We start from the raw sequence: 115343 nt of genomic DNA on the forward strand, positions 1-115343 counted from the left end.
GATTCCCAACCTACAAATAAAGATACAAAAGAAAATAAAACCGAAGTTCGCCTTGCACAAACTTACAAAAATTATAAAGTATATGGCCAAGATCTTATTGTAAAAGTAGATAAAAATGGAGTAATTACAACTGTTAGTGGTAAAGTTGTCCAAAATTTAGACCAACAACCTAATCTTACTATAACAAATTTTTTGTCGAAAAATGAAGTAAAATCTAAATTACGCGATATACTTCAAATTCTGAGCTATGCGACTGCGACGAAACTCTCTATTGAAATACTTGTTTATAAGAAAAAAGAAGCTTACCACTCATAGGTAAACTTCTTTTCATATCCATCCCTTTTCTTCCGCAATTGTAATTGCCTCAATTCTATTTTTCGCATCAAGCTTCGTTAATACTTCAGAAATATAATTACGTACTGTACCAGGTGAAAGATAAAGTGCCTTCGCAATTTCATTTGCCGTCTTTCCTTCTTTCGCAAGTAACAATACTTCTTTTTCACGATCTGATAACGGATTTTGTTCCTGCCATAAGCCGAACATTAAATCTTGAGAGATCTCTCGCTTTCCTTTCATTACATTACGAATTGCTGCAGCTAAATCTTCACTTGGGCTATCTTTTAATAAATACCCGTGAACACCAGTTTTCATTGCCCGTTCAAAATAACCTGGTCGTGCAAATGTTGTTAAAATCATTACTTTACAAGGTGACTTTTCCTTCTTCAGCGCTTCAGCAACATCTAAACCACTTTGAATCGGCATTTCAATATCCATAATACTTATATCAGGCCTTAGCGATTCGATTAATTTTAACGCCTCTTCCCCATTCGCAGCCTGACCAACTACTTCAATATCATCCTCTAGATCAAGCAGGGCTCCTAACGCACCACGAAGCATTCGCTGATCTTCTGCAATAATAATTCGAATCATGCCCTCACCTCATCTTTTCCTGTTCTAATAACAACTGGTACTTTTACTATTAATAGTGTCCCTGGATTTATCGTATTTAGTTCAACAAACCCATCAATAAGGGCGACCCGCTCCTTCATACCGCGAATACCGTTTCCATCATGATTTTGATTTTCCAAACCTACGCCATTATCCTCTACTTTCAAAATCAGTTCACCTTGCGATTCTAATACAGATACAATGCACTCCGTCGCCTTACTATGCTTTACAATATTCGTAACTGCCTCACGCAAACACATTCCTAAAATATTTTGTTCAATTGGTGATAACGAACTCGAACTTGCTTCCTGCTTCACCTCTAATTCAATATTAGCAGCTTGTAAAATCGCCTTTATTTGCTCCAGCTCTTCTTCTACTGTAATCATACGCATATCAGAAATTAACTCTCTTAACTGCTTTAAAGCTGTACGAGATGTTTGTGTAATTTCCTTCGCTTCCATACTTGCACGTTCTGGATTTTTCACAATTAACTTCTCCACGAGCTGGCTTTTTAAAGTAATAAGAGATAGCGTATGCCCTAACGTGTCGTGAAGATCCCTTGCAATTCGCTGACGCTCTTCACGTTTTACTAAGTCTTTAATTTGTTCGTTTGCTTCGTTTAGTTGATTCTTTAACATCTTTTTTTGATTAAAATTACGCATACCAAATGGTGTAAGCAGCATTATAATAAACATCGGAACTATATTCACTAATTCTGTAGTTGATAGGTGATTAAGGTTTACAAATATAAAAGTTCCAAGCATTACAATTAACAGAGACAACAGCACTCGAAATACTTTTTTACTAGGAGCAAACCCTATCGCACTCGCCGTGAAAAACCCAAAAAAGATCATGAAAGGATTATAATAAAAAGCAAATAACAAGGTAAGTATCATTTGGATGCATGCCCATAAAACAAAAGTCTTATTAACAAAATAAAGCTGCCGGTATGTGACGGTGAAGACTATCAACATACCGATCCCTATTACAAGCTTCCATCCTGATACTTGTGTTAAATTATAGATTGGAAATAATAAATACACGAGCCACATATACGGGAAGAAACCCATCTGTTTCGGAAAAATCTCAATCCTCTTCTTCTCTATCATTTATACCGCTTCCTGTCTTTTTCTTATATATATTGATACTACAACAAATATAAGGAAATAACCTCCTAGTACCGCGATATTTTCCCAACCAATTGACTTCCCAGCTACAATATCCCACGCACCGCTTCCGAAATGATATGTTGGTGTCCATTCACCAATAGATCTTAATATTTTTGGAAATATTTCAATTGGCATCCATAAGCCGCCAAGAATGGCTAAACACATATTTAAAATATTCGCTAACCCAGCAGCTGCATCTGCCTTCTTAATTGAACCTATTACTGTTCCGAGCGCTAAAAATGGTGTCACGCCTAATAATAGCCATAACCCAGCACCAATCCATTGTCCTACCGTTAACTCGACGTTATTAATTAATATTCCTGCCATAAAAATAACTAAGATTGAAAAAGCATTCACTACTGTTTGAGCAATAATTTTAGCTGTTATATACACACCTTCTGGAAGTGGTGTAATTTTTAAAAGATGAGTCCATCCTTGCCCTTTTTCCTGAGAAAGTCTCACACCGAAACTAAAAAGTGCAGTCCCTACAATACTGAAAGTCGCCATTGAAATTAAATAATGTGCTTTCCAAGCATCTCCGTTCTGTGGCACTTGAACTACATTTGTAAAGATGTAATAAAACATAACTGGCATTAATAATGAAAAAAAGATAAATAATTTATTACGAAACGTACGTAAAATTTCTATTTTGCACTGCATCCATAAAGCTTTCATGCGATTCCCTCCTTCTGATTTGCAACAAACTGCTCAAACGCTTCATCAAGACTTCCGCGTTCAACTGAAATGTCCATAACAGGTAAATCTTTCTTAAAAATCGCTCGCAATGTAGCATCTGTATCATCCGTCGTTAAAATAATACGCGGTTCATGAGACTGAACCCCCGTCACATTTGGCAATCCTTTTAATAAAGCTTTCGGTATTTTCTCCGTTGCAACAAACGAAACTGTTTTTTGCGAGATTGTCGCTTTCATCTCATCCGGTGTGCCATCTGCGATAATCTTTCCGTTCGCAAATAATAAAATTCGATCTGCTAACGCATCCGCTTCTTCTAAATAATGTGTTGTTAAAATAATCGTTTTCCCTTCACTTGCTAATTTTCTAATCGTTTCCCAAAACGTTTTTCGAGATGTAATGTCCATCCCTACAGTTGGTTCATCTAAAAACAACAAATCTGGATTCCCTGCAAGTGCCAGCGCAAAATTTAACCTCCTTTTTTGACCGCCCGATAATTTCTCACATCTTTGCTTTCGTTCTGTTTCTAAGTTTGACAACTGCAGTAATGTTTCTTTCTCTACAGGATTCGTATAATAACTACGGAATAACTCGATTGCCTCTTCTACCGTGATGCTATCAATCACACTTACTTCTTGCAGCATCGCACCGAGGCTATTGCGAACCTCTCTATGCTTCGGACTCTTTCCAAATATAGAGATATTCCCTTCTGTTGGATCTTTTAATCCGAGCATCATTGAAATTGTCGTTGTTTTCCCCGCACCATTCGGTCCGAGTAATGCTACTATTTGCCCTTTATTCACATGAAATGAAACGTTATTTACTGCTTCTTTATGTTTAAATGTTTTAGAAACACCATTTACTTCAATAATCTTTTCCATCTCTCCACCCCCGCCGTTTCTTATATTTACATTGTACGCTCTGGAAAAGTTAGGAAACAGTATGATGCGTCATGACATCCATATGACAATTGTCATGTATTCTCTATGAGAGGAATCAACCCGCATACCGCACGCGAGTAGCAGTACAAAAACAAACATGATACAATCGGATAAGACATATATTCGAGGAAGGACAGTGGTTTTCATGATTATTCGTAATGAACAAGATTTAGAAGGTTTACGAAAAATCGGCCGCATCGTTGCACTTGCACGCGAAGAAATGAAAAAGCAAGCGAAGCCAGGTATGACAACGAAAGAGCTTGATTTAATTGGTAAAAAAGTATTAGACGAGAACGGTGCTATTTCAGCGCCTGAAAAAGAATATAAATTCCCAGGTGTAACTTGCATTAGTGTAAATGAAGAAGTTGCTCACGGTATTCCAGGCGATCGTGTATTAAAAGAAGGCGATTTAGTAAACGTAGACGTATCAGCAGCACTTGACGGCTATTATGCAGATACAGGTATCTCATTTGTTCTTGGAGAAGATGAAGAAAAAGAAAAGCTATGCCAAGCTGCAGTAGATGCATTTTGGGAAGCAATGAAAAAAATAAAAGCTGGATCAAAACAAAATCAAATTGGTCGTGCTGTTTCTAACTTTGCACATAAAAGTGGATATAACGTAATCCAAAACTTAACTGGTCATGGCATTGGCCTTAGTTTACATGAAGCTCCAAACCACATTTTAAGCTACTATGATCCAATGGATAATGCACTTCTAAAAGACGGTCTTGTTATCGCTGTAGAACCATTCATCTCAATGAAAGCAGATCATATTATTGAGCGCGGTGATGATGGTTGGACATTCGTTACACCAGACAAAAGCCTTGTTGCACAATGTGAACATACAATCGTTGTAACTCGCGGTGAACCGATTATTTTAACAGAAATATAATAAAAAACAGCCGTTTTGTAGATTCCTGCTACTGAAACGGCTGTTTTTTCATTATTTTTATGCATGTAAAAGCTTATATAAATAAAAAGGTGGTGCATCAAAGCATCACCTTTTTAACGGGGTGAGGCTGCCCAAAAGTACGGAAAACTCTTGAACAGCCTCGTATTTTCATATGGATGCCTTACATATATCATTGATGATAATTATGAAATGCGGAAACATAGTTATCATCACATGATTCAAACAAAAGAAAAGAAACCCTATAACAGATCTCTTTTCCCTACATAATCTAAAGTTTGGGTACACTAGATTCATGCAATGTAGGAGGCTTCAGAACTGAAAGCGATCCTTCATTTAAAATGATAGCATACATATATCCGCTAAAAATATGCAAATGTGCATATAGCGTTTTTTATTTCTCAACATACATTTATTGAAAATTCAGATATATAAAGGTAAAATGTAGTCGTTATCCGTCTTCTTTTGTCAGTCAGAGAGAATAGAAGAATGGGAGAGGAAAAAATGAGAAAATCACTGAAACAAAAAATAGTAAGCTCCTTGCTTGCTGTATCACTCGCTGTTAGCTTAGCTCCAATCGGACAAGCAAAAGCTGATTCCACGTCAGAAATCACACAAAATTCACCTATTACAACACAAGTTGATGCAAGCCGCGCTATCGAACATATCCGTTTCTTATCCGAAACAATTGGTCCCCGTCCAGGTGGTACTAAATCAGAAGAATGGGCCTCTCGCTACGTTGGTATGCAGCTTAAATCAATGGGCTATGAAGTAGAATATCAGCCATTTCAAGTTCCAGATCAATACGTTGGATTTATCGAATCACCATTATCCACAAAACGCAATTGGCAAGCTGGTGCTGCTCCAAATGCACTAATTTCTACAGAAGCTGTTACAGCTCCCCTTATCTTTGTTCAAGGTGGAACAAAATTAGAAGATATTCCAAATGAGGTAAATGGAAAAATTGTTTTATTTGAAAGAGGAACAACAGTAGCAGACTATAATAAACAAGTTGAAAATGCTGTTAGTAAAGGGGCAAAAGGTGTGCTTTTATACAGCTTAATTGGAGGTCGTGGAAACTACGGACAAACCTTCAATCCTCGCTTAACTAAAAAGCAGTCTATCCCTGTCTTTGGTCTTGCTTATGCTCAAGGAAATGCGTTTAAAGAAGAAATTGCTAAAAAAGAGACAACGATGCTTTCCCTAAAAGCGAGACATGAGTCTAATTTAACATCCCTAAATGTCATCGCTAAAAAGAAACCAAAAAATAGTACAGGTAATGAAAAAGCTGTTGTTGTAAGTTCACACTATGATAGTGTCGTTGGGGCACCTGGGGCAAATGATAATGCTTCTGGTACGGGATTAGTATTAGAATTAGCTCGTGCTTTTCAAAATGTAGAAACTGATAAAGAAATTCGTTTTATTGCTTTTGGTTCTGAAGAAACTGGCTTACTTGGCTCTGATTATTATGTTAATAGTCTGTCCCAAAAAGAACGCGATCGAATTTTAGGTGTCTTTAACGCAGACATGGTTGCAACAAATTATGATAAAGCAAAGAATTTATATGCAATGACTCCTGATGGATCAACGAACCTTGTAACAGATGCTGCCTTACAAGCAGGTAAACAATTAAATAATGATCTCGTTCTTCAAGGAAAATTCGGCTCTAGTGATCACGTACCATTTGCTGAAGTGGGTATTCCTTCTGCACTATTTATTTGGATGGGCGTCGATAGTTGGAATCCATTAATCTATCATATTGAAAAGGTATATCACACGCCTCAAGATAATGTATTTGAGAATATTTCACCAGAACGTATGAAAATGGCATTAGAGGTCATTGGTACAGGCGTCTATAATAGCCTTCAACCTACCGTGAAAACAGGACAAAAAGCTGCTTAATACTATTTCAAGCCACCGATTAATCGGTGGCTGTTTATTGAGAAAAAATAAATATGCATAAAAGCATATTTATTACATGGTATTATCGCGTATAATTAAAATCTTAATATATAAATAAAAAACACATTTATTGCATAGCATTATCATGTAGAATAAAAATTGTAATACTATTGATTACATCTAATAAAGAGGTTTTTAATTATGAAAAAATTATCCTTGCAGTTGTGTGAACTTTAACTTGAATTTCAGGAATTAATGCTTTTATTCCTGAAATAAACGTTGCAACAGCTACTCAAGAACAAAGCTTTCCAAAATACTATTTCTAAATTGGCCATAAAAATGGCTATGCATTCATCTAAAACTTAATGGAACATGGTCATTGACCTTAAATTACATGAGATAGGAAACCACATTCTAAGCTTGTGATAATAGACTTCTTAAAAGCAGCTTTATTATCGCTTTAGAGCCGCTTATCTCTATGAAAGCTGACTATATTATTGGGCCGTTGATTGAGTCCAACGTGAAACTGTTCTCTTTTTTCTATAAAAAAACCCTTCAGGTTGCATTCTTCCCTTCACTTTATCGTGAAGTTTTTGAATACTTACCTAAAGGGCGTAATATCAATAGTAATTTTTCAACTTGTCTGCTACTCAGATTACGGTTTAATCAATAATCTAAAGCTTTTTTATTATTTTATTCGCTGACGAGCAAATAGAATTCCACCTAAAAGGAACAATACCATACCGCCAAGAATTGAAATCATTTCTGCTGATGCTCCTCCTGTGTTAGGAAGTAATGTTGGCTTATCATTTTCTGTAGTAGGTGGAACTTTTGAATCGCTATTTTTGTCTGTATTTGTGTTTGGATCTTTTGGATCTGTGCTTGGATCTTTTGGATTTGTACTTGGATCTTTTGGATCTGTGCTTGGATCTTTTGGATCTGTGCTTGGATCTTTTGGATCTGTGCTTGGATCTTTTGGATCTGTGCTTGGATCTTTTGGATCTGTGCTTGGATCTTTTGGATCTACACCTGGTTCGTCCTTGATTTTTGTATTTGTGATGTCATAACCTTTTACTTCGGATTTGTATCCCGCTACTGGTTGTTCTTTCACTTCATACTTGTATGCCTTTCCTTCGGCATCGTATGCTGCTAAATCTTTAAATTCATATTTCCAGCCTGTTGCTTCACTTACTTCTTGTGTCGCAACCACTTGGCCATTTTGTAGTAAGTCTACTTTGATTATTTCTGGACGTTCTTTTGCATTATCGTCTTTCCATGTTTTTGTTCCTTCTACTTTTGTTTGGCCTACTTTTGTATTTGTGATGTCATTACCGTTTACCTCAGATTTGTATCCGTCTACCGGTTGTTCTTTCACTTTATACTCATAAGCTACTCCGTTTGCATCATATGCCGCTAAATCTGTAAACGCATATTTCCATTCGCTTGCTGCACTCACTTCTTGTGTTGCGATTACTTTGCCATTTTGTAGTAGGTCTACTTTGATCATTTCTGGACGTTCTTTTGCATTATCGTCTTTCCATGTTTTCGTTCCTTCTACTTTTGTTTGATCAACCTTTGTATTCGTAATGTCATAACCTTTTACTTCGGATTGATACCCGTCTACTGTTTGTTCTTTTACTTCATACTTATATGCCTTACCTTCGGTATCGTATGCCACTAAATCTGTAAACGCATATTTCCATTCGCTTACTGCGCTTACTTCTTTTGTATCGATTACCTTGCCATTTTGCAGTAGGTCTACTTTGATTATTTCTGGACGGCCTTCACCATTTCCGTCCTTCCATACCTTCGTTCCTTCTACTTTTGTTTGACCAATCTTTGTATTCGTGATGTCATATCCTTTCACTTCGGATTTGTATCCGTCGATTGGTTGTTCTTTCACTTCATACTTGTATGCCTTACCTTCTGCATCATATGCCGCTAAATCTTTAAATTCGTATTTCCAGCCTGTTGCTTTGCTTACTTCTTGCATCGCAATCACTGTACCATTTTGTAGTAGGTCTACTTTAATCATTTCCGGACGATCTTTCGCGTTATCGTCTTTCCATGTTTTCGTTCCTTCTACTTTTGTTTTGCCAACCTTTGTATTCGTGATGTCATAACCTTTTACTTCTGTTTGATATCCGTCTACTGCTTGTTCTTTCACTTCATACTTATACGCCTTACCTTCTGCATCATATGCCGCCAAATCTGTAAACGCATATTTCCATTCGCTTGCTGCGCTTACTTCTTTTGTATCGATTACCTTGCCATTTTGTAGTAGGTCTACTTTGATTATTTCTGGACGGCCTTCACCATTTCCGTCCTTCCATACCTTCGTTCCTTCTACTTTTGTTTCGCCTACTTTTGTATTTGTGATGTCAGTACCACTTACTTTTGATTCATATCCTGGTACCGCTTGCTCTTTCACTTCATACTTGTATGCCTTACCTTCTGCATCATACGCTGCTAAATCTTTGAATTCGTATTTCCAGCCTGTTGCTTTGCTTACTTCTTGCGTCGCAATCACTGTACCATTTTGTAAAAGGTCTACTTTAATCATATTTGGACGATCTTTCGCGTTATCGTCGTTCCATGTTTTCGTCCCTTCTACTTTTGTTTTGCCTACTTTTGTATTTGTGATGTCATAACCTTTTACTTTGGATTCATATCCTGCTACTGGCTGTTCCTTCACTTCATACTTGTATGCCTTACCTTCTGCATCGTAGGCTTGGAGTTTGCCAAACGTGTACTTCCATTCAATTGCTGCTGTTACCTCTTTTGTATCTACTACTTTACCGTTTTGTAAAAGATCTACTTTGATCATTGTCGGACGATCTTTCGCGTTATCGTCTTTCCATGTCTTCGTCCCTTCTACTTTTGTTTCGCCTACTTTTGTATTTGTGATGTCATAACCTTTTACTTTGGATTTATATCCTTCAACTGCTTGCTCTTTCACTTCATACTTGTATGCCTTACCTTCTGCATCGTAGGCTTGTAGTTTTTCAAACGTGTACTTCCATTCACTTGCTGCTGTTACTTCTTTCGTATCTACTACTTGACCGTTTTGTAGTAAGTCTACTTTAATCGAGCTTGGACGATCTGTTGCATTGTTATCGTTCCACGTTTTCGTTCCTTCTACTTTTGTTTCGCCTACTTTTGTATTTGTGATGTCATAACCGTGTACGTCAGATTGATATCCTGCTACTGGCTGTTCCTTCACTTCATACTTGTACGCTACTCCATTTGCGTCATATGCTTCTACATCTGCAAATGCATATTTCCAGTTTGTTGCCGCTGTTACTTCTTTTGTATCTACTACTTTACCGTTTTGTAGTAAGTCTACTTTGATTGTGCTTGGACGATCTGTTGCGTTGTTATCGTTCCATGTTTTTGTTCCTTCTACTGTCAATTTCGCTACTTTTGTATTCGTGATGTCAGTACCACTTACTTTGGATTCATATCCTGCTACCGGTTGTTCCTTCACTTCATACTTGTACGCTACTCCATTTTCATCATATGCTTGGAGCTTTTCAAACATATACTTCCAATTCGTTTCTGCTGTTACCTCTTTTGTATCTACTACTTTACCGTTTTGTAAAAGATCTACTTTGATCATTGTCGGACGATCTTTCGCGTTATCGTCGTTCCATGTCTTCGTCCCTTCTACTTTTGTTTCGCCTACTTTTGTATTTGTGATGTCATAACCTTTTACTTTGGATTTATATCCTTCAACTGCTTGTTCCTTCACTTCATACTTGTACGCTACTCCGTTTGCATCATACGCTGCTAAATCTTTGAATTCGTATTTCCAGCCTGTTGCTTTGCTTACTTCTTGCGTCGCAATCACTGTACCATTTTGTAAAAGATCTACTTTAATCATTTCCGGACGATCTTTCGCGTTATCGTCGTTCCATGTTTTCGTTCCTTCTACTTTTGTTTTGCCTACTTTTGTATTTGTAATGTCAGTACCACTTACTTTTGTTTCATATCCTGCTACTGGCTGTTCTTTCACTTCATACTTGTATGCCACTCCGTTTGCATCGTATGCTTGGAGCTTTTCAAATGTGTACTTCCAGTTTGTTGCCGCTGTTACTTCTTTTGTATCTACTACTTTACCGTTTTGTAAAAGATCCACTTTGATCATTTCCGGACGATCTTTCGCGTTATCATCGTTCCATGTCTTCGTCCCTTCTACTTTTGTTTCGCCTACTTTTGTATTTGTGATGTCAGTACCACTTACTTTTGTTTCATATCCTGCTACTGGTTGTTCCTTCACTGTATACTTGTACGCTACTCCGTTTGCATCATACGCTGCTAAATCTTTGAATTCATATTTCCAACCTGTTGCTTTGCTTACTTCTTGCGTCGCAATCACTGTACCATTTTGTAAAAGGTCTACTTTAATCATTTCCGGACGATCTGTTGCGTTATCATCTTTCCATGTCTTCGTTCCTTCTACTTTTGTTTGACCTACTTTTGTATTTGTGATGTCAGTACCACTTACTTTTGTTTCATATCCAGCTACTGGCTGTTCTTTCACTGTATACTCGTAAGCCTTACCTTCCGCATCATATGCTTCTAAATCTGTGAATATATATTTCCAACCCATTACTGCGAATACGTCTTGTGTTTGAATCACGTTCCCGTTTTGTAGTAAGTCTACTTTGATCATTGTCGGACGGTCTGTTGCATTTCCGTCGTTCCATGTCTTCGTTCCTTCTACTTTTATTTTGCCTACTTTTGTATTTGTGATGTCAGTACCATTTACTTTGGATTCATATCCTGGTACTGCTTGTTCTTTCACTTCATACTTGTATATCTTACCTTTTGCATCATAAGCTTGTAGTTTTTCAAACGTGTACTTCCAGTTTGTTTCTGCTGTTACTTCTTTTGTGTCTACTACTTTACCGTTTTGTAGTAAGTCTACTTTGATTGTGCTTGGACGATCTGTTGCATTGTTATCGTTCCACGTTTTTGTTCCTTCTACTTTCGTTTCGCCTACTTTTGTATTCGTGATGTCATAACCGTTTACTTCGGATTTGTATCCGTCTACCTGTTGTTCTTTCACTTCATACTTGTACGCTGCTCCGTTTGCGTCATAAGCTTGTAATTTTTCAAACGTGTACTTCCAATTTGTTGCTTTACTTACTTCTTTCGTGTCAATTACTTGACCGTTTTGTAGTAAGTCTACTTTGATTGTGCTTGGACGATCTGTTGCATTGTTATCGTTCCACGTTTTTGTTCCTTCTACTTTCGTTTCGCCTACTTTTGTATTCGTGATGTCAGTACCACTTACTTTGGATTTATATCCTGCTACTGGCTGTTCCTTCACTTCATACTTGTATGTTACTCCGTTTGCATCGTATGCTTGGAGCTTTTCAAATGTGTACTTCCAGTTTGTTGCCGCTGTTACTTCTTTTGTATCTACTACTTTACCGTTTTGTAAAAGATCCACTTTTATCATTTCCGGACGATCTTTCGCGTTATCATCGTTCCATGTCTTCGTTCCTTCTACTTTTGTTTCGCCTACTTTTGTATTTGTGATGTCATAACCATTTACTTTGGATTCATATCCTGGTACTGCTTGTTCTTTCACTTCATACTTGTATGCCTTGCCTTCTGCATCATACGCTACTAAATCTTTGAATTCATATTTCCAACCTGTTACTTTGCTTACTTCTTGCGTCGCAATCACTGTACCATTTTGTAAAAGGTCTACTTTAATCATTTCCGGACGGTCTGTTGCGTTATCGTCTTTCCATATCTTCGTTCCTTCTACTTTTGTTTGACCTACTTTTGTATTTGTAATGTCGGTACCACTTACTTTGGATTCATATCCTGGTACTGGCTGTTCTTTCACTGTATATTCGTAAGCCTTACCTTCCGCATCATATGCTGCTAAATCTGAGAATATATATTTCCAACCCATTACTGCGAATACGTCTTGTGTTTGAATCACATTCCCGTTTTGTAGTAAGTCTACTTTGATCATTGTCGGACGGTCTGTTGCATTTCCATCGTTCCATGTCTTCGTTCCTTCTACTTTTGTTTTGCCTACTTTTGTATTTGTGATGTCAGTACCATTTACTTTGGATTCATATCCTGGTACTGCTTGTTCTTTCACTTCATACTTGTACGCTGCTCCGTCTGCATCATATGCTTGGAGGTTTTCAAATGTGTACTTCCATTCTGTTGCCGCTGTTACTTCTTTTGTATCTACTACCTTACCGTTTTGTAAAAGATCTACTTTTATCATTTCCGGACGATCTTTCGCGTTATCGTCTTTCCATGTCTTCGTTCCTTCTACTTTTGTTTCGCCTACTTTTGTATTTGTGATGTCATAACCATTTACTTTGGATTCATATCCTGGTACTGCTTGTTCTTTCACTTCATACTTGTATGCTACTCCATTTTCATCATACGCTGCTAAATTTTCAAACTCATACTTCCAGCCTGTTGCTTCACTTACTTCTTGCGTCGCAATTACTGTTTCTTTTTGTGCTGGTGAGTTATCTTTTTGTATTAAATCTACTTTAATGGTTTTCGGACGATCTGATGCATTGTTATCGTTCCACGTCTTCGTTCCTGCAACTGATGTCTTGCCTACTTTTGTATTCGTGATGTCATAACCATTTACTTTGGATTCATATCCATCTACCGGTTGTTCTTTCACTTCATACTTGTATGCTTTTCCATTTGCATCGAACGCTACTAAATCTTTAAATTCATACTTCCAACCTGTTTCTTTGCTTACCTCTTGTGTCGCAATCACTGTACCGTCTTGTAGTAAGTCTACTTTGATGGCTTTATGCTCTTCCTCTGTGCCACCTTTCCACGTCTTCGTTCCTGCAACTGATGTCTTGCCTACTTTTGTATTTGTGATGTCATAACCATTTACTTTGGATTCGTATCCGTCTACTGCTTGTTCTTTCACTTCATACTTATATACTTTTCCGTCTGCATTGTTTATCGCCAGATCTTTAAATTCATATTTCCAGCCTGTTGCTTCGCTTACTTCTTGCGTCGCAATCACTGTACCGTCTTGTAGTAAGTCTACTTTAATCATCGTCGGACGACCTTCCGTATTTCCGTCCTTCCATGTTTTCGTTCCTTCTACTTTAGTTGTTTGTACCACTTTTGTATTTGTAATGTCATAACCATTTACTTCTGTTGTGTATCCATCTATCGGTTGTTCTTTTACTTCATACTTGTATACTACTCCATTTGCATCATAAGCTGCTAGGTTGTCAAATTTGTATTTCCAACCATCTGCCGCTGTTACTTCTTTCGTGTCTACTACTTTCTCATTTTGTAGTAATTCTACTTTGATTGAACTTGGACGATCTTTCTCGTTATCGCCTTTCCACATCTTCGTTCCTGCAACTGATGTAGTTTTCACTTTATTAGAAATCGGCAACTTAATTCCGTTTACAGCATCTGCTTTCACTTCAAACTCTACTTTTGCCTGTGGATCAAAATCAATATAGTTTGGAGCTGAAACTTCTTTCACATAATATTTGCCTGGTGTTAAACCCTTGATTTCGATGACACCTTTTTCATCTGTTTTATATAGATTTCCAACTTGTTCACCCGACTCTTTATACAACTCAAATGAAACATTCGGTATGACTTTTTCTTCATCTTTATCAAGGTGCTTAACAATTTTTAGCGTTCCTCTTGGGACCCCTTCAGCACCACCGCCGGCTGTCCTATTTTCAACTGGGTAGCTACCCGATTCAGTAACTGGCTCTTTATTATAAATTTGATAATCAATCGTATAATCATTCTTAAAGAAATCTTGCGCCTTTCCGGCATCCGTTATAGTAGATGTATAAGCAATCGAAAAGGAGGAAAGACGTGCTTTATCCTTATAAAGCACAACTTGAAATGAGTTTTCACCAGTAAAGGTAATCTTTCCATAACCTTTAGATTCAAACTCTTGCAGTGATAAGTTTTGACGGCCTAGATAATTATCAATATCTATCCTAAAACTATCTTTATTAAGTATTTGACCTTCTTGTAAATTATCAGCCACAACAATATCATCACTTAACTCTTCTTTATTTAAGTTTGCATTTAAGAACCAACGTACCTCACCTGGCTTACCTCTCATATCACCAGTTTTATAAAAAAACGGACCCTTTCCAGGATCTGTACCACCACCGCTTGTTGGACCGGTAATTGTTACAGATTGCTTATCTACATTTGTACCTAAATTGGTTTCAATCTCTTTCTTTTGATCTTCTCCTACGTTAGCAGCTTGCACGTAAAAGTTTAAATATCCTTTAATATCATCACGTGTATCTACTTTATCATTAAATGTGCATATCACAGTACCTGAATTGACTGTACAAGTACCATAATCACCTAAATCAAACTGTGTATTCAACCCTATTAATTCTGGGGGCAGTGTTAATGTTAGTGTGTCTCCTGGCTTCAGCCTAACTCCATCTTTTTCACTGAAGTTTACAGTTACTTTAGTCTCTTGTCCAATATAAAGATCTGTTTTATCAATCTTAATACTATCCACAAGTCCTGCTGTGTTTAGCTCTTTTGCATTTGCTACTATACCTAAAAAACTCTGACCTATGGTAAACATGAAAATCATTATAATCGAGAAAATCGAAGTTATTCTTTTTAAATACATACTTTGTATGATTCCTCCCTATAAAATTAAATGTAGATAGATTTTGGTGCAAACATACTATGACAAAGATTCTATTATTCAATGTTATTAAGCTATTTTACTTAAATATTTTTGATAGCTATTATCATCTTTTTCTCTTTTTTCAACCCTTCTATTGCTTAGAAACTTGAAGTTTGAAGTCCAAAGTATGACTTTTATATAGATTCATCTCATTTCTCCGACATGTCTAAACTATGTTATTTCTGGCCTATACTGTTTAACAAGAACAGATACCGGACAGGACAAATTTTGATAAAGAAATTCGAATTACAAATACGTATGAATGGGCCATAGAATAACTTCAAAGCCAGAAGAAGACAATTCAAAAAGCACTCACGATAAAACTCATGACAGTCATTCGTCTTATTATGCTGTAGGGTTTCTGAAATTTATCCATATCAACGCAAACGTTTGCTCTATAAATACGAAAATTGCATTACCGACACGTATGGCAGAGCCACTTCACAGTAAATATGCATTTGGTCAACTTCCTTACTTATCCTCCTAAAGAATAACAAGAAGTACAATCTATAATCGAATTTAGCATATCAGCCGAGGAAGATTACGATTGTGAAACACGCTAGGATACTCGTATTCTAAAAAATGTTATTGAAGATGCATTTTTTGCCATTATGAGTTGAGGTGAAATTGGCCATATGTTAAAACGTTTGGTGTTTAATTACACAGCCAACCTACACACCGAAACAGGTAGTACAAAAAGCGTTCCACCGCCAGCATTATATAATTAAAAACGCTCTGGATGAAGTATTGTTTGCCTATGCAAGATGAAAGTCATATTCTCCAAATTTAAATACAATGGACCGAATTTGGGGGTAACTAAAAAAGAGTATGGTTGTCAACTGATTTCATGTAAATCGTATAGAAATACGAAATTCAGCCTTTTTATTTTTGGAGTATATAAATGAGTGTCGAGAAAAAACACTTTGCCTAATGGGTTCCATGGCTATGTCGAAGAATTAAAATGAGCTTATATATGATGATAATATCAAAACCGAGAGATTTATATCCTTTCATTTTTTTTATCAAATCATGAAAACTTTAATTGTACTATATGTACTATTTTAAACATACCATCCCTAGTTTCTTGACTAAGTTGGAAGTTTTCAAGATTAATTACTAATTGGTTAGATGAATTGTTATTTTAGTATTTGGCATAGCTGTAACAATGTTTTTTACAATAATCACACCATTTCCTAGTAACATTCCAACAACTAATAATACATATATGGATTTTTGATAAAGTTACCCCCAGCAGTCTATTATTCTAGAATCGCTCCTAAAAATCAATAGTTAACTGGTATTTTACTATTTTCACTTCATCACCATAACATATATTTGTCACATATATTTAGATTAGAAAATTGGCGCAGAAAAAGAGATAGCTTTGCCATCTCTTTTTCTGTTTCAACTTCCTATTATCAAGCCATACAGCTTTTCGTCAGTCTTCTTTCTTTGACATCTAATCAGTCTATAGACTGATTAGATGTTTTTATAGCAACTTGTATATCACTTCTAAACAAAAATAAGCATCTTTTCTTTTGTCTATTACATTTTTTCTGGTGCAGATACTCCTACGATTGCTAATGCATTTTGAAGTGTAGTGCGTACTGCTTTCATTAATTCGTAACGAGCTTTACTTAATTCTAAGTTATCTTGGTTTAATACTTTTTCTGCATTGTAGAAGCTGTGTAATGCTGCTGCTAATTCAAATGCATAGCTTGTAATGCGGTGTGGCAGACGTTTTTGCGCTGCATCCGCAACTACAGCTGGGAATTCACCAAGTTTTTTCAGTAACTCTACTTCTTTCTCAGAAGTAACAAGTTTGTAATTCACGTCTCCGCCTGTAGCTAATCCTAACTCTTCACCTTGACGAAGGATACTGCATACGCGAGCATGAGCATATTGTGCATAGTATACTGGGTTTTCATTAGATTTTGATACAGCTAAGTCCATATCAAAGTCTAAATGAGAATCACCGCTACGCATTGCGAAGAAGTAACGCATTGCGTCCACGCCTACTTCTTCCATAAGCTCACGAAGTGTAACTGCTTTACCTGTACGCTTACTCATCTTCATTTTTTCACCATTTTGGTACAGTTGTACCATTTGGATGATTTCTACTTCAAGTGTTTCTTTATCGTAACCAAGTGCTTGAATAGCAGCTTTCATACGAGGAATGTAACCGTGGTGGTCGGCACCCCAAATGTTGATTAGCTTATCGAAACCACGCTCTAATTTATCACGGTGGTAAGCGATATCTGGCGTTAAGTATGTGTAAGAACCATCGTTTTTAATTAATACACGGTTTTTGTCGTCACCGTAAGTCATTGAACGGAACCAAGTTGCTCCGCCTTCTTCAAAGATTTCATCACGCTCTTTTAATACTGCAAGTGCAGCATCGATTTTTCCGTTTTTGTATAATGATGTTTCTGAGAACCATACATCGAACTTAACACGGAAGCTTTCTAAGTCTTTTTGAAGTTTTGCTAACTCATATTTTAAACCGTATGAACGATAGAACTCATAGCTTTCTTCTGCATCAGCTTTTGCGTAACGATCGCCAAACTCTTCAGCTAAACGTTTACCGATTCCAATGATATCCGCACCATGATAACCGTCTTCTGGCATTTCTTTCTCTAAGCCTAAAGCTTGCATGTAACGAGCTTCAACAGAAAGAGCTAAGTTATGAATTTGGTTACCAGCATCATTAATGTAGTACTCACGAGATACATCGTATCCTGCTTTTGCTAATACGTTACATAAAGTGTCACCTACCGCTGCACCACGTGCATGTCCTAAGTGAAGATCGCCTGTTGGATTCGCAGATACGAACTCAATTTGCACTTTTTCACCTTTACCAGTATTCGTTTCACCGTAAGCTTCACCAGCGTTTACGATTGTTGGGATTAAGTCTGTTAAGTAGCTATTATCCATGTAGAAGTTAATGAAACCAGGACCAGCGATTTCAATTTTTTCAATAGAAGCTTTTGCTTTATCGAAGTTTGCAACTAATTCTTCTGCAATCATACGAGGCGCTTTTTTCGCAACGCGTGCAAGTTGCATTGCCATATTTGTAGAGAAATCACCATTTGTTTTATCTTTTGGAGATTCTAATATAACGTTTGGAATCTGTTCTTCTGTCGCTAATTCTGCCTTTAATACAGCGGCTTGAATTTCTTCTTTAATCAATCCTTTTACTTGTTCTAAAGAATTCATTATTTTGCCTCCTTCAAATTAATTGTAATTGTATATCTGCCAGCTTCTTGTTCACTTAGAAGCAATGCGTACGTTAAGAAGAGTTGTCCTTTTTTCTTTTCATCCGACCATTTAAAAAGAACGTTATCAGTTTTCGTTTGCAATGCAAACGTACCAAGTTCACTCGTATACGTACCAGTTGTCCATTCACCTTTCACATGCGTCTGACGCATAGAAATAGCACCTGAACGCATAATGAGAACTTGTTCATCTTGGATTTTAATAATTGTTTTCACTTCGCCTTGTTCGTTCGGCTCTTGGAATGTTATATATGTACCTTGACCTTTTACATAGTATTGACCATTTGCTTCAAAAGCAACGGTTTCCTTCCTCGCCCCTTCACGGATTTCTGTTACGAAATGAACGTGTACCGGCAAGCCTGCAAGTTGTTTCTTCACGTCTTGCACACCCTTCAAATGTTATAGATATTAAATATTACTTATAATAAATCACTTTTCCTATCATATCAAAAAAAGATGCTGTCTGTCTGCTGAAAAATCAGGAAAACTCCTTTTCAAAAAATAATTCACCTTCACTTTATTTCATATGTTAAAATGTTTTTTAAATCTAAATATTCTTTCATTTAAAGGGGTGAATTTGGTGCTACCAATAAAATTAAAAAAAGGTGATGAAATAAGGGTTATTTCACCATCTTGTAGTTTAAGTATTGTCTCAAATACGAACCGAGAGCTTGCTATAAAAAGATTAACCGACATGGGCTTTCAAGTTACATTCTCAAAATATGCTGATGAGATAGATCAATTTGCTTCCTCTTCTATTTCTTCACGCGTCCAAGACCTCCATGAAGCATTTAAAGACCCTAATGTAAAAGCAATTTTGACGACACTTGGCGGATATAACTCTAACGGTTTATTAAAACATCTCAATTACGATTTAATTCGTGAAAACCCGAAATTCTTCTGTGGTTATTCTGATATTACTGCTTTAAATAACACAATCTATACAAAAACAGGTCTTGTTACATATTCAGGCCCTCACTTCTCTTCATTTGGAATGGAGAAAGGGCTCGATTATACAACCGATTACTTTTTAAAGTGCTTAACTTCTCATGAACCTATTGAAATACTACCAGCTGAAACGTGGAGCGATGACTCTTGGTATATTGATCAAGAAAATCGAGAGTTTATTAAAAATGAAGGATATGTTTCGATTCAGGAAGGAGAGGCAACAGGGGATATTATCGGCGGAAATATGAGCACTTTGAATTTACTACAAGGTACACCATATATGCCAAACTTACAAGGCAAAATTTTGTTTCTTGAAGAGGATAGTTTAACCGGAAAAGCTACCCTAAAAACTTTTGATCGATATTTACATTCTCTTATGCAGCAACCTGACTTTGAACATGTAAAAGGCATTGTTATAGGAAGAATGCAAAAAGGAGCAGAATGTATGATAGAGGACATTCAAGAAATGATTGCTTCAAAGCCTGAACTTGCACATATCCCTATTATTGCGAATGCAAGTTTCGGACATACAACTCCAATCCTTACTTTCCCAATTGGTGGACGTGCAAAAATCATTTCTAATAAAAAAAGTTCAGCTATCACTATTTTAACGCACTAAAAAAGGAGCGAACGATTCGCTCCTTTTATGGTTTTTCTATTTTTTGCAACGCTTTTTGCGGGATTGATTCTTTCGGGATTTCAGCCCATCCTTTTCCCTGCATACCTTTTGCATAAATTTTTATAAAAGCACCCGTATGCAATTCACGGTTCATCATTCTTTTAATAACTTGTAGCTTTCCATCTTCTGTATACCCTTTAAATGTATACAAATATTCATCGTCTTTTTTCTCACTTTTATCTATAACAGCATAATAATCTTGTATTTCTTTATTTGAAAAGAAGTTGTCTACAAAAGCATGCACACCTTCTGTTTTTGTGTTTAAATAATACGCTGTTCCTCCTAAAATAATGGCGAACACAGCTAAAACTTTAATTACCAATTTCATAAATGCGCCTCCTGTTTGCACTGCTTTCTCACTAACCGTATGTCTATACCTGTATTATACGAAAAAAAGCATACTATACTCTATCGAAATGCCTTACACTTTCCTTACATTATTGTAAGAGTTTTTCACCTTACAGCAATTTCCCAATAAAAAATTTTTCCGTTTAACAAACTTTTATATTATTATTGAATGATACAAATTTTTATTACAAAAATCAAAGGAGACAGTTTTCAAATGGCTATCTTGCAAGGTTTAGCACTATTACTTGTTGTACTCTGTCTATTTACACTTTTTAGTTACCGTGCTCCTTACGGAATGAAAGCAATGGGTGCTTTAGCTAATGCAGCAATCGCAAGTTTTCTTATTGAAGCATTTCACCGTTATATCGGTGGGGAAATGTTTCATAATGACTTTTTACAATCAGTAGGAGAAGCTTCTGGTAGTATGAGCGGTGTCGCAGCGGCAATTTTAGTAGCATTAGCAATCGGTGTCTCACCCGTATACGCGGTTTTAATCGGTATCGCTACTAGCGGATTCGGTATTTTACCAGGTTTTTTCGCTGGATACGTTTGTGCCTTCGTCGTGAAATTTCTCGAAAAGAAATTACCAGCTGGTGTAGAATTTTTAGCAATCCTATTTATCGCTGCACCAATCTCACGTGGAATGGCCATGCTTATGGATCCACTTGTTAACGCAACACTTGGTAAAATCGGTTCTATGATTTCAGTTGCAACTACAGAAAGTCCTATCATTATGGGTATTATGCTTGGTGGATTAATAACAGTTATTTCTACCTCTCCATTAAGTTCTATGGCACTAACTGCAATGCTTGGATTAACAGGTTTACCAATGGCTATTGGTAGTCTTGCCGTAGCAGCTTCTGCCCCGATGAATTTTATTTTCTTTAAACGACTAAAAATTTGTTCAAAGAAAGATACAATCGCTGTCGCAATCGAGCCGTTAACACAAGCCGATGTTGTCTCAGCAAACCCAATTCCAATTTACGCGACAAACTTTGTTGGCGGTGCACTTGCCGGTATTATTACGTCGCTATTCCAGCTCGTTAATAATGCACCAGGGACAGCATCACCAATTCCAGGACTACTTGTCTTATTCGGATTTAATGACGTTATAAAAGTAACGATTGCTGCCGTATTATGCGGAATCGTTACCATAGTTGTCGGATACGTCGGATCAATTGTGTTCCGCAAATACCCAATTCGTTCCGCTGATGAAATTCGTGGTATTACTTCAGAAGAAAAAGTTGCATAAGAAAAAAGAGCTATTCTCAAATGATGAGAATAGCTCTTTTTTTATGTCACATGACGTTAAGTGCAATTATATCGGCGATTTTTTAAATATATCGACTTACCGACACATAACAACAAAATAAGAGCCCCCTATTCATATAGAAGGCTCTTATTTTATCTAGCTACGGCAGCTAGAATCTCCGGCCATTTCACACTCTCGGCCTGCGCCAAAAGCGCTTCTCGGTCGAGCGTTCCAATGACCTGCGATTCCGAGCGAGCTGCCTTCACTTTTACTTTACCCAGCCGAGCAGCATTTCCCGCACGAATTTGCTTGCTGCGACTGGTGTTTGATCACTATGGTCGTAGACTGGAGCTACTTCTACTAAATCTGCTCCAACTACATTTATATTTGAATTTGCAATTGCTACGATGGAATCTAATAGTTCTTTAGATGTGATACCTCCAGCCTCTAACGTTCCGGTTCCAGGAGCGTGAGCTGGGTCTAATACGTCAATGTCAATTGTGACATAGACTGGGCGTCCTGCAAGTTTCGGTAATACTTCTTTTAACGGTTCTAACACGTCAAATTTGTATAAGTTCATACCTACTTCTTTTGCCCATTCGAATTCTTCCTTCATTCCAGAACGAATACCGAAAGAATATACGTTTTCCGGACCAATTAAATCGCACACTTTACGAATTGGTGTAGAGTGGGATAAAGGCTCTCCCTCATATGACTCACGTAAGTCAGTATGGGCATCCATATGGATGATTGCTAAATCCGGATATTTTTTTGCCATTGCCTTAAAAATTGGCCAAGACACTAAGTGCTCACCGCCGAGACCTAGTGGAAACTTACCGGCATCTAAAAGTTTTGATACATACTCTTCAATCATGTCTAAGCTGCGTTGTGCATTTCCGAATGGTAATGGGATATCACCCGCATCAAAATATTTCACCTCTTCTAGTTCACGATCTAAATACGGACTATATTCTTCAAGACCAATTGATACTTCACGAATACGTGCAGGGCCAAAGCGAGATCCTGGACGGAAACTTACTGTCCAATCCATAGGCATCCCGTAAATAACTACCTCTGACTCTTCAAAACTTGGATGACTTTTAATAAATACTTTACCTGAATAAGCTTCATCAAAACGCATATTCTTTTCCTCCTTATGTGGAACTTAAGGTATCCCAACCTTTCACTATTTCTCAAATTTGGAGCGCACTGCTCCTCTTTCTCGATTTACCGGTGTCTTCTTTTTTAACGATAAGAAGACGATTTTCTTTACAGATGTGCAAGTAGCTAGCATGCTCAAGTCTTCTGGACAAACACCTTAAATGAGCTACTTACACTTTATTTGTTCAAACTCGATTTCTTACTTAATTAAATCGCCAACAAATTTCGGTAATGCGAATGCTGCATTGTGCAATTCTTTTGTGTAATATTTCGTTTCAATTTCGTGGAAACGCTCTTCACTTACTTCTAATGGATCATGTTTTTTAGATCCGATTGTGAATGTCCAAAGCCCACTTGGGTAAGTTGGAATGTTTGCCGTGTATAAACGAGTAATTGGGAAGATCTCTTTTACGTCTTTAAACACAGTTGTAATTAGTTCTGGTGTGAACCAAGGGTTGTCCGTTTGTGCAACGAAAATACCATCTTCTTTTAACGCTTTAGAGATTCCAGCGTAGAAGCCTTTTGTAAATAGGTTTACTGCTGGGCCTACTGGCTCAGTAGAATCTACCATAATTACGTCATATTCATTTTCGCTTTCTGCGATGTGTAGGAAACCGTCTCCTACTTTTACTTCTACACGCTCATTATCTAATGCGCCTGCAATTGATGGTAAGTATTGTTTAGAGTACTCAATTACTTTTCCATCGATTTCAACAAGAGTTGCTTTCTTTACGCTTGGGTGTTTTAACACTTCACGAATAACACCGCCATCGCCACCGCCTACAACTAATACGTTTTCAGGGTTTGGATGTGTAAATAAAGGTACGTGCGCTACCATTTCATGATAAACGAACTCGTCCTTTTCTGTTGTCATAACCATGCCATCTAAAATAAGCATGTTTCCGAACTCTTCCGTTTCAACCATATCAAGTTTTTGGAATTCTGTTTGCTCCGTATGTAATGTGCGGTTAATACGCGCCGTAATCCCAAAATGCTTTGTTTGTTTTTCAGTGAACCATAGTTCCATCGTACAATCACGCCTTTCAATGCAAATTTATAATAGGGACATCATTAATGTCCCCTAACAAAAATAAAACAAAACATCCAAAAAGTATAGTTAAAAGTACAAAAATACCGAAAATATATTTTAGTCAGAGGGTTCTAACATATATGCGAAAAGGGTTTGCTCTGTAACAGGAAAGAAAACCCTTTCTTAAGAAAGGGTTTTTGTCTCTATTTCTACCGGTTTACGAATCGGAATTAAGATTATTACGCAACCAACTAACACAACAATTCCACCGACTAAAAACGGACTTTGTGGTGAAACTGTATGACCGATGACTCCTGATAAAATTGGAGCAATCGCGCCTCCTAACCAACGAACGAAGTTATAAACACCTGATGTAACAGATCTTTCATAAGGTGAAATATCCATTACATAACTTGTAAATAACGCGTTATTTAATCCTGATGCTAATCCTGATAGAACGATTAACACGATTTGTAACCACATGATTTTAACGAAGAATAGTGCAATTAAGAAAATCGCAAATACGAGTAAACTACCTTTTAACAATGTTTTTGGTTCATATTTACCTTCTAGCTTATGCGCTAAAATTGCTGATCCGTAAGCTAATGCTAATCCCCATCCGCAAAATACAAATCCTAATTGAATAGCAGATAAATGCATAATCAGTGGTGAATATGCTAACACGACGAAAAATCCGTAGTAGTATAACATTCCCGAAATTGCACCTTGCATAAACGGTTTATACTTCACCAGGTTAAGTAATTCCCCTACGCCTGCCGCTTTACGCTTCACTTTTCGCTCCGGTTCTTTTACAAAAAAGAAAACTAAAATAAATGCTAAAGAAATTAAAATACTCGTCGCAAAAAATGGGTAACGCCAAGAATAGCCACCTAATATCCCGCCTAATAGTGGTCCACCTGCCATTCCTAAACCAATGGCTGCTTCATATAATCCTACTGCTTCATGAACTTCTTTACTTAATGCAATTAATAATGTCATTGCTGTAGCAAAAAACATCGCATTTCCTAATCCCCATCCAGCGCGGAAAAGAGATAATTGAGCAATCGTTTGCGATATACCACATATAAATGCAAATACAGTTACAATCGCAAGACCGATCGTCATCATTCGTTTATCACCAAATCTTGATGCAAATATTCCAGCTGGTAACATCATAATTGCCATCGTTAAAATATAAGCTGTAAATAACATCTCGACTTGCCAATGCGAAGCACCAATTTGTTCAGCAATACTTGGTAAAATTGGGTCGACCACTCCTATACCTGAAAAGGCAAGGAAGGTAGCCACCACTGTAATCAATCTCCCTAATTTTTGTTTACTCTCCATTTTGCTCATTCTCCTTTTGTATTCTCTAAAAATGTGACCGCTCGGCTTAAACTATCCTCTAGCTCCGCCTTCACACGCTGCATTTGCTCCATCTTCTCGTCTAACGTTTGCACTTGTTTTTCAAGCATCTCTTTAATCTCATGAATAACTTCACGGTCACGAGGATTTTCACTATTTCTTCTTTGTTCCATTCTTTCTTTTAACGATAAGAAATGTTGCATTTCTTGAAGCGTAATTCCTAACACTTCTTTCGCTTCCACAATCTTTTTAATTCTTGCAATGTCCTCATCTGTATACAGACGAATATTCCCCTCGCTGCGTTCTGGGGGATGAATTAAACCAATTTCCTCATAATAACGAAGTGTACGCTTTGTTAAACCAACTTGCCTTGTTACTTCATCGATTTTATACATGTTTATTCCTCCCTTCACTTGATTATTACATTTTACGTTAACGTTAACTTTTATGCAACTGTTAGACTTTTGTAAATGTTTGTCCTATTCAATTGTATTTTTCCCAAGGCAGTTTCATAATGAAGAAAAAGAGATGATAAGGAGATTTTCACATGAATAAACCACTTATTTTCGCTCACCGCGGGGTAAAAGGGACACATCCAGAGAATACGATGATTGCCTTTCAAGAAGCCGAACGCATTGGTGCTCATGGAATTGAACTTGATGTCCATTTATCAAAAGATGGTGAACTTGTCGTAATTCACGACGAAACCATCGATCGTACAACAAATGGCATAGGACTTGTTTCTGAAAAAACTGTAGAAGAATTACAAGCTTTAAATGCCGGTAGCCATAAAGACCCTTCTTTCCATGAGGCGAAAGTCCCAACTTTACGAGAAGTATTTATTTGGCTCTCTACAACAAATTTACAACTTAACATTGAATTGAAAACAGATGTTATTCACTATCCAAATATTGAAGAAAAGGTCGTTGCCCTTGTTCGTGAATATCATCTATCCAATCAAATTGTATTTTCATCATTTAACCATGATTCCGTTTCATTATTAGCAGAAATTGCGCCAGAAATTCCAAGGGCGATTTTGTACGATACACCACTTGCAGATCCAATTGCTGAAGCAAAAAAACGTGAGGCAACTGGATTACATCCAAACTTTCAATTATTAACGAAAGAGTTTGTCCAATTAGCACAGGGGCAAGGATACATTTTTCGCCCTTACACCATTAATGAATATAAAGATTTACAAACTATGATTGATTATGGCGTAGACGTCATTATTACTGATTGGCCAGCACGTGCTTTTGAGCTCCTTTCTTAAATGAAGGGGCTCTTTTTATTTTGGAAATTTCATTGTTTAAAATAAACAAAAACCCTCAATACTAATACAATAATGCTTGTATTAATGAGGGGCTGAAAAAGATGGATCAAACTATGAATCCAAAACTTAAAAAATATAAACGTCTTTTCTTCACCGTAATGTTTTCTTGTATTCTTTTTTTCGTTTTTTCCTTTTTCATTATCATTATAGCTGCAAAAATTATGGGACCTCCACCTGTTGCGGTTCCGCAAACGAGTGTCTTTTACGCTAATGATGACACTGTTATAGGGCAGAGTAATGAAATGCAAAAACGCTATAATGTATCTCTTGATGAAATTTCTCCTTATGTAAAAGAGGCGACACTATCTATTGAAGATCAACGATTCTACAAACATCATGGCTTTGATATGAAGCGCATTGTTGGTGCCATTGTTGCCGATTTAAAAGCAATGGCAAAAGTACAAGGTGCTAGTACTATTACACAACAGTATGCTCGTAACCTATACTTAGATCATGATAAAACGTGGAAACGTAAACTATTAGAAGCAATGTATACCGTTCGTCTTGAAGTAAACTACAATAAAAGTCATATTTTAGAAGGATATTTAAATACAATTTATTACGGGCATGGTGCTTACGGAATCGAAGCTGCTTCTCGCCTGTATTTTGATAAAACTGCAAAAGAATTAACATTAGCAGAGGCTAGTATGCTCGCAGGTATTCCGAAAGGACCTAGCTCCTATTCTCCCTTTTTTAAAGAAGAGCGTGCTAAAGGACGTCAGTCTCTCATACTAGATGAAATGGTAGAGCAAGGTTATATTACAAAACAGCAAGCTGCCTCAGCAAAAAAAGAAACACTTACTTTTGCCTCATTGGATACGAAAAAAGTTGCAGAAATTGCACCTTATTTCCAAGATGCTGTACAAGCTTCTCTTCTTCGTGATATCGGATTAGATGAGCAAGCCTTACAGCGGGGTGGCTTGCGTATTTATACAACGCTAGACCCTAAATTACAATCTGTAGCAGAGCAAGCTGTAAAAAATCATATTCCTGACACAACAAACATACAAACTGCTCTCGTCTCTATGAATCCGAAAACGGGTGAAGTGGCTGCCCTTGTTGGAGGAACTGATTATAATACGAGTCAATTTAACCGGGCTACACAAGCCGTTCGTCAGCCCGGTTCTACATTTAAGCCATTTCTATATTACGCAGCTTTGGAACGGGGATTCACCCCTGCTACGCGCTTAAAAAGCGAATACACTGTATTCACTTTAGGTGACGGCGTTTCAAAGTATAAACCGAAAAACTATAAAGATTATTATGCAGATGATTTCGTAACTATGGCACAAGCTCTCGCAGTCTCTGATAACATATATGCCGTGAAAACGAATTTGTTTTTAGGGGATGACACTCTCGCAAAAACTGCGAAGCAATTCGGAATTACGAGTGCATTAAAAGATGTGCCTTCTCTAGCTCTCGGTACGTCTCCTGTAAAACCGATTGAAATGGTGAATGCTTATAGCATGTTCGCAAATGGTGGAAAAGAAATAAAACCGATATTTATTCGCCGCATTATGGATCATGAAGGGAACATGTTATACGATGCCCATTTGGAGAGTAAACAAGTTCTCGATAAAAGCAAAGCGTTTGTGATGGAAGAGATGATGACTGGTATGTTTAATAAAAAACTAAGCAGCTATGCCGCTGTAACTGGGCAATCGATGTTATCAAAGCTATCAAGAACATATGCCGGAAAGTCTGGTTCTACTGAAACTGATAGTTGGATGATTGGATTTACCCCACAGCTCGTAACTGGTGTATGGGTTGGATATGATCAACCTAAATCCCTTTCAAACGTAGCAGAACAAGGATACGCGAAAAAAATATGGACCGATACGATGGAAAAAGGATTAGATGGACAGCCTAAAAAAGATTTCAAACAACCAACAGACGTTGTTGCTGTCGACGTTAACCCTGAAAACGGTAAGATTGCTACAAAAAATTGTCCCATTTCTGTGAAAATGTATTTCGCAAAAGGAACAGAGCCAACAGAGTATTGTATGGATCACGTTGATGATAAAGAAGAATTCGACAAGGCTAGTGAAGAGAAGAAAAAGACGGGCTGGTGGAAAAAATATCTCCCGTGGTAAGAAAGAAGGCTATTATCATTCATTGTCGGTAAATCGATATTCCTTGGCGAATCGTTGATATATTTTCATATACCATGGTCCTAGTCACTAAATAAAAAGGATGTCACCTAGTCAAAAACTCGACTTACGGGACATCCTTTTCTTTTATTCACCTAATAATGCACGGCGCAATTCTTCACTAGATTCGTTCCAAATTGCTTCATTATGCTCTTTTAAGAATGTACCAAGTACTTTTTTAGATGATTCATCCATATGATCGATCATGATGTGACGCTTTAGTGATTTATCCATTTTGTTTACATGCTCTGGAAGTGATTTATATCCGCGGCGAATTTCACGATCAACTGTCATTTCACAAGCAGTTACACCTGCGTAATATGCACCGTTTGGTGTTCTTTCAATCGTTACCCAAACAAGCCAAAATGGTTTTCCGTTTGGAACTTCATCTTTATTTGTTAAAAATTTAATACCTTTTTCTACTGTACTACGCGCATGCATCGCACCGATATCAACGAACGCAGTTTTCTCTAATACATCAACAAATACAGGGGAAATATTTTCTAGGCTTAATGCCCCAACACCAAAACCACCATGTCCATCTGTTGAGTCATTCTTCACTATATTAAAACCGATTTTTTTCTTTTTCTCTGTCATATGTAAATTCCTCCTCGCTTAATAATTATAGGAGCCCGAAAATAGGCGCAATGATACTTTGTAAAAACACTAATACATATGGAATAACAACATTAAAAATAGGTTGAATTGTGTAATTGCTAAGCGGTGTAATAACAAGAATTAATAACGCAATTGCTCCATACTTTTCATACTGTGTCATTTTCGCACGAATATTTGCTGGTGCTAAATCTTCCACAACGCGATAACCATCAAGTGGCGGGATTGGTAATAAGTTAAATACAAGTAAAACAATATTAAGCATAATAAAAATCTGAAAGAATTGACCCAGCGTATCTGCTACTGCAGGTGGAATCGCATCTAATACACCAAATGTTATTAAGCTATACCAAATAATTAAACCAATTGCACTTAAGATAAGATTACTTATCGGTCCCGCTATAGAAACTAATATTCCCGCAAGACGCGGTCTTTTAAAGTTATACGGGTTAACCGGTACTGGTCTTGCCCAACCGAATCCAAGAATTAATACAGCAATCATACCAATAGGATCTAAATGAGCCATCGGTGATAACGTTAAACGTCCTTGTTTTTTTGCTGTATCATCTCCAAATTTATATGCAACATACGCATGTGCAAATTCATGCACAGATAATGCAATAATAATTGCCATTGCTACCAATGGAATTTGTTGCAACGGATATCTAAATAACTGATCCATACTCCAACTCCTCTTCAATATGTCAAAAAAAGAAATTATTTGTTTTTTCGATTGTTCTTCCCCATAATCCGCTATAATAAGAGTGTAACTTACATAAAAGGAGCGATTGTACATGCCATACGTAACAGTGAAAATGCTAGAAGGACGCACAGAAGAACAAAAGAAAGCTCTTGCTGAGAAAGTAACAGCAGCAGTAAGCGAAACAACTGGTGCTCCTGAAGAAAACATCGTTGTTTTCATCGAAGAAATGTCTAAAAACCATTATGCAGTTGGCGGAAAACGCTTAAGCGACAAATAATCTCAAATTTTTTCATAAGAAGCAGCTCTTAGCTGCTTCTTATTTCTTTCCCTCTAACAACTCGATAATTCTCTCTTTATATTTTCCTCTTCTTCCATCTTCATAGATTAAATCATGCGGATAGAATAGTTTTTGATCCGTTCGCTTCTTACCTGTAATCGCCTCAACAATATCCGATTCACGCGAAAGCTCTCTAAGTTCCCCGTTCGGCATAAGAAGTAAGATTGGTAGACGTTCTTCTTCTTCTCCTGCACGATAAAAGTCATACGGTAAGTCTGATGTTGAATCAACAACTAAATAATACTCTGGATCGAGTCCAATCTTTTTAAATAAGCTACTTAATTCCATCCAATTATCTAAACCGTGCTTATCAGTAAACTCTACATATTTAAATAGATTTCTGTTCATAAAGCGGCGGCATAAATCACTTAAAATTTGATCTTCTTCATCTTGCCATACTTGGAAGTAATAATACATTACGTTCTCGTCTAGCTTTAAATAATCCTCTACTGTTACTTCTTCTTCAAATAAAGAATAGAAATGAACAGGATGATTTTTAAACGCATAATACTTCTCATGCAACGATTTAGCTCGGTGTAAAATCTTCGTTAAAATTACTTCTGCACTACGTGTTACCGGATGAAAATATACTTGCCAATACATTTGATAACGGCTCATAATATAATGCTCTACAGCATGCATACCACTATTTTTAATGACAACTTGATTACCGTATGGGCGCATGACACGCAGTATACGCTCCATATCAAAGTTCCCATACTTTACACCAGTAAAATATGCATCTCTTAATAAATAATCCATACGATCAGCATCAATCTGGCTTGAAATCATACTAATCGCTAATTTATTAGTAGATGTTTTCGCAATGACATCTGCTACCTTTTGCGGGAAATCCTTATCAACACGGCTTAACACACGATTAATTTCCGTATCACCAACGATAATCTTTTGGGTAAATTTCTCATGATCTAACGAAAATACTTTTTCAAACGAGTGAGAAAACGGGCCGTGACCGACATCATGAAGTAATGCCGCACATAAACATAATAATCTATCTTCAGCATTCCAGTTCGGTCTGCCATCAAACACATCATCAATCATACGACGAATAATTTCATATACACCTAACGAATGAGTAAAGCGACTATGCTCTGCACCGTGAAATGTAAAAAATGTCGTTCCAAGCTGCTTTATACGGCGCAAGCGTTGAAATTCTTTCGTTCCGATTAAATCCCAAATAACGCGATCGCGCACGTGCACATATTTATGTACTGGGTCTTTAAACACTTTTGTTTCGCTGAGTTTGTCGTTTAAATATACCACCTTCCGACATCCCCCTTCCTTTACTACATTCTTACTTTATATTATAAACGAAATAAGAAACAGAAAGAAATGAAAGACTATATTAATTCCTGTTATATAAAGAAAAATCACTCTTACCGACGTAAAAGTGATTTTTCTTTATATATTATTTTCCTAAAACAAACTCAGCAACTTCGTCTAAGATCATTTCTTTACCTAGTGGGAAGTATCCTTTGTTTAGGTCTTCATTGCTAATTGTGAATACGTGATTGTTTTTAACAGCGTTCATATTTTTCCAAATTGATTCTTCTTGGAATTCTTTTAGACGCTGAGAACCGTCACCAGTTGTAAATACGAATAAGTAATCTGGATTGTAATCGATTAAAGCTTCTTTTTGTACTTGTACTAATGGTTTATCAGTTGGTGTACCTTTAACTGCTGGTAACTTTAAGTCATTAAAGATTACGCTACCGTAACCGTAGTCACCGTATACGCGGAAAGCATTTGGATATGCAGCCATTTTCATGAATGTTGCATCACCAGTTTTAGCGATGATTTTGTCATGTAATTTGCTTGCTTTTTCATCATACTGTTTGAACCATTCTTTTGTTTCTTTCTCTTTACCGAAGATTTGACCTACTTCTTCGAATTTTGGACGCCATTGGTCTAATGGAGTTTTTAACATAACTGTTGGTGCAATTTTAGATAATTGATCATAAATCTTTTCTTGACGATTGTTTACAAGAATTAAGTCTGGTTTTGCAGCAGCTACTGCTTCGATGTTAATTTTATCGCCCCAAGCAGAACCTACTGGTTTCACGCCTTCTAATTTCTTTGCAATATGTCCATCAATTTTTTCTTGTGTTGTATTTGCAGTAATAATCGGTTTCATACCGAAAATTAATAATTCTTCTGTTGAACCACTAAGGTCAGCAATTTTCTTTGGATTTGCAGGAATTTTAATTTCCCCTTTTGCATGCTGTACAGTGCGCTCTTCAACCTTCGCATCTGCTTTCTTCTCTTCTTCTTTGTTAGAACAAGCTGCAAATAGTACAGAAGTAACAACTAGTACCATTGCTAATAGTGCCATTTTAAAATTCTTCATATTCCCACTCCTTCTAGCTGTATTTCTCTTATAATTTGCATGTAACTATAAGAAACGAAAACAACATTTAATTAATATATATTTATTAAATGTTGTTTATAGCCCGTTCTAACGGGCGTTCAACTTCCCATCTAGGGGTAAGAAGCTCAACGTCCATTAGAACCCCCCCTCTCACCTCTTTAAGAGGGGGAAATTCTATTAATTATGCTTTTTTGCGCAATTGATTATTAATCATCGCTAAATCGTATGTTAAACAAATTGGTTTACAGTTTACTGGACATGGAACGATTTGCGCTTCAATCTCAAATACGTTACGAAGTGTTTCACTCGTCATAACTTCATCTGGCGTTCCTTGTTTCATTAACTTACCTGCTTTTAATGCAATCATATGATCAGAGAAACGAGAAGCATGATTTAAATCGTGAATAACCATCACAATCGTTCTGCCTTCTTCTTTGTTTAACTTCTTCAGTAAGTTTAATACCTCAAGTTGATGAGCCATATCTAAGTATGTTGTTGGTTCATCTAACACAAGTAAATCTGTTCCTTGTGCAAGAGCCATCGCAATCCATACACGTTGACGCTGCCCACCTGATAAGGCTTCTGCTGGACGATTTGCGAATTCTGTCATCCCCGTCACTTCAAGTGCCCAATGAATGTAGCGATAATCCTCTTCTTTCAATGTTCCAAATCCTTTTTGATGAGGAAAACGTCCATATGAAACAAGTTCAAACACAGTAAGGCCTGTTGGCACTTCTGCAGTTTGTGGTAAAATCGCCATTTTCTTTGCGATTTCTTTCGTTGGCTGTTTCTCAATTGCTTTTCCATCAAGATAAACAGTACCTCGTTTTGCTTTCAAAATACGAGAAGCCGTTTTTAATAATGTAGATTTCCCACAACCATTTGGTCCAATAATCGTTGTAATTTGCCCTTCCGGAATTTCAACTGTTAATCCATCTATAATTAACCCTTCATTATAGCCAACAGATACCGCATCAACCGCTAAAGTTGCCATACAAAAAGCCTCCCTTTATTTTGTCCTCATAAGTAAATATATGAAATATGGTGCGCCAATTACAGAAATAACAAGTCCGACCGGTATTTCTGAAGTTGGTAACACACTTCTTGAAATTACATCTGCAAATAAAAGTAAGAACGTTCCTATTAATGCAGCCGTTGGTAACATAATTTGATGTTTACCACCAACGAGGCTTCTCGCTAAATGCGGAGCCATTAAACCGATAAAACCAATGCCGCCCGCAACAGCGACAGATGCACCCGCTAAACAAACTGCAATAAATAATAATTTACGTCTTTCCTTTTCTACGTTTACACCAAGGCCAACTGCTGTAGAGTCGCCTAAATTCATTACATTTAATATGTGCGCTTTACTAATGGCAAGTGGTAAGAAAATAATCATCCATGGGAGTACACTTAGTACGAACTTCCAATCTGTTCCCCATAAACTTCCTGCCAACCAAATCGTTGCAAAACGGAAGTCGTTCGATGTCATCTTCATAGAAAAAATTAAACTAACAGCACCAAATCCAGCTGCAACAGCGATACCAACAAGAATTAATCGAGTTGATGAAACACCGTCTTTCCATGCTAGTAAATAAATAATAACCGCTGCCAATATCGCCCCAACTAGTGCGAAGAACGGAAGGATAAATACAGATAAAAGTGTACCTGTTCCAACTTTTCCGAAGAAAAAGTAGACGAATACAACAACTGTTAATCCCGCTCCAGCGTTAATACCGATAATACCTGGATCAGCAAGTGGGTTTCGTGATAACCCTTGCAAAATTGCACCTGACATAGCTAGTGCAGAACCAACTAATATAGCAATAACCATACGTGGCATACGAAATTCAAATAAAATAACAGATTGATCTTCTGCACCTAATCCAACCAATGACTTTAATACATCCATTGGTGGTATTTTAAATGTTCCTGTATTTAAGCTTACTAAAAATACAGCAACGATTAATCCTACTAAAATCGTTAAAATAGAAACGTTCTTTTTTGTTAAGACGCTCGTCCTCACATTTTCCCTCTCCCTTCGTTACGTGCTAAGTAGAGGAAGAATGGAACTCCAATTAGCGCTGTAATTGCTCCAATTGGCGTTTCAAATGGTGGATTAATAACGCGAGATAACATATCTGCACATTCAATTAACAATCCACCTAAGACCGCAGAACATGGAATAACCCATCTATAATCTGAGCCTACAAGGAAACGAGTCATATGTGGAATTACAAGACCAACAAATCCAACCGATCCTGCCATAGAAACCGCAGAACCCGTTAATACAAGAACAAGTACTGTTCCAATGAATTTAATTAATGTAGTATTTTGACCTAGCCCAATCGCAATTTCTTCACCAAAGCTTAAAATGGTAATATATCTCGACATCATAATTGCTATAATGAGGCAAACAAGACCAATCGGTACTAACATATTAATACTTTGCCATTTCACTCCGGCAACGCCGCCTGCATTCCACATACTCACCTCTTGGGCAAGATTGAAGTACAATGCAATTCCAGATGAAATTGCCCCTAATAAAGCACTAATTGCAGCTCCAGCTAAAGCTAATTTCACAGGTGTTAATCCACCCGGTGAAGAAGACCCAATACCATATACAATACTTGCTCCAAACGCAGCTCCAATAAAAGATGCGATAACAAACATTAAATAAGGTGAATTAGGGAAGAATGCATACATAATTGCAATCCCGAATACAGCACCATCTGTAATCCCCATTAACGATGGTGATGCAAGTGGATTCCGTGTCATCCCTTGCATAATGGCTCCTGATACCGCTAAAAAGGCACCTGCAACTACGCCCCCTATCGCCCTAGGCATGCGAAGTTCTTGAATTACGTTATGATGCGTTATAGACCCATCAAACTGAAATACAGCTTGCCAAACGGTCTTTAAACTAATATCTGCAGCACCAAACGAAATAGAAACTGCCATGCTTAAAGCTAACAAAATTGTGCCTGCTATTAAAATAATAGAGGCAACGAGCGGTCTGCTCTTAATCTCTTTAACATTCACATCTTGCTGTTCTATACTCCTTGCGCTCGCTTCCATCCCTCAACCATCCTAACCAACAACATATATTTAATAAAATGAAATTTATTCTCAAATAGTAATAAAAAAAATTAGATGAATTGATATTTTCCTGATAATGATTCTCAGAATCAGACACTTTCTATTTTACCTACCGCTTCAAAAGGCTGTCAACCATTATTTTGAAATACGAATTCATACAAAACGCTATCTTACGGACATAAAAAAAGAAGAGTAATCTATTCACTCTTCTTTTTCTTACTTATTTAACTTTGCTGCAATTTTTACAATTAATTCGTCTTCTGTTGGAGCCGCAACTGGACGATTATTTACAAACGCGAATGATTTTTTACGACCAGGGCCACAGTAAGACTGACATGCAACCTCAATCGTTGCACATGAATCTACTTTTTTTAACTTCGGAATCAGCGTTTTAACGTTCGTCGCCTGACAATCATCGCACACACGAAATTCGTTTCCCATTATATATAACACTTCCTCTATTTTAAACTTTTCACAAGTACATTTAAAAATAAACACTAAATGGTATTTTACCGCTCTTTGAAGCTTGTTGCAAGTCTCCGGACATAGCTCTATTCCTATATAAGGCTACATATTATTTATATTTTCTCCTTCAAAAGCTTCCACCATTCATAGTAAAAATTTCTTCTCTTCATCGAAATCTACCATATTTTTAAAAGCTTTGTATAAAAGCTTTTTTTTTTGCCCATTATAAAAATAGGAAGTTCATAAAAAGAAAGGGAGTTGAATCTATGAAAGTAAGACAAGATGCTTGGACAGACGAGGACGATTTATTACTTGCTGAAACGGTGCTTCGCCATGTTCGAGAAGGAAGTACTCAATTGAATGCATTTGAAGAAGTAGGAGATCAGTTAAACCGCACATCCGCTGCTTGTGGTTTCCGCTGGAACGCTGTCGTTCGCTATAGTTATGAGCAGGCTCTTCAACTAGCAAAAAAACATCGTAAAGATAAAATGCGTGCTGCGAGCGGCGAACAGGCAAAAAAACGCTTACTTTATACACCACCAGCTTCAGAAGCGGTAGATGATTATGAAGAACTAGTACCATACGAAGCAGCTGTTCAATATAAAGAAGCAATTCCATATCAAGAGCCGACTGTCCCTGCTCCAAAAAGCTCGATAACAATGCAAGATGTTATTTACTTTTTACAAACAGTTGGATCTTCAAATATAAAAATAACAGCTCTTGAAAACGAGAATACGAGATTGAAACAAGAAATTAAAGCGCAAATCTTGCGAAATGAAGAACTAGAAAAGAAACTAGAAAAATTAGAACAACAATCTCATACTGTACAAGAAGATTACGAAACACTTATGAATATTATGAACCGAGCTCGTAAATTGGCAGTAATGGATGAGGAGGAGCGTCCCCAAACCTCTTTTCGAATGGATCGAAACGGTAATTTAGAAAAAATTGCAGAATAAAAAGGATGCATGCAATGCATCCTTTTTATTCTTTCACTTCAAAATCCCCCTTTATCCCGCTATTTGTGGGCAGTAAAACTCCTTTTTTTATTTTTTGCTATAATAGAGATTGTCATTTTAAAGATAAGGGGTTAGTTATATGAGCAATTCCCGTTCGATTTTATCTCAGCCAGAGTGGCGTATTGTGGATCAGTCTAGTTTAGGACCAACATTCCATGCACTTCAGTCATTCGCAATGGATGACACTTTATGCACAAGCATCGGAAAAGGTCACTCCGCTGCAACAATGCGTTCTTGGGTTCATCACAATACAATTGTTCTTGGCATTCAAGATTCGCGCCTACCACATTTAGAAGAAGGTATTTCCTTTTTAAAAGAAAACAACTTCAATGTTATCGTTCGTAATTCTGGCGGACTTGCGGTCGTACTTGATGAAGGTGTTTTAAACGTATCACTTTTATTCCAAGAAACAGAAAAAGGTATCGATATTGATCTTGGGTACGATACGATGTGGCATTTAATTAAGGAAATGTTAAAAGATTACGATGTTACTATCGAGGCAAAAGAAATTGTTGGTTCTTACTGTCCTGGTAGCTATGATTTAAGTATTCGTAATCAAAAATTCGCTGGTATTTCACAGCGCCGTATTCGCGGTGGCGTTGCTGTACAAATTTACTTATGTGCAACAGGAAGCGGTTCTGAGCGTGCCGCACTCGTTCGTGATTTCTACAACGTAGCAATTCAAAGAGAAGAAACGCGATTTACGTACCCTGAAATTGTACCGAGTACGATGGCTTCACTCTCTGAATTACTTGGCGAAACAATTACAGTACAAGATTTAATGATGCGCCTTTTAAAAACGCTGCAACAATTCGCTCCAAAGTTAACACCATCTCAACTAACAGTAGATGAAATTCCTTTATACGAGACGAATTTACAACGTATTATTGATCGCAACAATAAAGCACTTGGTTTAGAAAAATAAAAAAGACCACCCACATTTCAAAAGAAATAGGGTGGTCTTTTTTCATACTAATTCATTACAGAATTAAAGTGCTTGAGCTGCCGTAATTAAAGCTAACTTGTACACTTCTTCTTCGTTACATCCACGAGATAGGTCATTTACAGGCATGTTTAAACCTTGTAAGATTGGTCCTACTGCTTCGAAGTTACCTAAGCGTTGAGCGATTTTGTAGCCAATATTACCAGCTTCTAGGCTTGGGAATACGAATACGTTAGCATCACCTTTAATTGTAGAACCTGGAGCTTTCTTCTCAGCTACAGATGGTACGAATGCAGCATCGAATTGGAATTCTCCATCTAAAGTTAATTCAGGAGCCATTTCTTTCGCAATGCGAGTTGCTTCTACAACTTTTTCTGTTTCTGGAGATTTCGCAGAACCTTTTGTAGAGAAGCTTAACATAGCAACGCGTGGGTCAATGCCGAATAGTTCAGCAGTTTTCGCACTTTCGATACCAATTTCAGCTAAATCTTGGCTGTTTGGTGCAATGTTAATTGCGCAATCAGCGAATACATACTTCTCTTCTTCACGTACCATGATGAATACGCCTGAAGTTTTTGTAACGCCTGGTTTTGTTTTAATAATTTGAAGTGCTGGACGAACTGTATCAGCTGTAGAGTGAGCTGCACCACTTACTAAACCTTGTGCTTTGCCCATGTATACAAGCATTGTACCGAAGTAGTTTTCGTCTTTAAGGATTTTGCGAGCATCTTCTTCTGTTGCTTTACCTTTACGGCGTTCAACGAAAGATGCTACCATTGCATCCATTTCTTCATATGTAGCTGGGTCATAAATATCAACGCCTGCTAATGTTAAATTCATGCTAGCAGCTTTTGCGCTAATTTCTTCTTTATTACCAACTAAAATTGGTTTTACTAACTCTTCTTTTGCTAAACGCTCTGCAGCGCCTAAAATTCTTTCATCAGTTCCTTCAGGAAGTACGATAGAAATGCCTTTTCCTTGAACTTTTTCTTTTACTGTTGTAAATAAGTTGCTCACGAATAAACCCTCCTACATATGTTAAAAAAACTCTATCTTTAAGAATACTGCTTTTCTTCTATATTTTAAACTTATAGCTCCCAAAAAATAGATAAAATAAAAATGATTATATTTTCATAAAATTCAGCCATAAAATCCACCTTATTTTAGAAGGCTCTGCCCTCTTTACTATTCCCTATAAATGTGACAATTTTACGCGCTAAGGTTTTATATAGATGATTTTAAAACTATATATGCTATAGTTAACGTGTAAAATATCATTAACTGAGGTGAATAGAATGAGTGAAGCAACAACAACGTTAGATGGCTGGTATTGTTTACATGATTTACGTTCTATTGATTGGGCAGCATGGAAAACATTATCTAGTGACGAACGCGGACAAGCAGTGTCTGAATTTTTAAATGTCGTTGAAAAATGGAACGAAGTAGCTGCTGCAAAAAAAGGCAGTCATGCAATGTATACAGTTGTTGGTCAAAAAGCAGATATTATGCTGATGATCTTACGTCCAACAATGGAAGAATTAAATGAAATCGAAACAGAATTAAATAAAACAACATTAGCTGAATATTTAGTTCCTGCATATTCTTACGTATCTGTTGTTGAACTAAGCAACTACCTTCCAGCTGATGAAGATCCATACCAAAACCCACAAATCTTAGCTCGCTTATATCCTGAGTTACCAAAAGCAAATCATATTTGCTTCTATCCAATGGATAAGCGTCGCCAAGGTAATGACAACTGGTACATGCTTCCTATGGAAGAACGTAAAAAAATGATGTACAGTCACAGTAAAATCGGTCGCCAATACGCAGGGAAAGTACGCCAAGTAATTTCAGGATCAGTCGGATTCGACGATTTCGAGTGGGGCGTAACATTATTCGCTGACGATGTTCTTCAATTTAAGAAGCTTATATATGAAATGCGCTTCGATGAAGTAAGTGCTCGTTACGGTGAATTCGGTACATTCTTCGTTGGGAACATTTTACCAGGCGAAAAAGTAGAGAAATTTTTACACATATAATAATGAAAAAGGAACGAATTTCGTTCCTTTTTTTATTATCCTCTATATTTCTTCTCAAAAAACTTCTTTTCTCTGCAAATTTGAACAAAAATCGACAAATTCTTTTCAAATTTCTTGTAAGATTGTAACCTTTTCACATCCAAATTTATGCTAAAATGGTACGAGCTATATGCTAATAACGATGCGAAGGTGATAATGTATATGAAGAAAATCTTGTCTATTTTACTAGCGTTTCTATTGTCAATTTCTTCCTTAGGAGTAACAACATCCCATGCAGAAGAAAAAATACATATAGAGGCAGCTGCTGCACTTCTATTTGATGCAGATACAGGAAAAATACTGCATGAACAAAATCCAGATGAATTACTAGCTATCGCTAGTATGTCAAAATTAATTGTTGTTTATGCCGTATTAGAAGCAATTAAAGAAGGAAAAATCACTTGGGATACGAAAGTAAACATTTCTGATTACGCTTATGAAGTTTCACGTAATAATGAATTCTCTAACGTACCGTTCGAAAAGGGACGCCAATATACTGTAAGAGAATTATATCATTCTATCGTTATCTTCTCTGCGAATGGATCTAGTATTGCTTTAGCAGAATTACTTGCAGGCAGTGAGAAAAACTTCTTAAATCTTGCAAATGAACATGCAGAAAAACTAGGGTTAAAGAAATATAAATTTGTAAACGCTACTGGGTTGAATAACGCTGATTTAAAAGGGAAACATCCTGAAGGAACTGATCCGAATGGAGAAAACTCTATGTCAGCTCGCGATATGGGTATTCTTTCAAAAACAATTATTACAAAGTATCCAGAAATGCTAGAGGATACAAAACAAAGATTTAGAAACTTCCCAGATAATCATCCGAAACCAATTCGTATGGAAAACTGGAACTGGATGTTACCAGGTGCTGCTTTCGCTTATGAAGGAGCAGATGGTTTAAAAACAGGAAGTTCTGATACTGCTGGATATGGATTCACTATTACAGCAAAACGTGGTGATTTACGCCTTATTTCAGTTATTATTAAAACAAAATCAATGGATGAGCGTTTCACAGAATCTCGTGCATTAATTGAATATGGGTTTAATAACTTCGAAAAACAGAAATTAAAAATAGATAAAAACAACAAAATTTCTGTAGTAAAAGGGAAAGAAGACTACGTAACAGTTACACCAGAAAAAGAAGTGACAGTAGTTACTGCAAAAGGTAGCAAAGCACCTTACAAAATTTCTACTGAAGCGGATAAGTCACTCGCTGAAGATGGACATTTAGTTGCTCCTATTAAGAAAGATGCAAAGGTTGGTTCCATCGTTTTAGAGCCAACTGATAAATACGGATTTTTAGATGGAACTAAAAGTATGAAAGTTGCTGCAAAAACGACAGAAGAAGTAGCAAAAGCAAATTGGTTCGTATTAACAATGCGTTCCGTTGGTGATTTCTTCTCAAACTTATGGTCCAAAATATTTTAATGATAAAAAGCTAGCACACGCTAGCTTTTTTATTTTCCTCTCTCAATGTAAAACTTCGTTTGGTTGTCATATCCGAGTCCTTTTTCTCATACGTATGAACTAGTAATTGTTCCACACTTCATCTAGAAAAAACCTCTTTCCAAAGGGTATTCCAAAAAGAGAGGTGACACATAATGGGTGTTATTGCTTATAACGAAGAAGATGTAAAGTTATTAGCTAGACTGATGCGTGCTGAAGCCGAAGGAGAAGGGCAACAAGGAATGTTAATGGTCGGAAACGTTGGGGTAAATCGTGTCCGCGGAAATTGTTTAGATTTTAAAAAAATACGTAATTTACGTCAAATGGTTTATCAAAATCCTGGTGGTTTTGAGGCAACTCAAAAAGGGTATTTTTATCAGCGAGCGAGAGAGCAAGATATCGCATTAGCAAGACGGACCATTCAAGGACAACGTTTTTGGCCCGCCAATTTTGCCTTATGGTTCTTTAGACCTGAAGGTCCTTGCCCGCCAACTTGGTATGACCAACAAAATTCTGGACGTTTTAAAAAGCATTGCTTCTTTCAACCATCTGGTGAAGATTGTCCTGGCGTATATTAAGGAATGAAAATGAGGAGGGATTTTTGAATGGCACAGCAACAAAACCCATACTACGGAACAGGTTTTTATCAACCATCTGGAACTTATGTACAACCGCAACAAATGACTCCTGGGCAACAGCAACAGCAGCAAGCGATGCAACAACAAGCTGCTCAGGCTCAACTTGCAGTTTCTCAAGGTATGTTACCACTAGAGCAATCGTATATTGAAAACATCCTTCGTTTAAACAAAGGCAAGCCGGCTACAGTTGTAATGACTTATGAACGTGGTAGTTCGCTTGGTACACAATCTTATACAGGGATCATCGAGGCAGCTGGCCGTGATCATATTGTAATTAGTGAACCGAAATCTGGAAAGCGCTATTTGCTACTAATGATTTACTTAGATTATGTAGAATTCCCAGGAGAAATTGCGTATTTACCTGCCCAACAAGCAACTTATGCTCCAAGACCATAAAAAAAAGCTGGCAAATGCCAGCTTTTGTTTTTTTATAACCCTTTTACAACTGCAGTTCCGACTAAAATCCACGCCACAATAAACGCTACACCACCGAGAGGTGTAATTGGGCCAAAGAATTTAATACCTGTTGTACTTAATGCATAAAGACTGCCTGAGAACATAATAATCCCAGCTACCATAAACCAACCCGCAGCGCTTAAAAGTGATGATTGCATTTTGTCCATTAATAAAGCAACTACAAATAAGCCCCCTGCATGAAACATTTGATATGTAACGCCCGTCTTCCACACTTCTAACATTTTTGCAGAAATTTTATTTTCTAAACCATGTGCTCCAAAAGCCCCTAATGCAACGGATAATCCCGCTGCAATGCAACCTAGTAAAAAGAAAATTTTCATCTTAATTCCCCTTTTTTACTTTTATCATAAGCAATTTTTTCATATAAGCCAAACGATTGTGCTTTTAAAAGTCCAATAAAGAGTTACCGTTTGCATCATCTTCTTTTATATATACTGGCTCTCCAGAAATCGGCATCACCGGCTGAACTGTTGTCATAGGCTGAGATCCGATTATTTGTGATTGAACTTGTGGTTCTCTATAAGTATGGGATTCAACTTGTTCATCTAATAATAAATCACATAATGCTCGCACAACTAATAAATGTTCTTTAGACTTTTGCCCTTCACTACTTTTTGCCTTTGCAATTTCATTCGCCATTTTATTTAAAATCTTGTCGCTAGATATTTGCATTCCTTATCACCTCGTACTTTGTAATTCTTTCTCAAATTGTCCCAGTTTCTCTACTGAACCAAATACTATTATCATATCACGTTCTTGCAGTTTTTCCTGCCCCGTTGGATTATGAATAATATTTCCATCCCTTAAAATAGCCAAAATTGTTACATCAAATTGATTTCTCACATCACTTTCTAGTAACGATTTATTGACTAAGATAGAATCGTTTCCGACTGAAATTTCTTCAATTACAAATGATTGTTCTATTCCATACAGTACTGTATCAATATAATGAACTGTTAGCGGATTCGCAATACCTTTTGCAATATGAATTCCTGCCATACTAGATGGATTAATGACCTTATTTGCACCAGCGCGTCGTAATTTCTCTTCTGTTTCTGGCTTTTCAGCTCTTGCTACAATTTTAATTGCATCGTTCAATCCCCTTGCTGTTAATGTAATAAATACATTTTCAGCATCGTTTGCTACGATAGCAACTAGACCCGCTGCCTTCGAAATTCCAGCGTTATGTAATACTTGATCTTCCGTTGCATCCCCGTGTACATATAAAAGTTTTTCCTGCTCCAATATACTTTCATCTTTATCCACAACTACAAATGGCATTTTCTTTTCCTGCAATTCATGTACAACTTGAAGCCCTACTCTACCGCATCCACACACTATAATATGATTTTCTAACTGTGCTATTTGTTTATCCATCTTCTTCCTCCGCACTGCATGAAATAAATTCCCTTCAATAAGCATAGCTGCTACTACCCCAATTGCATACGTAACGATACCGACGCCAATAGGTATAATAAGAAGAGCAAAAACTTTTCCCGCCTGCGTTACAGGAACCGCATCTCCATATCCAACAGTTAATACAGTAATCATCGTCATCCAAAATGCTTGAAATAAACTAATCTCTTCAATTATCATAAATCCTAGCGTTCCTAGAATTACAACAAAGGTCATACATACAACTGCTATCCATAATTGCTTACGTGCATTCATATTATGTTTCAACTCTTTTCTCTATCTACAATCTTTGCCAGAGGAAATGAAATACGTATATACTAGAAACGGAATCTATGAAAGAGGTCGATATAATGAAGATATTTCTTTCTGCCTTGCAATGGGCACTATTTATTTTAGCTGGAAGTCTTATTGTACCAATTAGTGTCGCAACTAGTTACGGTCTTGATGGCGCTGAAGCCATCGCGTTTGTACAAAGAACATTATTTGTTCTCGGATTTGCTGGTCTCTTGCAAGCTATATTTGGGCATAAACTTCCTATTCAAGAAGGTCCTGCAGGCCTTTGGTGGGGAATCTTCTCCCTTTATGCAAGTTTAGGCGTCGTATTATTTGGATCAAGCAATGAAACGCTTAAGGTCCTCCAGTACGCTTTCCTATTAAGCGGAATCATTTGTATTATTCTTAGTGTTTTTGGACTTATCGATAAACTAGTTCGTTACTTTACACCGACAGTAATTGGAACATATTTATTCCTTCTCGTCGCACAACTTAGTGGCTCCTTCTTAAAAGGCATGTTTGGTCTTGATGGACAACACACAGAAGTACAGGCTAACGTATTTATTCTTTCACTCATTGTTATTTTACTATCTTTTTTCATTATGAAGCTACCTATTATTGGACAATATTCCGTTCTTTTCAGTATCGTCTTCGGCTGGATATTATTCGCATGCTTCGGATTATCTAATCCAGTAACACCTGTGACAGATATAATTCGTCTTCCATCTCTATTTGTTTTCGGAATGCCTCGCATTGAATGGAACATGGCAATTACAGTAGTTTTCGTCACACTACTACTTCTAACAAATATGTTAGCAAGCATTCGCGTTGTACAAAAGGTTGTTTCTAAATATGAAAAAGATCCCGCTCCAAATCGCTTCAAACAAGCTGGCATTATAACAGGAATAAATCAATTACTAGGTGGTCTATTTTCAGCCATTGGTCCTGTTGCCATTTCTGGATCAGCAGGATTTATCGCAACGACAAATATTTATAAACGCCTTCCATTTATGTTAGGATCAAGTTTTATCATTCTTGTTAGTATATTCCCAAAGATTACTTCATTCTTTGCAGCAATCCCCGTTGCAGTTGGGTATGCTGCGATTTACCCTGTATTTGCAAGCATGATTGGTCTCGCTTTTCGCGAATATAACACTGTACAAAATAAAGAACAATTATTTAAAGTAGCAGGTCTTTCAATATTTACAGGAGTGGGAGTTATGTTCATTCCGGCAGGAGCATTTTCTACGCTACCACCATTTTTAGCATCGTTTTTAAGTAACGGTCTCGTTCTTGGGTCTGTTATGGCTATTTTGCTGGAAATACTATTTTCTCGTTCGAACGAAAAGCAACTATCGTAAATTGGAAAACTTCCATTATTGCACTCTACCTTTAGAGTTGTTACGATAATGATAAAGTGAAACTTTAATCAGTGGGGTTTTTGTTCATCCCCACTGATTATTAGCCCACACCAATCGGGCGTTTACGGGCAGTTAATCTCCCACCTAACTTCTTTGCTCCAGCCAAATTTTGAGGTGGGAGTCTTACTGCCCACAAATAGCGGTATAAAATATCATGGGCAACACGCTCATGATATTTTATACTAACAATGCAGAACCTTTCTTATCTTCATGCAAAGAGGTTCGATGTCTTACTATATATTCTCCAATATCTTCATAAAAATTTATTTCTATTCCAACAAAGAAAGGAATTTTCTATATGACTTATAAAATGATTGTTTTAGATTTAGATGATACTTTATTACGCGATGACCATACCATTTCACCTCGTACGAAAGAGGCTTTAATGACAGCACAAGAGCAAGGAGTTAAAGTTGTACTGGCTTCTGGGCGTCCAACGTTTGGTATGCGCAATGTTGCAAAAGAACTTCGTTTAGAAGAATACGGTAGCTTCATTCTATCCTTTAACGGTGCAAAAATTATTAACTGTAAAACAAATGAAGAAATCTTTAGTAGTACGCTATCTCCTGAGATCGTTCACAACCTATTTGAAATTAGTAAAACTGAAGACGTTTGGATTCATACTTATATTGGCGATGATATCGTGACAGAAGAAAATAACCCGTATACCGAAATTGAGGGTGACATTACTGGTATGCCAATTGTTGTAGTAGATGATTTTAAAGCCGCTGTAACAGATCCTGTAGTAAAAGTATTAATGAACAAAGAAGCTGAACGCCTTGTTGAAGTAGAAAAGAAACTACAAAAACAACTAGAAGGCCAATTAAGCGTAATGCGTTCAAAACCATTCTTCTTAGAATTTACTGAATATGGTGTTACAAAAGGAACAAGCCTAAACCAACTAATCCAAAAACTTGGTATTAAGCGTGAAGAGGTTATCGCAATGGGTGATAGCTATAACGACCAAGCTATGATTGAATTTGCTGGTCTTGGCGTTGCAATGGGCAATGCACCAGATGATATTAAAGAAATTGCGAACTACGTGACAGATACAAATATGAACGATGGTGTTGCAAAAGTTGTAGAGAAATTCGTTTTAAAAACGGAAGTACTTGTTTAATATTTTCATTCATAAAACCTATTTGAAGTCAAATACTTCAAATAGGTTTTTATTTAAATTACAATGCTTTTGTGACTATATTTTGAACTTTGCACTATTCTCGTAGTGTAAACTTTCTTTTTGTATATAATGGAACAAAATAGACTATTTTATTTTGAAAAAGAATACAAATTTACTATATACAAGCATACGTTAAAGGAGGATACTTCATGTTATCTACACCAATCGGACGATTAAGAGCAATCGGCTTAGTTGAGGGGATTTCTTTCCTATTACTATTATTTGTAGCAATGCCATTAAAATATTTCGCGGGGTTTGCAACAGCCGTTAAAATTACAGGTATGGCTCACGGAGTTCTATTTATACTATTTATCTTTGCGGTAATTCAAGTAACAATCGTACACCGTAAATCAATTTTATGGGCACTTGGCGCACTTGCTGCATCAGTTATCCCATTTGGTACTTTTGTACTAGATGCAAAACTAAAAAATGAACAGTAATAGTAAAAAGGTAGTTAACAATTGTTAACTACCTTTTTTACGTTTATATATTTAGAATTTCCCAATCAATTTCTCTTTCACCCATATTATCTAAAATCGTATTTACTTTAGAATACGGTTTACTGCCAAAGAAACCACGTCTTGCTGATAATGGACTTGGATGCACGGATTCAATAATATGATGATTCGTATTCGTAATTAACTTTTTCTTCGCCTGAGCATGGCGGCCCCACAATATGAAAATAACTGGCTTTTCACGTTCATTTAATAGCTCAATTACGCGATCTGTGAAATGCTCCCATCCTTTTCCTTTATGAGAGTTTGCTTCACCTTGTCGAACTGTTAATACAGTATTTAATAATAAAACTCCTTGCTCCGCCCACTTTACTAAATAACCGTTATTCGGAATTTCATAACCATATTCCTCTCGAAGTTCTTTATACATATTTAACAATGACGGTGGTGTTTTAATACCAGGTTGTACAGAAAAGCTTAAACCATGCGCTTGATTCGGTCCATGATATGGATCCTGTCCTAAAATGACAACCTTTGTATTTTCATAACTTGTATACTGAAGAGCGTTAAAAATATCTTCTACCTTTGGATAAACAACATGTGTACTGTACTCTTCTTTCAAAAAATTAGCTAGCGTATAATAATATTCTTTCTCAAATTCGGGTGCCACTAATGGCCCCCAATCATTATTTAAAACTGTTTCCATGCTTTCACTTCCTGTCCAATTAATTCACCATATCCTGCTTTGTAAATACTACAAACGAAATAATAAGGGAAACAACTGCCCAAATCGTTAAATTCATTAAAGAAAATCCCATCGATAGCCCTTGTAATGCAGGTAATTTTCCTGATAAATAATCCGTTAACGTTAAGTTCACACTAAAAATATATTTCGCACCTTCCCAAGATGTTGCGAATGAGCTTAAAATGCCTCCTGCAATTAATGCGGCTAGCATAACGCCCATACCAGCTGGTGTATTACGAATTAAAACAGAGACCATAAATGATATAGTTCCGACAACGATAGCAACAAACCAAGCTAATCCATACGCCATTAAGATGTATTGCCACTGCGGAATAAGATGTACAAAATTCGTATTTAATGTCTCCTTATCAATGACGAACCCTGTTAAAACAGGTAAGTTCCATCCAGAGTATCCAAATACAAGCCCGGATAATACATAAGCAAACAAACCTACAAGAAGCAGTATGAGTGAAATGAAAAATAACATCGTCACGTACTTACTAAGAAGTATTTTCCAGCGCCGGATCGGCCGCGTAAGTAACATCTTCATCGTCCCATCACTTCGTTCTCCTGAAACAATATCAATAGCAACAATCATTACAAGAAGCGGAATAAACAATGTAATTCCTTGCTCAATAAATGCTCTTACAAAAGTCGGTGCGCCCGGTGCCATCGGGTTAATATCATGATCTAAATAATATTGTTGTTGCTCCACTCTTACCTTTAACCAATCACGCCATTCGTCTGGCAACCTAGAGTTATTCAAACGGTTCTGTGAATCAACAATTTGTTGTTGTAATGAAACTTTCCAATCCGTTGTACCGAGTCTTTTTTGCGTCGTTTCTATTTCACGATACTGAGCATACACAAAAAGTGGGATCAAGATTGCTAAAATAAGCATGACAACAAAAATACGTTTCTTACGATAAATTTTCTCCGATTCATTTAAAACTAGATTCGCAAATTCACGCATGCTGCTCACCCCTTGTGAGTTCAATAAATAAATCTTCTAGCGTAAATACCAGTTCCTTAACGCTATGCACATCTATCCCATTTTCTACAAAGAGTTTATTCCAACTACTTATAGATGCAATATCCATGCGGCATAGTAATCGGTCACCTTCTATACTCACTTCCCTTACTTCCTCAGCATCTTCAAGCATATTTTTCGCCTTAGAGATCGGTGTAACAATCCATTCTACACGATCACTTGCTGTTTTAATTAACTCTTCAATAGGTGCAACTGTTATCATTTTTCCTTTATGAATAATAGCAACACGATTGCATATCATTTGTACTTCACTTAGCAAATGACTTGAAATAAATACACTCATATTTTCTTCTTTCACAAGCTTATGTATAAATTCCCTAAGTTCTCTAATTCCAGCTGGGTCTAAACCATTTGTTGGCTCATCTAATATGAGCAACTTGGGATTTCCAAGAAGCGCCTGGGCAATTCCAAGGCGCTGTTTCATACCGAGTGAGTATGTTTTTACCTTGTCGTGAATTCTTTCATCCAAATGAACCATTTGAGCAATTTCAAGAATACGTTCATCTGATATACCACCTAGCATACGGGCAAATTGTTTTAAATTTTCCCATCCAGTTAAATATGTATACAGTTCTGGGTTTTCAACGATACTCCCTATTTGACGCATCGCTTCTCTGAAATTTTCCTTAATAGAATAACCACCGATAGAAATCGTACCTTCTGTTTCTTTAATCAACCCAACTAACATTCGAATTGTAGTCGTTTTTCCAGCACCATTCGGCCCTAGGAAACCAAACACTTCCCCTTGTTTTACATCGAAGGAAATATTCTCTACAATTGTCTTCTTTCCAATTACCTTCTTCACGTCTCGTACGGAAAGTATCGTCGTCATTTTACCCCTCCTTGTTCTAGTTTTAATTTACTCGCAACATTTTGAACTAATCGGTCTGCCATATATGTATACCCTACTTCATTCGGATGAAAATGATCGGAGTATAATAAATCTTTCCCGCGATTTTGGAATAAATCAAATGTCGGTGTAATATATACATTTTTAGCATTTAGCGCTAATTTCTCTAAAGATGCATTCCAGTCTACAACGATGTTTGAAGAACCTTTTAAATCTTCTACATCTTCAAAAGGATTGTATAAACCAAGCCAAAAAATAGGGCTATCTGTATTTAACTTACGAATTTCTTCTATTATTTTCTTCGCTTCATTTTGGAACGTCGCTGTATCAGGACGGTATGTTTCTAAATCTATCTTTCCAAGCGATTCCCAACCTGGAAATAAATCATTTCCTCCAATTGTTAAAACGATTACATCTGCTTGCTTAATTGAATATTGAGCGCCACTACTCTCAATTTGTTTTAATAAGTCAGGCATTTTTGCACCACTAACAGCTAAGTTTGTTAATGCAACCTTTTGCTTATAATCTTTTTGTAAATCCTCTTTCATACGCCCAATATAGCCAATTCCTTCTTTATCACCAACACCACGTGTTAATGAATCACCTAAACTAACTATTTGTAACGTTCCCGTTTTCTTTTTCTCTTTTGCCACTACATCGGTCTTTTTTATTAAATTTGAAGCTTTCGGATTTAATACATCATTTACACCTGAAACAAAGCCATATGCAAATAAACAGAAAGATGCAATTGTAATGAGTAGAATTACTTTTACTACTTTTGATCTCATATCAAAACCCCTTTTAGCCCTCATAGATTGTCCATAATTATACCAAACGCAATTTTGAAAAGCGATTTTCACACCTTCTCCATTAAGTTGTTTCTCTATCTACTAACCCTGGTAATAACTCCACATGCTTCACATCTAATTTCTCTTCATTAATCTTTTCATATAATAATTCAAACGCTTTTATCCCGACATTTTTACTAGGATGTGAAATCGTCGTAATACCTAATATATCTGCTACCTCTTGATCATCACATCCGATAATCGTCATATCTTCTGGAATTTGAATTCCTTGTTTTTTCGCTTCTGTTACCATTCCCGCTGCAATATGGTTACAAGACACAAGAAACGCTGTTGGTTTTACCGACATACGAGCCCATTCCCTGACTACATTACGCCCATCTTCCACCGTAAAACAGCCCTTAAAATTCCATGCTTCTAACGGTGTTACGGCAATCTGTTGAAGCGAATCCTCATACGCCTGTTTTCTTCTTTGACTATTAATGCTATTACTTCTTCCGATGCAATATCCAATGTGTGTATGGCCGGCATCTATTAAGCTTTTCATACCGCGCGAAAAAACTTTATAGTAATCAATATGTACACTTGAAATGTATTTTGAATCTATTTCTTCACACATAACAATTGGACCAAATTTCGTATATTCTTCAAGCTTCTCCTTACTATTTGCTCGGGAACATATAATAACCCCATCAAGCTTTTTCATTTTTAGCATATTTAGAATTTCTAATTCTCTTTCCTCACTATAATTCGTCTGACAAAGCATCATATTATAATTATTCTGTGCTGTTTCCTTTGATATTCCCTCAATAATAGCGCTATAATATTGATCATTTACATGCGGCAATAAAACACCGATTACATTAGTTTTTCCTTTCACTAAATGAATTGCATTTACATTTTGCGTATAATTTAATTCTTCTATAATTGCCAAAATTTCTTTTCGTTTCTGTTCATTTACGTACGGATGATTATTAAGTACACGCGAAACTGTTGAAACAGATACCCCAGCGAGTTCAGCAATCTTTCTTATATTCGTCATCTCATTTTCCTCTTCTCACAAAAATTCTCCCTTGACCTGGTAAGCTTTTCACAATATATCCTTTCCTAGCAAATACATTTTGAAAGGATATACAACTATGCTTCGATTCAAATTAGAATATATATTTTTCATTGGCGGTTTACTCATTCTCGCCATCGGTATTAATATGATGACGACAATTACTTCCTTTGGACTTAGCCCTTATGATTCCTTCTTTATTGCACTATATCAAAATTTCGGCATAAGTATTGGTTTTTGGATTTTCATGATTAACTTTGTTTTTACCCTTATCGTACTCTTTTGGGACAAAAAACAAATTACAATCGGCACAATTGTAACGATGATTCTTATTTCTCTTTTTGTTGATTGGGTTGGTTCTATTACAACTATTATGGACGCTATCCGCTCTCTTCCAAAATATATAACACTTATTTGTGGAAATCTATTCATCGGAGCCGGAATCGGCCTTTACGTCTCTACAAACCTTTGCGCAGCACCCCAAGAGGCTTTCGTTTTAACTGTTGCTGAGAAAAAGAAATGGACGTTTAGAAGAACAGAAATTTCATTAGCTTTTTTATTTTTAACATTAAGCTTCTTATTGGATGGGCCAATCTATTTTGGAACAATTATCTTATCCTTTACAACAGGTTGGATTATTCAAGCATTTATTCAAGTTGGTACGCAAATTTTAAATAGAAAAAAACCTATTAAGCAAGCCGCTTAATAGGTTTTTTCGTTTTATCCCGCTATTTGTGGGCAGTAAAACTCCCACCTCAAAATCCAGCGAATGCAAAGAAGTTAGGTGGGAGATAACTGCCCCTAAATGCCCGATTGGTGCGGGCTGATAATCAGTGGGGGATGGACAAAACCCCCACTGATTAAAGTTTCACTTTATGATAAGAGATACTACTTAGCATCTCCTTCAATTCGATAGTTTGCTTTCAAACAATCTATTTCTTCATACGATTGCAATGTATGTAGAATGTAATCGTAATCTGCAAGAGAAGCACGATGCGTTACAATTACGATTTCTGCTTTCCCTTTCTCTTCAAGCGGCATTTGAATAATCTTTTCAAAGCTAACACCGCGCTCTGAGAACAATGACGTGATTTTTGCAAACACACCAATTTCATCTTTCACATGTAGTCTTAAAAACTTTTTCACAACAATTTCATCTGGCTCTTTTAATACTTTTTTATACTGAGGAGATACCGCACTATTTCCGTTTACACCTAACCTAATATTTTGCATTACAGCAACTAGATCTGACACAACAGCTGTCGCTGTCGGTAAGCTTCCTGCTCCCGGTCCATAAAACATCGTTTCTCCTACCGCTTCACCATACACATACACAGCATTATATTCATTTTGCACTGCCGCAAGAGGGTGTGTATTTGGAAGTAACGTTGGTTCAACTGTAACCTCTAATTTTTCACCATCTCGCTTTGCAAGACCAATTAATTTAATTGTATAGCCTAAGCTCTTACTATATTCAATATCTTCTGCTGTAATAGAAGTAATTCCTTTTACCTTCACATCTCCAAGCTCTACATTTGTAGAGAAACCGAGAGTAGCCAAAATCGTCATTTTCCTTGCTGCATCTAAACCTTCTACGTCTGATGTTGGATCTGCTTCTGCAAATCCAAGCTGCTGAGCTTCTTTTAACACGTCGTTATATGCTCTCCCTTCGTCTGACATTTTCGTCAAAATAAAATTTGTCGTTCCATTTACAATTCCCATTACTTTCGTAATAAGATCTGAAGAAAGTCCTTCTACGATGCTTCGTAAAATCGGAATTCCTCCGGCTACACTTGCTTCATAAAACAGATCAGCCTTATTATCCTTTGCTACCGCTAATAATTCCGCTCCGTGTAACGCCATTAAATCTTTATTTGCAGTCACAACGTGCTTCCCACTTTGTAAAGCTTGTAAAATATATGCTTTTGCATCATCAATGCCGCCCATTACTTCGATGACAACATCAATATTAGGATTATCTAAAATTTCATTCACATCTTGTGTTAATAGAGTAGAAGGTACTTCTACTTCTCTCTCTTTCTCAATGTTCTGCACTAGTACTTTTGTTACTTTCACAGGACAACCTACTTGGTGTATAAGTCGTTCTTGATGATCTGTAATAATACGAACTACACCGCTACCAACTGTCCCAAGGCCTAATAAACCAACTTGAATTTCTTTCATAATACTGTCCACCCCTCAAAAATTGTGTTTAGATGAAATTATATGAGTAAAAAATCTGAAAAACAATGTTTTTTGAACATTCGGAAAAATATAAGTTAATCTTTACAAAGAAAACGTTGCCACGTGTTACACAATCTTTTTTTATAATACATAAGGGGTTTCTTGATACACGTAATAATTCAACCAATTAGAGAATAATAAATTCCCATGACTTCTCCACCTAACAAGCGGCTTCTCATCTGGATTATTATGTTTAAAGTAATTTCTTGGCACATCAATATTTAATCCTTTTTGGCAGTCCCGTTCGTATTCTTGCTTTAACGTATCACAACTATATTCACTATGTCCGAGTGCAAAAACTTGCCTTCCCTCTTGCCCAATAACAAGATGAACACCTGCTTCTTCAGAATTGGCTAATAACGTTAATTCTTTTACGTTTTCAATATCGCCCTCTCGTACTTCTGTATGACGAGAATGCGGAGCAAAAAATACTTCATCAAACCCTTGTAACAATTTCACATGTTGCTCACGAACCTCATGTTCAAATACACCAAACATTTTTTCCGCAAGAGGATACTTCGGCACACCATAGTGATAATACAAACCCGCTTGTGCCCCCCAGCAAATATGAAGCGTGGATGTTACATTCGTTTTTGAGTACTCCATAATACGCCCAAGCTCTTCCCAATAATCTACTTCTTCAAAAGAAAGAGTTTCAACTGGGGCTCCTGTAATAATGAGTCCATCAAATTTTTCATCCTCAATATCACGGAATGTTTTATAGAAGCTCGTTAAATGTTCCTGCGCTACATTACGAGACAGATGTGATTCCATATGAAGTAAATGAACATCTAATTGCAGTGGTGTATTTCCAATTAGACGCAGTAATTGCGCCTCTGTTTCTTGCTTTGTAGGCATTAAATTTAATATAGCAATTTTCAAAGCACGTATATCTTGCTTTTCTGCTCGCTCCTTCGTCATTACAAAAATATTTTCCTTCTGTAATACTTTGCGAGCTGGTAAATCTTTATCAATTATGATCGGCATGTTGTTTGCCTCCGACTAGCGCTGCTTCTAAATCTGCAATAATATCAGAAACATCTTCTATACCAACCGATAAACGAATTAAATCAGATGTAACACCAGCTAAACGCTGATTTTCTGCACTTAATTGTCTGTGCGTCGTACTAGCAGGGTGTATGACGCAAGTTCTTGCATCAGCTACATGCGTTACGAGCGTTGCCAGTTTTACATTTGCGATAAATTCTTTTGCTGCTTCTAATCCGCCTTTAATACCGAATGTTAAAACTCCACTAGCACCCTTTTTCAAATACTTTTGTGCTAATGAGTAATTTTCATTACTATCTAATCCTGGATAATTCACCCACTCAATACGATCATGATTAGCAAGCCACTTAGCAACAGCGAGAGCATTTTCGCTATGGCGCTCCATTCGTAAATGCAATGTTTCCAGGCCAATATTGCTAATATATGCATTGAATGGGCTCATACAGTTTCCATAGTCTCTTAATAACTGAACGCGTGCTTTCACAATATAGGCTGCTGCTCCAAAATTTTGAACATAGCTTACACCGTGATAACTCGGATCTGGTTCAACAAGCTCAGGATATTTTCCATTTGTCCAATCAAAGTTTCCTCCGTCAATAACAATGCCGCCTAAAGAGCTTGCATGACCATCGATATATTTCGTCGTTGAATGAACGATAATGTTTGCCCCATGTTCAAACGCCTGGCATAAATAAGGCGTCGCTAATGTATTATCAACGATAAAAGGTATTTCTAATTCTTTTGCTGCCGCTGAAAGTTCTTTGAAATTCAAAACGTTCATTGCTGGATTTCCTAGCGATTCTGCATAAACGAGTTTTGTCTTATCATTAGCAAGTGCCGCAATTTCATCTGCTGTTAAATTTGGATTAAAGAACGTAACATCAATGCCAAGCTTACGTAAACTTACTCCAAATAAATTAAATGTTCCCCCATAAACTGTTGAAGAACAAAGAAGATGGTCTCCACTACTACAAATATTTAAAACTGCTAGCATAATGGCCGCCTGCCCAGAAGCTGTCGCAACAGCCCCTACACCGCCTTCTAAATCTGATAACTTTTGCTCAAATGCAGCTAAAGTAGGATTTCCAATACGCGTATAGATATAGCCTTCTGCCTCTAAATTAAATAGTGCCGCTAAATCATCTGAAGTATCGTATTTATACGTTGTACTTTGATAAAGTGGCAAAACACGCGGTTCACCATTCTTTGGCGTATAGCCACCTTGCACACAAATTGTTCCTTTTCCCCATGATTCTCCCATCTCTCATTCTCCTTTCTTTTATCCCGCTACTTGCGGACAGTAAGACTCCCGCCTCAAAATTCAGCGAATGCGAGGAAGTTAGGTAGGAGATAACTGCCCGATTGGTGAAGGCTAATAATCAGTGAGGGAGGGACAAAACCCCCACTGATTAAAGTTTCACTTTATGCAAAATAAAAAACTGCCCCTTTCCTGAAAACAAGAAAGGAGCAGTTTGAAAACACGCTCTAAAGGCTCTTTCTTATCTCTCAGGATTATTACCTGCAGGATTTGGCACAATTCCGCTATACGGCTGTTGCCAAGGTTTCGTCGGGCCTGTCCCTCCACCTTTTCTTGATAAGACTATGCAATTACCGTTGATTTTATAGCAATAATTTCCTGATGTCAATCGGTTTTTCTGAATGTTCTAAATTAAACGCAAGAACTTTAATATAAACAACAAAAGAAATATATTCCATATTCATTTAAAAAAGACCTTTTAAAAACCTCGATCAATATATAGAATTAAATAAGTAGTTTAAGCGTATAGGTTCAAGATTCTCATGAGACTTCAATATATTGAATAAGCCAACCTCTCAAAAAGATACTATATATATTCAATTCATTTCACACTAGCATATTTAATCCTTTCTACATTAAAACTTACATAACGGAGGTATAACATGACAAATAAAAAAGACATGCACTATATACTCGTCCTATATGGCATTCTTTTAGGCTCTATAGTAGGGGCTACAGTTTGGTTATTTTTAGTTACGCTAAATATCGGAATCCACTTTATTTGGGGATATTTACCTAACGTTTTCTCCTCTCCCCCTTATTACACTCTTTGTGTAACAATCATCGGCGGTATCCTCGTTGGTTTAACACAAAAATACTTCGGTACATATCCACGTCTTATGCCAGAAGTAATGGGTGAATATAAAAAAACAGGTAGAATTGAATACCGTTTTGTACATAAAGCTACTTTAACTGCGCTTATCGTTTTAATATTTGGAGCTAGTCTAGGTCCAGAGGCCGCACTTGTTGGAATTATCGGTGGACTTTGTACATGGGTAGGGGATCGCTTTAACTTCGCTTTAAAGGGAATGAACGAACTAACAGAAGTTGGAATTGGTGCTACTTTAAGTGTAATTTTTAATGCACCATTATTCGGTTATTTAGCTCCGAATGAAAATGAGGGTGAACAAATTAATGGGTTTTCTAAAAGAAAAAAAGCAATTGTATATTTAACTACTACTTTTGCTGGTTTTTCCGTTTATTTATTGCTTAGTAAACTCGATAATCGTGGATCTTTTATTGTTGATTTTGGGGAAGGATCTCTTTCAATCAATGAATGGATCGCCTTTCTCCCTCTTGCTTGTATCGGTGCTATCGTTGGTTTCCTTTATTTCAAAGTAGAATTTACATTAGAGAAAATTATCCATCCTTTCCGCGAATACAAACTAACACTTGGAATTATAGGTGGGGTTTTATTAGGAATTGCGGGGACTTTCCTCCCATACACATTATTTTCTGGAGAACATCAATTGAAAGATTTAGTTGTTGAATGGAGCAATTTATCTTTTTGGGTATTACTTCTTTCAGGAGTTTTAAAATTATGTATTACTGCCGTTTGTTTAAATACAGGTTGGCGCGGTGGACATATCTTCCCAATTATATTTGCTGGATCAAGTATCGGATTCGCGATGGCTTCCATTCTTCCTATAGATCCAATCGCATCTGTGGCCATCGTAACAACAGCAATCTCAAGCTATGCGTTACGAAAGCCAATAGCTATAACCTTGTTATTACTTATGTTTTTCCCGCTCAATTTACTATTACCAATGCTTGGAGCGGCAGCGATTGGTAATGCATTTCCACTTCCTAAAAACAACGAAGCTACAAACGAATAAAAATAGGCAGTAGGGACAAAAGTTCCACTGCCTATTTTTATCCCGCTATTTGTGGGCAGTAAGACTCCCACCTCAAAATCCGGCGAGTGCGAGGGAGTTAGGTGGGAGATAACTGCCCGTAAAAGCCCGATTCGTGAAGGCTAATAATCAGTGGGGGATGGACAAAACCCCCACTGATTAAAGTTTCACTTTATTACACACGCTGCTTTAATAGCGCGTATAACTCTTCAAAACTATGCACTTCATATGTTGGCACAATCTCGCTATTATTTGGTTTCTTTTCTGGATTAAACCAACAAGTATCAATTCCCGCTACATATCCACCTTTAATATCGGCACTTAACGAATCCCCAATAATGAGCCCTTCTTCAAAAGCAAAGTTAGGAATCCTTTCAAAAACATAATCAAAATACTCTTTCAGCGGCTTTTGGAATCCCGTATCTTCAGAAACAAAAATATCTTTAAACAATGAATGTAATCCTGCATTACGTAAACGTTTATCTTGCGTCTTAGAAATACCGTTTGTCACTATATATAAATCATACTCACTTTGAATTTGATTTATAAATTCAAATGCACCTTGCATGAGTTGGTTTCCTTCTTCTAAGTAGCTACGATAATTATTTTCGAATAATATCCCATCTACTTCTTCCCCGTACTCTTTAAACAAAATCGAAAATCGTGTATTTACGACTTCATCACGGTTTATTTCACCTTCTTCAAAAGCATCCCAAAGGCTTTTATTAACTTTTTTATACTGCGCTTCAACCTCGCTAGTTAAAGGAATCCCTTTCTCTTCAAAGAGCATACGTAACGCCACTTTCTCCGCCTTCTGAAAATCTAACAATGTATCATCTACATCAAATAGCAATGTTTTATATTTTTTCATAAACCCCTCACACTCCCTTTTCTACAAAAACAAATTTACATAAATCGTATCATTCTTCCTTGTAAAAATAATAGGAGATATCTCATACTACAAACAGGGGTGAAAATATGAAAATCAGTAAAAATGAGAAAGAAATTTATCAATACATGCAAATTCATCAATTCCATACTCTTTTTTCCTTTCATGTCTTACCATTTGTAGAACTACATTCTTTTCAAAAGAAAGAGATGATATGTAAGGAGGGAATCGATCTCCCTTATCTCTATTACTTAATTTCCGGGAAAGCAAAAATATATATGAGCCATAAAAATGGGAAAGTCTCTTTAATTAATTTTATTCAAGCACCTTCATTCATTGGGGAATTAGGATTAATTGGCGTAGAATCTGTTACGAAAGCGGTTGAGGTGATTGAAGATTGTATTTGCTTAGCGCTCCCTCTTAAAGATTGTCAGCATCTTTTATTGCAAGATGCTACCTTTCTACAGAAACTATGCAAATTTATTGGAGAAAAAACAATTACCCGAACAGAAAATTACGCCAAAAACTATAGTTATCCGTTTGAAAACCGATTAGCTGCGTTTATTTTATTAACGGAACAAAATAATTGCTATACCGAAAAACATACTGAGGCCTCAGAATACTTAAACGTCAGTTACCGCCATCTTTTATATGTATTAAACCAGTTTTGCCAGCAAAACTATTTAAAAAAAGAAAGCCGAACATATTATATACAAGATCGAAATCAATTAGAAAAACTTGCTGACGAGCTGAAAATATAAAAAACAGCATTAACATAAAAGTTAATGCTGTTTTTTGAGTGGCGATTATAATTTCAATTAAAATTTGCTTGCTACTTTAGCTGCTTCTTCAAGACCTGCAGTAATGATTTCTTCTGCTTTATCTGGGAATTGGTTATGTCCCTCGATAACTACTGTTTCCATTTTTGTTGCACCGAAGAAGCCCATCATGCTTGCTACGTATTTAACAGCCATTTCCATTTCAGCTGCTGGTCCTTCAGAATATACGCCGCCGCGTGCATTTAATAACGCAATTTTCTTATCTCCAATAAGTCCAACTGGACCTTCTGGTGTATATTTAAACGTTTTACCAGCACGATTTAAATAATCAATATACGTGTGTAATACGGCTGGAATCGTTAAGTTCCATAATGGGAAACCGAAAACAACTTTATCAGCTTCTAAGAATTGATTTAAATACTTATCAGCAACTGCTACTACTTTTGCTTCTTCTTCTGTTAAATCAAATCCTCTGCTTGCTTTGAATGTACCATTAATCATGTCTACGCCTACATATGGTAATTCTTCTTTATATAAATCAAGTTCTACTACTGTATCATTTGGATGTGCTTCTTTATAGTTTGCTAAAAATGCCTCGTATAATTTCACACTTACTGCTTGTTCCGCTGGGCGGTTGTTTGCTTTTACAAATAAAACTGTTGCCATGATTCTTTTCCTCCTACTACTCACTCTTATGTTGTTATATATTACTTACGAAAAAGGGCTACTCCCTTGTAATTGTTGTTGCTTACAAATACATTTTATCTTTATATCAAGACAATTTCGTCCTCACATAGACGTATTTTTCCATAAAAAAAGTCCACCTTCTAAAGGCGAACTAGGTCTTACAACTTTAGTCTTATACAATTCCATTTTTCACTGCATATAATGCTGCTTGTGTGCGATCTGATAAATGTAACTTACTCAAAATACTACTCACATGAGCTTTTACCGTTTTTTCCGTAATAACTAAAACAGAGGCAATTTCTTTATTACTCATCCCTTTCGCTAATAGCTGCAATACTTCATTTTCTCTCGCTGTTAACACATCCACTTGAACGGAAGGTTCTTCTTCTTTCTCTTCCTCCGGTAATGTTTGAGAGAGAAGAGCATTTGCTATCTCCGGATGTAATTGAATATTACCTTTATACGCACTTCGAATAGCTTCAACAAGTTGGTCTGGTTCTACATCTTTTAAAATATAACCACTCGCTCCAGCTTTCAATGCTGGCAATACATGAGCCTGATCAGAAAAACTAGTTAAGACAATTACTTTCACGTTTGGATATTCTTTTTTAATACAAGCTGTCGCCTCAATCCCATCCATCTCAGGCATATATAAATCCATTAGTACAACATCAGGATTTGTTTCTCCTACTTTCACTAACGCTTCTTTTCCATTATTGGCTTCCCCAACTAATTCAAAATCTTCCTGTGTACTTAGAAAAAACGCTAATCCTTTTAAAACGACTGTATGATCATCAACTAACAATACTTTTATTTTCACAAACTTCCCTCATTTTCACATCATAATGGTACATTTACTTTTACACTTGTTCTTTTCTTATCACTTACAATTTTAATTGTTCCACCAACTAATTCTACTCTTTCACGCATCGTAGTCATACCAAGTGATTTCTTCTCTTTTATATCCTTTTCTTCAAAGCCGTTTCCTTGATCGATTATTTCTAATGATACATTTTTCTCCGTCACCTTGAAATAAATCGTCGCTTCTCGTACATTCGCATGCTTACTTACGTTATTTAAAGATTCTTGTCCAATTCGCCATAGCGCTTCCTCTACTACGCGTGGCAAATCACGAACACCAGTAACCTGTTCCCGAATTTTCAATCCCAAACTTTCGCCATATTGCTTTAGAGCTGGTAATAACCCTTTCTCTAATCCTGCCGGACGAAGCTGCCAAATCAAGGTCCTCATTTCTTTCAAAGCACCTTGCGCTAGTTCACGCATCTCATACAAAGAACTATCTACCTTTTCATTTTGGCCTTTTAAAACAGCTTCAGCACCCTTCGTCATAAAAGTTAATGAAAATAATTTTTGTGATACAGAGTCATGCAAATCTCTAGCTAAACGATTACGTTCTTCCATTCGTACAAGCTCTCGGCGTTTTTCATTTAACCTTAAGTTTTCTATCATTAATGATATATGATTTGCTAAAGCCTGTACTACATCTATCGTATTTATATCAAATTCTCCATTATTAGAACTTACACTTAATGCGCCAAATATATGATTTTGAATATGTATTGGAATGGCAATAACTGCACTATTAGGATGTGCTATATTACTAACCTGACTCTTTAACAAAACAGGTTCTTCTTTTTCCAGCGCTTCCTGTGCCGCTAACTTCAAATCTTCTTGTAGCTCATCCATCTTATAAGAAGCCCTTACAGCAAGTTCATTTTCTTCTCTAATGAAGAATACAACTTGCTCCCATAAAAATAATTTCCCTATTTGTTCTACAATCCCCTCTGGCAATGCATTAAATTTATGAATCGCCCTTAAGGCTTGAATAAAACGCTCTAATTTCACATAATAATGCGCTCTTCGCTTTTCATTTTCATATAGTTTTGCCCGCTTTAAAGCCGTTCCAATTTGGAAAGCAACGGATTGGAGTAGTACTAATTCTTCTTCCGAAAAATGTGTTTTACCTGGACTTGCTACATTTAATACGCCAAACTTTTCTCCTCCAGCTTTTAAAGGAACCGTAGCATGATGAAGAATTCCTTCCGTATCTCCCCAATTATATTCAATTGCATTATTAATTCTTTTACATTCAATAATATTAACAGCTCGTTTTAATTTTCCATCTACAAAGCCTCGTAAACACCAACACTCACCTTCACACATCGGACGTTTATTTTCATATGTAAGTGCCTCTGGTAATTGGTAATCGATTAACTTCGTATACTTCCCATTTTCATCCGCAAGAAAAATCCATCCTGTCGTTAAACCTGTTACACTTAGTAATTTTTCTAGGACCGCTTGCAATACATGGTAGGTATCATTTGAGGTATTCAACGTTTCTGCAATCTCTTTTAATATAACTAATTCATTTGTACGATTATCTCGAAACATATCAAGTCTCCTACATACAATATTTTAAATCGCTTCTCAAGTAAATCATCTACTTTTCACTTTGTACTTATTCGTAACATTGATATAATAGTGAAAACATAGTTTTCATTATATCACTTGAGGGGGCTTTCATAATGACATTAAATAAGGCACTTACAATCGCTGGTTCTGACACAAGTGGCGGTGCTGGTATACAAGCAGATTTAAAAACATTCCAAGAACTTGGCGTATATGGAATGACATCTCTTACGACAATCGTAACAATGGATCCACATAACGGTTGGGCACATAACGTATTCCCAATCGCAGCGTCTACATTAAAACCACAATTAGAAACAACAATTGAAGGTGTTGGCGTAGATGCTTTAAAAACAGGTATGCTTGGATCAGTAGAAATTATCGAAATGGTTGCGGAAACAATTGAAAAGCACAATTTCAAAAATGTAGTAGTTGATCCTGTTATGGTATGTAAAGGGGCGGATGAAGCATTACACCCTGAAACAAACGACTGCTTACGTGACGTTCTTGTTCCAAAAGCATTAGTTGTAACGCCAAACTTATTTGAAGCGTATCAATTAAGTGGTGTAAAAATTAATTCTCTTGAGGACATGAAAGAAGCTGCAAAGAAAATCCATGCTTTAGGTGCTAAATACGTACTAATTAAAGGTGGTAGCAAGCTAGGCACAGAAACTGCTATTGATGTGTTATATGACGGCGAAACATTCGATCTTCTAGAATCAGAAAAGATCGATACGACAAATACACACGGTGCAGGTTGTACATATTCTGCTGCAATTACAGCAGAACTTGCAAAAGGAAAATCTGTGAAAGAAGCAGTAAAAACTGCGAAAGAATTCATCACAGCTGCAATTCGTCATTCATTTAAGATTAACGAATATGTAGGACCAACACATCACGGTGCATATCGTAAATTCGTTGCACAGAAAGAGCTTGTCTAATAATAAATTAAAAAACATACTAAAACCGACAGAGCATTCATTGTTCTGTCGGTTTTAGTATGTCTTGCAAAAATGTTTTAAAGTACTCCCCAAATTCCTATGATGCTGAACTAACTTGGTTTCTACCATTTCTTTTTGAATAATATAATGCATCATCCGCTGCTTGAATAAATTGCTCAGGTGATTTTTTATACTCTGAAATCCCAACAGAAACTGTAATTTTAATTTTTTTCCCGTTTTTCAGTTGGAATGAATGCTTTTCAACAGCTAGTCGAATTTGTTCCCCTATACGAGTTCCAAATGCTAATCCCTTTTTCGGTATCAACAGGGCAAATTCTTCGCCACCCTTTCGAAAAACCAAATTAGGGAATGGTCCATTCTCTAACAAAATACGCCCTACTTGTTTTAACACTTCATCCCCAGCAGGATGACCGTATGTATCATTTACATACTTAAAATGATCAATATCGATAAGTAATAAACAGAGTGAACCATTTTTCATATACTTGTTATCAATATGACGATTCATCTCTAAATCAAACTGTCTTACATTTCCTAGATTCGTTAATGCATCTATCGTTGCATAATGCCTCATCGTTTGAAATAATTCATTCGATTGTAATACATAACTTGCACTTACAAATGTGATGTATCCTGCAACAATACTACAAACAAAATATAATACCACTACAGATACATCCTTAAATAAAATAGACAGTGGTAATATTAAAATAGACAAGCTATACACATTAAGCCATATCCACTTTGTAAATATAGAAATTTTCATCCGCCAAATGAAGACAATACCAATTCCGGTTACTATGATAGTATAGCAAGCTAATTCAGAGGCTAAAGAGTAATCAGTAAAAAGTAGCCGGGTTACTAAAATGATAGCAACTGTTATACTACTGGCTATCGGCCCCCCAATTATAACTGCCAAAATAACTGCCAAGTAACGTAAATCCAACAGACTATCTTCAATATGTACACCAAAATACATTAATAATACCCCTAATATCCCAGTAAAAATACCTACTACACATTTTTGCCAAACAGCGAATCCCTCTTTTAACGGCTTATCTCTTAAAAGCTGAGCACCCACAAAGATAAAGGAAAGAATAATTGTCATATTTACAAATAGATCTCTGAACATAAAATAATCTCCCTACTTTTTCTTTTCCATCTATCCCTTTCTATATGCTATTGTATTATGGAATCCCTATAATTCCCAATATTTTTTATTTTACTGTTCCACGTGGAACAGCAAAATAAAAAAGGAGACGAAATTTCGTCTCCTCCATTAGCAACATCGTGATATCTTTCCGCCTTTTGCATTAAATCTAGCTTCTTGTGCCTCAGCAAAAAATTGCTTTTGACATAGAATTTTCTCTTCTGGGTGATGCGCTTTCATATGATTTACATACGTTTCATAACTTGGAACTCCAACAAGTAAACTAATAAATTGCTTTCTCTTTCCCCATACGTTCCGTAAACTTTTAAGCATAGTTCCTCGACTCACTTTCATCTCTAGGAATATATGGCGCCTCTTTTAGCGGCATTGGCTTATTTCTTAATACTTGGATCCAAATTCGAAGTGCAGAAATTAATACAGCGATTACAACTATCATAAAAATCCCACAAAGTGCTGCATCAATATAATCATTGAAAATAATTTGCTTCATCTGAGCGACATTTTTAGCTGGCGCTAACACTTTCCCCTCATCTAATGCTCCCTGAAACACCTTTGCATGGGATAGAAATCCTATTTTAGGATTTTCATGAAATAGCTTTTGATAACCAGCTGTCATGGTTACAATAAGCAATCCGACAGTTGGAATAAGTGTCACCCAAACATATGCTTTTTTCCCCATTTTGAACAAAATTGTCGTTCCAAGTAATAATGCAATACCTGCTAACATTTGGTTTGCAATACCGAAAAGTGGCCATAGCGTATTAATTCCACCAAGAGGATCTACCACCCCTTGATATAAAAAGTACCCCCATCCTAGTACACATAGTGTTGTAGCTATCACATTTGCTAATGTAGAATCTGTTTTCGCAAACGGCTTATATACATGACCTAAAATGTCCTGAATCATAAATCGCCCTACACGTGTTCCAGCATCAATCGTCGTTAAAATAAATAGTGCTTCAAAAAGAATCGCAAAATGGTACCAAAATGCCATCATCGCCGTTCCGCCTATTACTTGTGAAAATATATACGCCATACCAATTGCTAATGTTGGTGCGCCACCTGTACGTGATAAAATGGTCTGTTCTCCGACATTAACAGCAAGTTCTTTTAATTCATTCGGTGTAATAGCAAATCCCCATGAGGAAATAACTTGAGCTGCTTGTGATACATCAGTTCCAATTAGTGCTGCTGGGCTATTAATTGCAAAATAAGTTCCCGGTGTTAATACACAAGCTGCAATCATAGCCATCGCTGCTACAAATGACTCCATTAACATTGCTCCATAACCAATTGGCTGTGCATGTCCTTCTTGTTCAATCATTTTCGGCGTCGTACCTGATGAAACGAGAGCATGGAATCCAGACACAGCACCGCAGGCAATCGTAATAAATAAGAACGGGAATAAGTTGCCTGAGAAAACAGGACCTGTTCCATCGATAAATTGCGAAACTGCTGGCATTTGTAAATCTGGTGCTACAATTAAAATTCCGATTGCTAATCCAAGTATCGTTCCTATTTTTAAAAATGTACTTAAATAATCGCGTGGTGCAAGAAGCATCCAAACTGGTAATGCTGATGCAATGAATCCATATACGATAAGCATAATAGCAATTGTCTCACCACTAAAAGTAAACATACTTGCAAGCGTCGGATTTTCTGCTACATATTGTCCTCCAGCAAGAGATAAAACTAGCAGAATAATACCAATTGCTGATCCTTCTCCTACACGTCCTGGCCTAATGTAACGCATATAAACTCCCATTAAAATAGCAATTGGAATCGTTGCTGCGATTGTAAACATTCCCCATGGACTTCCAACGAGCGCTTTCACGACTACTAAAGCTAATACCGCTAATAAAATTATCATAATACCTAAAATACCAATCATTGCAATTAATCCTGTAACAGGACCAATCTCATCTTTAATCATTTCTCCTAATGATTTACCGTTACGTCTCATCGAAGCAAATAAAATTACAAAATCTTGTACAGCTCCAGCAATAACTACTCCAACAATAATCCAAATTGTCCCGGGTAAATAACCCATCTGCGCCGCCAAAATCGGGCCTACTAAAGGACCTGCTCCTGCAATCGCTGCAAAGTGATGGCCAAATAAAACCCATTTATTTGTCGGAACATAATCCTTCCCATCGTTTAATGTATGAGCAGGTGTTTGCCTATTATTATCTAGTCCGAAAACTTTCCTCGCTATAAATCTACTATAAAAGCGATAAGCAATCGCATACACTGATACAGCAGCAACTAATAGCCATACAGCATTAATTGTTTCACCTTGAGATAAGGCTATTACACCAAAAGCAAATGCTCCTAATGCTGCAATAACTCCCCAAAGTAAAATTGACTTCAACGTTTTCACATACAATCCCCCCATTACTACTTCTTAGTGGAGATTGTACTAAATTTTCTGAATATTTAAGTTAAATCCTCCTTATCATGAAGGATTTCTAGTTTATCATGTTAAAATTCTCTCATTACTTGTCATAGTTCAATTTTATTTCGAAGTCGTTTTACATAATTACGACTTACTGGAATCGGTTGCTCATCGTACCCGTCTAAATACAAATTATACGTGCCATTATAATAAGGTTTAAGTTCTTGTACATATAACATATTAATTAAATAACTTTTATGTACACGTAAAAAATCGTATGTATTAAGCTTATTTTCTAATTCCTGAAGTGTATATGTTGAAATATAATGATTATTCGTTGTATAAATTGAAACTGTTTTATTTTCCTTATTTTTACTTACATATATAATATCTTCTGGAAAAATATATCTAATTCCCTCATGACCTTCTATCGGCAGTTTACGCAAATGGCTCTTTGCTTTCTCACTTTTTTCTTTCCCCATTTTATATAAAATGAATTGTAAATCTTCTTCACGAAATGGTTGCAATAAATAATAAAATGCTTGGAAACGAAAAGCTGTAATTGTCTCTTCTATATCCTCACCAATAAAAATAAATTTTGTATAACAATTCACTTCTCGTAACAAGCTCGAATATTCAAAACCAGTGCCGTCTACTAGTTGCGAATTTAAAAAAACAAAATCAGGTGTATGTTTTTTCATTATTAGCAAAGATTCTGTTCCGGTTCTCGCTTCAAAACATTCTACATTTCGAATGTTCTCAGTAAAGTACTCAACTAATTTTCTTCGCTCTTCTGTCTCTTCCATGATAAGTAAAATTTTCATTTATCCAACCACCTAATTCCTTTGTCCATATGTCTTGTTGTATACATTCGCTTTAGTAAGAAACAATCCCTTTTTCTTACTATACCATTATTTATCTAAAAAAACAGAAAAAAGGAAACCACTTTGGTTTCCCCTTTTCTTTTATCCCGATTGGTGCGTGCTAATAATCAACAGGGAATGGACAAAACCTCCACTAATTGAGGTTTCACTTTATACCAATTCCTGCTGCTTCGTTTCTTTCCCAAGTATAATCACAGCAAGTGCCCCAATTAAAATTGATCCACAGAAAATCGTAAATATTAGCGATAGTGAAGCTTGTGAAGCAACTAAATATCCTACTAATAGTGGTCCAAGAATACCCCCAATACGTCCAAATGCCGCTGCCATTCCTGCGCCTGTACCGCGAATAACTGTTGGATACTGTTCAGGTGTGTAAGCGTATAATGCACCCCAAGCACCTAAGTTAAAGAAGGATAATAACATACCCGCAACTATTAATGCTGTTAATGAATCCGCGATTCCGAACACATAAGCACTACATGCTGTACCAATTAAATACGTAACCAATACAAATTTACGACCAAGACGTTCAATAAACCATGCTGCTGTAAAATATCCTGGTAATTGAGCTAATGTCATAATAAGTACGTACTGGAAACTTTTTATTAAACTAAAACCTTTCAGTACCATTACACTAGGTAACCAAAGGAACATTCCATAATAGGAAAAGACAACACAAAACCATAAAATCCATAACATAATTGTTGCTTTACGATACTTCCCAGACCAAACCGATTTTATATTCTCAATAATGGATGGCCTTTTTTCAACCTTTTGAAACCTTGGAGAATCGGGTAAATTCCATCTTAAATATAAAGCATATAAAGCCGGAACTGCACTTAATACCATCGCAACTTCCCAACCGTATTTAGGAATCACAAAGTACGAGATAAGAGCTGCAATTAACCAGCCACCAGCCCAAAAGCTTTCTAATAGTACAACTATTTTCCCACGTTCGTGCGCTTCAACACTCTCTGATACAAGGGTAGATGCAACTGGGAGTTCTCCGCCGAGTCCCATACCAATTAAAAAGCGTAACACGAGGAACATTGTGAGTGTCGTCGTTAAGGCTGTTAAGCCACTACCAATAGAAAATAGTAATAATGTAATAATGAAGACCGATTTCCGTCCTATTTTATCTGATAGTACCCCAAAGACAAGCGCTCCTACAGCCATACCAATTGAGTTAATACTACCTATCCAACCCATCTCTTGAGTACTTAATCCCCAATCTTTTTGCAACGCCACTATTACAAATGAAAGCATTCCAACATCCATTGCATCAAATAGCCATCCAAGCCCTGCTATACCAAGTAGCTTTCGCTTCGAAATTTCTTTTACCTTGCTCACAAGAAGTCCTCCTTACACAGCTGTCTTTACACATCATTTTACATGTGTGTATTGTATAAGTAAAATACTTTCGTGTAAAAAATTCTCCTTCATCATTCCCCCAAAGTAAAATATTTATCCCGCTATTTGAGGGCAGTAAAACTCCCACCTCAAAATCCAGCTGGAGCAAAGAAATTAGGTGGGAGTCTGGCTGCCCGTAAACGCCCGATTGGTGAGGGCTAATAATCAGTGGGGGATGAACACCCCCTACTGATTAAAGTTTCACTTTATCAAAAATAAACAAATAAAAAAGTAGCGATGTTCCGCTACTTTTTTGAACGCATTACTTCTTTTAAAAACTCAGCTAGTACTAACTGACGACGCCAGCGTGTTGGATTACTACATAATCTGTAAAACCACTCTAAGTGGATAGCTTGGATCCATTTTGGCGCACGTTTTACCTCTCCAGCCCACACATCTAAACTACCGCCTACTCCAACAGCCATTTTCGTTTCTAAACGATGCTTATTGTTTTGGATAAAGTTTTCTTGTCTTGGGAAGCCCAGCGCAACAAGTAATAGATCTGGTTTTGCTTCTTGAATACGAGAAACAATATTCTCTTCTTCTTCTTGTTTAAAATACCCATCTTGTGTACCCACAATAGATACAGCCGAATATGTCTTCGTTAAATGATTAGCTGCAGCTTGTACAACATGTGGTTTTGCACCTAATAAGAAAACAGATACTGGTTTATTCTCTTCTGACAACTTCGCAAATAAATTACACATTAAATCGAAACCTGCTACACGTTCTTTCACAGGTGTACCAAGCATACCACTTGCTTTTACAACCCCAATACCATCAGGTGTAATTAAATCTGTATTTAATAATGTTTTACGGAATTTCTCGTCCTTTTTTGCACACATAACAATTTCAGGGTTTGCTGTTACTACCTGAAAAGTATGAGTTCGCTCCAATTCTAGTTGTTCCTTTAAATATTGGACCGTTTCATCCATTGTCATTGTAGAAAAAGGAACGCCTAGAACATCAACTGTTTGTACTGCCATAATTAACTATCCTCTCTATTATTAAAGGTTTTTCTCTATTAATCGATTATATGTCTCTTTCGTATCTTCATATAACTTTTGTAGTGAGAAGTTCATAGTAGCATGTTCGTAAATATGTTTTCCCATTGCTGCTAATTCTCCTGTTTTCCACTTATCATATGCCTCTTCTAATGCCGACGCTAATGCTTTTCCATCACCAGTTGGCACAATCCACCCGTAAGTTTCATCTGCGATTAACGGCTCGATTTCTCCCGCCCTAGTCACAATTGATGGTACACGTTGATTTGCTGCTTCTAATAAAACTAACGGAAATCCTTCGCTATGGGAAGTTAATAAATTTACATGTGATGAAGCAAATAATTGTTTCACATCTTGACGGTGCCCTAAAAATTCAACTTTATCATTAATTCCTTTTTCAGTAGCTAACGCCTTTAACTCTCCTTCTAACGGCCCGTCACCAACTAATAATACTTTAATCTTCTCCAATTTTGTTTGTTGTAACGCATCGAATAAAACTTCATGTCCTTTAACAGGATGCAGACGTGCTACTTGGATTGCCGTAAACACATCTTCATCAATATTAAACATTTCCTTTTTATTATAGCCAGCTGCTTTTTCCTGATCATATTCAATACCGTTATAAATAACATGCATCTTTTCATTTGAAATCCCTAATGCCGCTAAGCTTTTTTTCAACCTATTCGTTACAACAAAAAATAAATCTATATTTTTTAAAGCTTTTAAATTTAACTTAGTAAAAATCCAACCTTTTAGGCCTTGTTTAGTAAAGTCTTGAAATGGATCACTATGAATTGTCGTTACCCATTTTGCCACGAATTTCTTTTTCATTAAAGAAACAAAGAAATTTGCCCTAGGACCGTGTGTATGAACTACATCAAATTTTTCTTTATTAATGAATTCACTTATGTTTTTTAAAATGGATAAATCATAGCGAGATTTTTGTGAAAACACATGAACTTTTATCCCTAGCTCTCTTGCTTCTTTCGCAACAATTCCATCTTCAAATACTGCTAATTCTACTTCACCATCCGGAAACTGATCGAGCAGTGAAATAATATGTGTTTTTCCTCCACCATCTTCTGCTCCTGCATTCATATGCAATATCCTCATATTTTTTCCTCCTTTAAATCCTCGCTACATTTCCATCTATCTTTATTTTACTGTACTAAAAAATAAAAGCTAACAAAAGTTAGCTTTTATTTTTATCATTCAATTTCTAGATCTACAATTAGATAAGCTAACACCACTACAAAGTAAATACCCACTCCTGGTGCTGTCAAAATATGTCCTGCAATGTACGCAATGCCTAGTGCTAATAATAAGCTTGCTGAAATCATTCCATATTTTATATTAAATATTTCCTTAAATCTTGTAACAAATGCTAGTAAGATTCTTAAGCCGTAATAAATAAATGGAATCATCATTAATGCAAAACCAATAATTCCGAAATCATAAAACCAATCATGGAAGTCCATTTCTATTAACTTCGGATCTGGCTCTTTTTGTTCATTATACTTAAAGTTACCTGCGTAACCCATTCCTAATAATTTTTGTGACATTGGCGCTTCCTTAAAGAATTGCTTATGTCTTTCTTCATATACTTGACGTCCGCTGAAAATAAGATTTTCTTGATTTTCTTTCTTTTGCTCTTTCTCAACCTCTTTTTTAACTTCCGCTTCTATCTTTGCTTTTTCTTCCGGTTTTTCAGCTTTATGTTGTTTTTCTTCTTTTTCTTTAATTTCTTGTTCTTTTTTTATTTTCTCTTTAATTTCTTGTTCTTTTTGCCCTTGTTGTGCTACATTTTGTTCTGATAAATAGTTATTATGAATACCCATATTTTGTGCTAATGGTGTCTTTTTAAACGTTCCAACTACACCAACTAATAGGACAATAGCAATTAATGCATTAAGTACAAGAGCTTTTTTGTTTGGATTTTTTCTATCAAATAATAATTGTAGTACAATAATCCCGATTGCTGCCGCTAACGTAGCACCAATTGAGCCCATTCCTACCTTCGTTCCAACTTGAATTAAAGAGTAAATCATTAACAGCGATGGAATCCAATATAAAACGTGCTTCACGCTCTTTGTTTTTTGAATAGAATATAGTACCACAATAGGGAAAATAATAGCTAAGATTGACCCAAGTTCATTACCTGCATAGAACCATCCTCGGGAACCAACTTTCATCCACTCATAACTTCCAAAATCTGTAGAAGTTGTAATAGAAATAACCATAACAGCATTAATAATTAATGTTGAATACACAATGTTATTTCTAACTTTATCGCTAATATTTACTGTCTTCTTCAGTGATTTTAAAGCTAAAATGTATGAGCTGAGCATAATATATATATACAATGCTTTTCCAATGAATTTAACTTCTTCTGCGAGTACAATAGGACTCTTGATTAACTTGTTATTAATAAATCCTATTCCTAATACAACTCCTAGTAATACAAGATAAATCAAAAACTTCCTATTTTCTCTTTCTTTTGCCTGAATTAAAATATAAATGCCACCCATTGCCATAATGAGGAATCTTACCATAATTCCAACTGTCGCATTTACTTTTAATAACTCAATGCTAAGAGACGTTAATAAATCTAAAACAGGCTGTAAAATAATAAAAAAGAGCAAAAAATGCTCAAATCTAACCCTAGCTTGATTTGCTAACATTCCAAGACCTCCATACAAAATCTTCACATTATCTTTTAATCATAGTTTTCTACTGTTTAAACACACCTAGCAATTATAACATAACTCATATTTAAATTGAGAACTATTTTTCATGCCGAAACTATTCAAATCCAGCATTATTAGTAACCGAAAACATTGTCCTTTAGCTATCCTTTCCTATCCCTATAAAAACTATCTAACACATATGTACTTATTTTCGACAGTACAAAAATATTTTTTTATCATTTTATATAAATGTATAAAAAAAGGACTTCTCCTATTGTACCCTCCCTCTAACTAAGCTACCTCAAAAAAACTATGAAATGAATCTTCCCGCACTTTTTTTCTTTACTTCATTGCTACTTATCAAGCATTTTCAAACGCTTTCTTTAGCTATTTCATCCATTTTTCTACATGTAACGAAAAGTAATTGTTATTTCCAAAACTTTAGTGTATATTTTTTCTCTGGAACATCTTTAAGAGGAAGGAATTAAAGCCATGTTATTAATCGATATATTTACGTTTCTTGGCATTATCGCCGCTGCCATTTCTGGTACATTAGTTGGTTTGAAAAAAGATTTAGATTTATTTGGTGTCCTTTGTTTAGCTGTAGCTACTGCGCTCGGCGGCGGTATTATTCGTGATATTATGATTGGTAACCTGCCTCCTGTCGCATTTGTAAAACCCATTTACTTTTTCGTAAGTGTACTATCAGCATTATTCACATGTATGTTTTTTGAGCGTATTAATAAACTTCAAGTTGTTATTATGCTTTCTGATGCTGTTGGTTTAGGTGTATTTACAGCTATTGGTGCAAATGCAGCAATGTCACATCACGTTGACGCCTCGTTTTTAGTCGTTTCAATGGGAGTTATTACAGGTATTGGAGGCGGTATTTTACGCGACATTTGCGCTCAAGATATCCCGTATGTATTCCGAAAAGAAATATATGCAATTGCTTCTATTTTAGGAGCAGTTAGTTTCCTAATTACACATGCAATGGGGGCACACGTCTTAGCTTTCTATGTCTGTTTATTAGTAACATTCGTTATTCGTGTAGTCACCGTAATATATAACGTACATTTCCCAGTTTTCTTTAAAACACATGCAAAAATTAATAAGGGCCATTAAGAGAATTCTACATAGAATTCTCTTAATTTATATACAATTCTATATACTATAGAGTAATTATATATAAAAAATTGAAAATGAATTAGAAACTATCCCATAAGTAATGAAGAGTATTCAAGATGATTCCTCGAAAATGGCCTTAACAGCGGATAATTTACAACTTGAACTAAACCGATAAGGCGAATCGATACAAAAAAAGAATCCGAAATGGATTCTTTTATTTTCTGAAAAATATTTTTTGGCAATAAAAATAACTCATATAAACACCAAAGCTTTGTAAAATAAACAAAGCTGGCATAATAATATTATAGTATGCCATATCTACTTGAAAGAGCCTTAACGATACATATCCGGTAATTAATAATACAAACAACATATATCCTTCATTTTGCTGTTTCTTAATTAGAAAATGTAATAAAGCTATAGCCATAAACAGTGTCACCACTATATATATAAGCTTTTCACATTTAAAAAGAATAGAATTTATTCCCTCATCTGAAAACTGGCTAATAACTGGTTTTAACAGGTTAAATCTTTCTACTTCCATTTCTTTTAACTCTTGATCAATGTGCTCTTTTACACTTTGATTTTTAGATGCTTTTTCTTCATTTTGACTTTTTCCAATTAAAACAGATTGAACATAATTCTGATTAGAAATCGTATACTGTGACATTCCCATCATCTTGATACCATAGCTCACACCAAAATGAGTACTATAAAACAGAATAAGTATTCCTATCATTTTTAATAGTAATTTTTGTTTCGCCCCTGATTGAAATAATTCAATTAACAGCACATATACAGCTATAAAAACAGGTAAAAATAACCCCACTGGGAAAATCATATTGCTAAGTGCAAATAAAATGGCTGAAATTACCCACATATAAGGATGATCCAATCCTTTATATAAAAGTATGTAACAAGCACAATAAAATAAAAATATTGCGAGTGATTCCGCCGTTAATACCGAACTCATAAATATATTTGGAATATATAAAGCATAAAACACGGACGCAATACGACCACACTCTTCTCCAAATACCATTGACGCAATGCGATAAATGAAAAATGCAGTTCCTGTACAAAATAAAATATTAAATAATTGTAAAGCGAATACCGTATCACCAAATATACGAATGATGATCGATTCATAAATAATAAAAGGTAACTGCGCTACATTCTCTATATTATTGCCAATTGCAATCTGCTTTGCAGACTCATACATAGCTTTCATATCACCTATTATTGGACCATCTACAAATAGAACTGTGATAAATCTTACAACTATAGATACGCTTATAAGAAAAATAAGAAATTGTTTATCTGTGAAACGATATTGCAAAATCGATGCCACTAACAAAATAAGAATAACAAAAATCACTAATACGATTGTTATACTTGTTGTACTTCCCCCAAAAAATTGCTTACTTGTTTCAAAAGCCGACCAACAACTATAAACAAAAAATGCGAGCATCGCACCAATCGTTATTTTACTGAAGAAAGACGAAAAATTTGTTTGTATATGATTCATATATCCATTGCACCTCTATTTCCATTCATAACAAAACGATTCTATCATGAATGGGTACAAGGTTAACAGGGAATTTCTATGACAAATACATAGTCATTACTTTTTACTTGCAATGTAAGCGAATCCTCTTTTACACTACATTTTAGATAAAATAAATTTTCTTTCAGTTACATGAATACAAATACAGAAGTTTAAATAATCCTCTTTTGGAATACACTTTACTTCATTAAATATCTAATATGAGTAATCCACTTACACATATTATTCTGATTGAAAACAGACTATAGGGGCTGAATATATGGAAAAGAAATTCATGCGAGAATCTAAAGCAATTAAGACAACACGTGTTTTTCCTAACGATTTAAATAATCACCAAACACTTTTTGGAGGGAAATTATTAGCAGAAATTGATAGTATTGCTTCAATTGCGGCTGCAAGACATAGTCGTAAACATTGCGTAACAGCATCTATTGATTCAGTTGATTTTTTAACTCCAATTCACCAAGCTGATTCTGTTTGTTATGAAGCATTTGTATGTTATACAGGGAAATCTTCAATGGAAGTTTTCGTAAAAGTAATCGCAGAAAATTTATTAGCAGGCGAGCGTAGAATTGCCGCTACTTGCTTCATTACATTTGTGGCAATAAAAGATGGAAAACCTTCGTCGGTACCACAAGTACTACCTGAAACTCAGGAAGAACATTGGTTACACACAACCGGTTTAGAACGCGCGGAAAACCGAAAAAAGGGACGTTTAAAAAGTAAAGAGATGGCTGAAGTTTTAACTTTAAGTAAGCCTTGGAATATTTAATACAATCTTTTCATCATACATGCACAGGTTCTTCCTTGCATGTATTTTTTATTATAAAAAATACTATCGCTTGCCTTTGTATTCAGTGGTCTCCTCCTAAAATCACCCATCAGTTTTTCCTTTATTTTCTTATACTTTTAATGGTATATTAAGTAAAGTTGTTTATAAATAACCATAATATAGTTAAATATGTAAGGGGTGGTGCGGTAATGTCTATCGAAGTACCAATTTCAATACCAAAAACTTTAATTATTATTCCAGCCTATAATGAGGAAGAAGCAATTGCAGATACATTAACAAGATTACTAGAACTAAAACAACATTTTACAGCGTTAAGCATTTGCGTTATTAATGATGGCTCACAAGATAAAACAGCTCAAATCGTAAAAAATTTCCCTGTTCATCTTATTAATCTACCATATAATCTAGGCATCGGTTCAGCTGTACAAACTGGCTATAAATATGCATATGAGAATGGATATGATATTGCAATTCAGTTCGATGCTGATGGACAACATAATCCGGATGATTTATACAAAATTATACAGCCTATTGCTGAAGGCCAATGTGATATGGTGCTAGGTTCACGCTTTACAGAAAAAACAGCTTACAAAGGTAGTATTTCAAGAAGAATCGGTATTTTTTATTTTACTGCCCTACTGAAAGTTTTAACGAAACAAACATTTATGGATCCAACTTCTGGATATCGTGCTATTAATCGAGAAGTAATTACGATTTTTGCACACAATTATCCAAAAGATTATCCAGAGCCAGAAGTCCTTATTCATTTAAAAAAGAAAAAACTTCGCATTAATGAGATATCTGTAAATATGCAAGAGCGACAAGGTGGACAATCTTCCATCACACCTCTTAAATCTGCATATTACATGATTAAAGTAAGCCTTGCTATATTGATGCAAAAAATCGTGAAAGGTTGATAGTGAATGCATATAATTACCTTTTCATTCATCTTTATTTTGTTATTATTCTTCTTAATTATTAATTCTATCCGTCGCGGGGCTTTAGAAACAAAATATGCTATTTTGTGGATTTTTGTTTGTGTTGCAATGGCTATTTTAAGTTCTACTGATAAAATTATAAATTGGATTGGAAAACTATTAAAAGTAGAATATCCACCATCCATTTTATTCTTATTTGGATTATTATTCTGTTTCATCTTAATTTTTGACCTAACAAGAAAAATTTCTAAGCTACACCATCAACTTGTAACATTAACGCAAGATTATGCATTATTAAAGCAAAAATTAAAAGTAGCGCAAACTGAAACAGATAGCGAATAATTTTTTCTATTTAAATACTAACAGATACAAAAAGCACCTTGATTCTTCTAAGATTCAAGGTGCTTTTCATTTCAAACTATTTGTTTCTAATTAATAGTTTACTAATTTTCATAACCGTTGCCACGGTTCCTACTCCAATTATAATAAATAAAAATGGGATTAATGGTAATGCATATCTTTCATATGCGGCATAAAAACATGTTAAAGCTGTTTGCAGTAAAAGAATTGACCATAAAAATGTAGTCTCTCTCCACCTTTTTAAAAGGAAGATAAATGAAAGTATTGTACATATTAAAAACATCGTCTTAATAAAATTATGTATTTCATTCATATCCTTTGCAGAAACATTGAATACTTCAATATTATGCTCTATAGAATAATACGGTTTTTTCCACATAATTTCTGGCTTCAAGATTAAATAACTCTCTATCATGGCATTCTTATCTGTTTTCCACCATTCTTTCATTCTATCTTTCGCTATTTTTTCTTCTAATTCCATAAATTCATGTGCTTCCAGGTTAGGGTACTTTGCGTGTAATTCCACTTCAAGTTCTGCCATATTCTTACCTTCTGGGTAACCTTTCCCTTGATACGTTCCAAGTAATAACGGATTCCCTGCCCCAGCAGTTAGTGGAATAAATTTATCAAATTGAATGTAATTGCGGGCCCACCATGGTCCAAGTACGATAAGTCCTATCCCTATACTTATAATCGCTTGCTTCATCATAATGCGGAATGGATAGCGTTTCATTAAGAGATATATAAATAATGGTATTGGATATAAAGCGACTTGTACGCGTAAGTACAATGCTAAAAAGTAGAAAATTAATACAATTAGAAAATGTTTCGTTTTATGAGTATCAGCTAATTTTAAGCTCCAATATAATAATCCCAATGAAAAGAATAGAAACGGTCCTTCTGTTAAAGTTAAATTTTCCATAACAATCTCTGGAGGATACACAGCTAATAAGAAAGCACCTATTAATCCTGCAGCGGGATTCAATAAATAAGTACCAATCTTATAAGTTAGTAAAATACTAAGTACCCCTAATAGGATAATAATTAATTTAGCTACAAAAAGGCCTTCATTTCCATTTCCAAAAAAGTAAAATACAGTAGCTAAAAACGCTGGAAAACCTGGCATAATATGAATAGTTGGTTTATCCGGCTCATGATATGTTAACATTCCTGTTTCCAATAAAATAGTTGCCGTTTTTTGATAACCTATATCATCGCTAGCTATAGTCAAATCTGCACCATGTGTTTGTAAAGTTGCAAAACGAAGCGCAAAACCTACTATCATAATAATCCCTAAAAGGATTACATTAGATTTGCGAGTAAATCGCCTTAACATCTCATCTTCTCCCTTCAAATACATAATTTTCAAATTATATTTCTATATTTTTACAAGGCAATATATTCTATAATAAATACTTTTTATACAAAGTACAATAATAGAAAGTTGATTTACAAAGTTTATATGCGTTAAACTGATACAGATGTTCTTGTAATCTTCTTCCTTTCAAAAGGCTTGTATATATGGTGCAAGACATAAAAAATTTGAGGAGATAAAAATTCTATGATGGAACAAAAACAACTTGTTTCTGTTGTCATACCCCTGTATAACACAGAAAAATATATTGAAGAAACGATGCAGTCAATACTGGATCAAACATATAAAAACATTGAAATTGTAATTGTAGATGATGGAAGTAAAGATCAATCACCTTCTATCGTAAAAAATCTTGCAGAAAAATATCCGGGTCAAGTAAAATACGTTCACCAAAAAAACCAAGGTGTTTCAGTAGCTCGTAATACAGGGATTGAAAATGCTAGCGGAGAATACGTCGCTTTCCTTGATAGTGATGACTTATGGCATCCAACTAAAATTGAGAAACAAATCGAGAGTATGCATAAAAACAACATGGACGCGTGCTATTGTGGTTATATGAATTTCTACGAAGAAACAAGCGAAAAGGTTGAGCATACAACAAACTTTATTAAAGGTGATATGGCAAAAGCATTCTTAACACACCAAGTTGTTGCTCAAACAAGTACTTGGATTTTCAAACGCTCTATCGCAATGAATCATAATATCCGTTTTACACCAGGATGTAGCTGGGGAGAAGACTTGGAGTTTTTATTTAAACTAATGAGTGTGACAAATGTATGCTATGTCGATGAATACTTAACATATTATAGAATCTTATCAGAAGGAAATCTTTCTTCTAAATATAAAGATTACGAATTAAAAACAACTAAAGAACTGGAAGTATTCAATCGTATGAAAGACTGGGTACATAATAAATCTCAAGACTTCATTACGAAAGACCCTCAGTCACTTATTGAGATTCTTGAGCATTATTTATTCCCTTATACGGTTATCAATAATGCTTGTATATACATTAAAGAGAACTCTCAATTAGATAAGTCCCAAGTTCAATTAATCAAAAAAGATATAAAGAAATATTGCCGTAAAATCTATTCAAAAAACGGAAAGCGTAGTAAAAAACTATATGCAATGCTTTGGTTTGTACGAATTAAATTTCTGTTTTCTTAAACCGAAAATATAATACTATTCTCCCTTTCCATAAACAAATCAAACTTACAAATGGGACGAATCGTGTCCTAAAGAATAGAAAGGTCTTTTTCCATGAAAACAAATAAAATCCTTAAAAACGCCTCCTACCTCTTTGTAGGAAATATTACTGTTCGATTTGTACTTGCTATTGCGACGATTTTCTTTGCAAGATATGTTTCACCAGGTGAGTATGGTATGTTTACAACTGCATTAGCGGTTTCCGCTGTTATTTGTTATTTTACAGATGCAGGTTTAACACATACGTTTATGCGTGAAGGAACGAGAAGTGATGCTAACATTAGTGTGCTAATCAGCAGTTATTTACGCATTCGTTTAGTATTAGCTATCGTAATTTCCGTACTCTTCGCTATTTTTGCTCAGTTCTTCTATGCTGATGCTTACTTACGTGCCATGGTATATTGGGTTGTATTACCGACCATGTTTGGAGCAACTTTACAAGGTGTTGGAATGGCTTATTTCCAAGTAACAGAACGTATGCAATTCACAGCGATTATTTCTGTAATACAAGGTGTCACAGCTGCAGCTGCGCTTCTACTAGGAATGTCATTTAAATGGTCACTTATGATGGTCGCTGCCATGTACGGAATATCTAGTCTTGTAACAGGAGTCATCGCCTTTATAATGGTACTCCGCCATACAACAGTTCATAAAGGCTGGGACAAAGGTATTTTAAATCAATTGCTGATTTTCACAATCAATGGCATTATCATTATGCTCTTACCACAGTTAGGGCCTATTATATTAGAAAAAGTTTCAACGTATGAGCAAGTTGGATTCTTTGGCGCTGCATCGAAAATACCCGCTGTACTTTATCAAATACCAGGTGTAATTGCAGCAGCCTTTTATCCAAAGTTATTTGCTTTTGGAAATGAAAACAATATTGATGAACATAGAAAACTATCTCTGTTTGAATTAAAGCTTATGTCTTTCTTAGGAATGGGAATTTCTATCCCATTTATCGCTGATCCAAGCTTTTGGATTGTTACTTTATTAGGTGAAGAGTATGCACCAGCTGGTGATGCCCTTGCAATTTTAGCCTTTATGGTTATTTTACAATCTATCAACTATCCACTTGCTGATAATTTAACGACAATTGGTCAACAGTGGAAGCGTGCGACAACGATGGGAATTGGATTAGCTGTCGCTATCATAAGTTACATCGCATTAGGCAGCCAATTTGGAATGATGGGCGCTGCGGCAGCTGCGATCATTACCGAGATTACATTATTAATCGGATTTACTTTATTCGTTCGTAAAGGTTTTTCATTACTATTCAAAGGAATAATATTCAATGCACTAGCGTTTATAATCAGTTACGCAATATACCGTACAGCATTAATTAACTTACCGCCACTAATAGCTTTAATACTTACTGGTATATTGTACGGTATTATCGGTCTTGCCATTGACCCACAAATACGTGGATTGATTTTAGGATTTATAAATAAAAAGCTGGCTCGAAAGTAAATAAAAATAAAAACTTCAAATTTAATTTGAAGTTTTTATTTTATCTTCTTCACTTAAAATGAGCCCTGTTTTCAATCTATATCTTAAATTGACTTGCCTTTCTGGAATGATTATACTTGGAAACGAACAGCCCTAGATGTACAACACCTAGTATTAATGCAATTCGCAGTTAATCTTCTATACAAACATTAACTCGTTACACCATAAATTACACAACAGAAAACTTTATTACTACCGTTAAAAATCGTCGATTCATCCATAGTTTTTCTTCATTATAAAACAATATCTAAATATGGAGAATACGGATTAAATCTTAATAATTGTATTGAGGAGGCTTATTCATTTAATGACTTCAGAGGTAAATAAAAGGACATTTTTTACTAAAAGCACACTTATTATCATTCCATTATTAATAATATGTGCATTTGCTTTTCATTACTTTTTCTTAAAATCAGACAGTGTATTTTCTAGTACGGGAGATGCATTATCACAATTCAGCTTCTTTACATTCCTTTTACAACATGCATTTAAAGATGGGAATTTATTTTGGTCTTGGGATTATGGCTTAGGTGGAGATTTATTCGGGGAATTTAGTTATTACTATAGTACAGCACCATTTTTCTGGCTTACGCTTCTACTTCCCAAACTAAATTTTGACCAAATCTTTGAGATGAAGCTATATATGAGTATTTTAAAAAGTACATTAGCGATGTTATTCATGTATGGTTCTTTACGTTATCATAATAAAACTATTTTTTCTTCTTTCATTTCTGCCATTATATATGGAGGATGCGTGACTTTTATTCGCCATTCTTTATTATGGGATTTCATGGCAGATGCTATAGTGTTTTTACCTTTAGTAATATGGGGATTAGATAAATATATTTTAGAGCGAAAAAAGGGATTATTCCTGTTTGCAACAGCACTTATGCTTGCATCAAATTTCTATTTCGCTTTCATTACTAGTATTTTCATCTATATTTATGCCTTTTTCCAATATTTCGCTACACAGCAGAATAAAACAATTAAAACATTTATAACTTATTATATTAGAATTGCTTTCCTATATTCTTTATCACTAGGTTTAGCCGCTGTTTGCTTTATACCATCTGTAAATGGGGTATTTAGTTCAGATCGACTAGCTACAAAATTTACTATTCCATTATTTTTTGAAGATACGTTTTATAAAAACTTAATGGAAAGTATCTTTTTCATTAATAATACAGAGGATTATCAGCTCGCATTCCCAGTTTTCATCCTCTTCCTTATTACAAGTGCGCTTCTAATACGCAATAAACTTGTCACAAATAAGTTACTCTTTACTGGGTTTATGTTAGTTCTATATATGCTTCCATATACGTATTCCGTATTTAATGGCTTTTCCGCTATGCAATATAGATGGTTTTACTTATTTGCATTTGTAGTTGCGCAAACTGTTGCCTACATTTTAGACTGGATGCTACTTAACAAAAAGAAGGTTAACTCTTTAATAGGTCCTTTGCTAGCAACAGCACTATTTATTTACGCATTCTATAGAAAAGTAAATATAAACGGACAACCGCTAGAAACGATTGATAAAATTTTAATTGGCACTACTGCTTTATCTATTATTACAATATTACTATGGCGCTATTTGTCAAAAGTAGCTTTACAGTGTTTCATTATATTAAATGTACTGGTCAATGTAATATGTATTAATTACGTCTATTCAGATATTGCTCTTAGTAAACACTTTAATCAAGCAGGCGTAACAAAAGAATCATTACATGGGCCAGGTCTCGATAATAAGGATGAAATTGACGCAATTCGTTACATACAAAATCAAGATAAAGATTTTTATAGAATTATCAACCCAAACAATAATTATAAGAATACACCGATGCTGCAAGGTTATCATGGTACAAGTACTTATCAAAGCTTAGTAAATTATCATGTTCATGACTTTATGAAGAATAAGTACAATGTTTTCCAAGGATATGATAGCCCATCTATGTTCTTCCAGTTAGATAAACGACTATTCCTTGAGAACATGCTAGGGGTAAAATATTATGTATTAAGTGAAGGTGCTAATAAAACTGATATTCCGTATGGTTATAAGTATGTACAACAAGTAGGTCCTTACAACATTTACAAAAATGAATATGCCCTACCATTAGGCTATGTATACGAAGCTGGAATAAGTGATGAAGAATTTTCAAAACTTAATTTCGCTGAGAAAGATCAACTTTTATTAGATGCTGTAGTTGTAGATAACGTTGGAAGTCTTCCATTAAAACAATTTAATACAAAACAGCTAGATTCAAAACAAATTAAGATTAATCCAAATAAAATTAAGTGGGAAAATATAGAGAAAGACAAAGATATACTCACTGTTCATGAAAATGGGCGTATAATAGTACCTGTTGATAATAACGATATGTTAGGTGATCTCCTTGTTGAAATTAAGATTAGAAATATAAACAAGGAATCATTTGGGGTTACTGTGAATGACAAATCTATGATAAAAGGTAATGAAGATGGAGCTTATGCTTACCCGTTAGAAAGATTTGTTTATAACTTAGGAAAAGATGCGAAGCCAACCGAGCTAATCATTTCTATCCCTACTCCTGGTCAATACGAGTTGAAAGACTTACAAGTCAACAGTACCAACTATAAAACTGTCCCGAAAAAAGTAAGTACTTTAAAAGAAAATAGCCTACAAAATATTTACTATAAAGGTAACTACTTAAAAGGTAATATTAATTCTACTAAGGATGGATTACTATATTTATCTGTACCGTATAGTAAAGGATGGTCAATAAAGGTTGACGGTAAAGAAACTGAGTTTACGAAGGCTAATTCTGCCTTTATTGGTGTTCCTATTTCCAAAGGGCAACATGTAGTTGAAATGAAATACGTCACACCTTATTTCAAAATGGGTCTCGTTATTTCTATCATTTCATTTATCATTTGTATCTCGCTTCTAGTTCTCGGAGATAAGGATCGATATACAAAATTTAAAAATCGTTTTAAAAAAAGTTAGTAAAATAGAGTGAAGTAAAAGTTGAAGATAATTGCTTCAACTTTTACTTCATGCTCAGTTTAAAATTACATCTAAGGAGGTCCTAACATGACCCTTTCAATAGTAGTACCTTGTTATAATGAGGAGAAGGTACTTCGAGCTTTCTATTCAGAGACTTCTCTTGAAATTCATAAGCTAACTACTGATTATGAATTTGTTTTCGTCAATGATGGAAGTAAAGATAAAACATTAGAGATTCTACGTGACCTAGCCAATTCAGACTCAAATGTGCATTATATATCATTTAGTAGGAACTTTGGAAAAGAAGCTGCCATGCTTGCCGGTCTAAAGTACGCTGCAGGCGACGCTGTGGTTATTATGGATGCTGATCTACAACATCCACCCGAGCTAATAAAAGATATGTTAGACGGCTATAATAACGGCTATGATCAAGTAATTGCAAAACGAACTAGAACAGGTGATTCACCAGTACGCTCTTTCGTTTCTCGCTTATATTATAAAGTCATGAATAAATTCGTTGATATTGAGCTAGTAGATGGCATCGGTGATTTTAGACTTTTAAGTAGAAGTGCAGTCGATTCATTACTATCTCTAACTGAATACAATCGTTTTTCAAAAGGTTTATTTTCTTGGATCGGTTTCAAAGAACACATTATTGAATACGAAAATGTATTACGTTCTGACGGAGAAAGTAAATGGACTTTCTCTAAGTTATTAAATTACGGGATAGATGGTGTAATTTCGTTTAACAATAAACCATTACGATTATCTATATACCTTGGATTATTAACAACCCTTTTAGCTGTTTTATATGTAATCACTACGTTTATTCAAATTACCGTTAGCGGTGTTGATGTACCAGGGTACTTTACATTAATTTCTGCCATATTATTTATCGGTGGTATTCAACTCATTTTCCTAGGAGTTATCGGCGAATACATCGGTCGTATTTATTATGAAACAAAGCGTAGACCACATTTCATAGTAGCAGAAAAAAAAGTTAGTAAAGTAAAACAAAAAGCTTAGTAAAAAAGTTACTTCTATAAATAGAAGTAACTTTTTTACTATGATATTTCCACAAAAAATGAACGTAAAATAATTCTTGAAAAAATATACATTTTGAAATGATAGCATTATACGAAAGAATTTAGTATCATGATTCAAGGTACTATTTCAAGTTGGACGGAGGATACTATGAGCTTATTAACAGTCGACAAACTAGGACATACATTTGGTGATCGTACATTATTTAAAGATGTATCTATGCGATTACTAGCAGGTGAGCACGTTGGATTAGTCGGTGCAAACGGTGTAGGTAAATCAACATTTATGAATATTATTACTGGTCAACTTATCCATGATGAGGGCCGTGTAGAATGGACACCTGGTACAAATTACAGTTACTTAGACCAGCATACAATTTTAACACCTGGTCGCACAATTCGTGATGTATTAGCTGACGCATTTTTACCTTTATTTGAAAAAGAAAAAGCTTTAAATGAAGTTGCAGAAAAAATGGGAACTGCAACACCAGAAGAATTAGAGGAACTTCTTGAGGAGATGGCGGAAATACAAGATGCCCTCGAAGCAGGTGGTTTCTATTTATTAGATATTAAAATTGAAGAAGCGGCACGTGGTCTTGGAATTGATGCAATCGGTTTAGACCGTGATGTTGCTGCATTAAGTGGTGGACAACGTACAAAGGTATTACTAGCAAAATTATTACTTGAACAACCAGAAGTATTACTATTAGATGAGCCTACTAACTATTTAGATGTTGAACATATTCATTGGTTAACAACTTATTTAAAGGAATACCCACATGCATTCTTATTAATTTCCCATGATACAGAATTTATGAATAAATGTGTTGATGTTATTTTCCATCTAGAATTTACAAAAATGACGCGTTATACAGCGACATATGAAAAATTCCTAGAACTAGCAGAAATTAATAAAAATCAACATATAAATGCTTATGAAAAACAGAAAGAGTTTATTAAAAAGCAAGAAGACTTTATCGCGAAGAACAAGGCTCGTTATTCAACGACAGGTCGTGCAAAGAGTCGTCAAAAACAACTTGATCGCATGGAGCGTATTGATCGTCCTGAAACAGCAATTAAGCCGGAATTCTCATTTAAGGAATCTCGTGCAAGTAGTCGTTTCGTCTTTGAAGGCGAAGATGTAGAAATCGGATATACACATCCATTATTACCAAAACTAACAATGACAATTGAACGCGGTGAAAAAATTGCCATCGTTGGTTGTAATGGTGTCGGTAAATCAACATTACTAAAAACGATTTTAGGAAAAATTAAACCTTTAAGCGGTAAAACAAGTCTTGGTGACTTCTTAGAGCCTGCATACTTTGAGCAAGAAGTAAAAGCGGATAATATAACACCAATTGATGATGTTTGGAACACATTCCCTAGCATGGACCAACATCAAATTCGTGCAATGTTAGCGAAATGCGGATTAAAAAATGAGCATATCTCTCGCCCGCTAAATCAATTAAGTGGTGGCGAACAAGCAAAAGTTCGTTTATGTAAGCTAATGGGTGAAGAAAGTAACTGGATCCTATTCGATGAGCCAACAAACCATCTTGATGTTACAGCAAAGGAAGAACTTCAAAAAGCTCTGAAAGCATATAAAGGGACAATCCTTCTTGTATGTCACGAACCAGAATTTTATGAAGGCTGGATTACAAAAACTTGGAATGTTGAAGAGTGGGCAGAAAAAAACAACTAAATTATTTCATGTCAGTTAAAAAGAGCCGTTCCTAAAAAATATTTAGGGACTGCTCTTTTTTTATAAAAAAGGATTTTTTGTATCTCTCACAATATAAAAAAATTCAAAATGTAAATACTATCCTATTTTTTATAATCTTACATTCTAAAGATAATTTTGGTATTATTTAGATAAAATAGGAAAGGAATTAATTGAAAATGGTATTTAGTAATCTTGTCTTTTTATGTTTATTTTTACCTGCCGTGCTCTTAATTTATTATGCTGTGCGCAAAGAACTACAAAATATGGTTTTATTATTTTTTAGTTTAGTATTTTATGCTTGGGGCGAACCCATTTATGTTTTCCTAATGCTGTTCTCTATCTTTGTTAACTATTGGTTTGGTATCTTGTTAGGGAATAGTCGCTTCACAAATGGTCAAAGAAAAATATTGTTAACGTTTGCAATTGTAATGAACACCGCTATTTTAGGATATTTTAAATACGCAAACTTTTTGGTCGATAATATCAATTCTATCTTCCATACCAATATTATTCTTGAAAAAATACCTTTACCAATTGGTATTTCATTTTTCACGTTCCATGCAATGAGCTATATTATCGACATTTATAAGAAAAAAGTCGATGCTCAACGAAATATCTTTGATTTAGCTTTATACTTTACTGTATTTCCACAATTAGTAGCAGGACCAATTGTTCGTTATAATACAATTTCTCACCAATTACATCAACGAACTGTTGATGCCGAAAAATTCTCTGAAGGTGTCCGCCGATTTATTATTGGTTTAGGTAAAAAAGTTTTAATCGCTAACCAATTAGGCGCTATAGCCGATGAGATTTTCGCAATGAACCCTTCTGATATGAGTGTATCATTAGCTTGGATGGGGGCCATTGCCTATACACTACAAATTTACTTTGATTTTTCTGGATATAGTGACATGGCAATTGGGTTAGGAAAGATGTTTGGATTTGATTTTCTAGAAAACTTTAATTATCCATATATTTCAAAATCCATTTCTGAATTTTGGCGTCGTTGGCATATTTCACTCGGTTCTTGGTTCCGTGATTATGTCTATATTCCACTTGGAGGAAATCGGGTTACAACTTGGAAAGTTTATCGTAACCTCTTCATCGTATGGGGATTAACCGGTTTTTGGCATGGTGCCAGTTGGACCTTTATGATTTGGGGTATTTATTATGGAATACTAATTGCACTTGAAAAAGCGGGACTTGAAAATCTACTTCAAAAATTATGGAGTCCTCTCCAACATATTTACGTTATGTTTTTAGTTATTATTGGATGGGTATTCTTCCGTGCAGATAATTTTAGTTATTGCCTTGAATTTCTAAAATCCATGTTCGGATTTAACGGTCCGTTAACAGATATTAACAGTTATTTCTATATAATGAATTATTGGGGTATTTTCTTATTAGCTATTATTACTGCAGCGCCCGTATTCCCATGGTTACAAAAAATATTATCAACAAAAAGATTTGTCGTTTTATCGCCAGTATATTATTTAAGTATTTTAGTCATTGTTTTAGTATTCCTAACAAATGCAACTTATAATCCATTTATTTATTTCCGTTTTTAAAGGAGGTTCACTATGAAAAAATTTCAAAACCTCACTTTAATAATGGGGTTCCTTACAGTTATTTTTGGAGTCGGTATTTGGACAGCAAAAGTTATCCTTATAGATAAAAAGACATTTTCTGAATTTGAGAACAGAAACTTAGCAATTAAACCTGCTGTAAATGCTTCTACTATAAAAACTGGAGAATTATTTAAAGGTATCGAAACACATTTTACAGACCATATTGGACCTAGAGATTTCTTTCTTGAAAGTTATATAAAATTCCAACTGTCTATGAATAGAACATTCGTAAACAACATTCATGTTACAAACGATCAATTTATTTTTAATAGACCTAATATGGAAAATCATTTAAACGATGTTGATGCTGGGGTTCAGGAATTAAATACCCTGAAAAACGATTTCCCACAAACAGAATTCTATTTTTCTTTAGTTCCTAGTAAGCAGACAGCGTTACAGTATAAGCTTCCCTCTTACCTAAATCTTGGTTACGAACAAATTCTTAGGGATCACCTTGCTGAGAAATTAACAGAAACGAAATTCCCTATTATTGATGTATTACCAATGTTTAAAGAAAGGTTTACTAACGAAGAATTAGAACGAATGTATTTAACTACAGACCACCATTGGAATATGGAAGGTGCCTTTTATGCGTATGAGGATACGATGAACTTTATTAATTCTCATTCAGACAAATATAAAGGACAACCAATAAAGAAAGATGACTACACGATTAACTGGGGAAAACCGAAAGGAAAGTTTGTTGGTAGCTGGAATAATCAATTGTACCGCTTAATTGATACTTCATCTGTACAAATTCCATATGTCCACTATAATTCCAGTGAATCTTGGGACAACTACACGGTTTACTATGGTGCTATTAAAGATGATACCGCTAAGGAATCTATGGCTCAGTTTTACGGAAAAGAAAAGGATATTCCTGCCCCTGGATATGCTAGTGTTTATCAAACGGATTTCCCTGAAATAAACATCATTAACGAAAAGGCAGAAAACGATTTACACCTTGTTATCTTAAAAGATTCGTATGCTGATGCTACATATCCTTTATTTGCACGTAATTTTGCTAAAACAACGTTTATTGATCCTCGTTACACACAAGGAAAAAGTGTGAAACAGCAACTAGAAGAACAAAATGCAGATATTGTATTGTTTATTTACAACGACACCAATGTTTATGGTGACATGTATAAATTTCAGAATGTAAAATAAAAAATTATTTTCAACTTTAATCAGTGGGAATGAAATCCCACTGATTAAAATCTCAATTTATATAGTAATATCGAGCTAACCTCAATCTAAAATCATTCAAATCATTATACGCTTCCAAATTCGCTAACATCCCTCGAATAACTGGAATCCTCGGATTTTGAACTCTCATTTCGGATTCTAAAACATCTAAAGTGACTAAAACCTCATCATTTTCCAGTTGGTCTGCTAATGTTCGTTTTAATATAATAATTTCATTTAAAAAGTGCTCTTTCACCTGTTCTTTAATAAGCTCTGAGCTACAAAAAAGCTCCCCAATCTTTTCTTCATTTAAAACAGGCTCCTCCGAAGAGTCTAGAAGCCCTTCTACTAAATCGTCTACTCTTTTTAAAATAAAGGAAACAACATGAGAGAAATCAATTTCCGGTTCATTTAAAATAATCAATTGTAAATAACCGTGGCATATCCCTTCTACCATAATTACCAAATCTAATAAATATGGACTGACTTTGTCACCATAAATAGACAGTAAGCTATTCCGATAAAATGCATGAGACTCTAATTTCATCCTCATCATAAACTCTTCTACTTCTTTATTAAACGGAATTGCATTTTCTCTTGCATGCATAATAATAAATTCTTTATGTCTTTGCACATCAGTAAACTGACAATATAATTGTTTTTCAAATTTTTCACGTGGTAATAAAGATTCTTTTTCAATATCCAGCATTTTCTTTTGGATCTTGTCATAATAATATCGAAGTGTGGCCAATAATAACTCATCTTTTGATTTGAAATATAAATAAAAAGCTCCTTTTGATATACCACATGCGGTTACGATTTCTTGTACTGACGTTGCATTTACACCCTTAGTTGCAAATAACTTCATAGCCATCTCTATAATTAAGCGCTCTTTTTCTTTCATATTTTCTCTCCTAAATTTAATCTCGCATCTTATGTAAATTCAAACTTGATTTTATTCCACATTAGCTGAAAATAAAACTTCTCATCTAAAATTTAATGGAGTAAATGGTTTATATAGAAGCCTTTCCATCTGTAAAATCCGGTTAGTAAAAGCCAATGATCAGAAAGAATAGGAAACCGACTACTTACAGTTTGATTTTATTATACCATCTCTTTTCATTGACTACTGACCAATCGGTCAGTTATATTATGTATTAGACTGACCGATTGGTCAATACAATGAAAAGGGAGCGCAAACATGAACAAAATCATCAATTTCTCGTTAAAAAATAAGTTCGCAGTTTGGCTACTAACCATTATTGTTACTATTGCAGGTATTTATTCTGGACTCAATATGAAGCTGGAGACAATTCCTGATATTACAACACCTGTTGTAACAGTAACGACGGTTTATCCTGGTGCTACACCAGAAGAAGTAGCTGACAAAGTTTCAAAACCGATGGAAGAGCAACTGCAAAATTTAAGCGGTGTAAACGTTGTTAGTTCATCATCTTTTCAAAACGCATCTTCTATTCAAGTAGAGTATGATTTTGATAAAAATATGGAAAAGGCCGAAACAGAAATTAAAGAAGCTCTCGCGAATGTGAAACTTCCTGAAGGCGTAAAAGATCCGAAAGTTTCTCGAGTAAACTTTAATGCTTTTCCTGTTATTTCGTTAAGCGTAGCTAGTAAAAATGAATCTTTAGCTACGTTAACAGAAAATGTAGAAAAAAATGTTGTTCCAGGATTAAAAGGACTTGATGGTGTTGCATCTGTTCAAATTTCAGGTCAACAAGTAGATGAAGTACAACTTGTCTTCAAGCAAGATAAGATGAAAGAATTAGGTTTAAGTGAAGATACTGTAAAAAATGTAATTAAAGGATCGGATGTATCCCTACCACTTGGCTTATATACATTTAAAGACACGGAAAAATCAGTTGTTGTAGATGGAAATATTACAACAATTAAAGCATTAAAAGAGCTAAAAATCCCAGCTGTACCTTCATCACCTAGCGCTCAAGGTAGTCAAAATGCTGGAGCTGGTGCACAAACGCCGCAAATGAATCCAGCCGCTATAAATGGAATTCCAACAGTTACATTAGACGAAATTGCTGACATTAAAGAAGTTGGGAAAGCAGAATCTATTTCTCGAACGAATGGAAAAGAAGCAATTGGAATTCAAATTGTGAAGGCCGCTGATGCAAATACAGTTGATGTTGTAAATGCAGTGAAAGATAAAGTAAAGGACCTTGAGAAAAAATATAAAGACTTAGAGATCATCTCAACATTCGACCAAGGTGCACCGATTGAGAAATCAGTTGAAACAATGCTTAGCAAAGCAATTTTCGGGGCTATCTTTGCGATTGTTATTATTATGTTGTTCCTACGAAATATCCGAACAACGTTAATTTCTGTCGTTTCTATACCACTTTCTTTATTAATTGCTGTTTTAGTTATAAAGCAAATGGATATTACACTTAACATTATGACACTTGGAGCAATGACAGTCGCTATTGGCCGTGTTGTCGATGACTCAATTGTTGTTATTGAAAATATTTACCGACGCATGTCGTTATCAGAAGAAAAATTGCGTGGGAAAGATTTAATTCGTGAAGCTACGAAGGAAATGTTTATCCCGATTATGTCTTCTACCATTGTAACAATTGCTGTATTCTTACCACTTGGACTTGTAAAAGGTATGATTGGTGAAATGTTCTTACCATTTGCCTTAACTATCGTCTTCGCTTTATTAGCATCGTTACTAGTGGCAGTTACAATCGTACCAATGCTAGCTCACTCCTTATTCAAGAAAGAGAGCATGAGGGAAAAAGAAGTACATCACGAAGAAAAACCAAGTAAATTAGCAAACGGTTATAAACGTATACTCGAATGGGCTTTAAATCACAAAATCATTACATCAAGTATCGCTGTCCTTCTATTAGTTGGTAGTCTCGCACTTGTGCCAATTATCGGTGTAAGTTTCTTACCATCTGAAGAAGAAAAAATGATTATCGCAACGTACAATCCTGAGCCAGGTCAAACGTTAGAAGACGTTGAAAAAATTGCAACACAAGCTGAGAAGCACTTCCAAGATAAAAAAGAAGTGAAAACAATTCAGTTCTCATTAGGCGGAGAAAATCCAATGAGCCCTGGCCAATCAAATCAAGCTATGTTCTTCGTTCAATATGATAACGACACGAAAAACTTCGAAAAAGAGAAAGAACAAGTCGTTAAAGATTTACAAAAGATGTCTGGAAAAGGCGAATGGAAAAATCAAGATTTTGGAGCAAGTGGCGGTAGTAACGAAATTAAACTATACGTTTACGGAGATAGCTCTGAAGACATTAAGCCTGTCGTAAAAGATATTCAAAATATCATGAAGAAAAATAAAGACTTAAAAGATGTAGACTCTAGTATTGCAAAAACATATGCAGAGTACACTTTAGTCGCAGATCAGGAAAAACTAAGTAAAATGGGTCTAACGGCTGCGCAAATTGGAATGGGACTTTCTAATCAACATGATCGCCCTGTTCTGACAACAATTAAAAAAGACGGTAAAGATGTCAATGTATATGTAGAAGCTGACAAACAAAATTATGAAACAATCGATGACTTAACAAATCGCAAAATTACAACACCACTTGGTAATGAAGTGGCTGTGAAAGATGTGATGACTGTAAAAGAAGGTGAAACTTCGAATACAGTAAAACACCGCGATGGACGCGTTTATGCGGAAGTAAGTGCAAAATTAACATCTGATGACGTTTCAAAAGCATCTGCAGCAGTTCAAAAAGAAGTAGATAAAATGGATCTTCCTTCTGGCGTAGATGTTTCTATGGGCGGCGTTACAAAAGATATTCAAGAATCATTCAAGCAACTTGGTTTAGCGATGTTAGCTGCGATTGCCATTGTATACTTCGTTCTTGTCGTTACATTTGGCGGTGCACTTGCACCATTCGCAATTTTATTCTCGCTACCATTCACAATCATTGGTGCACTCGTTGCCTTATTAATCTCTGGCGAAACATTAAGTGTATCTGCGATGATTGGTGCGCTTATGTTAATCGGTATCGTTGTAACGAACGCAATCGTGCTTATTGACCGCGTTATTCATAAAGAAAATGACGGCCTATCAACACGTGAAGCATTATTAGAAGCTGGTACAACACGCCTGCGTCCTATTTTAATGACTGCAATTGCAACAATCGGAGCTCTTATCCCGCTTGCATTAGGATTTGAAGGCAGCGGCTTAATCTCTAAAGGGCTTGGAGTAACAGTAATTGGTGGATTAACAAGTTCAACGTTATTAACACTTCTTATTGTTCCAATCGTTTATGAAGCACTAAGCAAATTTAAAAAGAAAAAAGTAAAATAAACTAAAAAAATAACCTCGCTAACTGCGAGGTTATTTTTTATTTCCAAACAAAATTAAGAAATCACCGTATCCTTCTTTCTCTAACCCCTCTTTTGGGATAAATCGGAGAGCTGCTGAATTTATACAATATCGAAGGCCATTTGGTCCTGGACCATCTGGGAATACATGCCCTAGATGTGAATCGCCTTCCTTACTTCTCACTTCCGTACGCGTCATATTATGACTAACATCCATCTTTTCTTTCACACTTACTGACATAACTGGCTTTGTAAAACTAGGCCAACCGCATCCACTATCAAACTTATCTAAAGAAGTAAATAATGGTTCTCCTGAAACGATATCTACATACAGTCCTTCCTCTTGATGGTTCCAATATTCATTTTGAAAGGGCGGTTCAGTTCCATTTTCCTGCGTTACATAAAACTGCATCTCATTGAGTTTTTCTTTTAAATGGGCATTATCTTTTGGCCAATGTTGTTTAATAAAAGCATCTCGTCCTGAACCTTTACGGTATAACTCATAACGGAATGTATTTTTCTTATGATACCCTTGATGATATTCTTCAGCTGGATAAAACGTAGTAGCCAGCAATATTTTTGTTGCAATTGGTTTTGAAAAGCGCCCGCTCTTTGCAAGCTCTTCTTTTGAAGCCTCTGCCTTTTTATGTTGTTCTTCATCGTGATAAAAAATCACTGTTTCATAAGACTGTCCGCGGTCGTGGAATTGGCCTCCAATATCGGTCGGATCAATTTGTTTCCAATATATATTTAACAATTCCTCATACGGCATCTTATTTGCATCAAATGTAATCTGTACTGCTTCATAATGTCCCGTTGTTTCCGCGCACACTTCTTTATACGTCGGATTTTCTTTATGACCACCTGTATAACCTGAAACGACCTGTATAATCCCTTCCATCTCTTCAAATGGCGAAACCATACACCAGAAACACCCTCCAGCAAACGTAGCCAATTCTATCTTTTCATTTACAGCCATTATTTCACCCCTATTCTATATTCTCCTTACAGTATGGCATAAGAAACATGATGTTATAAAAGAAAAAGCATCGAATATCGATGCTTTTTCTTTACTTTATTTTTTAGAAATATCTTTCTCATTTTCATCACTTGTTACATCTAAAACATCTAATAAGAAAATGAAAATCGGAATACCGATAATAAGTCCCCATACACCTAAGAAGTGCTCTGAGAAAATTAATACCATAAATGTATAGAAAATCGGTAAATTCGTTTTTTGCGACATAAACTTTGGATTTAATACGTAACTTTCAAGCGCATGAATGACTGTTACGATAACTATAATATAAACAACATACATAATACCGCCGATGTTGTAAGCAATCATACAAAGTGGGAATAACGAAATGATAACACCTGCGACTGGAATTAAACCAAGCAAGAAAATCATTAACGCTAAACCTAGTAATTGTGGGAATCCTAATATCCATAATGCGATAACAGATAAAACACAGTTAACAATTGCGATCAAAAATTGTGCTTCGATTACTTTTCCGAATGAACGTGCAAATTTCTTTCCGAAATACTCTATTTCGTTATAGAAAATTGCAAGTCTACTTTCTTTAAATTTTGAAGTAAAAGCAACGATACGTGCTTTTTCAAGTAAGAAAAATAAGCTTAAAATTACAGAAAGTAAAACTTGAAGGCCAAATTTCCCAACATTCGTAATAGATTTATACAAAATGTCTACGCCTTGCCCCACATATTTAGAAAGCTCCATATGATTAACAGCATTAACCGCATACTTAATTAATTCACTATCAGGTGGATTTCTTAAAAATACATTAAATTGATAAATCAATTGTGAAATTTGTATTGTTAATACCGGCAAATATTTGAATAGCGTAATGGCAATTCCCGTCACTAACATTACATATAAAAGCGCTATAATAATTTTCCGATTAATTGGCATGAAATGATCTAATTTACGAGAAATAAACTTTTGGAATCGATCCATTAAATACGTCAGCATAAACGTAATTAAAATTAAATTTAACATACTTTGCATCCCATACAATATGAGAGCAAGTAATACTAATACGATTAACCTCTGAAATCCTTTGCTTTGAAACAGGTTTTTTATTTGCATAATCGACGAGTACTCTCTCCTGTCCTATAAAGTAAAACGTTAACAAGTAGATCTCTCTCTATTCTCTACTTATAATTATCCTTTAATATTAAAGCCATTGCGAGCAATTTATCTTCAATCCTAACCGCTCGTTAATTGTGCTAATATATTATGTTACTTCTTATTTTACAATACAATGGCCTATTTCAAAATGCATTATGCACAGTATTAATGAAGATTTAAGGAAATTTTTACTCTCCTAAAAATAGGTCTTACCACCACTGTAACATAAAAAGCAAGCTATCAGTAGAAATCCGTCCTACAAATAACTTGCTTTTATATTTTTTTAAGTAAGTTTTATCATCCAATAAATGGCATGAACATCGGGATAACCACCACTGTTACGACACCAACTACTGTCACAGCGATACTTGCCATAGCTGCTTCTACTTCACCCATTTCGATACCTACTGCAACCCCTAACGCATGTCCAGCTGTCCCAAGCGCTAAACCTTTAGCAATCGGATGTTTAACTCTAAACGTTTTTAAGAATAAAGCTCCTAATGCGTATACGATAACTGCGTTAAAGATAACTGCAAATGATGTAATTGCTGGAATACCACCGATACTTTCAGAGATTGGTAACGCAATTGCTGTTGTTGCTGCCTGCGGTAACATTGAGTTCATTACAGCTGTATCTAAACCAATTGCTTTTGCGACAATGAACACGACAACCACTGAACAAATAGATCCAACCACGATAGCCGATAAAATTTGCCACCAATATTTTTTTAACTTATCAACTTGTTTATATAATGGAATTGCAAAAGCGATTGTTGCTGGCTCTAAGAAGAAACTAATCATTTTTCCGCCAGTATTATATTCTTCAAAAGTGAAGTTACCTACCTTTAAAAATACAATCCCTAATACCATTGCTACGAATAGTGGTGTAAATAAGAAGAATCCCTTTGAGTGTTTGAATAAAAACGTTCCGATTCCGTATGCAATTAATGAAACGACGATTCCGAAATATGGAGTCATTGTGCTTGTCATGTTCATTACCTCCTAACCATGTATGGTCTAAAATAGTTATGCGACTTTTCCGTGTTTGCTTCCTTTGTTTACAACTTTCAATTCTTTTGTATCTTTTGTTTCCTTGTCATCCTTACCTAAAATCAATTGTGCAAATAAACCTGTTACAGCAAGTAAAATAATTGTTGCGACAACGATTACAGTTAAGATTTGTACGAAATATTGGCTCATTACACCAAGAGAATTAATAACTGAAATACCTGATGGGACGAAAAGAAATCCGATGATACCTGTTAAAGCTGTTCCGAGTGATTCAACTTGCTCCAATTTAATAACCTTTAAACATAATAGACTAAATAATACGACTAACCCGATTACTGATGAAGGCATCGGAATTGGCAAATGTGTTGAGATAATATTAGAAACCAACATAATAGCTGAAAAAACGAATATTTGTGATAGAAAACCATATACTTTTTTTGTGCTCATTTTGGCCACCTCTTTTGATTTGGTACCTTTATTGTATAGGATATAAATGGATAAGTAAGCGTTTACATAATAGGGCGTCAAATATAAACGGCCAGTTGCAAAAATTATAGGATGAAATACAAAAGCTGCTCCTTAAATACGAAGCAGCTTTTTAAGTTCTTTTGCATATGTACGGCTAACCGGGACTTTAGATCCCTCTTTCATAATTAAGTTATAAGTCGAATTAAACCACGGCTGTATCTCAGTAATATGATTAATATTAGCAATGAAACTACGGTGAACACGCATAAAAATGGTTTGCGGTAATTTCTTTTCCAAAATCACAAGTGTATCATGTGTTACATATGTTTCTTTCATTGTTTTTACAGCTACTTTCCCATCTACAAGCCCTACATAAACAATATCTTCAATATTAATAAGTACAATTGATTCCTCAATTGGTAATGCTAATTTATGCATCTCGGTCGTTACATCTACACTCTTTACATCTTGCTTTGTTTCTAATTTTATTTGCTTTTGTTTTTTATATTTCTTTAATGTCTGTACGATACGTTCTTCATCAAATGGCTTTAAAATGTAATCTAACGCATCTACCTCAAACGCTTGCAGCGCATATTGATCGTATGCAGTAGCAAACACTATTGAAGGTGGATTCTTCATCTTCTTTAATATATTTGCAATTTCAAATCCATTATCATCAGATAATTGAATATCTAGAAAAACAATATCTGGTTTGTTTTTCATTAATTCTTCTAATGCATCCTCTACACAATCCGCCTCACCTACTATCTCTACTTCTTTCGTTTGCTCTAATAAATATTTCAATTCATCGCGTGCTAACATTTCATCATCAACTACTAATACTTTTAACACTCCGTTTTTCCTCCCCTACTTTTTTCGGAATTACAAAGAGGATCTTTGTCCCTTGCTCTAATTCACTTTCAATTTGAAGCATTGTCTCTTTCCCAAATAACCCGATAAGTCGCTCATTAATATTATATAAAGCTGTTCCAGTCCCTTTCTTTGATGGAACTACCATTTTTCCTAATTGCTCTAGACGTTCACTCTCAATCCCTTGTCCATTATCCCTCACTTCAAAATGAACCATCCCCTCCTTTTCAAACACATGTACCTCAACCTGGCACACTGGCTGCTTTTTCGGAAAAGCATGGCGCAATGCATTTTCAACTAATAGCTGTAGCACAAATGGTGGCACTAAAGTTACCTTTAGTGCTTCTTCAATATACATCTTCACTTCATACTTATTCGGAAATCTCGCTTGCTCTAACGATAAATATGCATGCACATGATTCAACTCTTGTTCTAATGGAATAAGTAATTGACGTGCCCCTTGCAAATTACAACGAAAATAAACGCTAAGCTGTAGCAATAATTTTCTCGCTTTCTCTACATCTGTTCGGCATAAAGCTGACACTGTATTAATTGCATTAAATAAAAAATGCGGATTGATTTGTGCTTGCAGCGCTTTTATTTCGGCATCTTGCAATAGCTTACTTTGTAACTCGGCTTCACCTAACTCAAGCTGTGTGGAGAAGATTTTCGCCAGCCCTTCCGCTAGCTCTTCTTCAACACGACTTAATTGATTAGAGTTTTTAAAATAAAGCTTTAATGTTCCTATTGTATTCCCATGTGAAGTTAATGGAATAACAACTGCCGCTTGTAATGGACACCCCTCATGTTGACAATTAATAATCTCACGAGACTTCGCTTTCATTATCTTCCCTGTTTTTAATACGGATTTTGATAAACCTGTTATTAAACTGTGTGAAGGAATATGATGGTCTGACGCTAATCCAACGTGAGCTAAGATTTTCTCTGTATCTGTTAAGGATACCGCATCCGTTCCCGTAAAGCGGTGAATAATTTGTGCCACATGTTTACAAGACTCTTCTGTTAACCCTTGGCGAAAATATGGTAATGTCTTATCGGCAATTCGTAATACTTTATGTGTTTGTAGAGCTTTTGCATTCTCTTCCTGACGCAAAATGGCTTGTATCATAGAAAGTAAAATAAAGCTCCCGAAACTATTCACAAGGATCATCGGTATCGCAATTGTTTTCACAATACTAATTCCATCCTCTACAATTAATAGAATCATAACCATTTCTAAAGAAACGATAAAAACACTTAAAACCGCTGAAAATTTAGGTGTAATTGTACGATTATATTTTTTAAAAATGTATCCAATATAACCCGTTATAACTCCTGCTAAAATTGACGAGATTGCACAACTTAGCGCTGTCGTCCCGCCAAGCATATAACGGTGAATACCAGCAATTGATCCTACTCCAATTCCAACGATAGGGCCGCCAAGCAATCCACTAATTCCAACACCCATAATACGTGTATTCGCGATTGTACTTGATGAAGAAACACCTTGTAGCCAATTTTCATTCATAATCGTATTTCCCGCTATTTCAATCCCTGTGTAATTGCTTACAATTGTAAACACTGAAAAAATACAAATAAGCTTAATCCTATCTACATATCCGTCTTGCTTATGAAGAAGACGCCTAAACGTTTTAATATGAGAAAGTAAAAATCCTAAAATAACAATAAGTCCGACACGTTCAATCATCATAAGTACTAAATTTAGCATCTGTGATTCATTCCTTTTTATATTAGTTAGTTTTATTATGGGAAAATAATGAAGCGTGCGTCAAGGAGAATGAAGTATCTTTTGAAATATTTTACACATAACAATACACTCTTTATTTGACAATCTAATAGAAGAGTGCTAAAAATAAGGTAATATAATACAGTCCTTTAACCCAACCCCGTGAGGTTGAGAAGGAAGTCGGAATATACTATACGTATGGTCTTTTTTAGGGATACGTATGCTTTTTTGGCCTTCTCATCATATCAGGTGAGAAGGCCTTTTGTTATTCTTCCATAGCGACTGTAGAAGAAAATTAGGAGGAGTAATAATGAACATTACTACTGATGTACAACCAACAACAGAGGAAACGAAGGAGAAAAGATATAAAACACTGTTTGGTTCTGCGCTAGGATATGCAGCAGAAGGTTTAGATATGTTGCTCTTATCTTTCGTACTCGTCTACATTTTAAAAGAATTTCATTTAAGCCCTGTTGAAGGTGGAAACTTAACATTAGCTACCACAATTGGAATGCTAATCGGGTCTTATTTATTTGGATTTATTGCTGATTTATTTGGGCGTATCCGTACGATGGCCTTCACAATCTTACTATTCTCACTAGCAACAGCACTTATTTATTTCGCAACAGATTATTGGCAATTATTAATTCTTCGCTTTTTAGTTGGAATGGGAGTTGGTGGTGAATTCGGGATTGGGATGGCCATCGTAACTGAAACATGGTCTAAAGAAATGCGAGCTAAGGCGACATCCGTTGTTGCACTTGGATGGCAATTTGGCGTACTAGTCGCTTCACTCCTTCCAGCATTTATCGTACCGCATTTCGGATGGAGAGCTGTTTTCTTATTTGGACTCATTCCCGCTCTACTAGCTGTCTATGTACGCAAAAGTTTAAGTGAACCGAAAATATGGGAACAAAAACAACGATACAAAAAAGAGTTGTTACAAAAAGAGGCTGAAGGTCATTTAACAACTGCTGAGGCAGAACAACTAAAACAAATGAAAAAGTTCCCACTTCGAAAGTTATTTGCAAATAAAAAAGTAACGATAACAACAATTGGTCTTATTATTATGTCATTCATACAGAACTTCGGATATTATGGAATTTTCACATGGATGCCAACTATTTTAGCAAATAAATATAACTACACATTAGCAAAAGCGAGCGGTTGGATGTTCATCTCTACGATTGGCATGCTAATTGGAATTGCAACTTTTGGTATTCTAGCCGATAAAATTGGTCGCCGTAAAACTTTTACAATCTATTATGTCGGTGGTACTATATACTGTCTCATTTACTTCTTCTTATTCACAGACTCAACATTATTGTTATGGGGAAGTGCATTGCTTGGATTCTTTGCCAATGGCATGATGGGAGGATTCGGAGCAGTTTTAGCTGAAAACTATCCTGCTGAAGCTCGCTCGACAGCAGAGAACTTTATTTTCGGAACAGGACGCGGTTTAGCTGGATTTGGGCCTGTTATTATCGGCTTACTTGCTGCAGGTGGAAATTTAATGGGAGCACTATCTCTCATCTTCATTATCTATCCAATCGGTTTAGTTACAATGCTACTATGTGTCCCAGAGACGAAAGATAAAGTATTAGAATAGATTGAAACTGTATAGAGTATGATCCCCTTCGAGAAAAGTAGTTAAATAAATAGTAAAGAGGAAGCATCTCAAATAAAATGCTTCCTCTTTTTATATAAATACAATTATTTATTTTGATTTACTAGCTTTTTGGAATAAGAAAGAAGTTTTCTCTTCTTCTTTTACAATACCTTGTTTTAAGGCTAATTCCCCTGCAACTTTAGGCGCTAGCCATAGCATTGGGAATAACAGAATGGATACCGGGACAGCTGTTACTACGATGAATGATTGTAATGCATTAATACTTCCCTCACCCATGTATAAAAGAATCGCTGCAACTGTTCCCATAATAAGCGACCAAAACACTCGCAAACTAATTCTAGGATCTCCATCTCCAGTCACTGCCATTGAAATCGAATAAGCCATTGAATCTCCTGTTGTCACTACAAATAAGATTGTTAATAAAAGAAATGCAGGTCCAATAATATTAGAGAGTGGCAGTTGCTCTGTAATTGCAATCATAGCCGCTGGCATACCAGATTCACTTAATGCGGTCGAAATAGAACCAGGCTTCATTAACTCATAAAATACACCTGACCCTCCCAAAATCGTAAACCAAAACGTTGTAATAATAGGTGCAATAATTCCAATTGCAACGATGATTTCTCGGATTGTTCTGCCTCTTGAAATACGACTCACTAAAATTGCCATCATCGGTCCATATCCAATAAACCATCCCCAGAAAAAGATTGTCCACGACCCTAACCAACCTGTATCACCACGATATGTGCTCATTGGAATAAATTCATTTATATAAAATCCAAACGAAGAAACAAATGAATCAATAATAAATCCACCTGGTCCAAACAGTAATACGAATACCATTAATAAAACTGCTAACCTAACATTTAAATTACTTATAATTTGAATCCCTTTATCAATTCCCGTTACCGCAGATATAGTAGAAACAGCTACTACACAAACAATAATCGCTAATTGAGTAGTAAACACATCAGGAATGTCAAACAATGCTTGTAACCCATAACTTGCTTGTAGTCCTAAAAATCCGATCGGACCAATCGTCCCTGCAGCTACCGCGATAATGGCAAATACATCGATCATTGTTCCAAGCCAACTCTTTCGCAACTTCTCTCCAAAAATAGGATATAAAAGTGTTCGAGGTTTTAACGGCATACCTTTATGATAATGTCCGTACATCATAACTACCGCACTAATTGTACCTAAAATCGTCCAAGCGAGGAAACCCCAGTGCATATAGCTTTGTGCTAAAGCAGGCATTACCGCTTCTTTCGTTCCAGCAGTTATACCTTCATGTATTGGTGGCACCGTCATCAAATGGTACATCGGCTCTGCAGCTGCCCAAAAAACGCCACCTCCGGCAAGCAATGTAGACATAATAATAGCGAGCCATTTTGTCGTACTAATCTCAGGTTTTTCTAGCCCCCCAAGTTTAACTCTCCCATATTTCGAAAACGCCATACACATTGCCACAATAAATGTACCAATTAATAAAACCTGCCAAAAGGCACCAAAATATTTAATTGAAGCTGCAAAACTGCTATTAATGACTCCCTCTACGTAACTTTTATTTAAAATAACTGCAATTACAAATAATAAAAGTGAGCCACCACTAATAAGAAATACAGGCCAATCCGTTTTTCGACTCTTCATTCTCATTTACACTTCCTCCTTCCTCAGCAATCTAAAAAAACAACTTTATTATGTTTTATTGTTTACACCTAAAACATAATGATTATATAAGTATAATAATTCATCGATTTTCTACACACTTATGTTGTCCCTAAAAATATGCTAAATCCCTTATTTAAAAGAAAATTTCTATTCCTATTACATAAAAAAGCAAAATAAAAGACCTTATATTTCTATAAGGTCTTCGAAACAGAAATTTGATTATAACATAAGGAACTCCTTGGTTCAAAAAGCTCCTTCCAAAAATAACCGAGAGTAAAGGCTTCCATTTGCTACGTAACAGTAATTAAAAAAAATTATATTTTGCATAAAAAACTATACTAAATATCATTTATGAAAGAAATTCGGCTTCAAAATTTCATTCGGATACGGTTTATGATAAATATGAGTGGTAGCTGGTGACAGCGGTGGAATGAGCCACACCCAATTGCCTGTTACAACCCGTCCACATGCTGCTTCTTGCTTCTCAAATTGTTGAAATTGTTGTGCAGCTGTATGGTGATCCACAATACTAACTCCTTGTTTTTTGAAGGAATGTAATACAGCAATATTCAACTCAATTAGTGCCTTGTCTTTCCATAACGTACCGTTTCTCGATGTATCTAACTCCATCATCTCCGCAACAGCCGGCAGTAAATTATAACGATCATGATCCGCTAAGTTACGTGCCCCAATCTCCGTCCCCATATACCATCCATTGAACGGAGCGGCTGTATAGGAAATACCGCCAATTTCTAAGCGCATATCTGAAATCATTGGAACCCCATACCATTTTGCTCCAAGGGATGAAATCGGGTATTCTGGGTGTTCAATTGGCACTTCTTTTACTTCTTCTCTCGGAATTTCTTTATATGTAGGCGCCTTCCCGTTTATAGAAAAAACAAGTGGCAATACATCGAAATTCGTACCTTCTCCTTGCCATCCAAGTTCCTGGCAAAAATCCGTAAACGCAGTAGAATGAGAGTCACCAATCACCCCTATTTCTGTTTTATATCCTGCATACCGAATCAATTGGTGATTATAAATTCGTATATTATTTTCTTCACCTTGATATTGCTTAAAAATTGTAATCGTCGGTTTAACTTTCCCATCGTTCGTTGCATATTTAATATGATGAATTAATGCATTATATAAACCTTCCTCATCATTTACTTCACGTGCATCTAATATGTGCATCTTACTCCAAAATAGTCTTCCGATACATCGATTACTATTGCGCCATGCCATTCGCGATCCATGAACAAGTTCTTCAAATGTATGCTCATACGTCCCCGTCTTCTCTATCTCTATTAAAATTTCTTCCATACGCTCTTTTATTAATTGCTCTTTATTAAGTTCCTTATAGCAAATAGTAATAAAGTTACTTGCTTCCTCTATTAATTGTTTCGTTTTACTCATAAACAATCTCCTTCTATCTCAACAAGACACTACTACTTTACAGTATAAGCAAAAAGGATAAGAGTCACAAACGAAAGTGGAAGTGTTACTTTTATTGTAATATTTTTCAGAAAATTAGAGAATTTACTATTGACTTACATGAAGAATAGGTGTAATTTTGACTCAGGTAAAGTTTTTTTACCTAGACCAACTTTTAAAGAGAAAGGAGGTAATTTTATGTCTTCATTTCAATTGCCAAAGCTTTCATATGACTATGATGAACTAGAGCCATATATCGATAGCAATACACTCTCCATTCATCACGGAAAGCACCATGCGACGTATGTAAACAATTTAAATGCTACTTTAGAAAATTATATTGAATTACATAATAAATCTTTAGAAGAGTTACTATGTAATTTAGATGATTTACCAAAAGAAATTGTTACAGCTGTAAGAAATAACGGTGGTGGACATTATTGTCATAGTCTTTTTTGGGAAGTGATGAGCCCACGAGGTGGCGGCGAGCCTAATGGAGACGTTGCAAAAGTAATTGATTATTATTTCAATACCTTTGACAACTTAAAAGACCAACTGTCCAAAGCGGCCATTAGTCGTTTTGGAAGTGGATATGGATGGCTTGTTCTTGATGGTGAAGAACTCGCTGTTATGAGTACACCAAATCAAGATACACCTTTGCAAGAAGGAAAAATTCCATTACTCGTCATCGATGTATGGGAACATGCCTATTATTTAAAGTATCAAAATCGGCGCCCTGAGTTTGTTACCAACTGGTGGCATACGGTAAACTGGGAACGCGTAAACGAAAAATATTTACAAGCAATTCAATCACAAAAACATTAGTCTTACGTATAAGGTAAATTTGGTAATGTAAAATCAGTATTGTCGAAATCCTCCAGAATCCCCCGGATTGCCACCGGGGGATTTATGATTACTTCATTGTACTTATGTACTGTTGTAAAACATTTTTTATTTCTAGTTTCAGCTCTCGGAACAAAAATCCTAATTCACGAGCCTTTCCGTTATGTAACGTACAGTTAGTTACTTCATTATAAGGAGCTATATTTTCTCCTGCTTCTTGAATGAGCGCTTTTATCCCCGTTTTCTCTTCTATGAAATAAATAATTTCTTCCGTGGAAACTACCCCGTTACTACAGGCATTAATTGGCCCTTCTATGCTTTCCATCCCGCACCAAGCTAAAAACTGCCCTGCTTCTTTTTCATGTATAAACGACAACTCTCCATCTACATGATCCACAACGATAGACTCTTGCTTCACAATATGTTCAACGTAAAATTGTAACCTTTTCGTATAATCGTTTTCTCCAATAACAACTGGAAAACGCACTGCAACGGCTGGGAATGTTGCATGTTGAAATAAAGCCGCTTCGGCTAATCGCTTGCCTTCACTATAATTAAAATCATTCCTATCCCCATACGTAATCGCATACTCGTACGGATTAAAGTTCTCTTCTGCCAAGTCTAGCGCAGGCTCATAGACAGCCATTGAAGATGTCATAATATACTTCTTCGTTTTTCCTTTCAACACTTCACACACTATCTTCGCTGCATTCGAGCTATAACATAAATTATCGTATACAACATCATAGCTTTTACCTTCCAAACGCTCTTCCAGTAACTTTTCGTCTTCTCTATCTACTACAATTCTTTTTACTGTATACCCAAAGGAATCTTCGGTAATTCCCCGCGTAGCAATTGTTATATCATGCCCAGCTTGTAAAAGTGCTTCTACTAAATGTTTGCCGAAAAACCTTGTTCCCCCTAGCACCAATACTTTTTTCACCTTCATCATCCCCATTTTATAAATTGTAAAATACTACCTCTATTATTATAAACGCTAAAATAGAAAAAACATGGAATCAGTTTAACGATTCCATGTTTTTTCTACATACGATACATTAACGTACTCGATATTTAAAGATACAATAACAGAAATATAAAATAGAAATTACTGATACATAAACCCATAGTTCATATACGAATCCCTCTCCCCACACCCCCATAAAATAAAAGAGTGCAGGCAACGTCAATGTTACCCATGATTGTACGAAAGCAATTCTTCCAAGATATTGATTGATATTCTTTTTTTGTGTATTTAATACAAAGAATAAATACCAAAGTAATGCCCACATAAACCATGTTAACGCATTAACAACATCATGGAATTGAACAAACGAAACAACCATATAGAATAACGCAATAATCGCTACCCATATACAAAACCATCCTAGGCCGCTACTATCCATACCCTTAATAAAAGTAACCCCTACGTACAAATACGTTAAACCAAATAAAAAAGTAGCTGCATATGAATATACCGTCCAATTACTTTGATCAGAGATCATAATTAAATAAAACGGAATGATAATTTGTAATGCCCCCACAAATAAATTAAAAACACCTGCACTCTTCATCTCTGCTTTGCCTAGTATGACAAGGCTATTTAAAAATAAGGCTGCACCTGAAAGTAATAATCCTACATAACCCATATATACTCGTGTGAAAATCTTATGTTTTCACACTGTAACCTCCCCACCATATAAAAAATCATATTTCTTATTATCTTTCTTCTTACTTAAAACCACATACATAGTTTTTTATGTTAAAAGTCAGACTTCCTACCTCAAAAAATGAAATGAAACTACCTTTAATAACTGCTATACAGCAATATTATTTCTTGTATAATCTCAGTCAACTTTTCAGTATTTGAAAGTAACAGCATTCCCCTAACATCGCGAATTAAAAACGCTTTCAAAAAGAAGTAATCCTATCAAAAAGTTAATAGGATTACTTGATTATAAACGCACTCTAACAACAAGACAAGACCTGGGATGATTTTTAAATTATTCTCTTTTATTTCCATGAGAATTAATAGAATGATTCATTTATACTAGTTCATTCTACTAATCTTTTACATAGAATATTTTAAATTCATATTAATTTCTTTAGAAAGGTAAGATGTATATGTTTCATCATGGAATTCCTCGATATGTAGTTCGTTCAACTGGCGTTTTAACGAAAGAATCTAATACTATTTCTGCTGTAGTTAACATTGTGAACTTGGATAAATATTATCCCCATCACATAACTATAGAAGTATGGGATTGGTCCACTCATTCTACTCCAATAAAGCTTCCCGTACTAGTCGGGGAAAATGTAGAAGCAAGTTTCCCCTACTCTCTCGACAGTAATAATCTTGCCGTTTTTTACGCCGATTTAGATGACACTGTAGATCTATATGAAATTCGAATTTCCTATAACGATCACCCCAACATTATTGCAAATTGCTTTGGACGAAGCTTACCACCATATTCAAGCCAAGAAGGTAACACAGTGTACCATAAACAGCTCGTTCGAATTCATTAAGTCCATTATTATGTAATAGGTGCTGGTCAGTAATACATTCATCTTTATAAGATAATCGTATTACTGACCTAGGCTGTCATAGTCAATCTTGATAGTTTCTCATTCCTAATAATTGCTATTTATCATAAATATCATTCGGATTGATTGTAGGAATAAATCCATTTATAGAACTATATTTTTTAGATACATTATTTGGAGTAACGGTAAACGTTACAATTTTATTACTTTGTTGTTTAAAATAGCGCATCCAATTTTGACTCCATTCATCTTTCGCAATAACTTGTTTATTGAAGTCTTCCCACAGTACACCATGTATAAAATTCAAGGATGTGTTCTTGATTGTGTCAAATCCCCAATTCTGTATAAGAAGCAAGTTGGAATCAACACTTTTAATTTCTTTTAATAAATTTACATATGCTTCTCGAAATTCCCCTTGTGTAGACGGCTGATCATAAAAATAGTCATCAATATCACCAACTGTATCTAAAAACACCCCATCTATTCCTTTTCCAATAGCTTGCTGTTTCACCTTATTCACAACAATCCCACGGTAATGTTCATCAGCTAAATTCATAATATATGTATCCCATTGCTCAATCTTCATTTTCTTACCGTCTCTATAATAATAGTCTGATTCAACTACTTGCGATTTATGCCACGATTCTAATTCTAAAACACTAACATACCCAAGGACTACCGTTCCTGATTTTTTTAATTGCTGAACCTGCTCTTTTGTAAATGCATATGGCTCTATAATAACCATGTCATACTTTGAAAGTCTCTCAATTACTTGCTCATTTGCTTCACCATAATAAATTTTATAACTTCGTACATTTTTTAAAACTGATTCCACAACATTTGCTTGTGCGGATGTACTTGAAGAAAAAATAAAAGAAAATATAGCTAAAAAGCATATAGAACGTTTCCACTCCATAATAATATTACCCCCTATACAATTGTAATTTTCTATTGTTTTAACTTTTAACACCTTTAAATGTTAATACAATTATAGTAATGCCATAACATTCTACATTTTTTTAAACTCGATATCCTTATAAAAATCCCAATAAATACAATACATTAACAGAAATTAGAATTTATTTCACTTGAATTTACTACATCCCTGTTGATAAAATAGTTTGGGCTTTATATATTATCTATCTTAAAATAATTCTTTTAAATTATGTATTTTATTTCAGTGTACTATTCCTCAAAATTAAATTTGCAAACGAAAGAAGGGATTTTTTTATGCACTATAGACAATCTAATTTATTACAAAAAATGATTGAACCTACGATTCTCTTTATTGCTCTATTTTTTCTCTCAATACTAACTGATTTTCTTACACCAACGTATGAATACTTCTTACTCTTATTTATTACATTAATTGTTTCTAGCCGGTATGGCATATCTATTGCCCTTTTCGCCTTTCTGGAAGCAATGATTTATATCTTTGTAAGCGGTATATGCAAAGGAAATGATATATTGCTGTACTTTTATTCATTAGATTACTGGATAAGTTGGATTTTCTTACTTGTTATTAGTTTATGTTGTGGACTAATGAGTACTGCACAAAAAGAACGTTATGAAGATGTACATATGATAAATAATGAGCTAAAAGCTGAAAATAAAGAATTAAAATATGTTGTGAAACAATTGGATGAAACACGTATTACACTACGTTCTCGTGTACTTGAATCAAATAACCACTTATCTAAAATGTATCATATGTTTAAAGCTTTAAATCATACACATCCTGAAATTGTACTCGATGAAGGAATGAATGTATTAAAAATGTATTTTGGGGCAAAAAAAATTGGTATCTATCACGTCGATAACAATAAACAGTCGCTTCGCATTAAATTAAGAGCAGAAACTGGTAAAAATACATTATCTCAATCCATTTTTGTTAAAAGCGCTTCGTTAGTCATCAAAAATGCGCTAGCGCATAATCGACCTTTTTTCCGTACAGACGAGGATTCTCAAGATGCTCCACTTTTAGTTGGTCCCGTCCTATTCCAAGATGATGTACAATACGTCATTATATTAGACGAAATCGAGTTTTCAAAAGTAACTTCCGAGCAATTTGAACTTTTCACATGGTATTTACGCTGGATGGGTGATCGTTTACAAAACGCTTCTAATCTTTGGCTATCAAGTCAAGAGGATCGCACATTCCCCAAAACAAGCATTTATTATGAAGATGAATTTGAACATTTACTAAAAATAGAAAAGAAACGGTACGAAACATTATCTTATCCATATTCCTATTTTGAGTTCAATGCTCCACAAGATTCTTTAGAAATGATAAATTCTATTTTAAAAGATCATTTACGTAATATCGATATATTAGGTTATAATACGACCGCGCAAAAAATTATGATTTTATTACCTGGCACTGAAGAAAAGTATTTATTACAAGTTCAAACTCGTATACAAAACGCCCTTTCTTCTAAAGGAGTGATATTCTAATGATTTTGCTCCTTCTCTATTTTATTTACGCTATTTTAGTTTTTCTTTTATTCCGATTTACAAAAGGTTTAATTGCTGAAGATAAAAAAGGGATTATTGAATTTTGCTTAATTATCTCGCTTTTTTTCCCGCTTATCGGACTTATTGTATCAGTAATCATGTTATTACTTAATATAAGACGATCAAAAACCGAGTGGTTACAGCAATACTCTGATTATGTTGCCTTTCACGTTGATAATTACGAAGATATTTTAGAATCAGCAAAACAAGATATGGACTTAATTTCATTTTCTTCTGGATTAGAACTAGATAAGCCTGAATTACATAAACAGCTCATTGTACAGTTAAGCTCCTCCTCTATCTCTAATGAAGGAGGCTTATTGAAAGAAGCCATTAACCATAAAGATCCTGAAACTGTACATTACGCAGCAACTACTATTAATTTACTAAATGAACGGTACGAAAAACAGATTGAATACTTAAATAAGCAATTTCTACAAAATCAACAAAATGAAATTGCAAAAGAGTTGGTTTCTAACTATTTAAGATATATAGACAGTGGTCTTCTTTCTAATCAGCAAAAAGAAAAAATAATCGCTGAATTTATGAATTTTATTACACAAAGTGTAGAACTATTCCCTAACGAACCTCTTTACCCTTTCCACCTTGGAAATCTGTTTCTACACACAAAACAATATGCAAAGTCTGAAGAACAATTTTTAAATCTTATTCATTTCTATCCGGAATCATATTACGGTTACGTTGGGTTACTTGAACTATATTATGAGCAAAAGTTATGGGACAAGCTCTATGACTTAATCAATAATCTAGCAGCTGCAAAAAGAATTCATATACTACCGCGTAAATATCAATTATTTGTAAGCCAGTTTGGAGGCGCACACATTGAAAAAGGGGATTAATATATATATCGGGATTATTAGTATCATTTTATTTCTCTTAATTATATCCATCCTTATATATCGAACAGAAAATTTTTATCAAAAATTTTCTGTTCCTAAAAAAGAAACAGATACTGTTAAAACACTCAAAGCGAAAGATGTAGCTCAAAATGGACAGAAAATGCAATTATACGTTTTAAAAACGGATAATACATTAGGGCAACAAGTCGAATTTAATACGAAGAAGGCAATGGATTACGCACACCTACACTATAAAGATATTACAGCTAATGAAATTAAGGGACTTACTCCTTCTCCCTATACAGGGATTATTATTACAGGTGAAATAATGGAGCAACTTCCACAAGCCGATATTCAAAATTTTGTACAAATGGGCGGAAGGATTATTATCGCAAACCGACTTGATTCAGATCCTTCATGGAACACATTATTTGGTATTACGAAAAAAGAAGGTTTCAAAGATGCGAAAGGATTAACCTTTGAAGAAGTTTTATTCCCTGGTTATCCAGATCTCTCAAGTTCTTCTCCATTGTTTACTCATAGCTCAATGAATATTACGCTAGATGAGAATACAACTAATACCTGGATTACAGCGGAAGATACTCCCATCCTTTGGACCAATGACTACGGTGAAGGAAAAGTCCTATATTGGAATACAACAGCATTGAACGATAAATTAGGTAGAGGTATGTTCGTTCAATCACTGGGTACTATTTTCCCGACTTTCGCTACAGCACAACTTGGAGCGGAGATTATGTATATCGATGACTTCCCATCTCCGATTCCACAGGGAGAACTAAAAAACTTAACAACAGAAAAAATTTCTGTTGAAGAATTTTATAAAAAACATTGGTGGAAAAATATGAAGGATATCTCTGAAGAGCTTGATATTAAATATACGGGGGTTGCAATTGGGACATACCAAAATAAAGTAACGCCACCTTTTGAAGATTTCACAGGTAAAAATAGAAATACCTATTTATTATTTGGAAGAGAATTATTAAGTCACGGCGGGGAAATCGGTATTCATGGCTATAACCATCAACCTTTATTATTACCACCAGACCCAGTAGATAAAGCACTTGAATATGTTCCTTGGAATTCAAAAGAGGATATGGAGAGTTCCTTGGATGCTCTACAAAAACTCGTGTATAACTTCTTTCCAAACGAAAAACTAAAAACCTATGTACCACCATCCAATATTATAAATACAACTGGATTAAATGCATTAAACGACGCGGTTCCAACTATGGAAACAGTTGCTTCTCTATATGTGGGAAGTAAAAGTAACGGCAGTCTAATTCAAGAATTTGGTCCAGATGAATATAACAAAAACATTTATCACTTCCCGCGTATTACGAGTGGCTATGCCATCACAGATGAAGAGCAATTTATCTTAACTGATGTTACCGCAAATTTAGGGGTTATCTCACATTTCGTCCATCCAGATGATATCCTTGATGAAAAACGATCAGGTGAATTAACATGGGAAGAATTATTTAAAGCTTATAAAACGACAATTAAAGAAATACGAGAAAAATATCCTTATATAAAAAGTATGACCCAAAGTGAAGCAACTGCTTCTATGAAAATTTATCAAACTGGTGACCTAGATGTTTCTTATGAAGATGATGCTGTTCACATTGCATATAAAGGGTTGCCAAATCATACTTCAACAATTATACGTGTAGAAGAGGGTAAGAAGATACAACCTGGCTCATTCTCTTACGGTACGGTTAAAAAGCTTGATTCCCAAATTTATAGCGTTACGTTAACGAAAGCCAGTGCTACGATCCCAATTAAAGGAGAA

97 protein-coding genes and 1 riboswitch (2 of these 98 cut by a window edge) are annotated in these 115343 nt (G+C 35.5%); of the genes, 39 read left to right on the top strand and 58 right to left on the bottom strand.

What is annotated here, in order from left to right; translation table 11 throughout:
* Positions 1 to 315: the 3' portion of a bacillolysin gene (locus tag LUS72_RS26490; protein WP_071744047.1), read on the top strand. 9 nt of this gene lie to the left of the window's left edge; the window shows 315 of its 324 coding nt (coding positions 10–324); the start codon falls outside the window, past its left edge; it ends in the stop codon at positions 313 to 315.
* Between the two features lie 12 nt (positions 316 to 327).
* Here the strand turns inward: LUS72_RS26490 and LUS72_RS26495 are convergent, their stop codons facing one another.
* Genes LUS72_RS26495 through LUS72_RS26510 form a run of 4 tightly spaced genes read right to left on the bottom strand, consistent with a single transcriptional unit; the run spans position 328 to position 3691 of the window.
* Positions 328 to 930 (bottom strand): response regulator transcription factor, encoded by a 603-nt coding sequence (locus LUS72_RS26495; RefSeq protein ID WP_097831449.1) that lies wholly within the window; start codon positions 928 to 930, stop codon positions 328 to 330.
* Complete coding sequence (locus LUS72_RS26500; RefSeq protein WP_264448472.1) at positions 927 to 2057, bottom strand: sensor histidine kinase; 1131 nt, start codon at positions 2055 to 2057, stop codon at positions 927 to 929. Before LUS72_RS26500 ends, LUS72_RS26495 begins: the two co-directional genes overlap by 4 nt.
* The gene (locus LUS72_RS26505) at positions 2058 to 2792 is read right to left on the bottom strand and encodes an ABC transporter permease (protein ID WP_264448473.1); all 735 of its coding nucleotides are present in this window, start codon (positions 2790 to 2792) and stop codon (positions 2058 to 2060) included.
* Positions 2789 to 3691 carry an ABC transporter ATP-binding protein gene (locus LUS72_RS26510; RefSeq protein WP_097831446.1) on the bottom strand — a complete coding sequence of 301 codons (903 nt, stop codon included), beginning with the start codon at positions 3689 to 3691 and terminating at the stop codon, positions 2789 to 2791. The genes LUS72_RS26505 and LUS72_RS26510 overlap by 4 nt, the downstream gene beginning before the upstream one ends.
* Positions 3692 to 3848: 157 nt before the next feature.
* Here LUS72_RS26510 and map point away from each other — a divergent pair, with 157 nt between their 5' ends.
* Positions 3849 to 4643, top strand: a complete 795-nt coding sequence (gene map, locus LUS72_RS26515) for a type I methionyl aminopeptidase (RefSeq protein WP_128856181.1) — start codon at positions 3849 to 3851, stop codon at positions 4641 to 4643.
* Positions 4644 to 5165: 522 nt separating this feature from the next.
* Complete coding sequence (locus LUS72_RS26520) at positions 5166 to 6563, top strand: M28 family metallopeptidase (protein WP_097831484.1); 1398 nt, start codon at positions 5166 to 5168, stop codon at positions 6561 to 6563.
* A gap of 688 nt (positions 6564 to 7251) precedes the next feature.
* On the opposite strand, the gene LUS72_RS26530 is transcribed toward LUS72_RS26520, so the two are convergent.
* From LUS72_RS26530 to LUS72_RS26540, 3 genes are all read right to left on the bottom strand, one after another.
* Entirely contained in the window at positions 7252 to 15213 is a 7962-nt protein-coding gene (locus LUS72_RS26530) for a Cna B-type domain-containing protein (protein ID WP_264448474.1), read from the bottom strand.
* Positions 15214 to 16818: 1605 nt separating this feature from the next.
* The gene (gene argS, locus LUS72_RS26535) at positions 16819 to 18489 is read right to left on the bottom strand and encodes an arginine--tRNA ligase (RefSeq protein ID WP_001086435.1); all 1671 of its coding nucleotides are present in this window, start codon (positions 18487 to 18489) and stop codon (positions 16819 to 16821) included.
* A complete protein-coding gene (locus LUS72_RS26540; protein WP_000744340.1) occupies positions 18489 to 18926 on the bottom strand; it encodes a YwiB family protein in 438 nt (145 codons plus the stop codon). Before LUS72_RS26540 ends, argS begins: the two co-directional genes overlap by 1 nt.
* 148 nt (positions 18927 to 19074) lie before the next feature.
* Here LUS72_RS26540 and LUS72_RS26545 point away from each other — a divergent pair, with 148 nt between their 5' ends.
* Complete coding sequence (locus LUS72_RS26545) at positions 19075 to 20115, top strand: S66 family peptidase (RefSeq protein ID WP_264448475.1); 1041 nt, start codon at positions 19075 to 19077, stop codon at positions 20113 to 20115.
* Between the two features lie 25 nt (positions 20116 to 20140).
* Here the strand turns inward: LUS72_RS26545 and LUS72_RS26550 are convergent, their stop codons facing one another.
* Positions 20141 to 20503, bottom strand: a complete 363-nt coding sequence (locus LUS72_RS26550; RefSeq protein ID WP_097831440.1) for a YxeA family protein — start codon at positions 20501 to 20503, stop codon at positions 20141 to 20143.
* Between the two features lie 234 nt (positions 20504 to 20737).
* On the opposite strand from LUS72_RS26550, the gene LUS72_RS26555 reads away from it, so the two are divergent.
* Entirely contained in the window at positions 20738 to 21775 is a 1038-nt protein-coding gene (locus LUS72_RS26555) for a PTS sugar transporter subunit IIC (RefSeq protein ID WP_097831439.1), read from the top strand.
* A 268-nt stretch (positions 21776 to 22043) separates the two neighbouring features.
* Here the strand turns inward: LUS72_RS26555 and speB are convergent, their stop codons facing one another.
* The 4 genes from speB to LUS72_RS26575 form a co-directional block, all read right to left on the bottom strand.
* Positions 22044 to 22916, bottom strand: a complete 873-nt coding sequence (speB, locus tag LUS72_RS26560) for an agmatinase (protein ID WP_097831437.1) — start codon at positions 22914 to 22916, stop codon at positions 22044 to 22046.
* 219 nt (positions 22917 to 23135) lie between these two features.
* Positions 23136 to 23963 carry a polyamine aminopropyltransferase gene (speE, locus tag LUS72_RS26565; RefSeq protein WP_000424696.1) on the bottom strand — a complete coding sequence of 276 codons (828 nt, stop codon included), beginning with the start codon at positions 23961 to 23963 and terminating at the stop codon, positions 23136 to 23138.
* Between the two features lie 186 nt (positions 23964 to 24149).
* Complete coding sequence (locus LUS72_RS26570) at positions 24150 to 25313, bottom strand: MFS transporter (protein WP_097831436.1); 1164 nt, start codon at positions 25311 to 25313, stop codon at positions 24150 to 24152.
* Positions 25314 to 25318: 5 nt separating this feature from the next.
* On the bottom strand, positions 25319 to 25726 hold the full coding sequence (locus tag LUS72_RS26575; protein WP_097831435.1) for a MerR family transcriptional regulator: 408 nt from the start codon (positions 25724 to 25726) through the stop codon (positions 25319 to 25321).
* Between the two features lie 152 nt (positions 25727 to 25878).
* Here LUS72_RS26575 and LUS72_RS26580 point away from each other — a divergent pair, with 152 nt between their 5' ends.
* Positions 25879 to 26604 carry a glycerophosphodiester phosphodiesterase gene (locus LUS72_RS26580; protein ID WP_097831434.1) on the top strand — a complete coding sequence of 242 codons (726 nt, stop codon included), beginning with the start codon at positions 25879 to 25881 and terminating at the stop codon, positions 26602 to 26604.
* A 101-nt stretch (positions 26605 to 26705) separates the two neighbouring features.
* Positions 26706 to 28757, top strand: a complete 2052-nt coding sequence (locus LUS72_RS26585) for a transglycosylase domain-containing protein (RefSeq protein ID WP_097831433.1) — start codon at positions 26706 to 26708, stop codon at positions 28755 to 28757.
* A gap of 144 nt (positions 28758 to 28901) precedes the next feature.
* Here the strand turns inward: LUS72_RS26585 and LUS72_RS26590 are convergent, their stop codons facing one another.
* Both LUS72_RS26590 and LUS72_RS26595 read right to left on the bottom strand, forming a co-directional pair.
* A complete protein-coding gene (locus LUS72_RS26590) occupies positions 28902 to 29411 on the bottom strand; it encodes a YwhD family protein (RefSeq protein ID WP_002113108.1) in 510 nt (169 codons plus the stop codon).
* A gap of 25 nt (positions 29412 to 29436) precedes the next feature.
* Entirely contained in the window at positions 29437 to 30111 is a 675-nt protein-coding gene (locus LUS72_RS26595) for a site-2 protease family protein (RefSeq protein WP_070145628.1), read from the bottom strand.
* Positions 30112 to 30223: 112 nt separating this feature from the next.
* On the opposite strand from LUS72_RS26595, the gene LUS72_RS26600 reads away from it, so the two are divergent.
* Positions 30224 to 30409, top strand: coding sequence for a 2-hydroxymuconate tautomerase (locus LUS72_RS26600; RefSeq protein ID WP_001147171.1), 186 nt, complete (start codon positions 30224 to 30226; stop codon positions 30407 to 30409).
* 39 nt (positions 30410 to 30448) lie between these two features.
* On the opposite strand, the gene LUS72_RS26605 is transcribed toward LUS72_RS26600, so the two are convergent.
* From LUS72_RS26605 to LUS72_RS26630, 6 genes are all read right to left on the bottom strand, one after another.
* Complete coding sequence (locus LUS72_RS26605) at positions 30449 to 31753, bottom strand: HD domain-containing protein (protein WP_000262736.1); 1305 nt, start codon at positions 31751 to 31753, stop codon at positions 30449 to 30451.
* A gap of 145 nt (positions 31754 to 31898) precedes the next feature.
* Entirely contained in the window at positions 31899 to 32837 is a 939-nt protein-coding gene (locus tag LUS72_RS26610) for an ABC transporter substrate-binding protein (protein WP_002113112.1), read from the bottom strand.
* A 202-nt stretch (positions 32838 to 33039) separates the two neighbouring features.
* Entirely contained in the window at positions 33040 to 33852 is an 813-nt protein-coding gene (locus LUS72_RS26615; protein WP_000212073.1) for an ABC transporter ATP-binding protein, read from the bottom strand.
* Positions 33853 to 33867: 15 nt separating this feature from the next.
* Positions 33868 to 34884 carry a FecCD family ABC transporter permease gene (locus LUS72_RS26620; protein ID WP_097831431.1) on the bottom strand — a complete coding sequence of 339 codons (1017 nt, stop codon included), beginning with the start codon at positions 34882 to 34884 and terminating at the stop codon, positions 33868 to 33870.
* The gene (locus LUS72_RS26625) at positions 34881 to 35936 is read right to left on the bottom strand and encodes a FecCD family ABC transporter permease (protein ID WP_000388282.1); all 1056 of its coding nucleotides are present in this window, start codon (positions 35934 to 35936) and stop codon (positions 34881 to 34883) included. Before LUS72_RS26625 ends, LUS72_RS26620 begins: the two co-directional genes overlap by 4 nt.
* A gap of 237 nt (positions 35937 to 36173) precedes the next feature.
* A complete protein-coding gene (locus tag LUS72_RS26630) occupies positions 36174 to 36398 on the bottom strand; it encodes a YuzB family protein (RefSeq protein ID WP_264448476.1) in 225 nt (74 codons plus the stop codon).
* Positions 36399 to 36688: 290 nt separating this feature from the next.
* Between LUS72_RS26630 and LUS72_RS26635 the strand changes: the two genes are divergently transcribed.
* On the top strand, positions 36689 to 37381 hold the full coding sequence (locus LUS72_RS26635) for an RsfA family transcriptional regulator (RefSeq protein WP_264448477.1): 693 nt from the start codon (positions 36689 to 36691) through the stop codon (positions 37379 to 37381).
* Between the two features lie 139 nt (positions 37382 to 37520).
* Positions 37521 to 38366: an octanoyl-[GcvH]:protein N-octanoyltransferase gene (locus tag LUS72_RS26640; protein WP_097831429.1), complete on the top strand. Its 846-nt coding sequence runs from the start codon at positions 37521 to 37523 to the stop codon at positions 38364 to 38366.
* 63 nt (positions 38367 to 38429) lie between these two features.
* On the opposite strand, the gene pta is transcribed toward LUS72_RS26640, so the two are convergent.
* Complete coding sequence (pta, locus tag LUS72_RS26645) at positions 38430 to 39401, bottom strand: phosphate acetyltransferase (protein WP_000067219.1); 972 nt, start codon at positions 39399 to 39401, stop codon at positions 38430 to 38432.
* Positions 39402 to 39679: 278 nt separating this feature from the next.
* On the opposite strand from pta, the gene hemQ reads away from it, so the two are divergent.
* From hemQ to gerQ, 4 genes are all read left to right on the top strand, one after another.
* Positions 39680 to 40423 (top strand): hydrogen peroxide-dependent heme synthase, encoded by a 744-nt coding sequence (gene hemQ, locus LUS72_RS26650; RefSeq protein WP_264448478.1) that lies wholly within the window; start codon positions 39680 to 39682, stop codon positions 40421 to 40423.
* 195 nt (positions 40424 to 40618) lie between these two features.
* A complete protein-coding gene (locus LUS72_RS26655) occupies positions 40619 to 41896 on the top strand; it encodes a serine hydrolase (RefSeq protein WP_141533524.1) in 1278 nt (425 codons plus the stop codon).
* 173 nt (positions 41897 to 42069) lie between these two features.
* Positions 42070 to 42492 carry a cell wall hydrolase CwlJ gene (gene cwlJ / locus LUS72_RS26660; RefSeq protein ID WP_002198736.1) on the top strand — a complete coding sequence of 141 codons (423 nt, stop codon included), beginning with the start codon at positions 42070 to 42072 and terminating at the stop codon, positions 42490 to 42492.
* Positions 42493 to 42519: 27 nt separating this feature from the next.
* The gene (gene gerQ / locus LUS72_RS26665) at positions 42520 to 42948 is read left to right on the top strand and encodes a spore coat protein GerQ (protein WP_097831426.1); all 429 of its coding nucleotides are present in this window, start codon (positions 42520 to 42522) and stop codon (positions 42946 to 42948) included.
* A gap of 32 nt (positions 42949 to 42980) precedes the next feature.
* Here the strand turns inward: gerQ and LUS72_RS26670 are convergent, their stop codons facing one another.
* The 3 genes from LUS72_RS26670 to LUS72_RS26680 all read right to left on the bottom strand — a co-directional run bounded on the left by LUS72_RS26670 (position 42981) and on the right by LUS72_RS26680 (position 44700).
* Entirely contained in the window at positions 42981 to 43349 is a 369-nt protein-coding gene (locus LUS72_RS26670; RefSeq protein WP_097831425.1) for a DUF423 domain-containing protein, read from the bottom strand.
* A gap of 64 nt (positions 43350 to 43413) precedes the next feature.
* Positions 43414 to 43701, bottom strand: a complete 288-nt coding sequence (locus tag LUS72_RS26675; RefSeq protein WP_097831424.1) for a YwdI family protein — start codon at positions 43699 to 43701, stop codon at positions 43414 to 43416.
* A 6-nt stretch (positions 43702 to 43707) separates the two neighbouring features.
* Positions 43708 to 44700, bottom strand: coding sequence for a potassium channel family protein (locus tag LUS72_RS26680; protein ID WP_141533521.1), 993 nt, complete (start codon positions 44698 to 44700; stop codon positions 43708 to 43710).
* A 95-nt stretch (positions 44701 to 44795) separates the two neighbouring features.
* On the opposite strand from LUS72_RS26680, the gene LUS72_RS26685 reads away from it, so the two are divergent.
* The 3 genes from LUS72_RS26685 (at position 44796) to LUS72_RS26695 (ending at position 47759) form a co-directional block, all read left to right on the top strand.
* The gene (locus LUS72_RS26685; RefSeq protein WP_141533520.1) at positions 44796 to 46079 is read left to right on the top strand and encodes a purine/pyrimidine permease; all 1284 of its coding nucleotides are present in this window, start codon (positions 44796 to 44798) and stop codon (positions 46077 to 46079) included.
* 358 nt (positions 46080 to 46437) lie between these two features.
* The gene (locus tag LUS72_RS26690) at positions 46438 to 47259 is read left to right on the top strand and encodes a Cof-type HAD-IIB family hydrolase (RefSeq protein ID WP_097831421.1); all 822 of its coding nucleotides are present in this window, start codon (positions 46438 to 46440) and stop codon (positions 47257 to 47259) included.
* Positions 47260 to 47468: 209 nt separating this feature from the next.
* Positions 47469 to 47759, top strand: a complete 291-nt coding sequence (locus LUS72_RS26695; protein WP_071770537.1) for a DUF3817 domain-containing protein — start codon at positions 47469 to 47471, stop codon at positions 47757 to 47759.
* Between the two features lie 43 nt (positions 47760 to 47802).
* On the opposite strand, the gene LUS72_RS26700 is transcribed toward LUS72_RS26695, so the two are convergent.
* The 5 genes from LUS72_RS26700 to LUS72_RS26720 are packed head-to-tail and all read right to left on the bottom strand — an operon-like array spanning position 47803 to position 52268.
* On the bottom strand, positions 47803 to 48480 hold the full coding sequence (locus tag LUS72_RS26700; protein WP_097831420.1) for a uracil-DNA glycosylase: 678 nt from the start codon (positions 48478 to 48480) through the stop codon (positions 47803 to 47805).
* 19 nt (positions 48481 to 48499) lie between these two features.
* Positions 48500 to 49492: an ABC transporter permease subunit gene (locus tag LUS72_RS26705; protein ID WP_097831419.1), complete on the bottom strand. Its 993-nt coding sequence runs from the start codon at positions 49490 to 49492 to the stop codon at positions 48500 to 48502.
* Positions 49485 to 50402: an ABC transporter ATP-binding protein gene (locus LUS72_RS26710; protein WP_097831418.1), complete on the bottom strand. Its 918-nt coding sequence runs from the start codon at positions 50400 to 50402 to the stop codon at positions 49485 to 49487. The genes LUS72_RS26705 and LUS72_RS26710 overlap by 8 nt, the downstream gene beginning before the upstream one ends.
* On the bottom strand, positions 50399 to 51280 hold the full coding sequence (locus LUS72_RS26715; protein WP_141533519.1) for an SGNH/GDSL hydrolase family protein: 882 nt from the start codon (positions 51278 to 51280) through the stop codon (positions 50399 to 50401). The genes LUS72_RS26710 and LUS72_RS26715 overlap by 4 nt, the downstream gene beginning before the upstream one ends.
* A 10-nt stretch (positions 51281 to 51290) precedes the next feature.
* Complete coding sequence (locus tag LUS72_RS26720; RefSeq protein WP_264448479.1) at positions 51291 to 52268, bottom strand: LacI family DNA-binding transcriptional regulator; 978 nt, start codon at positions 52266 to 52268, stop codon at positions 51291 to 51293.
* A 97-nt stretch (positions 52269 to 52365) separates the two neighbouring features.
* On the opposite strand from LUS72_RS26720, the gene LUS72_RS26725 reads away from it, so the two are divergent.
* Positions 52366 to 52992, top strand: coding sequence for a YczE/YyaS/YitT family protein (locus LUS72_RS26725; RefSeq protein ID WP_097831415.1), 627 nt, complete (start codon positions 52366 to 52368; stop codon positions 52990 to 52992).
* A gap of 182 nt (positions 52993 to 53174) precedes the next feature.
* On the opposite strand, the gene LUS72_RS26730 is transcribed toward LUS72_RS26725, so the two are convergent.
* From LUS72_RS26730 to LUS72_RS26740, 3 genes are all read right to left on the bottom strand, one after another.
* The gene (locus LUS72_RS26730) at positions 53175 to 54470 is read right to left on the bottom strand and encodes a homoserine dehydrogenase (RefSeq protein WP_097831414.1); all 1296 of its coding nucleotides are present in this window, start codon (positions 54468 to 54470) and stop codon (positions 53175 to 53177) included.
* 141 nt (positions 54471 to 54611) lie between these two features.
* Positions 54612 to 55517, bottom strand: coding sequence for a homoserine O-acetyltransferase MetA (metA, locus tag LUS72_RS26735; RefSeq protein ID WP_097831413.1), 906 nt, complete (start codon positions 55515 to 55517; stop codon positions 54612 to 54614).
* On the bottom strand, positions 55501 to 56799 hold the full coding sequence (locus LUS72_RS26740) for a bifunctional O-acetylhomoserine aminocarboxypropyltransferase/cysteine synthase (protein ID WP_097831412.1): 1299 nt from the start codon (positions 56797 to 56799) through the stop codon (positions 55501 to 55503). Before LUS72_RS26740 ends, metA begins: the two co-directional genes overlap by 17 nt.
* A gap of 235 nt (positions 56800 to 57034) precedes the next feature.
* Positions 57035 to 57139: riboswitch (SAM riboswitch) on the bottom strand.
* Positions 57140 to 57458: 319 nt separating this feature from the next.
* Here LUS72_RS26740 and LUS72_RS26745 point away from each other — a divergent pair.
* Positions 57459 to 58691 (top strand): chloride channel protein, encoded by a 1233-nt coding sequence (locus LUS72_RS26745; RefSeq protein WP_097831411.1) that lies wholly within the window; start codon positions 57459 to 57461, stop codon positions 58689 to 58691.
* A 193-nt stretch (positions 58692 to 58884) separates the two neighbouring features.
* Here LUS72_RS26745 and LUS72_RS26750 read toward each other — a convergent pair whose 3' ends face one another.
* Positions 58885 to 59580, bottom strand: a complete 696-nt coding sequence (locus tag LUS72_RS26750) for a YjjG family noncanonical pyrimidine nucleotidase (protein WP_097831410.1) — start codon at positions 59578 to 59580, stop codon at positions 58885 to 58887.
* A gap of 107 nt (positions 59581 to 59687) precedes the next feature.
* Here LUS72_RS26750 and LUS72_RS26755 point away from each other — a divergent pair, with 107 nt between their 5' ends.
* Positions 59688 to 60359 carry a transcriptional regulator YeiL gene (locus tag LUS72_RS26755; RefSeq protein WP_097831409.1) on the top strand — a complete coding sequence of 224 codons (672 nt, stop codon included), beginning with the start codon at positions 59688 to 59690 and terminating at the stop codon, positions 60357 to 60359.
* Between the two features lie 57 nt (positions 60360 to 60416).
* On the opposite strand, the gene LUS72_RS26760 is transcribed toward LUS72_RS26755, so the two are convergent.
* The 3 genes from LUS72_RS26760 to LUS72_RS26770 all read right to left on the bottom strand — a co-directional run bounded on the left by LUS72_RS26760 (position 60417) and on the right by LUS72_RS26770 (position 63476).
* A complete protein-coding gene (locus LUS72_RS26760; RefSeq protein ID WP_097831408.1) occupies positions 60417 to 61043 on the bottom strand; it encodes an FMN-dependent NADH-azoreductase in 627 nt (208 codons plus the stop codon).
* 193 nt (positions 61044 to 61236) lie between these two features.
* Positions 61237 to 61884 carry a response regulator gene (locus LUS72_RS26765; protein ID WP_097831407.1) on the bottom strand — a complete coding sequence of 216 codons (648 nt, stop codon included), beginning with the start codon at positions 61882 to 61884 and terminating at the stop codon, positions 61237 to 61239.
* Between the two features lie 20 nt (positions 61885 to 61904).
* A complete protein-coding gene (locus LUS72_RS26770; protein WP_097831406.1) occupies positions 61905 to 63476 on the bottom strand; it encodes a GAF domain-containing sensor histidine kinase in 1572 nt (523 codons plus the stop codon).
* 134 nt (positions 63477 to 63610) lie between these two features.
* Between LUS72_RS26770 and pdxK the strand changes: the two genes are divergently transcribed.
* Positions 63611 to 64435, top strand: coding sequence for a pyridoxine/pyridoxal/pyridoxamine kinase (gene pdxK, locus LUS72_RS26775; protein WP_097831405.1), 825 nt, complete (start codon positions 63611 to 63613; stop codon positions 64433 to 64435).
* Positions 64436 to 64532: 97 nt separating this feature from the next.
* On the opposite strand, the gene LUS72_RS26780 is transcribed toward pdxK, so the two are convergent.
* The 8 genes from LUS72_RS26780 to LUS72_RS26815 all read right to left on the bottom strand — a co-directional run bounded on the left by LUS72_RS26780 (position 64533) and on the right by LUS72_RS26815 (position 74001).
* A complete protein-coding gene (locus LUS72_RS26780; protein ID WP_097831404.1) occupies positions 64533 to 65588 on the bottom strand; it encodes a diguanylate cyclase in 1056 nt (351 codons plus the stop codon).
* Positions 65589 to 65735: 147 nt separating this feature from the next.
* Positions 65736 to 65939: a YbdD/YjiX family protein gene (locus LUS72_RS26785; protein WP_097831403.1), complete on the bottom strand. Its 204-nt coding sequence runs from the start codon at positions 65937 to 65939 to the stop codon at positions 65736 to 65738.
* On the bottom strand, positions 65932 to 68007 hold the full coding sequence (gene cstA, locus LUS72_RS26790) for a carbon starvation protein CstA (protein WP_097831402.1): 2076 nt from the start codon (positions 68005 to 68007) through the stop codon (positions 65932 to 65934). Before cstA ends, LUS72_RS26785 begins: the two co-directional genes overlap by 8 nt.
* A 122-nt stretch (positions 68008 to 68129) precedes the next feature.
* Positions 68130 to 68846, bottom strand: coding sequence for a LytR/AlgR family response regulator transcription factor (locus tag LUS72_RS26795; RefSeq protein ID WP_097831401.1), 717 nt, complete (start codon positions 68844 to 68846; stop codon positions 68130 to 68132).
* A gap of 210 nt (positions 68847 to 69056) precedes the next feature.
* Positions 69057 to 70256: an MFS transporter gene (locus tag LUS72_RS26800; RefSeq protein ID WP_097831400.1), complete on the bottom strand. Its 1200-nt coding sequence runs from the start codon at positions 70254 to 70256 to the stop codon at positions 69057 to 69059.
* A gap of 305 nt (positions 70257 to 70561) precedes the next feature.
* Positions 70562 to 71302, bottom strand: coding sequence for a WecB/TagA/CpsF family glycosyltransferase (locus LUS72_RS26805; protein WP_097831399.1), 741 nt, complete (start codon positions 71300 to 71302; stop codon positions 70562 to 70564).
* A 21-nt stretch (positions 71303 to 71323) separates the two neighbouring features.
* Positions 71324 to 72433 (bottom strand): glycosyltransferase family 4 protein, encoded by a 1110-nt coding sequence (locus LUS72_RS26810; protein WP_097831398.1) that lies wholly within the window; start codon positions 72431 to 72433, stop codon positions 71324 to 71326.
* A 95-nt stretch (positions 72434 to 72528) separates the two neighbouring features.
* Complete coding sequence (locus LUS72_RS26815) at positions 72529 to 74001, bottom strand: O-antigen ligase family protein (RefSeq protein ID WP_264448480.1); 1473 nt, start codon at positions 73999 to 74001, stop codon at positions 72529 to 72531.
* Positions 74002 to 74499: 498 nt separating this feature from the next.
* Here LUS72_RS26815 and LUS72_RS26820 point away from each other — a divergent pair, with 498 nt between their 5' ends.
* Entirely contained in the window at positions 74500 to 75132 is a 633-nt protein-coding gene (locus tag LUS72_RS26820; RefSeq protein WP_097831396.1) for a trimeric intracellular cation channel family protein, read from the top strand.
* A gap of 217 nt (positions 75133 to 75349) precedes the next feature.
* Here the strand turns inward: LUS72_RS26820 and LUS72_RS26825 are convergent, their stop codons facing one another.
* The gene (locus LUS72_RS26825) at positions 75350 to 76663 is read right to left on the bottom strand and encodes an ArnT family glycosyltransferase (protein ID WP_264448481.1); all 1314 of its coding nucleotides are present in this window, start codon (positions 76661 to 76663) and stop codon (positions 75350 to 75352) included.
* A 298-nt stretch (positions 76664 to 76961) separates the two neighbouring features.
* On the opposite strand from LUS72_RS26825, the gene LUS72_RS26830 reads away from it, so the two are divergent.
* The 3 genes from LUS72_RS26830 (at position 76962) to LUS72_RS26840 (ending at position 78775) form a co-directional block, all read left to right on the top strand.
* Positions 76962 to 77474 (top strand): acyl-CoA thioesterase, encoded by a 513-nt coding sequence (locus LUS72_RS26830; protein ID WP_000412126.1) that lies wholly within the window; start codon positions 76962 to 76964, stop codon positions 77472 to 77474.
* A gap of 209 nt (positions 77475 to 77683) precedes the next feature.
* A complete protein-coding gene (locus LUS72_RS26835) occupies positions 77684 to 78412 on the top strand; it encodes a glycosyltransferase family 2 protein (RefSeq protein WP_000021473.1) in 729 nt (242 codons plus the stop codon).
* Between the two features lie 6 nt (positions 78413 to 78418).
* Complete coding sequence (locus tag LUS72_RS26840; protein ID WP_097831394.1) at positions 78419 to 78775, top strand: DUF2304 domain-containing protein; 357 nt, start codon at positions 78419 to 78421, stop codon at positions 78773 to 78775.
* Positions 78776 to 78851: 76 nt separating this feature from the next.
* Here LUS72_RS26840 and LUS72_RS26845 read toward each other — a convergent pair whose 3' ends face one another.
* The gene (locus tag LUS72_RS26845; protein ID WP_141533518.1) at positions 78852 to 80129 is read right to left on the bottom strand and encodes a glycosyltransferase family 39 protein; all 1278 of its coding nucleotides are present in this window, start codon (positions 80127 to 80129) and stop codon (positions 78852 to 78854) included.
* A 225-nt stretch (positions 80130 to 80354) separates the two neighbouring features.
* Between LUS72_RS26845 and LUS72_RS26850 the strand changes: the two genes are divergently transcribed.
* The 7 genes from LUS72_RS26850 (at position 80355) to LUS72_RS26880 (ending at position 91436) form a co-directional block, all read left to right on the top strand.
* Positions 80355 to 81335 (top strand): glycosyltransferase family 2 protein, encoded by a 981-nt coding sequence (locus LUS72_RS26850; protein ID WP_097831393.1) that lies wholly within the window; start codon positions 80355 to 80357, stop codon positions 81333 to 81335.
* 93 nt (positions 81336 to 81428) lie between these two features.
* Positions 81429 to 82844 (top strand): oligosaccharide flippase family protein, encoded by a 1416-nt coding sequence (locus LUS72_RS26855; protein WP_097831392.1) that lies wholly within the window; start codon positions 81429 to 81431, stop codon positions 82842 to 82844.
* Between the two features lie 346 nt (positions 82845 to 83190).
* Entirely contained in the window at positions 83191 to 85866 is a 2676-nt protein-coding gene (locus LUS72_RS26860; RefSeq protein WP_264448482.1) for a YfhO family protein, read from the top strand.
* An 87-nt stretch (positions 85867 to 85953) separates the two neighbouring features.
* A complete protein-coding gene (locus tag LUS72_RS26865) occupies positions 85954 to 86892 on the top strand; it encodes a glycosyltransferase family 2 protein (protein WP_097831390.1) in 939 nt (312 codons plus the stop codon).
* Positions 86893 to 87021: 129 nt separating this feature from the next.
* Entirely contained in the window at positions 87022 to 88614 is a 1593-nt protein-coding gene (locus tag LUS72_RS26870; protein ID WP_128856139.1) for an ABC-F family ATP-binding cassette domain-containing protein, read from the top strand.
* 197 nt (positions 88615 to 88811) lie between these two features.
* Positions 88812 to 90206 carry an MBOAT family O-acyltransferase gene (locus LUS72_RS26875; protein ID WP_264449090.1) on the top strand — a complete coding sequence of 465 codons (1395 nt, stop codon included), beginning with the start codon at positions 88812 to 88814 and terminating at the stop codon, positions 90204 to 90206.
* Positions 90207 to 90218: 12 nt separating this feature from the next.
* On the top strand, positions 90219 to 91436 hold the full coding sequence (locus tag LUS72_RS26880; protein WP_097831387.1) for an alginate O-acetyltransferase AlgX-related protein: 1218 nt from the start codon (positions 90219 to 90221) through the stop codon (positions 91434 to 91436).
* Between the two features lie 52 nt (positions 91437 to 91488).
* Here LUS72_RS26880 and LUS72_RS26885 read toward each other — a convergent pair whose 3' ends face one another.
* Positions 91489 to 92358, bottom strand: coding sequence for a TetR/AcrR family transcriptional regulator (locus LUS72_RS26885; protein ID WP_097831386.1), 870 nt, complete (start codon positions 92356 to 92358; stop codon positions 91489 to 91491).
* 297 nt (positions 92359 to 92655) lie between these two features.
* Here LUS72_RS26885 and LUS72_RS26890 point away from each other — a divergent pair, with 297 nt between their 5' ends.
* A complete protein-coding gene (locus LUS72_RS26890; RefSeq protein WP_264448483.1) occupies positions 92656 to 95772 on the top strand; it encodes an efflux RND transporter permease subunit in 3117 nt (1038 codons plus the stop codon).
* A 30-nt stretch (positions 95773 to 95802) separates the two neighbouring features.
* Here the strand turns inward: LUS72_RS26890 and msrB are convergent, their stop codons facing one another.
* The 6 genes from msrB to lytS all read right to left on the bottom strand — a co-directional run bounded on the left by msrB (position 95803) and on the right by lytS (position 102019).
* The gene (gene msrB, locus LUS72_RS26895; RefSeq protein ID WP_097831384.1) at positions 95803 to 96768 is read right to left on the bottom strand and encodes a peptide-methionine (R)-S-oxide reductase MsrB; all 966 of its coding nucleotides are present in this window, start codon (positions 96766 to 96768) and stop codon (positions 95803 to 95805) included.
* 96 nt (positions 96769 to 96864) lie between these two features.
* On the bottom strand, positions 96865 to 97899 hold the full coding sequence (locus tag LUS72_RS26900; RefSeq protein ID WP_264448484.1) for an AI-2E family transporter: 1035 nt from the start codon (positions 97897 to 97899) through the stop codon (positions 96865 to 96867).
* Between the two features lie 339 nt (positions 97900 to 98238).
* Complete coding sequence (gene lrgB, locus LUS72_RS26905) at positions 98239 to 98931, bottom strand: antiholin-like protein LrgB (RefSeq protein WP_002113184.1); 693 nt, start codon at positions 98929 to 98931, stop codon at positions 98239 to 98241.
* A gap of 36 nt (positions 98932 to 98967) precedes the next feature.
* On the bottom strand, positions 98968 to 99399 hold the full coding sequence (gene lrgA / locus LUS72_RS26910) for an antiholin-like murein hydrolase modulator LrgA (protein WP_002113185.1): 432 nt from the start codon (positions 99397 to 99399) through the stop codon (positions 98968 to 98970).
* A 132-nt stretch (positions 99400 to 99531) separates the two neighbouring features.
* Positions 99532 to 100272: a LytR/AlgR family response regulator transcription factor gene (locus tag LUS72_RS26915; protein ID WP_097831382.1), complete on the bottom strand. Its 741-nt coding sequence runs from the start codon at positions 100270 to 100272 to the stop codon at positions 99532 to 99534.
* Positions 100250 to 102019, bottom strand: a complete 1770-nt coding sequence (gene lytS, locus LUS72_RS26920; RefSeq protein WP_097831381.1) for a two-component system sensor histidine kinase LytS — start codon at positions 102017 to 102019, stop codon at positions 100250 to 100252. Before lytS ends, LUS72_RS26915 begins: the two co-directional genes overlap by 23 nt.
* 328 nt (positions 102020 to 102347) lie before the next feature.
* Here lytS and LUS72_RS26925 point away from each other — a divergent pair, with 328 nt between their 5' ends.
* The gene (locus LUS72_RS26925; RefSeq protein WP_097831380.1) at positions 102348 to 103646 is read left to right on the top strand and encodes an MFS transporter; all 1299 of its coding nucleotides are present in this window, start codon (positions 102348 to 102350) and stop codon (positions 103644 to 103646) included.
* A 108-nt stretch (positions 103647 to 103754) separates the two neighbouring features.
* Here LUS72_RS26925 and LUS72_RS26930 read toward each other — a convergent pair whose 3' ends face one another.
* Positions 103755 to 105323 carry a BCCT family transporter gene (locus LUS72_RS26930; RefSeq protein ID WP_097831379.1) on the bottom strand — a complete coding sequence of 523 codons (1569 nt, stop codon included), beginning with the start codon at positions 105321 to 105323 and terminating at the stop codon, positions 103755 to 103757.
* Between the two features lie 360 nt (positions 105324 to 105683).
* A complete protein-coding gene (locus tag LUS72_RS26935; RefSeq protein WP_097831378.1) occupies positions 105684 to 106754 on the bottom strand; it encodes a nitric oxide synthase oxygenase in 1071 nt (356 codons plus the stop codon).
* A gap of 216 nt (positions 106755 to 106970) precedes the next feature.
* Here LUS72_RS26935 and sodA point away from each other — a divergent pair, with 216 nt between their 5' ends.
* Positions 106971 to 107597: a superoxide dismutase [Mn] gene (gene sodA / locus LUS72_RS26940; protein WP_097831377.1), complete on the top strand. Its 627-nt coding sequence runs from the start codon at positions 106971 to 106973 to the stop codon at positions 107595 to 107597.
* An 88-nt stretch (positions 107598 to 107685) separates the two neighbouring features.
* Here the strand turns inward: sodA and LUS72_RS26945 are convergent, their stop codons facing one another.
* A complete protein-coding gene (locus tag LUS72_RS26945) occupies positions 107686 to 108573 on the bottom strand; it encodes an NAD-dependent epimerase/dehydratase family protein (protein WP_264448485.1) in 888 nt (295 codons plus the stop codon).
* Positions 108574 to 108673: 100 nt separating this feature from the next.
* Positions 108674 to 109264 (bottom strand): AmiS/UreI family transporter, encoded by a 591-nt coding sequence (locus LUS72_RS26950; RefSeq protein WP_097831376.1) that lies wholly within the window; start codon positions 109262 to 109264, stop codon positions 108674 to 108676.
* 475 nt (positions 109265 to 109739) lie between these two features.
* Here LUS72_RS26950 and LUS72_RS26955 point away from each other — a divergent pair, with 475 nt between their 5' ends.
* Positions 109740 to 110141 (top strand): hypothetical protein, encoded by a 402-nt coding sequence (locus LUS72_RS26955; protein WP_264448486.1) that lies wholly within the window; start codon positions 109740 to 109742, stop codon positions 110139 to 110141.
* A 115-nt stretch (positions 110142 to 110256) separates the two neighbouring features.
* Here LUS72_RS26955 and LUS72_RS26960 read toward each other — a convergent pair whose 3' ends face one another.
* On the bottom strand, positions 110257 to 111075 hold the full coding sequence (locus LUS72_RS26960; RefSeq protein ID WP_264448487.1) for a glycoside hydrolase family 191 protein: 819 nt from the start codon (positions 111073 to 111075) through the stop codon (positions 110257 to 110259).
* A gap of 314 nt (positions 111076 to 111389) precedes the next feature.
* Between LUS72_RS26960 and LUS72_RS26965 the strand changes: the two genes are divergently transcribed.
* The 3 genes in view from LUS72_RS26965 to LUS72_RS26975 are tightly spaced (each overlapping or abutting the next) and all read left to right on the top strand, a layout consistent with a single transcriptional unit that may run on beyond the window.
* Positions 111390 to 112613, top strand: coding sequence for a nucleoside-diphosphate sugar epimerase (locus tag LUS72_RS26965; protein WP_264448488.1), 1224 nt, complete (start codon positions 111390 to 111392; stop codon positions 112611 to 112613).
* Complete coding sequence (locus tag LUS72_RS26970) at positions 112613 to 113533, top strand: tetratricopeptide repeat protein (protein WP_264448489.1); 921 nt, start codon at positions 112613 to 112615, stop codon at positions 113531 to 113533. Before LUS72_RS26965 ends, LUS72_RS26970 begins: the two co-directional genes overlap by 1 nt.
* Positions 113517 to 115343 carry the 5' portion of a DUF2194 domain-containing protein gene (locus LUS72_RS26975; protein ID WP_097831371.1) on the top strand. 3 nt of this gene lie beyond the right edge of the window, so the window shows 1827 of its 1830 coding nt (coding positions 1–1827); the start codon lies at positions 113517 to 113519; its stop codon lies off the right edge, out of view. Before LUS72_RS26970 ends, LUS72_RS26975 begins: the two co-directional genes overlap by 17 nt.

It is taken from the genome of Bacillus cereus (genome assembly GCF_025917685.1).
Classification (GTDB): Bacteria; Bacillota; Bacilli; order Bacillales; family Bacillaceae_G; genus Bacillus_A; species Bacillus_A cereus_AT.

What these genes read in the sequence shown, in the direction of transcription:
- LUS72_RS26855 (WP_097831392.1), top strand. Translation starts at nt 81,429, where the DNA reads ATGAAAACAAATAAAATCCTTAAAAACGCCTCCTACCTCTTTGTAGGA.
- LUS72_RS26685 (WP_141533520.1), top strand. Translation starts at nt 44,796, where the DNA reads ATGAAGATATTTCTTTCTGCCTTGCAATGGGCACTATTTATTTTAGCT.
- LUS72_RS26585 (WP_097831433.1), top strand. Translation starts at nt 26,706, where the DNA reads ATGGATCAAACTATGAATCCAAAACTTAAAAAATATAAACGTCTTTTC.
- LUS72_RS26600 (WP_001147171.1), top strand. Translation starts at nt 30,224, where the DNA reads ATGCCATACGTAACAGTGAAAATGCTAGAAGGACGCACAGAAGAACAA.
- msrB (WP_097831384.1), bottom strand. Translation starts at nt 96,768, where the DNA reads ATGGCTGTAAATGAAAAGATAGAATTGGCTACGTTTGCTGGAGGGTGT.
- speE (WP_000424696.1), bottom strand. Translation starts at nt 23,963, where the DNA reads ATGGAACTATGGTTCACTGAAAAACAAACAAAGCATTTTGGGATTACG.
- LUS72_RS26875 (WP_264449090.1), top strand. Translation starts at nt 88,812, where the DNA reads ATGGTATTTAGTAATCTTGTCTTTTTATGTTTATTTTTACCTGCCGTG.
- LUS72_RS26520 (WP_097831484.1), top strand. Translation starts at nt 5,166, where the DNA reads ATGAGAAAATCACTGAAACAAAAAATAGTAAGCTCCTTGCTTGCTGTA.
- LUS72_RS26580 (WP_097831434.1), top strand. Translation starts at nt 25,879, where the DNA reads ATGAATAAACCACTTATTTTCGCTCACCGCGGGGTAAAAGGGACACAT.
- LUS72_RS26860 (WP_264448482.1), top strand. Translation starts at nt 83,191, where the DNA reads ATGACTTCAGAGGTAAATAAAAGGACATTTTTTACTAAAAGCACACTT.
- metA (WP_097831413.1), bottom strand. Translation starts at nt 55,517, where the DNA reads ATGCCGATCATAATTGATAAAGATTTACCAGCTCGCAAAGTATTACAG.
- LUS72_RS26795 (WP_097831401.1), bottom strand. Translation starts at nt 68,846, where the DNA reads ATGAAAATTTTACTTATCATGGAAGAGACAGAAGAGCGAAGAAAATTA.
- LUS72_RS26705 (WP_097831419.1), bottom strand. Translation starts at nt 49,492, where the DNA reads ATGCGTGAATTTGCGAATCTAGTTTTAAATGAATCGGAGAAAATTTAT.
- speB (WP_097831437.1), bottom strand. Translation starts at nt 22,916, where the DNA reads ATGCGTTTTGATGAAGCTTATTCAGGTAAAGTATTTATTAAAAGTCAT.
- LUS72_RS26595 (WP_070145628.1), bottom strand. Translation starts at nt 30,111, where the DNA reads ATGGATCAGTTATTTAGATATCCGTTGCAACAAATTCCATTGGTAGCA.
- LUS72_RS26640 (WP_097831429.1), top strand. Translation starts at nt 37,521, where the DNA reads ATGAGCAATTCCCGTTCGATTTTATCTCAGCCAGAGTGGCGTATTGTG.
- LUS72_RS26830 (WP_000412126.1), top strand. Translation starts at nt 76,962, where the DNA reads ATGGAAAAGAAATTCATGCGAGAATCTAAAGCAATTAAGACAACACGT.
- LUS72_RS26785 (WP_097831403.1), bottom strand. Translation starts at nt 65,939, where the DNA reads ATGCTTAAAAGTTTACGGAACGTATGGGGAAAGAGAAAGCAATTTATT.
- LUS72_RS26675 (WP_097831424.1), bottom strand. Translation starts at nt 43,701, where the DNA reads ATGCAAATATCTAGCGACAAGATTTTAAATAAAATGGCGAATGAAATT.
- LUS72_RS26495 (WP_097831449.1), bottom strand. Translation starts at nt 930, where the DNA reads ATGATTCGAATTATTATTGCAGAAGATCAGCGAATGCTTCGTGGTGCG.
- LUS72_RS26960 (WP_264448487.1), bottom strand. Translation starts at nt 111,075, where the DNA reads ATGGAGTGGAAACGTTCTATATGCTTTTTAGCTATATTTTCTTTTATT.
- LUS72_RS26935 (WP_097831378.1), bottom strand. Translation starts at nt 106,754, where the DNA reads ATGAGTAAAACGAAACAATTAATAGAGGAAGCAAGTAACTTTATTACT.
- LUS72_RS26840 (WP_097831394.1), top strand. Translation starts at nt 78,419, where the DNA reads ATGCATATAATTACCTTTTCATTCATCTTTATTTTGTTATTATTCTTC.
- LUS72_RS26885 (WP_097831386.1), bottom strand. Translation starts at nt 92,358, where the DNA reads ATGAAAGAAAAAGAGCGCTTAATTATAGAGATGGCTATGAAGTTATTT.
- LUS72_RS26555 (WP_097831439.1), top strand. Translation starts at nt 20,738, where the DNA reads ATGGCTATCTTGCAAGGTTTAGCACTATTACTTGTTGTACTCTGTCTA.
- LUS72_RS26610 (WP_002113112.1), bottom strand. Translation starts at nt 32,837, where the DNA reads ATGAAGAATTTTAAAATGGCACTATTAGCAATGGTACTAGTTGTTACT.
- sodA (WP_097831377.1), top strand. Translation starts at nt 106,971, where the DNA reads ATGTCTTCATTTCAATTGCCAAAGCTTTCATATGACTATGATGAACTA.
- LUS72_RS26720 (WP_264448479.1), bottom strand. Translation starts at nt 52,268, where the DNA reads ATGACGAATATAAGAAAGATTGCTGAACTCGCTGGGGTATCTGTTTCA.
- LUS72_RS26655 (WP_141533524.1), top strand. Translation starts at nt 40,619, where the DNA reads ATGTATATGAAGAAAATCTTGTCTATTTTACTAGCGTTTCTATTGTCA.
- LUS72_RS26760 (WP_097831408.1), bottom strand. Translation starts at nt 61,043, where the DNA reads ATGGCAACAGTTTTATTTGTAAAAGCAAACAACCGCCCAGCGGAACAA.
- LUS72_RS26755 (WP_097831409.1), top strand. Translation starts at nt 59,688, where the DNA reads ATGAAAATCAGTAAAAATGAGAAAGAAATTTATCAATACATGCAAATT.
- LUS72_RS26530 (WP_264448474.1), bottom strand. Translation starts at nt 15,213, where the DNA reads ATGTATTTAAAAAGAATAACTTCGATTTTCTCGATTATAATGATTTTC.
- LUS72_RS26810 (WP_097831398.1), bottom strand. Translation starts at nt 72,433, where the DNA reads ATGAGGATATTGCATATGAATGCAGGAGCAGAAGATGGTGGAGGAAAA.
- LUS72_RS26750 (WP_097831410.1), bottom strand. Translation starts at nt 59,580, where the DNA reads ATGAAAAAATATAAAACATTGCTATTTGATGTAGATGATACATTGTTA.
- LUS72_RS26805 (WP_097831399.1), bottom strand. Translation starts at nt 71,302, where the DNA reads ATGGCAGTACAAACAGTTGATGTTCTAGGCGTTCCTTTTTCTACAATG.
- LUS72_RS26820 (WP_097831396.1), top strand. Translation starts at nt 74,500, where the DNA reads ATGTTATTAATCGATATATTTACGTTTCTTGGCATTATCGCCGCTGCC.
- LUS72_RS26945 (WP_264448485.1), bottom strand. Translation starts at nt 108,573, where the DNA reads ATGGGGATGATGAAGGTGAAAAAAGTATTGGTGCTAGGGGGAACAAGG.
- LUS72_RS26850 (WP_097831393.1), top strand. Translation starts at nt 80,355, where the DNA reads ATGATGGAACAAAAACAACTTGTTTCTGTTGTCATACCCCTGTATAAC.
- LUS72_RS26730 (WP_097831414.1), bottom strand. Translation starts at nt 54,470, where the DNA reads ATGAAAGAAATTCAAGTTGGTTTATTAGGCCTTGGGACAGTTGGTAGC.
- LUS72_RS26625 (WP_000388282.1), bottom strand. Translation starts at nt 35,936, where the DNA reads ATGGAAGCGAGCGCAAGGAGTATAGAACAGCAAGATGTGAATGTTAAA.
- LUS72_RS26815 (WP_264448480.1), bottom strand. Translation starts at nt 74,001, where the DNA reads ATGTTAGCAAATCAAGCTAGGGTTAGATTTGAGCATTTTTTGCTCTTT.
- LUS72_RS26710 (WP_097831418.1), bottom strand. Translation starts at nt 50,402, where the DNA reads ATGACGACGATACTTTCCGTACGAGACGTGAAGAAGGTAATTGGAAAG.
- argS (WP_001086435.1), bottom strand. Translation starts at nt 18,489, where the DNA reads ATGAATTCTTTAGAACAAGTAAAAGGATTGATTAAAGAAGAAATTCAA.
- LUS72_RS26780 (WP_097831404.1), bottom strand. Translation starts at nt 65,588, where the DNA reads ATGTTCAGAGATCTATTTGTAAATATGACAATTATTCTTTCCTTTATC.
- LUS72_RS26965 (WP_264448488.1), top strand. Translation starts at nt 111,390, where the DNA reads ATGCACTATAGACAATCTAATTTATTACAAAAAATGATTGAACCTACG.
- LUS72_RS26615 (WP_000212073.1), bottom strand. Translation starts at nt 33,852, where the DNA reads ATGGCAACTTTAGCGGTTGATGCGGTATCTGTTGGCTATAATGAAGGG.
- LUS72_RS26890 (WP_264448483.1), top strand. Translation starts at nt 92,656, where the DNA reads ATGAACAAAATCATCAATTTCTCGTTAAAAAATAAGTTCGCAGTTTGG.
- LUS72_RS26690 (WP_097831421.1), top strand. Translation starts at nt 46,438, where the DNA reads ATGACTTATAAAATGATTGTTTTAGATTTAGATGATACTTTATTACGC.
- LUS72_RS26770 (WP_097831406.1), bottom strand. Translation starts at nt 63,476, where the DNA reads ATGTTTCGAGATAATCGTACAAATGAATTAGTTATATTAAAAGAGATT.
- LUS72_RS26740 (WP_097831412.1), bottom strand. Translation starts at nt 56,799, where the DNA reads ATGGGAGAATCATGGGGAAAAGGAACAATTTGTGTGCAAGGTGGCTAT.
- LUS72_RS26670 (WP_097831425.1), bottom strand. Translation starts at nt 43,349, where the DNA reads ATGAAAATTTTCTTTTTACTAGGTTGCATTGCAGCGGGATTATCCGTT.
- LUS72_RS26575 (WP_097831435.1), bottom strand. Translation starts at nt 25,726, where the DNA reads ATGTATAAAATCGATGAAGTAACAAGGCAAGTTGGTTTAACAAAGCGT.
- LUS72_RS26545 (WP_264448475.1), top strand. Translation starts at nt 19,075, where the DNA reads ATGTTAAAATGTTTTTTAAATCTAAATATTCTTTCATTTAAAGGGGTG.
- LUS72_RS26725 (WP_097831415.1), top strand. Translation starts at nt 52,366, where the DNA reads ATGCTTCGATTCAAATTAGAATATATATTTTTCATTGGCGGTTTACTC.
- LUS72_RS26680 (WP_141533521.1), bottom strand. Translation starts at nt 44,700, where the DNA reads ATGAATGCACGTAAGCAATTATGGATAGCAGTTGTATGTATGACCTTT.
- cwlJ (WP_002198736.1), top strand. Translation starts at nt 42,070, where the DNA reads ATGGGTGTTATTGCTTATAACGAAGAAGATGTAAAGTTATTAGCTAGA.
- LUS72_RS26500 (WP_264448472.1), bottom strand. Translation starts at nt 2,057, where the DNA reads ATGATAGAGAAGAAGAGGATTGAGATTTTTCCGAAACAGATGGGTTTC.
- LUS72_RS26700 (WP_097831420.1), bottom strand. Translation starts at nt 48,480, where the DNA reads ATGGAAACAGTTTTAAATAATGATTGGGGGCCATTAGTGGCACCCGAA.
- LUS72_RS26590 (WP_002113108.1), bottom strand. Translation starts at nt 29,411, where the DNA reads ATGACAGAGAAAAAGAAAAAAATCGGTTTTAATATAGTGAAGAATGAC.
- LUS72_RS26510 (WP_097831446.1), bottom strand. Translation starts at nt 3,691, where the DNA reads ATGGAAAAGATTATTGAAGTAAATGGTGTTTCTAAAACATTTAAACAT.
- LUS72_RS26825 (WP_264448481.1), bottom strand. Translation starts at nt 76,663, where the DNA reads ATGAATCATATACAAACAAATTTTTCGTCTTTCTTCAGTAAAATAACG.
- hemQ (WP_264448478.1), top strand. Translation starts at nt 39,680, where the DNA reads ATGAGTGAAGCAACAACAACGTTAGATGGCTGGTATTGTTTACATGAT.
- LUS72_RS26635 (WP_264448477.1), top strand. Translation starts at nt 36,689, where the DNA reads ATGAAAGTAAGACAAGATGCTTGGACAGACGAGGACGATTTATTACTT.
- LUS72_RS26865 (WP_097831390.1), top strand. Translation starts at nt 85,954, where the DNA reads ATGACCCTTTCAATAGTAGTACCTTGTTATAATGAGGAGAAGGTACTT.
- map (WP_128856181.1), top strand. Translation starts at nt 3,849, where the DNA reads ATGATACAATCGGATAAGACATATATTCGAGGAAGGACAGTGGTTTTC.
- LUS72_RS26930 (WP_097831379.1), bottom strand. Translation starts at nt 105,323, where the DNA reads ATGAGAATGAAGAGTCGAAAAACGGATTGGCCTGTATTTCTTATTAGT.
- LUS72_RS26695 (WP_071770537.1), top strand. Translation starts at nt 47,469, where the DNA reads ATGTTATCTACACCAATCGGACGATTAAGAGCAATCGGCTTAGTTGAG.
- lrgB (WP_002113184.1), bottom strand. Translation starts at nt 98,931, where the DNA reads ATGACAAGCACAATGACTCCATATTTCGGAATCGTCGTTTCATTAATT.
- lytS (WP_097831381.1), bottom strand. Translation starts at nt 102,019, where the DNA reads ATGCTAAATTTAGTACTTATGATGATTGAACGTGTCGGACTTATTGTT.
- LUS72_RS26505 (WP_264448473.1), bottom strand. Translation starts at nt 2,792, where the DNA reads ATGAAAGCTTTATGGATGCAGTGCAAAATAGAAATTTTACGTACGTTT.
- LUS72_RS26900 (WP_264448484.1), bottom strand. Translation starts at nt 97,899, where the DNA reads ATGCAAATAAAAAACCTGTTTCAAAGCAAAGGATTTCAGAGGTTAATC.
- LUS72_RS26925 (WP_097831380.1), top strand. Translation starts at nt 102,348, where the DNA reads ATGAACATTACTACTGATGTACAACCAACAACAGAGGAAACGAAGGAG.
- LUS72_RS26950 (WP_097831376.1), bottom strand. Translation starts at nt 109,264, where the DNA reads ATGGGTTATGTAGGATTATTACTTTCAGGTGCAGCCTTATTTTTAAAT.
- LUS72_RS26970 (WP_264448489.1), top strand. Translation starts at nt 112,613, where the DNA reads ATGATTTTGCTCCTTCTCTATTTTATTTACGCTATTTTAGTTTTTCTT.
- LUS72_RS26745 (WP_097831411.1), top strand. Translation starts at nt 57,459, where the DNA reads ATGACAAATAAAAAAGACATGCACTATATACTCGTCCTATATGGCATT.
- LUS72_RS26955 (WP_264448486.1), top strand. Translation starts at nt 109,740, where the DNA reads ATGTTTCATCATGGAATTCCTCGATATGTAGTTCGTTCAACTGGCGTT.
- LUS72_RS26845 (WP_141533518.1), bottom strand. Translation starts at nt 80,129, where the DNA reads ATGTTAAGGCGATTTACTCGCAAATCTAATGTAATCCTTTTAGGGATT.
- pdxK (WP_097831405.1), top strand. Translation starts at nt 63,611, where the DNA reads ATGACATTAAATAAGGCACTTACAATCGCTGGTTCTGACACAAGTGGC.
- LUS72_RS26870 (WP_128856139.1), top strand. Translation starts at nt 87,022, where the DNA reads ATGATTCAAGGTACTATTTCAAGTTGGACGGAGGATACTATGAGCTTA.
- LUS72_RS26835 (WP_000021473.1), top strand. Translation starts at nt 77,684, where the DNA reads ATGTCTATCGAAGTACCAATTTCAATACCAAAAACTTTAATTATTATT.
- LUS72_RS26570 (WP_097831436.1), bottom strand. Translation starts at nt 25,313, where the DNA reads ATGGAGAGTAAACAAAAATTAGGGAGATTGATTACAGTGGTGGCTACC.
- LUS72_RS26880 (WP_097831387.1), top strand. Translation starts at nt 90,219, where the DNA reads ATGAAAAAATTTCAAAACCTCACTTTAATAATGGGGTTCCTTACAGTT.
- gerQ (WP_097831426.1), top strand. Translation starts at nt 42,520, where the DNA reads ATGGCACAGCAACAAAACCCATACTACGGAACAGGTTTTTATCAACCA.
- LUS72_RS26550 (WP_097831440.1), bottom strand. Translation starts at nt 20,503, where the DNA reads ATGAAATTGGTAATTAAAGTTTTAGCTGTGTTCGCCATTATTTTAGGA.
- lrgA (WP_002113185.1), bottom strand. Translation starts at nt 99,399, where the DNA reads ATGAGCACAAAAAAAGTATATGGTTTTCTATCACAAATATTCGTTTTT.
- LUS72_RS26630 (WP_264448476.1), bottom strand. Translation starts at nt 36,398, where the DNA reads ATGGGAAACGAATTTCGTGTGTGCGATGATTGTCAGGCGACGAACGTT.